The organism is Sphingomonas sp. CD22 (assembly GCF_034556155.1).
Lineage (GTDB): Bacteria > Pseudomonadota > Alphaproteobacteria > Sphingomonadales > Sphingomonadaceae > Sphingomonas.
This window is the reverse complement of sequence record NZ_JAYDYX010000003.1, coordinates 227,191-336,915: the sequence shown is the minus strand read 5'-3', so window position 1 is coordinate 336,915 and position 109,725 is coordinate 227,191. Positions and strand designations below refer to the sequence as shown.

The 109,725-nt window shown below is 68.8% G+C and carries 117 protein-coding genes and 1 pseudogene (2 of these 118 cut by a window edge); 37 read left to right on the top strand and 81 right to left on the bottom strand.

Annotated elements, in window-relative coordinates; all coding sequences use genetic code 11:
• Both SFC76_RS07970 and SFC76_RS07965 read left to right on the top strand, forming a co-directional pair.
• Positions 1-816 carry the 3' portion of an ectonucleotide pyrophosphatase/phosphodiesterase gene (locus tag SFC76_RS07970; RefSeq protein WP_322848940.1) on the top strand. It extends 498 nt beyond the left edge of the window, so only the last 816 of its 1,314 coding nucleotides appear in the window; the start codon falls outside the window, past its left edge; its stop codon occupies positions 814-816.
• Positions 817-825: 9 nt separating this feature from the next.
• Positions 826-1,272: a MaoC family dehydratase gene (locus SFC76_RS07965; protein WP_322848939.1), complete on the top strand. Its 447-nt coding sequence runs from the start codon at positions 826-828 to the stop codon at positions 1,270-1,272.
• A 41-nt stretch (positions 1,273-1,313) separates the two neighbouring features.
• Here the strand turns inward: SFC76_RS07965 and SFC76_RS07960 are convergent, their stop codons facing one another.
• The 5 genes from SFC76_RS07960 to petA form a co-directional block, all read right to left on the bottom strand.
• On the bottom strand, positions 1,314-1,976 hold the full coding sequence (locus SFC76_RS07960) for a hypothetical protein (RefSeq protein ID WP_322848938.1): 663 nt from the start codon (positions 1,974-1,976) through the stop codon (positions 1,314-1,316).
• 94 nt (positions 1,977-2,070) lie between these two features.
• Positions 2,071-2,601, bottom strand: coding sequence for an adenine phosphoribosyltransferase (locus SFC76_RS07955; protein WP_322848937.1), 531 nt, complete (start codon positions 2,599-2,601; stop codon positions 2,071-2,073).
• Between the two features lie 431 nt (positions 2,602-3,032).
• Complete coding sequence (locus SFC76_RS07950; RefSeq protein WP_322848936.1) at positions 3,033-3,875, bottom strand: cytochrome c1; 843 nt, start codon at positions 3,873-3,875, stop codon at positions 3,033-3,035.
• 25 nt (positions 3,876-3,900) lie between these two features.
• Entirely contained in the window at positions 3,901-5,199 is a 1,299-nt protein-coding gene (locus SFC76_RS07945) for a cytochrome b (protein ID WP_322848935.1), read from the bottom strand.
• Between the two features lie 14 nt (positions 5,200-5,213).
• Positions 5,214-5,780 carry a ubiquinol-cytochrome c reductase iron-sulfur subunit gene (petA, locus tag SFC76_RS07940; RefSeq protein WP_052075804.1) on the bottom strand — a complete coding sequence of 189 codons (567 nt, stop codon included), beginning with the start codon at positions 5,778-5,780 and terminating at the stop codon, positions 5,214-5,216.
• Positions 5,781-5,955: 175 nt separating this feature from the next.
• Between petA and SFC76_RS07935 the strand changes: the two genes are divergently transcribed.
• Entirely contained in the window at positions 5,956-6,420 is a 465-nt protein-coding gene (locus SFC76_RS07935) for a tRNA (cytidine(34)-2'-O)-methyltransferase (RefSeq protein WP_322848934.1), read from the top strand.
• Between the two features lie 34 nt (positions 6,421-6,454).
• On the opposite strand, the gene SFC76_RS07930 is transcribed toward SFC76_RS07935, so the two are convergent.
• Positions 6,455-7,177 carry an AcvB/VirJ family lysyl-phosphatidylglycerol hydrolase gene (locus SFC76_RS07930; protein WP_322848933.1) on the bottom strand — a complete coding sequence of 241 codons (723 nt, stop codon included), beginning with the start codon at positions 7,175-7,177 and terminating at the stop codon, positions 6,455-6,457.
• 74 nt (positions 7,178-7,251) lie between these two features.
• Here SFC76_RS07930 and hemF point away from each other — a divergent pair, with 74 nt between their 5' ends.
• Positions 7,252-8,094 (top strand): oxygen-dependent coproporphyrinogen oxidase, encoded by an 843-nt coding sequence (gene hemF, locus SFC76_RS07925; RefSeq protein ID WP_322848932.1) that lies wholly within the window; start codon positions 7,252-7,254, stop codon positions 8,092-8,094.
• A complete protein-coding gene (locus SFC76_RS07920; protein WP_322848931.1) occupies positions 8,085-8,669 on the top strand; it encodes a GNAT family N-acetyltransferase in 585 nt (194 codons plus the stop codon). The genes hemF and SFC76_RS07920 overlap by 10 nt, the downstream gene beginning before the upstream one ends.
• A gap of 78 nt (positions 8,670-8,747) precedes the next feature.
• Here the strand turns inward: SFC76_RS07920 and SFC76_RS07915 are convergent, their stop codons facing one another.
• Both SFC76_RS07915 and SFC76_RS07910 read right to left on the bottom strand, forming a co-directional pair.
• Positions 8,748-9,500 carry a hypothetical protein gene (locus tag SFC76_RS07915; protein WP_322848930.1) on the bottom strand — a complete coding sequence of 251 codons (753 nt, stop codon included), beginning with the start codon at positions 9,498-9,500 and terminating at the stop codon, positions 8,748-8,750.
• A complete protein-coding gene (locus SFC76_RS07910; protein ID WP_322848929.1) occupies positions 9,497-10,342 on the bottom strand; it encodes a hypothetical protein in 846 nt (281 codons plus the stop codon). The genes SFC76_RS07915 and SFC76_RS07910 overlap by 4 nt, the downstream gene beginning before the upstream one ends.
• A 102-nt stretch (positions 10,343-10,444) precedes the next feature.
• On the opposite strand from SFC76_RS07910, the gene lipB reads away from it, so the two are divergent.
• The 3 genes from lipB (at position 10,445) to SFC76_RS07895 (ending at position 12,425) form a co-directional block, all read left to right on the top strand.
• A complete protein-coding gene (gene lipB / locus SFC76_RS07905) occupies positions 10,445-11,095 on the top strand; it encodes a lipoyl(octanoyl) transferase LipB (RefSeq protein WP_322848928.1) in 651 nt (216 codons plus the stop codon).
• A 115-nt stretch (positions 11,096-11,210) separates the two neighbouring features.
• Positions 11,211-11,474: a hypothetical protein gene (locus SFC76_RS07900; RefSeq protein WP_037532936.1), complete on the top strand. Its 264-nt coding sequence runs from the start codon at positions 11,211-11,213 to the stop codon at positions 11,472-11,474.
• Between the two features lie 186 nt (positions 11,475-11,660).
• A complete protein-coding gene (locus SFC76_RS07895; protein ID WP_322848927.1) occupies positions 11,661-12,425 on the top strand; it encodes a hypothetical protein in 765 nt (254 codons plus the stop codon).
• Positions 12,426-12,478: 53 nt separating this feature from the next.
• Here the strand turns inward: SFC76_RS07895 and queE are convergent, their stop codons facing one another.
• The 9 genes from queE to SFC76_RS07850 form a co-directional block, all read right to left on the bottom strand.
• The gene (queE, locus tag SFC76_RS07890) at positions 12,479-13,111 is read right to left on the bottom strand and encodes a 7-carboxy-7-deazaguanine synthase (RefSeq protein ID WP_322848926.1); all 633 of its coding nucleotides are present in this window, start codon (positions 13,109-13,111) and stop codon (positions 12,479-12,481) included.
• A 4-nt stretch (positions 13,112-13,115) separates the two neighbouring features.
• Positions 13,116-13,805 (bottom strand): 7-cyano-7-deazaguanine synthase QueC, encoded by a 690-nt coding sequence (gene queC / locus SFC76_RS07885; RefSeq protein WP_322849093.1) that lies wholly within the window; start codon positions 13,803-13,805, stop codon positions 13,116-13,118.
• 185 nt (positions 13,806-13,990) lie between these two features.
• Positions 13,991-14,899 (bottom strand): Hsp33 family molecular chaperone HslO, encoded by a 909-nt coding sequence (locus tag SFC76_RS07880; RefSeq protein ID WP_322848925.1) that lies wholly within the window; start codon positions 14,897-14,899, stop codon positions 13,991-13,993.
• 73 nt (positions 14,900-14,972) lie between these two features.
• Positions 14,973-15,890 carry an ornithine carbamoyltransferase gene (gene argF / locus SFC76_RS07875; RefSeq protein WP_322848924.1) on the bottom strand — a complete coding sequence of 306 codons (918 nt, stop codon included), beginning with the start codon at positions 15,888-15,890 and terminating at the stop codon, positions 14,973-14,975.
• A gap of 144 nt (positions 15,891-16,034) precedes the next feature.
• Entirely contained in the window at positions 16,035-17,231 is a 1,197-nt protein-coding gene (locus SFC76_RS07870) for an aspartate aminotransferase family protein (protein WP_322848923.1), read from the bottom strand.
• Between the two features lie 100 nt (positions 17,232-17,331).
• Complete coding sequence (locus SFC76_RS07865; protein WP_322848922.1) at positions 17,332-19,821, bottom strand: TonB-dependent receptor; 2,490 nt, start codon at positions 19,819-19,821, stop codon at positions 17,332-17,334.
• Positions 19,822-19,976: 155 nt separating this feature from the next.
• The gene (locus SFC76_RS07860; protein ID WP_038662104.1) at positions 19,977-20,630 is read right to left on the bottom strand and encodes a sigma-70 family RNA polymerase sigma factor; all 654 of its coding nucleotides are present in this window, start codon (positions 20,628-20,630) and stop codon (positions 19,977-19,979) included.
• A 94-nt stretch (positions 20,631-20,724) separates the two neighbouring features.
• Positions 20,725-20,862, bottom strand: coding sequence for a hypothetical protein (locus SFC76_RS07855; RefSeq protein ID WP_038662107.1), 138 nt, complete (start codon positions 20,860-20,862; stop codon positions 20,725-20,727).
• Between the two features lie 121 nt (positions 20,863-20,983).
• Positions 20,984-21,793, bottom strand: a complete 810-nt coding sequence (locus SFC76_RS07850; protein ID WP_038662110.1) for a response regulator — start codon at positions 21,791-21,793, stop codon at positions 20,984-20,986.
• A gap of 270 nt (positions 21,794-22,063) precedes the next feature.
• On the opposite strand from SFC76_RS07850, the gene SFC76_RS07845 reads away from it, so the two are divergent.
• The 3 genes from SFC76_RS07845 (at position 22,064) to SFC76_RS07835 (ending at position 24,233) form a co-directional block, all read left to right on the top strand.
• Entirely contained in the window at positions 22,064-22,234 is a 171-nt protein-coding gene (locus SFC76_RS07845) for a NepR family anti-sigma factor (RefSeq protein ID WP_169742539.1), read from the top strand.
• Between the two features lie 53 nt (positions 22,235-22,287).
• A complete protein-coding gene (locus SFC76_RS07840) occupies positions 22,288-23,835 on the top strand; it encodes a sensor histidine kinase (protein WP_322848921.1) in 1,548 nt (515 codons plus the stop codon).
• 263 nt (positions 23,836-24,098) lie between these two features.
• Positions 24,099-24,233 carry an entericidin A/B family lipoprotein gene (locus SFC76_RS07835; RefSeq protein ID WP_038662115.1) on the top strand — a complete coding sequence of 45 codons (135 nt, stop codon included), beginning with the start codon at positions 24,099-24,101 and terminating at the stop codon, positions 24,231-24,233.
• Between the two features lie 478 nt (positions 24,234-24,711).
• Here SFC76_RS07835 and tatC read toward each other — a convergent pair whose 3' ends face one another.
• The 10 genes from tatC to SFC76_RS07785 form a co-directional block, all read right to left on the bottom strand.
• Positions 24,712-25,497 (bottom strand): twin-arginine translocase subunit TatC, encoded by a 786-nt coding sequence (gene tatC / locus SFC76_RS07830; protein ID WP_322848920.1) that lies wholly within the window; start codon positions 25,495-25,497, stop codon positions 24,712-24,714.
• Positions 25,494-25,898 carry a Sec-independent protein translocase protein TatB gene (gene tatB, locus SFC76_RS07825; protein WP_322848919.1) on the bottom strand — a complete coding sequence of 135 codons (405 nt, stop codon included), beginning with the start codon at positions 25,896-25,898 and terminating at the stop codon, positions 25,494-25,496. Before tatB ends, tatC begins: the two co-directional genes overlap by 4 nt.
• Before the next feature lie 27 nt (positions 25,899-25,925).
• Positions 25,926-26,165 (bottom strand): twin-arginine translocase TatA/TatE family subunit, encoded by a 240-nt coding sequence (locus SFC76_RS07820; protein ID WP_038662123.1) that lies wholly within the window; start codon positions 26,163-26,165, stop codon positions 25,926-25,928.
• 27 nt (positions 26,166-26,192) lie between these two features.
• Positions 26,193-26,771: an SMC-Scp complex subunit ScpB gene (gene scpB, locus SFC76_RS07815; protein ID WP_322848918.1), complete on the bottom strand. Its 579-nt coding sequence runs from the start codon at positions 26,769-26,771 to the stop codon at positions 26,193-26,195.
• The gene (locus SFC76_RS07810) at positions 26,768-27,493 is read right to left on the bottom strand and encodes a ScpA family protein (RefSeq protein WP_322848917.1); all 726 of its coding nucleotides are present in this window, start codon (positions 27,491-27,493) and stop codon (positions 26,768-26,770) included. The genes scpB and SFC76_RS07810 overlap by 4 nt, the downstream gene beginning before the upstream one ends.
• Positions 27,493-28,494 carry a glycoside hydrolase family 3 N-terminal domain-containing protein gene (locus SFC76_RS07805; protein ID WP_322848916.1) on the bottom strand — a complete coding sequence of 334 codons (1,002 nt, stop codon included), beginning with the start codon at positions 28,492-28,494 and terminating at the stop codon, positions 27,493-27,495. Before SFC76_RS07805 ends, SFC76_RS07810 begins: the two co-directional genes overlap by 1 nt.
• A 248-nt stretch (positions 28,495-28,742) precedes the next feature.
• Entirely contained in the window at positions 28,743-29,459 is a 717-nt protein-coding gene (locus SFC76_RS07800) for an SPOR domain-containing protein (protein WP_322848915.1), read from the bottom strand.
• Positions 29,459-31,183 (bottom strand): arginine--tRNA ligase, encoded by a 1,725-nt coding sequence (argS, locus tag SFC76_RS07795; protein ID WP_322848914.1) that lies wholly within the window; start codon positions 31,181-31,183, stop codon positions 29,459-29,461. The genes SFC76_RS07800 and argS overlap by 1 nt, the downstream gene beginning before the upstream one ends.
• A gap of 390 nt (positions 31,184-31,573) precedes the next feature.
• Positions 31,574-32,722 (bottom strand): DUF1501 domain-containing protein, encoded by a 1,149-nt coding sequence (locus SFC76_RS07790; RefSeq protein ID WP_322848913.1) that lies wholly within the window; start codon positions 32,720-32,722, stop codon positions 31,574-31,576.
• A gap of 4 nt (positions 32,723-32,726) precedes the next feature.
• On the bottom strand, positions 32,727-34,214 hold the full coding sequence (locus SFC76_RS07785) for a DUF1800 domain-containing protein (protein WP_322848912.1): 1,488 nt from the start codon (positions 34,212-34,214) through the stop codon (positions 32,727-32,729).
• A gap of 200 nt (positions 34,215-34,414) precedes the next feature.
• On the opposite strand from SFC76_RS07785, the gene SFC76_RS07780 reads away from it, so the two are divergent.
• Positions 34,415-34,711, top strand: a complete 297-nt coding sequence (locus SFC76_RS07780) for a hypothetical protein (protein WP_322848911.1) — start codon at positions 34,415-34,417, stop codon at positions 34,709-34,711.
• 311 nt (positions 34,712-35,022) lie between these two features.
• On the opposite strand, the gene SFC76_RS07775 is transcribed toward SFC76_RS07780, so the two are convergent.
• The 21 genes from SFC76_RS07775 to SFC76_RS07675 form a co-directional block, all read right to left on the bottom strand.
• Positions 35,023-36,189 carry a deoxyguanosinetriphosphate triphosphohydrolase gene (locus SFC76_RS07775; RefSeq protein ID WP_322848910.1) on the bottom strand — a complete coding sequence of 389 codons (1,167 nt, stop codon included), beginning with the start codon at positions 36,187-36,189 and terminating at the stop codon, positions 35,023-35,025.
• The gene (locus SFC76_RS07770; RefSeq protein WP_322848909.1) at positions 36,186-38,261 is read right to left on the bottom strand and encodes a tetratricopeptide repeat protein; all 2,076 of its coding nucleotides are present in this window, start codon (positions 38,259-38,261) and stop codon (positions 36,186-36,188) included. Before SFC76_RS07770 ends, SFC76_RS07775 begins: the two co-directional genes overlap by 4 nt.
• Before the next feature lie 322 nt (positions 38,262-38,583).
• The gene (ftsZ, locus tag SFC76_RS07765; protein WP_322848908.1) at positions 38,584-40,104 is read right to left on the bottom strand and encodes a cell division protein FtsZ; all 1,521 of its coding nucleotides are present in this window, start codon (positions 40,102-40,104) and stop codon (positions 38,584-38,586) included.
• A 112-nt stretch (positions 40,105-40,216) separates the two neighbouring features.
• Positions 40,217-41,479: a cell division protein FtsA gene (gene ftsA, locus SFC76_RS07760; protein ID WP_038662151.1), complete on the bottom strand. Its 1,263-nt coding sequence runs from the start codon at positions 41,477-41,479 to the stop codon at positions 40,217-40,219.
• Entirely contained in the window at positions 41,479-42,408 is a 930-nt protein-coding gene (locus SFC76_RS07755) for a cell division protein FtsQ/DivIB (protein ID WP_322848907.1), read from the bottom strand. The genes ftsA and SFC76_RS07755 overlap by 1 nt, the downstream gene beginning before the upstream one ends.
• Positions 42,405-43,343 carry a D-alanine--D-alanine ligase gene (locus SFC76_RS07750; RefSeq protein WP_322848906.1) on the bottom strand — a complete coding sequence of 313 codons (939 nt, stop codon included), beginning with the start codon at positions 43,341-43,343 and terminating at the stop codon, positions 42,405-42,407. The genes SFC76_RS07755 and SFC76_RS07750 overlap by 4 nt, the downstream gene beginning before the upstream one ends.
• A gap of 205 nt (positions 43,344-43,548) precedes the next feature.
• A complete protein-coding gene (gene murB / locus SFC76_RS07745) occupies positions 43,549-44,469 on the bottom strand; it encodes a UDP-N-acetylmuramate dehydrogenase (protein WP_322848905.1) in 921 nt (306 codons plus the stop codon).
• Positions 44,448-44,648 carry a hypothetical protein gene (locus SFC76_RS07740; RefSeq protein ID WP_322848904.1) on the bottom strand — a complete coding sequence of 67 codons (201 nt, stop codon included), beginning with the start codon at positions 44,646-44,648 and terminating at the stop codon, positions 44,448-44,450. The genes murB and SFC76_RS07740 overlap by 22 nt, the downstream gene beginning before the upstream one ends.
• Complete coding sequence (murC, locus tag SFC76_RS07735) at positions 44,645-46,060, bottom strand: UDP-N-acetylmuramate--L-alanine ligase (RefSeq protein WP_322849092.1); 1,416 nt, start codon at positions 46,058-46,060, stop codon at positions 44,645-44,647. Before murC ends, SFC76_RS07740 begins: the two co-directional genes overlap by 4 nt.
• Before the next feature lie 151 nt (positions 46,061-46,211).
• The gene (murG, locus tag SFC76_RS07730; protein ID WP_322848903.1) at positions 46,212-47,381 is read right to left on the bottom strand and encodes an undecaprenyldiphospho-muramoylpentapeptide beta-N-acetylglucosaminyltransferase; all 1,170 of its coding nucleotides are present in this window, start codon (positions 47,379-47,381) and stop codon (positions 46,212-46,214) included.
• Positions 47,366-48,598 (bottom strand): putative peptidoglycan glycosyltransferase FtsW, encoded by a 1,233-nt coding sequence (locus SFC76_RS07725; protein ID WP_322848902.1) that lies wholly within the window; start codon positions 48,596-48,598, stop codon positions 47,366-47,368. The genes murG and SFC76_RS07725 overlap by 16 nt, the downstream gene beginning before the upstream one ends.
• Positions 48,595-49,890, bottom strand: coding sequence for a UDP-N-acetylmuramoyl-L-alanine--D-glutamate ligase (gene murD, locus SFC76_RS07720; RefSeq protein WP_322848901.1), 1,296 nt, complete (start codon positions 49,888-49,890; stop codon positions 48,595-48,597). The genes SFC76_RS07725 and murD overlap by 4 nt, the downstream gene beginning before the upstream one ends.
• A complete protein-coding gene (gene mraY, locus SFC76_RS07715) occupies positions 49,887-50,957 on the bottom strand; it encodes a phospho-N-acetylmuramoyl-pentapeptide-transferase (protein WP_322848900.1) in 1,071 nt (356 codons plus the stop codon). The genes murD and mraY overlap by 4 nt, the downstream gene beginning before the upstream one ends.
• Positions 50,957-52,342, bottom strand: coding sequence for a UDP-N-acetylmuramoyl-tripeptide--D-alanyl-D-alanine ligase (locus tag SFC76_RS07710; protein WP_322848899.1), 1,386 nt, complete (start codon positions 52,340-52,342; stop codon positions 50,957-50,959). The genes mraY and SFC76_RS07710 overlap by 1 nt, the downstream gene beginning before the upstream one ends.
• Positions 52,343-52,511: 169 nt before the next feature.
• Positions 52,512-53,927, bottom strand: coding sequence for a UDP-N-acetylmuramoyl-L-alanyl-D-glutamate--2,6-diaminopimelate ligase (locus SFC76_RS07705; RefSeq protein WP_322848898.1), 1,416 nt, complete (start codon positions 53,925-53,927; stop codon positions 52,512-52,514).
• A gap of 10 nt (positions 53,928-53,937) precedes the next feature.
• The gene (locus SFC76_RS07700; RefSeq protein ID WP_322848897.1) at positions 53,938-55,644 is read right to left on the bottom strand and encodes a penicillin-binding protein 2; all 1,707 of its coding nucleotides are present in this window, start codon (positions 55,642-55,644) and stop codon (positions 53,938-53,940) included.
• The gene (locus SFC76_RS07695; RefSeq protein WP_322848896.1) at positions 55,641-56,267 is read right to left on the bottom strand and encodes a hypothetical protein; all 627 of its coding nucleotides are present in this window, start codon (positions 56,265-56,267) and stop codon (positions 55,641-55,643) included. The genes SFC76_RS07700 and SFC76_RS07695 overlap by 4 nt, the downstream gene beginning before the upstream one ends.
• Positions 56,264-57,205 (bottom strand): 16S rRNA (cytosine(1402)-N(4))-methyltransferase RsmH, encoded by a 942-nt coding sequence (rsmH, locus tag SFC76_RS07690; protein ID WP_416222403.1) that lies wholly within the window; start codon positions 57,203-57,205, stop codon positions 56,264-56,266. The genes SFC76_RS07695 and rsmH overlap by 4 nt, the downstream gene beginning before the upstream one ends.
• Complete coding sequence (locus SFC76_RS07685) at positions 57,199-57,699, bottom strand: division/cell wall cluster transcriptional repressor MraZ (RefSeq protein WP_322848894.1); 501 nt, start codon at positions 57,697-57,699, stop codon at positions 57,199-57,201. The genes rsmH and SFC76_RS07685 overlap by 7 nt, the downstream gene beginning before the upstream one ends.
• Positions 57,700-57,994: 295 nt before the next feature.
• Entirely contained in the window at positions 57,995-58,267 is a 273-nt protein-coding gene (locus SFC76_RS07680; RefSeq protein WP_322848893.1) for a hypothetical protein, read from the bottom strand.
• A gap of 123 nt (positions 58,268-58,390) precedes the next feature.
• Positions 58,391-59,359, bottom strand: coding sequence for a cysteine synthase A (locus tag SFC76_RS07675; protein ID WP_322848892.1), 969 nt, complete (start codon positions 59,357-59,359; stop codon positions 58,391-58,393).
• A 157-nt stretch (positions 59,360-59,516) separates the two neighbouring features.
• Here SFC76_RS07675 and SFC76_RS07670 point away from each other — a divergent pair, with 157 nt between their 5' ends.
• From SFC76_RS07670 to aat, 4 genes are all read left to right on the top strand, one after another.
• The gene (locus tag SFC76_RS07670; protein WP_322848891.1) at positions 59,517-59,903 is read left to right on the top strand and encodes a hypothetical protein; all 387 of its coding nucleotides are present in this window, start codon (positions 59,517-59,519) and stop codon (positions 59,901-59,903) included.
• A gap of 112 nt (positions 59,904-60,015) precedes the next feature.
• The gene (locus SFC76_RS07665) at positions 60,016-60,726 is read left to right on the top strand and encodes a ParA family protein (RefSeq protein WP_322848890.1); all 711 of its coding nucleotides are present in this window, start codon (positions 60,016-60,018) and stop codon (positions 60,724-60,726) included.
• A 31-nt stretch (positions 60,727-60,757) separates the two neighbouring features.
• On the top strand, positions 60,758-61,363 hold the full coding sequence (locus tag SFC76_RS07660; protein WP_322848889.1) for a glutathione S-transferase N-terminal domain-containing protein: 606 nt from the start codon (positions 60,758-60,760) through the stop codon (positions 61,361-61,363).
• A gap of 244 nt (positions 61,364-61,607) precedes the next feature.
• The gene (gene aat / locus SFC76_RS07655; RefSeq protein ID WP_322849091.1) at positions 61,608-62,339 is read left to right on the top strand and encodes a leucyl/phenylalanyl-tRNA--protein transferase; all 732 of its coding nucleotides are present in this window, start codon (positions 61,608-61,610) and stop codon (positions 62,337-62,339) included.
• A 35-nt stretch (positions 62,340-62,374) separates the two neighbouring features.
• On the opposite strand, the pseudogene SFC76_RS07650 reads toward aat, so the two are convergent.
• From SFC76_RS07650 to SFC76_RS07630, 5 genes and pseudogenes are all read right to left on the bottom strand, one after another.
• Positions 62,375-62,608 (bottom strand): annotated as a pseudogene (locus tag SFC76_RS07650) (DUF2155 domain-containing protein); the annotation flags it as partial.
• Positions 62,609-62,808: 200 nt separating this feature from the next.
• A complete protein-coding gene (locus SFC76_RS07645) occupies positions 62,809-63,204 on the bottom strand; it encodes an NADH:ubiquinone oxidoreductase subunit NDUFA12 (RefSeq protein WP_322848888.1) in 396 nt (131 codons plus the stop codon).
• A gap of 239 nt (positions 63,205-63,443) precedes the next feature.
• Positions 63,444-63,944, bottom strand: a complete 501-nt coding sequence (locus tag SFC76_RS07640) for a DUF192 domain-containing protein (protein ID WP_416222398.1) — start codon at positions 63,942-63,944, stop codon at positions 63,444-63,446.
• A gap of 4 nt (positions 63,945-63,948) precedes the next feature.
• Entirely contained in the window at positions 63,949-64,551 is a 603-nt protein-coding gene (locus tag SFC76_RS07635; RefSeq protein ID WP_322849089.1) for a cold-shock protein, read from the bottom strand.
• Positions 64,552-64,615: 64 nt separating this feature from the next.
• Positions 64,616-65,146, bottom strand: a complete 531-nt coding sequence (locus SFC76_RS07630; RefSeq protein WP_322848887.1) for a regulatory protein RecX — start codon at positions 65,144-65,146, stop codon at positions 64,616-64,618.
• A 98-nt stretch (positions 65,147-65,244) separates the two neighbouring features.
• On the opposite strand from SFC76_RS07630, the gene SFC76_RS07625 reads away from it, so the two are divergent.
• Together SFC76_RS07625 and SFC76_RS07620 are read left to right on the top strand one after the other, a co-directional pair.
• Positions 65,245-67,020 carry a fatty acyl-AMP ligase gene (locus SFC76_RS07625; RefSeq protein ID WP_322848886.1) on the top strand — a complete coding sequence of 592 codons (1,776 nt, stop codon included), beginning with the start codon at positions 65,245-65,247 and terminating at the stop codon, positions 67,018-67,020.
• Between the two features lie 255 nt (positions 67,021-67,275).
• Positions 67,276-69,633, top strand: coding sequence for a putative bifunctional diguanylate cyclase/phosphodiesterase (locus SFC76_RS07620; RefSeq protein ID WP_416222397.1), 2,358 nt, complete (start codon positions 67,276-67,278; stop codon positions 69,631-69,633).
• Between the two features lie 342 nt (positions 69,634-69,975).
• On the opposite strand, the gene SFC76_RS07615 is transcribed toward SFC76_RS07620, so the two are convergent.
• The 6 genes from SFC76_RS07615 to SFC76_RS07590 all read right to left on the bottom strand — a co-directional run bounded on the left by SFC76_RS07615 (position 69,976) and on the right by SFC76_RS07590 (position 75,437).
• Positions 69,976-70,320 (bottom strand): DUF3140 domain-containing protein, encoded by a 345-nt coding sequence (locus tag SFC76_RS07615; protein WP_322848885.1) that lies wholly within the window; start codon positions 70,318-70,320, stop codon positions 69,976-69,978.
• A 58-nt stretch (positions 70,321-70,378) separates the two neighbouring features.
• Positions 70,379-71,797 (bottom strand): hypothetical protein, encoded by a 1,419-nt coding sequence (locus tag SFC76_RS07610; RefSeq protein WP_322848884.1) that lies wholly within the window; start codon positions 71,795-71,797, stop codon positions 70,379-70,381.
• A 239-nt stretch (positions 71,798-72,036) separates the two neighbouring features.
• Complete coding sequence (gene lpdA / locus SFC76_RS07605) at positions 72,037-73,431, bottom strand: dihydrolipoyl dehydrogenase (RefSeq protein ID WP_322848883.1); 1,395 nt, start codon at positions 73,429-73,431, stop codon at positions 72,037-72,039.
• An 11-nt stretch (positions 73,432-73,442) separates the two neighbouring features.
• Entirely contained in the window at positions 73,443-73,859 is a 417-nt protein-coding gene (locus SFC76_RS07600; protein ID WP_322848882.1) for an acyl-CoA thioesterase, read from the bottom strand.
• On the bottom strand, positions 73,856-74,086 hold the full coding sequence (locus SFC76_RS07595; protein ID WP_322848881.1) for a hypothetical protein: 231 nt from the start codon (positions 74,084-74,086) through the stop codon (positions 73,856-73,858). The genes SFC76_RS07600 and SFC76_RS07595 overlap by 4 nt, the downstream gene beginning before the upstream one ends.
• Entirely contained in the window at positions 74,079-75,437 is a 1,359-nt protein-coding gene (locus SFC76_RS07590; protein ID WP_322848880.1) for a pyruvate dehydrogenase complex dihydrolipoamide acetyltransferase, read from the bottom strand. Before SFC76_RS07590 ends, SFC76_RS07595 begins: the two co-directional genes overlap by 8 nt.
• 111 nt (positions 75,438-75,548) lie before the next feature.
• Between SFC76_RS07590 and SFC76_RS07585 the strand changes: the two genes are divergently transcribed.
• Positions 75,549-76,004 (top strand): universal stress protein, encoded by a 456-nt coding sequence (locus SFC76_RS07585; protein ID WP_322848879.1) that lies wholly within the window; start codon positions 75,549-75,551, stop codon positions 76,002-76,004.
• A 59-nt stretch (positions 76,005-76,063) separates the two neighbouring features.
• Positions 76,064-77,350, top strand: a complete 1,287-nt coding sequence (locus SFC76_RS07580) for a M20/M25/M40 family metallo-hydrolase (RefSeq protein ID WP_322848878.1) — start codon at positions 76,064-76,066, stop codon at positions 77,348-77,350.
• Between the two features lie 125 nt (positions 77,351-77,475).
• On the opposite strand, the gene SFC76_RS07575 is transcribed toward SFC76_RS07580, so the two are convergent.
• From SFC76_RS07575 to SFC76_RS07560, 4 genes are all read right to left on the bottom strand, one after another.
• Entirely contained in the window at positions 77,476-78,357 is an 882-nt protein-coding gene (locus tag SFC76_RS07575; protein ID WP_322848877.1) for a D-alanyl-D-alanine carboxypeptidase family protein, read from the bottom strand.
• Between the two features lie 10 nt (positions 78,358-78,367).
• Entirely contained in the window at positions 78,368-78,727 is a 360-nt protein-coding gene (locus SFC76_RS07570) for a hypothetical protein (protein ID WP_322848876.1), read from the bottom strand.
• A gap of 11 nt (positions 78,728-78,738) precedes the next feature.
• A complete protein-coding gene (locus SFC76_RS07565) occupies positions 78,739-80,199 on the bottom strand; it encodes a L,D-transpeptidase family protein (protein WP_322848875.1) in 1,461 nt (486 codons plus the stop codon).
• A gap of 185 nt (positions 80,200-80,384) precedes the next feature.
• Positions 80,385-81,878 carry a replicative DNA helicase gene (locus tag SFC76_RS07560; RefSeq protein ID WP_322848874.1) on the bottom strand — a complete coding sequence of 498 codons (1,494 nt, stop codon included), beginning with the start codon at positions 81,876-81,878 and terminating at the stop codon, positions 80,385-80,387.
• Between the two features lie 80 nt (positions 81,879-81,958).
• Here SFC76_RS07560 and SFC76_RS07555 point away from each other — a divergent pair, with 80 nt between their 5' ends.
• Genes SFC76_RS07555 through SFC76_RS07545 form a run of 3 tightly spaced genes read left to right on the top strand, consistent with a single transcriptional unit; the run spans position 81,959 to position 83,576 of the window.
• Positions 81,959-82,441: a UPF0262 family protein gene (locus SFC76_RS07555; protein ID WP_322848873.1), complete on the top strand. Its 483-nt coding sequence runs from the start codon at positions 81,959-81,961 to the stop codon at positions 82,439-82,441.
• The gene (locus SFC76_RS07550; RefSeq protein ID WP_322848872.1) at positions 82,441-83,118 is read left to right on the top strand and encodes a GH25 family lysozyme; all 678 of its coding nucleotides are present in this window, start codon (positions 82,441-82,443) and stop codon (positions 83,116-83,118) included. The genes SFC76_RS07555 and SFC76_RS07550 overlap by 1 nt, the downstream gene beginning before the upstream one ends.
• Complete coding sequence (locus SFC76_RS07545; protein ID WP_322848871.1) at positions 83,115-83,576, top strand: cytidine deaminase; 462 nt, start codon at positions 83,115-83,117, stop codon at positions 83,574-83,576. Before SFC76_RS07550 ends, SFC76_RS07545 begins: the two co-directional genes overlap by 4 nt.
• 172 nt (positions 83,577-83,748) lie before the next feature.
• Here the strand turns inward: SFC76_RS07545 and SFC76_RS07540 are convergent, their stop codons facing one another.
• The 4 genes from SFC76_RS07540 to SFC76_RS07525 all read right to left on the bottom strand — a co-directional run bounded on the left by SFC76_RS07540 (position 83,749) and on the right by SFC76_RS07525 (position 86,824).
• Positions 83,749-84,825, bottom strand: a complete 1,077-nt coding sequence (locus SFC76_RS07540; protein WP_322848870.1) for an RcnB family protein — start codon at positions 84,823-84,825, stop codon at positions 83,749-83,751.
• A 116-nt stretch (positions 84,826-84,941) separates the two neighbouring features.
• Positions 84,942-85,424, bottom strand: a complete 483-nt coding sequence (locus SFC76_RS07535) for a GAF domain-containing protein (protein ID WP_322848869.1) — start codon at positions 85,422-85,424, stop codon at positions 84,942-84,944.
• Positions 85,425-85,719: 295 nt separating this feature from the next.
• The gene (gene arfB / locus SFC76_RS07530) at positions 85,720-86,145 is read right to left on the bottom strand and encodes an alternative ribosome rescue aminoacyl-tRNA hydrolase ArfB (RefSeq protein WP_322848868.1); all 426 of its coding nucleotides are present in this window, start codon (positions 86,143-86,145) and stop codon (positions 85,720-85,722) included.
• 10 nt (positions 86,146-86,155) lie between these two features.
• Positions 86,156-86,824 (bottom strand): RluA family pseudouridine synthase, encoded by a 669-nt coding sequence (locus SFC76_RS07525; RefSeq protein ID WP_322848867.1) that lies wholly within the window; start codon positions 86,822-86,824, stop codon positions 86,156-86,158.
• A gap of 46 nt (positions 86,825-86,870) precedes the next feature.
• Between SFC76_RS07525 and SFC76_RS07520 the strand changes: the two genes are divergently transcribed.
• Positions 86,871-87,638, top strand: a complete 768-nt coding sequence (locus SFC76_RS07520) for a M15 family metallopeptidase (protein ID WP_322848866.1) — start codon at positions 86,871-86,873, stop codon at positions 87,636-87,638.
• A gap of 16 nt (positions 87,639-87,654) precedes the next feature.
• Positions 87,655-87,843: a hypothetical protein gene (locus SFC76_RS07515; RefSeq protein ID WP_322848865.1), complete on the top strand. Its 189-nt coding sequence runs from the start codon at positions 87,655-87,657 to the stop codon at positions 87,841-87,843.
• Positions 87,844-87,943: 100 nt separating this feature from the next.
• Here the strand turns inward: SFC76_RS07515 and trmB are convergent, their stop codons facing one another.
• Complete coding sequence (gene trmB / locus SFC76_RS07510; RefSeq protein ID WP_322848864.1) at positions 87,944-88,636, bottom strand: tRNA (guanosine(46)-N7)-methyltransferase TrmB; 693 nt, start codon at positions 88,634-88,636, stop codon at positions 87,944-87,946.
• A 96-nt stretch (positions 88,637-88,732) separates the two neighbouring features.
• Between trmB and SFC76_RS07505 the strand changes: the two genes are divergently transcribed.
• Genes SFC76_RS07505 through SFC76_RS07495 form a run of 3 tightly spaced genes read left to right on the top strand, consistent with a single transcriptional unit; the run spans position 88,733 to position 90,553 of the window.
• Entirely contained in the window at positions 88,733-89,542 is an 810-nt protein-coding gene (locus SFC76_RS07505) for a formate/nitrite transporter family protein (protein WP_322848863.1), read from the top strand.
• Positions 89,539-90,156, top strand: a complete 618-nt coding sequence (locus SFC76_RS07500; RefSeq protein WP_322848862.1) for a phosphatase PAP2 family protein — start codon at positions 89,539-89,541, stop codon at positions 90,154-90,156. The genes SFC76_RS07505 and SFC76_RS07500 overlap by 4 nt, the downstream gene beginning before the upstream one ends.
• A 52-nt stretch (positions 90,157-90,208) precedes the next feature.
• On the top strand, positions 90,209-90,553 hold the full coding sequence (locus tag SFC76_RS07495) for a PilZ domain-containing protein (protein WP_322848861.1): 345 nt from the start codon (positions 90,209-90,211) through the stop codon (positions 90,551-90,553).
• A 116-nt stretch (positions 90,554-90,669) separates the two neighbouring features.
• Here SFC76_RS07495 and metK read toward each other — a convergent pair whose 3' ends face one another.
• Positions 90,670-91,887 (bottom strand): methionine adenosyltransferase, encoded by a 1,218-nt coding sequence (metK, locus tag SFC76_RS07490; RefSeq protein WP_322848860.1) that lies wholly within the window; start codon positions 91,885-91,887, stop codon positions 90,670-90,672.
• A gap of 42 nt (positions 91,888-91,929) precedes the next feature.
• Positions 91,930-93,471, bottom strand: a complete 1,542-nt coding sequence (gene lnt, locus SFC76_RS07485) for an apolipoprotein N-acyltransferase (protein WP_322848859.1) — start codon at positions 93,469-93,471, stop codon at positions 91,930-91,932.
• A 326-nt stretch (positions 93,472-93,797) separates the two neighbouring features.
• On the opposite strand from lnt, the gene SFC76_RS07480 reads away from it, so the two are divergent.
• Together SFC76_RS07480 and SFC76_RS07475 are read left to right on the top strand one after the other, a co-directional pair.
• Positions 93,798-94,232: a VOC family protein gene (locus SFC76_RS07480; RefSeq protein ID WP_322848858.1), complete on the top strand. Its 435-nt coding sequence runs from the start codon at positions 93,798-93,800 to the stop codon at positions 94,230-94,232.
• Positions 94,229-94,531, top strand: coding sequence for a polyhydroxyalkanoic acid system family protein (locus tag SFC76_RS07475; protein ID WP_322848857.1), 303 nt, complete (start codon positions 94,229-94,231; stop codon positions 94,529-94,531). The genes SFC76_RS07480 and SFC76_RS07475 overlap by 4 nt, the downstream gene beginning before the upstream one ends.
• A gap of 161 nt (positions 94,532-94,692) precedes the next feature.
• On the opposite strand, the gene SFC76_RS07470 is transcribed toward SFC76_RS07475, so the two are convergent.
• The 4 genes from SFC76_RS07470 to SFC76_RS07455 all read right to left on the bottom strand — a co-directional run bounded on the left by SFC76_RS07470 (position 94,693) and on the right by SFC76_RS07455 (position 97,625).
• Complete coding sequence (locus tag SFC76_RS07470) at positions 94,693-95,226, bottom strand: response regulator transcription factor (protein ID WP_322848856.1); 534 nt, start codon at positions 95,224-95,226, stop codon at positions 94,693-94,695.
• On the bottom strand, positions 95,223-96,503 hold the full coding sequence (locus tag SFC76_RS07465; RefSeq protein ID WP_322848855.1) for an ATP-binding protein: 1,281 nt from the start codon (positions 96,501-96,503) through the stop codon (positions 95,223-95,225). The genes SFC76_RS07470 and SFC76_RS07465 overlap by 4 nt, the downstream gene beginning before the upstream one ends.
• Before the next feature lie 163 nt (positions 96,504-96,666).
• Positions 96,667-97,266 carry an NAD(P)H:quinone oxidoreductase gene (wrbA, locus tag SFC76_RS07460; protein WP_322848854.1) on the bottom strand — a complete coding sequence of 200 codons (600 nt, stop codon included), beginning with the start codon at positions 97,264-97,266 and terminating at the stop codon, positions 96,667-96,669.
• A 110-nt stretch (positions 97,267-97,376) separates the two neighbouring features.
• On the bottom strand, positions 97,377-97,625 hold the full coding sequence (locus tag SFC76_RS07455) for a hypothetical protein (RefSeq protein ID WP_322848853.1): 249 nt from the start codon (positions 97,623-97,625) through the stop codon (positions 97,377-97,379).
• Positions 97,626-97,753: 128 nt separating this feature from the next.
• Between SFC76_RS07455 and SFC76_RS07450 the strand changes: the two genes are divergently transcribed.
• A complete protein-coding gene (locus SFC76_RS07450) occupies positions 97,754-98,677 on the top strand; it encodes a LysR family transcriptional regulator (protein WP_322848852.1) in 924 nt (307 codons plus the stop codon).
• Here SFC76_RS07450 and SFC76_RS07445 read toward each other — a convergent pair.
• Positions 98,656-99,405 (bottom strand): SDR family NAD(P)-dependent oxidoreductase, encoded by a 750-nt coding sequence (locus SFC76_RS07445; protein WP_322848851.1) that lies wholly within the window; start codon positions 99,403-99,405, stop codon positions 98,656-98,658. The two genes, SFC76_RS07450 and SFC76_RS07445, sit on opposite strands and share 22 nt — an antisense overlap.
• Before the next feature lie 612 nt (positions 99,406-100,017).
• Here SFC76_RS07445 and SFC76_RS07440 point away from each other — a divergent pair.
• Positions 100,018-100,977 (top strand): class I SAM-dependent methyltransferase, encoded by a 960-nt coding sequence (locus SFC76_RS07440; protein WP_322848850.1) that lies wholly within the window; start codon positions 100,018-100,020, stop codon positions 100,975-100,977.
• Here the strand turns inward: SFC76_RS07440 and SFC76_RS07435 are convergent.
• The 6 genes from SFC76_RS07435 to SFC76_RS07410 all read right to left on the bottom strand — a co-directional run bounded on the left by SFC76_RS07435 (position 100,918) and on the right by SFC76_RS07410 (position 106,541).
• Positions 100,918-102,156 carry a dicarboxylate/amino acid:cation symporter gene (locus SFC76_RS07435; RefSeq protein WP_322848849.1) on the bottom strand — a complete coding sequence of 413 codons (1,239 nt, stop codon included), beginning with the start codon at positions 102,154-102,156 and terminating at the stop codon, positions 100,918-100,920. The two genes, SFC76_RS07440 and SFC76_RS07435, sit on opposite strands and share 60 nt — an antisense overlap.
• 126 nt (positions 102,157-102,282) lie before the next feature.
• The gene (cobT, locus tag SFC76_RS07430) at positions 102,283-104,109 is read right to left on the bottom strand and encodes a cobaltochelatase subunit CobT (protein ID WP_322848848.1); all 1,827 of its coding nucleotides are present in this window, start codon (positions 104,107-104,109) and stop codon (positions 102,283-102,285) included.
• Positions 104,109-104,450, bottom strand: a complete 342-nt coding sequence (locus SFC76_RS07425) for a DUF86 domain-containing protein (protein WP_322848847.1) — start codon at positions 104,448-104,450, stop codon at positions 104,109-104,111. Before SFC76_RS07425 ends, cobT begins: the two co-directional genes overlap by 1 nt.
• Positions 104,440-104,742, bottom strand: a complete 303-nt coding sequence (locus SFC76_RS07420) for a nucleotidyltransferase family protein (RefSeq protein WP_322848846.1) — start codon at positions 104,740-104,742, stop codon at positions 104,440-104,442. The genes SFC76_RS07425 and SFC76_RS07420 overlap by 11 nt, the downstream gene beginning before the upstream one ends.
• A 7-nt stretch (positions 104,743-104,749) precedes the next feature.
• Complete coding sequence (cobS, locus tag SFC76_RS07415; protein ID WP_038662320.1) at positions 104,750-105,754, bottom strand: cobaltochelatase subunit CobS; 1,005 nt, start codon at positions 105,752-105,754, stop codon at positions 104,750-104,752.
• 232 nt (positions 105,755-105,986) lie between these two features.
• Positions 105,987-106,541, bottom strand: coding sequence for a J domain-containing protein (locus tag SFC76_RS07410; RefSeq protein ID WP_322849087.1), 555 nt, complete (start codon positions 106,539-106,541; stop codon positions 105,987-105,989).
• A 94-nt stretch (positions 106,542-106,635) separates the two neighbouring features.
• Here SFC76_RS07410 and SFC76_RS07405 point away from each other — a divergent pair, with 94 nt between their 5' ends.
• From SFC76_RS07405 to SFC76_RS07385, 5 genes are all read left to right on the top strand, one after another.
• Positions 106,636-106,923 carry a BolA family protein gene (locus SFC76_RS07405; protein ID WP_322848845.1) on the top strand — a complete coding sequence of 96 codons (288 nt, stop codon included), beginning with the start codon at positions 106,636-106,638 and terminating at the stop codon, positions 106,921-106,923.
• Between the two features lie 4 nt (positions 106,924-106,927).
• Entirely contained in the window at positions 106,928-107,641 is a 714-nt protein-coding gene (locus SFC76_RS07400) for a glutathione S-transferase (protein WP_322848844.1), read from the top strand.
• Between the two features lie 143 nt (positions 107,642-107,784).
• Complete coding sequence (locus SFC76_RS07395; RefSeq protein ID WP_322848843.1) at positions 107,785-108,234, top strand: NUDIX hydrolase; 450 nt, start codon at positions 107,785-107,787, stop codon at positions 108,232-108,234.
• Positions 108,224-109,123: a pirin family protein gene (locus SFC76_RS07390; protein ID WP_322848842.1), complete on the top strand. Its 900-nt coding sequence runs from the start codon at positions 108,224-108,226 to the stop codon at positions 109,121-109,123. Before SFC76_RS07395 ends, SFC76_RS07390 begins: the two co-directional genes overlap by 11 nt.
• Positions 109,124-109,189: 66 nt before the next feature.
• On the top strand, positions 109,190-109,725 hold the 5' portion of the coding sequence (locus SFC76_RS07385) for an alpha/beta hydrolase (protein WP_322848841.1). 346 nt of this gene lie beyond the right edge of the window; the window shows 536 of its 882 coding nt (coding positions 1-536); its start codon is at positions 109,190-109,192; its stop codon lies beyond the right edge, outside the window.

Sequence of the window (109,725 nt, the reverse complement as noted above, 5' to 3'; positions counted from 1 at the left end):
TGGGGCGGGACGATCGTCCCCAACAGCCATGGCGCGGTCGCCGACGCCCATCGGCCGGAGGACTGGCAGCAATTCAACCAGGCGGTGACGGGCGCGCAGCGCGTCGATGCGGTGATCGACTGGCTGCGCCGGCCCGCCGCGACGCGGCCGCGCTTCGTCACGCTCTATTTCGACACGGTGGATAGCGCCGGCCACGCCAACGGCCCGCAGGCCGCCGCGACGACGCAGGCGGTCGCCGACGTCGACGCCCAGATCGGCCGGCTCGTCCAAGGGCTGCGCGACCTGCGACAGCCCGCCAATCTCGTCATCGTCGCCGATCACGGCATGGCGGCGACCGACAGCAGCCGCACCATCGCGCTCGACCGCATCGCCGACCCCGCCGATTATCGCCTGTTCGAAAGCGGCCCCTATGCGACGCTCTTCGCCCTGCCCGGCCATGAGGCGGCGCTGGAAGCCAGCCTGCTCAAGCCGCAGGCGCACATGAGCTGCTGGCGCAAGACCGCCGTGCCGGCGCGCTTCCGCTACGGCACCAACCCACGCGTCCCGCCCTATCTGTGCCTCGCCGAGACCGGCTGGCTGATCCTCAAATCCGCGCCGACCGAACCGTTTCACGGCGGCGCGCACGGCTACGACAATCGTGCGCCCGACATGGCGGCGCTGTTCCTCGCCAACGGCCCGGCGTTCGTCGGCGGCAAGCGGCTGGCGAGCTTCGACAACACCGACGTCAATCCGCTGCTCCGCGACCTCATCGGCCTGCCCGCCGGCACGGGTCTGGACGGCGACGATGCACCGTTTAGACCGGTGCTCAGACGATAGGAGGATGCGGTGCAATATTTCGAGGATATCGAGGTCGGCACGACAGCGCGCTTCGGCGACTATCCGGTGACGCGCGAGGAGGTGATCGCCTTCGCCGAGAAATACGATCCGCAGCCCTTCCACCTCTCCGACGAGGGCGCCGCCGGCACCTATTTCGGGCGGCTGTCGGCGAGCGGCTGGCATACGTGCGCGATGACGATGGCGATGCTGGTCGCGCACCTCGAGGCGAACGAGCAGGCGGGATTGGGCTCACCGGGGATCGACGAATTGCGCTGGCGCACGCCGGTCTATCCCGGCGACCGGCTGCGTTGCGAAACCAAGGTGCTGGAGAAGCGCCGGTCGGGAAGCCGGCCGGAGATGGGCATATACCGCAGCCGGATGACCGTCCTCAATCAGGACGACGTGGTGGTGATGACCTTCCTGTCGAACGGGCTGATCGCGACGCGCGAACGCTGACCACCGCCCCGGTCCGTGCCGGGGCGGTGGTCATGCGGCGATCACCGCCGCCCGCGCCAGCCACCGCCGCCGCGCGGGCCGCCGCCGCGGGGGCCGCCACCGCGATTGCCGCCACCCCAGCCGCGCGGCTGCCCACCGCCTGCGGGTGCGACCGCCTGCGGCGTCGCGGCTTGCGGCGTGCCGGAGAAGTTCTGGCGGTTGCCGCGCCAATTGCCCCGATCACCGCGGATGCCGTCGCCGCGGATACCGGGGGTCCGATCGCCACGGACGCCATCGCCGCGGACGCCCGGCGTGCGATCGCCGCGGAAGCCCGGGCCGCGGTCGCCGCGGAAACCATCGCCGCGGCTGCGGTCGAAGCCGTTCCAGTCATTGCGGAAGTTGCGGTCACCACGCCAGCCGTTGCGGCGCTGCTCCCAATACCGGCGCTGGCCGTCGTTCCAGCGATAGGGCCGGCGATACTGGTCATAGACGTAGATGCCCGTACCCGGATAATAATAATCGCCGTACCAGCCGAAATAGCTCGGGTAGCCGCCATAGCCGTAGCCGCCGCCGTACCCACCATAGCCGCCGTAGCCGCCGTCGTAATAGCCGCCGCTGCCATAGCCGACGTTGACGCCGCTATAGCCATAGCCGTCCGTGCAAGCGGAGGTCGCGACCCCCGCACCGAAGAGGAGGCCGATCAGGGCCAGACGCTTGAGCAACATGATGCTCTCCCAAAAAACGGGCGCGAGCATAGGGCAAAAACGCGCCGACTCGTCGCTCAACGAGGGCAGGTCATCGCAGGTTCCGGCTGAACGGTTAATGACCGGCGAACGTAACCAGCGAATCCACCTGGATATTCTCCGCCCGCAGCGCATCGGCGCCCCCCAGATCGGGCAGGTCGATGACGAATTGCGCCTGCGTCAATTGCGCCCCCGCCTTGCGCAGCAGCCGCACCGCGGCCCGCGCGGTGCCGCCGGTGGCGATGAGGTCGTCGACGAGCAGCACGCGCTGCCCCGGCACCAGCGCATCCTCGTGCATGACGATCCGGTCCTCGCCATATTCGAGCGCATAATCCTCGGCGATCGTCGCACCCGGCAATTTGCCGTCCTTGCGGATCAGCAGCACCCCGGCCTTCAGCGGCATTGCCAGCGCCGCGGCGAACAGAAAGCCCCGCGCCTCGATCCCCGCGACGAGATCGACCGGCCCCTGCGTCGCCGCCGCCATCCGCGCGACCGTCGTGGCGAAGCCCGCGGCATCGAGCAGCAACGTCGTGATGTCACGGAACTGGATGCCGGGCTTGGGGAAGTCGGGGATCGTGCGGATGAGGGCCTTGAGGTCGTCGTTCATCCCCGCGGTGTGCGGGGATGCGCCGGCGGGGTCAATGCGCGATGAAAGTCCTCCCCCGCCAGGGGGAGGTGGCAGGCCACAGGCCTGACGGAGGGGGAGGATACGGTAAGCCTGGGCGGGAACGACATCCACTATCCTCGGCGTTTCGGGACGATGATGGTCGCCGAAGCGTCGCTCTTCCGTCACCCCGGGCTTGACCCGGGGTCCCGCTTCTTCCCGATCGGCATCCTCGGAGGACATAGCGGGACCCCGGATCAAGTCCGGGGTGACGGAGCGAAGGTGTCGAAGTCACGGCGCCAATGAATATCGATCCCACCTAACGTCTGCGGAAACTCCCCCCACCACGCCTCCCCCGCTGCGCGAGGAAGGACTCGCAAAAAAAGGGGAGCGCCCCGCGCCCCCCTCTCCTTCGAACCGGCAGGCCGGTCGGATCAATGCTTCACATCGCGCCAGACGTTCTGATAGGCGCCCCACGCCAGGAAGCAGAAGATCAGGAGGAAGATGCCCGCGGCCACACCCGCCGCATGACGCGCGTTGAGGTTCGGCTCCGCGGTCCAGGTCAGGAAGGCGGCGACGTCGCGCGCCATCTGGTCCTTGGTCGCCTTGGTGCCGTCCGAATAGGTCACCTGACCGTCCGAGGTCAGCGGCGGCGGCATCGCGATGTTGAGATTGGCGAAATAGGGATTGTAGTGAAGCCCCTGCGGCGTCTTCGACCCCGGGAACTCCTTGATCAGCGCCGCCGGCTGCGGGCGATAGCCGGTCAGCAGCGCGTGGACGTAATTGGAGCCGTCCTCGCGCGCCTTGGTGATCAGCGACAGGTCGGGCGGCAGCGCGTTGTTGTTGGCGGCGCGCGCGGCGACCTCGTTGGCGAACGGCGACGGGAAACGGTCCGACGGCACGTTCTTGCGCGTCGACGGCTCGCCCGTCTCGGGGTTGATCGTCGGCTGTTCGATCACCCACTGGTTGGCGATCGCCTTGGTCTCGGGAACGGTATAGCCGATCTTGGTCAGGTCGCGGAACGACACGAACTTCAGGCTGTGGCAGGCCGAGCAGACCTCCTTGTACACCTGGAAGCCGCGCTGCAGCTGCTGATTGTCGAACTTTCCGAAGAAGCCGTTCGACGGCAATTGGATGTTTTCCGGATGCAGGCGGAAGACGTGCTCGGCGCTTTCCGCCGCCGGCTCCTGGATGGCGGTCTTGACGGTCCCGAACAGCGCCAGAGCGAGCACGAAGATGAAGGCGGCGCCGACCAGCGAGGCAATGATGCGAGGCATGATGTTCTATTGTCCCCCAGTCGGTTCAGGCGTGGACCGCGGATGCGACGGCTGATTGGGCCGGGCTCGTGCCACCCTGCTTCGCCAGCACCGCTTCGGTGATCGAGTTCGGCAGCGGACGCGGACGCTCGGAGCGCGCGACCCACGGCAGGATGATCAGGAAGTGGGCGAAATAATAAGCCGAGGCGATCTGTCCCAGGATCACGTTGCGCGCATTCGCCTCCGCGCCGCCGACATAGCCGAGCACGAGGATGTCGAAGAGCAGGATGCCGAGGAAGATGCGGTATTTCGGCCGGTAATTGGCCGAGCGCACCGGCGAGCTGTCGAGCCACGGCAGGAAGAACAGCAGCAGGATCGACCCGAACATCGCCAGCACGCCCCACAGCTTCGCATCGAGGATGAAATTGGCGGTGAAGCTCTTGAGGATCGCGTAGAACGGCAGGAAATACCATTCGGGGACGATATGCGCCGGCGTCGAGAGCGGGTTCGCCTCGATGTAATTGTCCGGATGGCCGAGCATGTTGGGGCTGAAGAAGATCAGCGCCGCGAAGATCAGCAGGAACACGCCGAGCCCGACTGCATCCTTGGCGGTGTAATAGGGGTGGAACGGCACGGTATCCTGCTCGCCCTTCACCTCGACGCCGGTCGGGTTGTTCGAACCCGGAATGTGCAGCGCCCAGATGTGCAGGATGATGACGCCCGCCGTTACGAACGGCAGCAGATAGTGGAGCGAGAAGAAGCGGTTGAGCGTCGCGTTATCGGGCGCGAAGCCGCCGAGCAGCCAGATGCGGATGGTGTCGCCGACCAGCGGTATCGCCGAGAAGAAGCCGGTGATGACCTGCGCGCCCCAGAAGCTCATCTGCCCCCAGGGGAGCACATAGCCCATGAACGCGGTCGCCATCATCAGCAGGAAGATGACGACGCCGAGCAGCCACACCATCTCGCGCGGCGCCTTGTACGATCCGTAATAGAGGCCGCGGCCGATATGGATGTAGACGACGAGCAGGAACATCGACGCGCCGTTGGCATGCGCGTAGCGCAGGAACCAGCCGGCGTTGACGTCGCGCATGATGCTCTCGACCGAGCCGAAGGCGACGCCGGCATTGGCGGCATAATGCATCGCCAGCACGACGCCGGTGATGATCTGGATCGCCAGCGCGGCGCCGGCGAGCACGCCGAAGTTCCAGAAGTAATTGAGGTTGCGCGGCACCGGATAGCCTGCGCCGACGGCGTTGTAGACGAGGCGCGGCAGCGGCAGCTTCTCGTCCAGCCAGCGCATCAGCGGCTGCTTCGGTTCGTAATGCTTGGCCCAGGGAAAGCTCATGATCCGGATCTCCCTCAGCCGACCGTCACGGCGGTATCGGAATTGAACGTATAGTCGGGCACCGCGAGGTTCTTCGGTGCCGGTCCCTGGCGGATACGCGCCGCAGTGTCATAGGCGGAGCCGTGACACGGGCAGAAATAGCCGCCGAACGGCCCCTTGTTCTCGCCCTCGCCCGCCCCGAGCGGCACGCAGCCGAGATGGGTGCAGACGCCCAGCGTGATGAGCCAGTTTTCCTTGCCGGGCTTGGTCCGCTCGGCGAGCGTCTGCGGATCGCGCAGGCTCGCGACGTCGACCTTGTTGGCCTCGGCGATTTCGGCGGGGGTGAGGTTGCGGACGAACAGCGGCTGCTTGCGGAACTGCGACTTGATCGCCTGTCCCGGCGCGATCTTCGACAGATCGACCTCGGTGGTCGACTGGGCGAGCACGTCGGCCGAGGGGTTCATCTGGTTGATCAGCGGCAGCACGATCGCCAGCGCGCCGACCCCGGCGAACGAGACGGCGGCGATATTGATGAAGTCGCGACGGCGGGGATCGTGGACTTCCTCGTGGAACGGTTCCGGCGATTCACCGGGTGGCACCATGCTGTCAGTCACCATTCGTCTCTGCCCTCGTCTATCATTATTGCGGAGGAACCGGTTGTGCCGTGCCACCGAACCCTGCCGTCCCCACGGCGAGCCACCGGACTGATAGACGGCGGGCCGAGGGTTTGCCAACAGCATTTTACGCCAGCCCGGCTTGCCGCTAAGCCGCGCGGCCATGACATCCGGCCTCCGCATCGCCCTTTACCAGCCCGATATCGCCGGCAATGTCGGCGCGGTGATGCGCACCTGCGCCTGCTTCGGCATCGGCCTCGACCTGATCGAACCGATGGGCTTCCAGTGGGACGACAAGCGCGTCGCGCGTGCGGCGATGGACTATATCGACCATGTCGCGATCACCCGCCACGCCGGCTGGAGCGCGTTCCTCGCGCAGCTCGGCGGCCGGCTGGTCCTGTCGACGACCCGCGGCGCGACGCCCCTGCCCGCCTTCGCCTTCGCTCCCGGCGACGTGCTGTTGTTCGGCCGCGAGAGCGCCGGCGTACCGGAGGAGGTGCACGCGCGCGCCGACGCGCGGGTGGTCATCCCGATGGCGCCGCCGCTGCGCTCGCTCAATCTGTCGGTGTCGGCGGGGATCGTCGCGGCGGAGGCGCTGCGGCAGACGGGCGGCTTCCCTTCGGTTTGAGTCACGCGGAGGAGGGCGTTCGCGTGAACCGAAACTAGGGCGTCACCGCCCGCACCGCCGTCAGCACGTGCCGCAGCAGCCCGGTCTCGTCGTGGTGGATGTTGTGCCCGCCGGGCATGCCGATCACCCGTGCGCCGGGCACGCGCAGCAGCGGGCACAGGCTGTCGTCTTCCTCGACGCCGTAGATGCAGGTGAGCGGCGCCCAGGTCAGCCGGTTCGCCGTCGTCACGCCGACGCTGTCGGGCGAATCGCCGTACGACCAGCCGGTGGGGTCGGCGCGGAAATAGACCGACTCGCCGGGCAGGACGAGCACGATCGCCGCCACCTTCGGACGCAGGTCCGCGGGCAGATGCGCCAGACCGGTCTGGACGATATCGGCGCCATAGGATTGCCCCATCACCACCACCCGCGCGACGCCGGTGCGGGCGAGCGCGGTGCGGATCGCGTCGGCCATGAACGCGTCCACCTCGGCGCGGGTGCGGCGCTGGCGAAACACCGCGGGGGTGGCGATGCCGACCACCGGGATATGATGCTCGGTCAGCCCGCGCGAGGTCGACGCGCCGAGCAGGAAGCGCAGCCCCATATCGCCCGATATGTTGACCACCGCGATCGGCGCCGCCGGCGCGGCGGCGGGATAGACGTGGACCGGATCGGAATCGAAATAGCCCGCCGCGGCGACGAACGCGCAGACGAAGGCGGAGCTGACCGCAGTCACGCGCAGCCCGCGAAACAAGGATTTGCGCGTGAATCGGCTCATGGCAGCGACTTGCCAGCGATGCACCGCGATGACCAGCGCTCGACTTCGCGGCCGGCGCTTGCCACAAGCCCGCCATGCTGACCCTCGACGCCGAACAGACCGCCGCCCGCACCTGGTTCGAAACGCTGCGCACCCGCATCTGCGCGGCGTTCGAGGCGATCGAGCGCGAGGCGGGGTCGGACGCGGCCTTCGACTACATCGCCTGGGACCGCACCGATCCCTCCGGCGCGCCCGGCGGCGGCGGCGTGCGCGGGGTGATGAAGGGCAAGGTGTTCGAGAAGGTCGGCGTCAACGTCTCGACCGTCGGCGGGCTGCTCGACGGCGAATTCGGCAAGTCGATCCACGGCGCCGGCGACGATCCGCGCTTCTTCGCGACCGGGATCAGCCTCGTCGCGCACATGGCCAATCCGCACGTGCCCGCGGTACATATGAACACGCGCTTCCTCGTCACCACCAAGCGCTGGTTCGGCGGCGGTGCCGATCTCAACCCGCCGCTGCCGGACGCGCAGGACACCGACGATTTCCACGCGACGTTCCGCGCCGCCTGCGACGCGCACGACCCGGCCTATTATCCGCGCTTCAAGGCATGGGCGGACGAGTATTTCTACATCCCGCACCGGCAGGTCCACCGCGGCGTCGGCGGCATCTTCTACGATCACCTCGAAGGCGGTTTCGACGCCAATCTCGCCTTCACCCGGGCGGTCGGCGAGGCGTTCCTCGACGTCTATCCGCGCCTCGTGCGGCGGCGGATGAACGAGCCGTTCGGGCCGGCGGAGATCGCGCAACAGCGCGCGTGGCGCGGCCGCTATGCCGAATTCAACCTCGTCTACGACCGCGGCACGCTGTTCGGGCTCAAGACCGGCGGCAATATCGACGCGATCCTGATGAGCCTGCCGCCGGTGGCGACATGGGACTGACGCCGGTCGCGCCCGGCGAACTCGCGACGATCGTCACCACGCTGGAGATGGCGCGCCGCCCGCCGCTGCGCCCGCTGCCCGCCTCGCCGCTGCGGCTGGTGCGCTGGGACCGGCCCGACCCCGACAAATACCGGCAGCTGTTCCGCCGCGTCGGCGGTCCGTGGCTATGGTATTCGCGACTCGCGATGGACGATGCCGCGCTCGCCGCGATCGTCCACGATCCGCAGGTGCAGGTCCATGCCGCGGTCGATCCCGCGGGGGTCGAGATCGGCTTGCTCGAACTCGACGTCCGCCATGCCGGCGCCTGCGAACTCTCCTATTTCGGGCTGGTGCCCGAACTCGCCGGCAAGGGTCACGGCCGCTGGCTGATGGCCGAGGCGATGGCGCGCGCCTGGGTGCCGGGCGTCGCGCGCGTCTGGGTGCACACCTGCACGCTCGATCATCCCTCGGCGCTCAACTTCTACCGGGCGCAGGGGTTCGTCGCGGTCCGGCGGACGATCGAAACCTTCCCCGATCCGCGCGCGCTGGGCCTGTTGCCGGTCGATGCCGGCGCGCACATACCGTATCTGGCGTAGCGCGGATCGACATTCAGGGTCTGCAGAATTCCTCCCCCGCCAGGGGGAGGAATTTAATGGAATGTCGGTCTTAGCGGCCTATTCCGCCGGCATTGCCGACAGCCGGCGATAGGCGACGATCGCCACCAGCCCGCCGGCGAGCTGCGTCAGCATCGCGACGCCGGCGGCAAAGGCATCGACGATCGCGACGCCGAACGGATTGCCGCCGCCCTCGCCGCCCAGATAATGCGACAGCAGCATGAACGGCTGCCCCGCCAGGATCGCGGCCAGATAGATGGTGACGATCGCGCCGAGCAGCCCCAATTGCCCGCGCCGCGTCATCCGCCACGACGTGCCGATCGCCTGCATCGCGCCCTGCTGCGGTTCGGCGAACAGGACGGGCCCTGCCAGCATGAAGCGGCTCATCAGCCACAGGCCGGGCAGCAGCAGCACGTACATCCCCGCGCCCGCCGGCACCGACACCACCACCATCGCCAGGATGAAGCGCGGGAAGCGCCGCGCCGCGCGCTGGATCGCCACGCCGAGCGTCGGCCGCTCGGCATCGAGGAACAGGCAGAAGACGACCGCGAGGCCCAGATAGGTGATTGCATAGGCGCCGACCGAGCCGAGCCCGTAATCGCCGACCCACCCGTCGAGCGCGGTCATCCACGCCTGTGCCCGCGCCTGCGTATCGAGGATCGCCTCGTCGGGCATCGGCAGCGGCGCGGTGAGCAGCAGCAGCGCATAGGTCGGCACGAAGAAGAACAGGCCGGCGATCCGCAACAGCAGGTCGGCATCGCGCCGGAACATCGCCCAGGCATCGCTTAGCAAGGCGGCGAGCGTCAGCCTCACGCCTGGGTCTCGCCGCGCGCAGCCTTGTCGCGCAGCATCCGCTCGCGGGCGACCAGCGCGACATAGAGTTGCGCCGAGAAGACGATCGCCACCAGCGTCAGCGCCGCCGAGACCGCCTGCGCGACCACGGCGGCGAGCAGCTCGACCGTTGCCCGCGCGTCGGCGCCGAGGATCAGGCGAAAGATCAGCCCGCTGACCGATTGCGCCGCCCAGGTGGCGATCATCAGCACGACGACGAACAGCAGCACCGTGCCCACCAGCCGCCAGGTGTGACGGCGGGTCAGCCGCCAGCATCGCGCGATCGCCGCGACGGACAGCCGCTCCTCCAGCACCACCGCGTAGAGCGGCAGCAGCCGCGCGCCGACGAACAGCAACGCCAGTCCCATCGCCAGCGCATACAGGCCGGCGAGCCCCGCCGCGCCCGGATCGGTCGGGACCGTCGCGGTGCCCGCGGCAAGCGAGCGATAATCGAAGCCCGCGCGCAGCAGCAAAGCGATCGACGGCAGGAACGCCACGATCATCACCACCGCCAGCACCAGAGCGACGAGCAATGCGGCGGGCAGGCGCGCACTGGCCTGTCGCATCGCCGCGGCGCGGTCGGTCGCCGGATCGGTCGAGGCGGCGATCACCGCGAGCTGCCCCCACACCGCGACGATGGCGGTCGCGACCACGAGCAGCATGCCGATCACGGCGGTAGCGGCCGAGGGAGCGGCGAAGGCGGTCCATGCCGCGTTGATCACCGCCGGCAGGAACAGGGTGAGCGCCGCGATCCCGGCGAGCATGCCGCCGCGTCCGTTCAGCACCTCGACGCTGCGGTCCCACACATTGCCCATCTTGACCATCCGGCACCCCTTCGCCCGCGTTTGCGATCGGTTAGCCCAAGCGCCCCGGCTTGACCACTCGCCAACTTGCAAGCGCCCGGCGTCTGGCACACATGCACCGCCATGACCGAGATCGATGGCATCGAATGGCGGGTATCGCCGGGCCTGACGCCCTATGACGAGGCGCTGGCGACGATGGAGGCCCGCGCCGAGGCGGTGCTGGCGGGCGAGGCGCGCGAGCTGATCTGGCTGCTCGAACATCCGCCGATCTACACCGCCGGCACCAGCGCCTCGCCCGGCGACCTCATCGACGCGCGCTTTCCCGTGGTCGCGACCGGGCGCGGCGGCAAATACACCTACCACGGGCCGGGCCAGCGCATCGTCTATCTGGTGCTCGACCTCGGCAAGCGCGGGCGCGACGTGCGCTGCTTCGTCCATGGCGTCGAAGGCTGGGTGATCGCCGCGCTCGCCGAACTCGGCGTCACCGCCTTTCGCGCGGAAGGGCGCGTCGGCATCTGGACGCGCGACGGCGGCCCGGAGGCGAAGATCGGCGCGATCGGCGTGCGCGTGCGGCGCTGGATCACGCTGCATGGCCTGGCGGTCAACGTCGCGCCCGACCTCAGTCATTTCGGCGGGATCGTGCCGTGCGGGCTGCCCGATTTCGCGGTCACCAGCCTGGCTGATCTGGGTCATGACGATCGTCTGGCAACCTTCGACGATGCTCTGGCGTTGAGCGCTCCGGCATTCCTCTCGTCCCTGTCTTGTCCGGCATAAACGCGCCGGACGGAATTCGAGGCTTGAGGGCTGGGCGTTATGCGATTAATGTCCACTGCGATTTGGGTATTAAAGGGCCAGCAAGCCGTCCAAATCCTATTCTAGGGAGCTTCCAATGCGTGCACTCATCTCCAAGGTCCTGACCGGCTCGCTGATCGCCGGCGCCGCTCTTGCGGTTTCGGCCTGCGGCCCGAAGACCGAGACGACCACCGACAACACGATGGTCACCGACATGAACACCACCGACGACATGGGCACCATGAGCGACAACATGACCGCCGTCGACGGCGCGTCGAACGGTGGCATGATGGCGAACGACACGATGATGTCGAACGACACCATGATGTCGAACGACACGATGACCACCAACGCAATGTAATCTCCCGTCAGGGATATTACGGTGGTGAAACGGCCGTCCGGGCAACCGGGCGGCCTTTTCTTTTGGTTCCAACGTTCTGGCGCATTTCATCGGATTTTATCGCGGAACGGCGCGATCGGGGATTGGGTCGGCCCGCGAAACCGTCTAGAATCGCCCGATAATAGCTTTCCGTGGGGATGACGAAAGATGACCGTGTTGCGTATCGCGCTGGCGCTTGGCGGCGCCGCGATCGGCCTGGCGGCGGCGGCGCCAGCGTCGGCCCAATTCTACCTGCGCTCGCACGATTTCCGCGGCGAAGCGGTCAAGGGGCATGAGGACGGCCTCGGCCAGCCGCTGCCCGGCGCGACCGAGGCGGAGCTGCGCGCGGCCATGGCGTGGAGCGTCCGTGCGGCGCTCAACGTCGCCGCGCTGCAATGCCAGTTCGAACCGACGTTGCTCACCGTGCCCAATTACAATGCGGTGCTGAAGGATCACGAGGCCGAGCTGAAGAGCTCGTTCGACACGCTCACCAAATATTTCCTGCGCGTCAACAAGGCGCCCAAGGCGGGCCAGGCGGCGCTCGACCAGTTCGGCACGCGTACCTATTCGGGCTATGCGACCGTCGCGGCACAGTTCGGCTTCTGCCAGACGGCGAGCGGCATCGGCCGCGACGCGACCTTCGTGCCCCGCGGCAGCTTCGGATCGTTCGCGATGGATCGCGTCCGCGAGCTGCGCAACAGCCTGACGCCATATGGCGAGCAGCATTTCCAGCGCTATCTCGGCCGCGACTATGCCTCGCAGCCGCGTCTCGACGCGATCTGCTGGAACAAGAAGGGCGAATGGGTGACCAAGAAGTGCGGCGTCTTCGCCTGGCCGCCGGCGAGCCCGACGGGAACGGCATCGGTACCCGCCGCCGCGACGGCCGCGACCGCGCCGACCGTGACGGCAGCCGCGGAAACCGCACAGCGTTGACCGCAACTCCCCCCGGACGCGCGCCGGGGGGATTTGACGCTTCAGGAATAAGCCTACCGCAGCCCCAGCAGCTTGTGCGTCTGCAACGACAGCCGCCATTGCGGGCGGTCCATCACCACCGCGATCGCCGCCTCGATATTCGCGGCACCGCGCGCGTCGTCCATCGGCTGCAACAGCCGGTTGGCGAAATCCCAGCTCTCGACCTCGGCGATATCGGTCCCCGCCTGCGGCCAGACGAGCTTCAGCTCGTCGCCCGAGCGCTGCACCACGACGCTGCCCGCCTTGGGACTGACGCACACCCAGTCGATCCCCGGATGCACCGGCAGCGTGCCGTTGGTCTCGATCGCGATGCGGAAACCGGCGTCGTGCAGCGCTTCGACCAGCGCATCGTCGATCTGCAACATCGGCTCGCCCCCGGTTAGGACGACGAACCGCTCGCTCGGCTCCTCCCCCCAGAAGCCCGCGACCGCCGCCGCCAGCCCCGCGGCATCGGCGAACTTGCCGCCGCCCAGCCCGTCGACCCCGACGAAATCGGTGTCGCAAAACCGGCACACCGCCGTGGCACGATCCTGCTCGCGTCCGCTCCACAGGTTGCAGCCGGCAAATCGCACGAACACCGCCCGCCGCCCGGCGTTCACGCCCTCACCCTGCAGGGTGAGGAACATCTCCTTGACCGCATAGCTCATCCGATCAGGGCCGGACGGCGTAGACCGTCGGATCGGGAATGCCCGCTTCCTCGAATCCCTTGGAGCGCAGCCGGCAACTGTCGCAGGTGCCGCAATGCACCCCGCCCGGTGCCGGATCGTAGCACGACCAGCTGATCCCCATGTCGACGCCCAGCCGCCGGCCCTCGCGAACGATGTCGGCCTTGGTCATATGCTGCAACGGCGCGTGGATCTTGAACGGTTCGCCCTCGACGCCCGCCTTGGTGGCGATCTCCGCCAGCCCTTCGAAGGCATGGATGAATTCGGGGCGGCAATCGGGATAGCCGGAATAATCGAGCGCGTTGACGCCGATGAACAGGTCGCGCGATCCCGCCGCCTCCGCCCAGCCGAGCGCGAGGCTGAGGAAGATCGTGTTGCGCGCCGGCACATAGGTGACCGGGATCCCCTCGCCGACGCCGTCCTTGGGCACGTCGATGTCGGCGGTGAGCGCCGAGCCGCCGAACGCCGATAGGTCGAGCGGCAGCACGATATGCCGCTCCGCCCCCAGCGTCGTGGCGACGCGCCGCGCCGCGGCCAGCTCGACGCGATGGCGCTGGTTATAGTCGATCGACAGCGCGAGCAGGCGATAGCCCGCTTCGCGCGCGCTGGCGGCGGAGATCATCGAATCGAGCCCGCCGGAGACGAGCACGACGGCCAGAGGGGCCTCAATTGGCATGGTCATGATCCCCGCGGCGCTAGGCCAAAGCGGCGCAAAAGAAAAGGGCCGCGGGTGAGGCGGCCCTTGAAGGAGAGAGAAGCGATCGCTCCTCTGGGAGAAAAGCGTGCCGGTCATGAACAGGCACACAGCATCGCTAAGCGACCGGAGTTAAAAGGAGATTAAGACGCACGGCCGCCACCCCCTCAGGCAACCGGATCGGCCTCGGCGGGGACCGGGAATTTGGTCGCGCAGAACGCGCAATCGACCTGGATGAACCCCTGTTCGTCCGCCATCTCGCGCCGCTCTTCGATCGAGAATTTGGCCAGCACGCTCGCGATATAGTCGCCGGTACAGCGGCAGCCGCGCGACAGCGGCGTCGAGGCGAGCACGCGCACTTCGGGCTCCTCGTTGAACAGGCGCCAGACCAGCGTCTCCAGCGACAGCGCGGGATTGGCGAGTTCGTCGGTCCCCATCGTCTGGCCGAGCGCCTCGACATGCTCCCATTCGGGATGGTCGAGCCGGGTGTGCAGCCGCTCGCGGCCGACCTCGCCTTCGGGCAGATGCTGAAGGAACAGGCCGCCGGCGATCGTGCGCCCGCCGTCGCGGGCGATGCCGACGCGGACGAGGCTGAGGATCTGCTCGGACTGGACGAAATAGCTCTGCGCCGCCTCCGCCAGCGTCTCGCCGTCGAGCGGGACGATGCCCTGATAGCGCTCGCCGGTCGCCGCGAGGTCGAAGGTGATGGCGAGATAGCCCTGGCCGAACAGCGCGAACAGCGTCGGCTGCTCGGGCGCCGCGGCGAGCTTCTCCGCGTCGAAATCGATATATCCGCGCAATTCCCCGCCCCGATAGTCGCAGACGAGAAGCCGGACGACGCCGTTCTCGGTGCGCGTCTGCATGGTCAGATGCGCCCCCCCATCCTTAAGCGTCGAGCCGATCAACGCCGCCAGGGTCAACGCCTCGGCGAGGAGGGTTTCGATTGGGGGGGGGTAAGCATGTGATGCGAGGACGGCGTCGAGTGCGGGACCGAGCCTTACGACCCGTCCGCGCGCCGAGCGGGAGGGAATCGCGAACCCGAGCGCGCGATCGATATCGATGGGGGATTGTTGCATCGGCAGGAAATGGGATGGCGAAGAGGGCGGGTCAAGTTGGCCACACCCCCCTCCCCGTTCGGCCCGCCCCGGATCAGCCGATCTGGCCGAAGACCCAGCGCAGCACCGCTTTCTGGGCGTGGAGGCGGTTTTCCGCTTCCTGCCAGATCAGCGACTGCGGCCCGTCGATCACCGCATCGACCACCTCCTCGCCGCGATGGGCGGGCAGGCAGTGGAGGAAGCGCGCATCGGGCTTGGCATGCGCCATCAAGGCCGCGTCGACCTGATAGGGCATCATCGCGGCGAGCTTGGTGTCGGCATGGGCCTGCCCCATCGAGATCCACGTGTCGGTGACGATGACGTCGGCACCCTCGACCGCCTCCTGCGGCGAGGCGACGATGCGGGCACGGCCCTGCCCGCGCGCGACATCGGCCTCGTCCGGCATGAAGCCCTGCGGACAGGCGGCGGTGACGTCGAACTGCATCAGCCCGGCCGCCTCGATGAGCGAGGCGAGCACGTTGTTGCCGTCGCCGAGCCACGCCAGCTTGAGCCCGGGCAACGCCTTGCCGTCCTCCAGGATCGTCTGGAGATCGGCCATGATCTGGCACGGGTGCGACCGGTCGGTCAGGCCGTTGATGACCGGCACGCTGGCATAGCGGGCCATGTCCTCGACCTTGGCGTGATCGTCGGTGCGGATCATGATCGCATCGACATAGCCCGACAGCACGCGCGCGGTGTCGGCGATGCTCTCGCCGCGACCGAGCTGCATCGAGCCGGCATCCATGACGATCGAACTGCCGCCCAATTGCCGGATCGCCATGTCGAAGCTGACGCGGGTGCGCGTCGAATTCTTCTCGAAGATCATCGCCAGCACGTGGCCGGCGAGCGGCGCATCGGCATCGGCGCGCCCTTTGGGAAAGCCTGCGCGCGCCGCCTTGCGGTCGATCGCATCGGCGAGCATCGCGGCGACGCCATCGGCGCCGGCATCGGACAGGTTCAGGAAATGGCGCATTATAGTCCTCCCTCGCGCAGCGGGGGAAGGGGAACACGGCCGACAGGCCGTGGTGGAGGGCGCGCTTCCCCAAACGAGCCGCCCGCCGTCCTTCCCCTCCACCGGCTGCGCCGGTCCCCCTCCCCCTGGCGGGGGAGGATTAGATCAGTCGTCGCTGGCCGGTACGAAGACCCGCGCGGCGGCGCTCAGCTTGTCGATACATTCGGTGACGTGGCTGTCCTCGATCACCAGCGGCGGCAGCATGCGGACGACGTTCTCGCCCGCCGCGACCAGCAGCAGGCCGTGATTGTCGCGCGCATGCGCGACGAACTCGCGCGGCTCGACCCCGGCCTTGAGCTTGAGACCGAGCATCAGCCCCTTGCCTCGCACGCCTTCGAAGACGTGATCGTGGTTGGGGATGAGCTGTTCGAGCGCGCTGCGCAGCCGCTCGCCCATCGTCTCGACCTGCGCGAGGAAGCCGTCGGCGAGCATGACGTCGAGCACCGCCCGCCCCGCCGCCATCGCCAGCGGATTGCCGCCATAGGTCGATCCGTGGGTGCCGATCACCATGCCGCCCGCGGCGCGTTCGGTGGCGAGGCAGGCGCCGAGCGGGAAGCCAGCCCCGATACCCTTGGCGACCGTCATGATGTCGGGCTCGATGCCGTAATGCTCGTACGCCCACATCTTGCCGGTCCGGCCATAGCCGCACTGGACCTCGTCGAGGATCAGCAGCAGGCCGTGCTCGTCGCACGCCTTGCGCAGGCCGGTGATGAATTCGGGCGTACCGACCGACACGCCGCCTTCGCCCTGGATCGTCTCGACCATGAAGCCCGCGGTCGTGTCGTCGATCAGCGCCAGCGCGGCGTCGAGATCGTTGAACGGTGCATAAGCGAAACCGGGCAGCAAGGGCTCGAAGCCATCGCGCATCTTGGGCTGGTTGGTCGCCGAGATCGCCCCCATCGTCCGCCCGTGGAAGGCGTTGTTGAAGGTGATGATCTTGGTGCGCTGCGGATTGCCGGCGGCATAATGGAAGCGTCGCGCGGTCTTGATCGCGCATTCGACCGCCTCGGTGCCCGAATTGGTGAAGAACACCGTGTCGGCGAAGCTGTTGGCGACGATCCGCTCGGCCAGCGCCTCGCCCTGCGGCGAACCGTAGAGGTTGCTGACGTGCATGAGCGTCGCGGCCTGTTCGGCGATCGTCTTGACCAGATGCGGATGGCCGTGGCCGAGCGCGTTCACGGCGATGCCGGCGGCCATGTCGAGATAGCGGCTGCCGTCCTCACTGATGAGATAACAGCCCTCGCCTCGGACCGGACGCACCCCGCACCGCGGATAGACGGGCATCAGGGCGGTAATGGTCACGGGGCATCTCCTCATCTCGAAACGAGAAAGGGCGGCCCTGCACGGACCGCCCGTTCCCTCTCTACCTGTCGGCGCGGTGCCGGGTCAACACCGCCACCGATCAGAATCCGGCACTGATCGTCGCGAACACCTGTCGCGGCGCGACCGGGAAGAAATTGTAGGTGCCGGACGCCGCGCCGATGCTGAGCGTCGATTCCGCGCGCTTGTTGGTCAGATTGGTGACGTTGAGGCTGACCCCCAGCTTCTTGGCGATCCCCTGCCCACCGAGCGGCATGTCGAAGCCGATCCGCCCCGACAGTTGGAGATAGCCCTTCACACTGAGATCGTTGGTATAGGTGGCGTAGCGACGACCGATATAGTCGCCGATCAACTGCACCTCGACGCCATCGGTGCGCAGCGTTGCCACCGTCTTGTTGAGCCAGTCGGGCGAACCCGGCACCTTCTTGCCCGCGGTCGCGACGGTCGCCTGCGCGGCGCCCGCGCCGGTCAGATAATCGTCGCTGTAACGCGAATTGTTGTACGAGAGCGCATCGTACAGCGAGAAGACGTCGCCGAAGCGGAACGTGCCGGCGATGTCGACGCCATCGGTCTTCACACTGCCAACGTTGTTGATGATCGGCGCGCCGCTCTGGATCGCGGTGATCGTCGCGGTCGGACTCACCGCGAGCAGGCGGTTGCTGAAATCGACGTGATAGTAACTGATCTGCCCTTCGAAGCCGGTCAGCGGACCGGCGTCGAGCGTGCGGCGGGTGCGGGCGCCCGCTTCATAGGTCCAGCTCGTCTCGGGCTTGGTATTGTCCTTGAAGAATTCGAACAGCGTCTGGCTGCCGAGCGCGAACGGCGAGAGGCCGGCGGCGGCGCTGGTCTGGAACTGGCGGATATTCTGCTGGACGTTGAAGAACAATTGTTCGTGGCCGGTTACGTCCCACAACCCGCCGACCTGCGGCAGGAATATCTTATTGGTGTTGAGCCTGCCGACCGGGAATTCGCGCGAACCGGTGAAGGAGCCGGGGATCGGCTGGACCGGCATCGTCTGCCGCGCCTTCTGGAAGGTGCTCTTGAACCCCGCCTGCAGGGTGACGCTCGGCACGATCTGCCACGCATCCTGAATGTGCGTCTGGATTTCCTCGACGCGGATCTCGCTGCCATATTGGGTGATCAGCGGCTGCGCCTGATCGAGCGGGCGCGTGTAGGGCGAGGACGGGTTGTTGACGTCGAGCGCATACCAGCGGCGATAGGCGGACGAGCTCTGATGCTCGTACCAGCCGCCGATCTCGACCCGGTGGTTGCCGATCTCGCCGACCAGCGTCGAGATCGCGCCGACGCGGTCGATGCGATATTCGGTGGTGCGCGTCGCCAGCCCCGAACCGCCGAAGATCGTGCTGAGCCGCGCCAGATTGGTCGCCGAATTCGGGCTGCTGCCCGCCGCACCGGGATAATAATAAGAGAAGAGCAGCGGCAGCCCCGCCGCGGTGATCGGCCCGGCGACGACGCCGACGCCGTCGTTATGATGGAAATAGCCCTGGTTCGACCAGGTCAGGCCGGGGGCGGCGTGCCAGTCGTATTTGACGTAGCCGAGATAATCGGTGCGCTGCGCATCGCTGTAGTAATTGCGATAATTGGACCCCGGCGCGGCGTTGACCGCGGCATATTCGGCCGAACCGTAATAAGCGCGGGCGGCGGCGAAATTCGGGTAGAAGAACGGCCGGGTATAAGGCGCGACACCGCGGTTATCGACCGCCGCGCCGGTCGCGGTCGCCGGACGGACGACGATCGAGGTCGCATCCTCGTTCGGCTCGGTCTTGTCCGAATAGGAGAAGAAGGCGGTCAGTTTGCCGGTGGCATCGTCGTGGACGATCTTGCCGTCGGCCTGATAGCCGCCCTGCTTGCCGTTGAAGTCCCAGGCGCGGGCATCGTGACGCACGCCCGAGACGTAGAGGCGCGTGCCGTCGCCGATATCGCCGCTGTCGATCCGGCCATAGGTGCGCGAGGTGTCGTAGCTGCCGACCACCTGTTGCAGCGTGACGCCGAAGCGGTCGCGCGGATCGCTGGAGAAGGTGTCGATCGCGCCGCCGAGGTTGCTGGTCGAGGCGGTGCCGAGATCGCCCGCGCCCGAGGCGAGCACGACGCGGCCGACATCTTCGGAGATGATCGCGCGTTGCGGGCTCAAGCCATTATAATTGCCGTATTGCTGATCGCCGAGCGGCACGCCGTCCAGCGTATAGCCGAGCTGCTGCGCGTTGAAGCCGTGGATGAACAGCGAGATGTTCTGTTCGTTGTTGCCCCAGGGATCGGCGGTGAGGAAGGTGACGCCGGGCAGGGTCTGCAATGCCTTCAGCGGGCTGAGGCCGGGTAGGATCTTCTGGATTTCGTTGCCGGAGATCTGCGTCACCGATCGCGTCGCGGTGCCGCGGACGACGATCTCGTCGTCGGACGCCTCGTCGGTGGCGACCGTCTGCGCCGGCGCGGCACTGCCGCCGTCCTCGCGGGCAAGCGCCGCCGCGGGGGTGACGGTCTGCGCGGCGGCAGCGTGGCCGGCACATAAAGCGAGCGCGGTCGCGCCGGTCAGCAACATCGAACGGAGTGTCATGAAATTTCCCTTTGGCTCGTTGGCCTTAGGGCGCGGTGGTCGCTTTACGCGTCACGCCGGTGACTGTCCGGTTGCAGATCAATGACAAACGGCCCCGCGTGAAACGCGAGGCCGTACAATAGCTTCAAAGAATGTGGAGATCGGCGCGGCGGGGGTCAGTGACCGCGGCTGAGCTCGTCGACTTCGCCCATGATCGTGTCGAGCGCGGTCTTGTTGACGTCCGTCTCATGCTCGCGGCGCGACGGCAGCGAACCCTCGGTGAGGATCGTCTCGAGCGCGACGCGGCCGCGCGCGACGCGGCTCTTGATGGTGCCGACCGCCACCTGACAGATTTCCGCCGCCTCTTCGTAAGCGAACCCACCCGCGCCGACGAGGATCAGCGCCTCGCGCTGCGGCTGCGGCAGGTGCAGCAGCGCCCGCTGCATATCGCCCAGCTCGACGTGGCGATCCTGGCTCGCGGGCGCGGCGAGGATACGGTCGGCGACCAGATCGTCCCATTCGCCCTTGAAGCGCGCGCGGCGCATCTGCGACAGATAGAGGTTACGCAGGATGATGAAGGTCCAGGCGCGCATATTAGTGCCGGCCTGGAACCGCTGGCGCGCCGCCCAAGCCTTGAGCAACGTCTCCTGGACGAGATCGTCGGCAAGATCACGACTGCCGGACAGCGACCGGCCGAAAGCACGCAGATGCGGAATGACCTGCGCGAGCTGTTTCTTGAATTCGGGGTCGGACAGAGCAACGTGCTCGACCGGCGCTACGGGAGCGTCGTCGTCTTCGTAATCGTCGTCACGCGTAGCAGGCTGGGTCATGCAATTCCGTTCAAAGCCGGGGACATCGTTGCCGCCTCGGGCAGCAAGATAAGGGTCCGCGCCGGCAAATGCCAGTGAGACGGGCTGAGTCGAATTATCGCAGGATCAGAAAGGCGAAGATCGCGATGACCAACACGAGCGACACACCCAGAACGTATCGGGTGACGCCCGGGGTCGCGCCCGCCCGCGCCTCGGTTGTGGTGACATGGACGGGTTCGTTCGGATCAGCCATGGACGTCAAACACACGACATCCGTTTTGGGTCCGTAACTTTCTGCAACCCTGCCGCAGATCGGCGATCGTCTGGCGATGCCGACGCGCCGTTCCGGATGGAAACGGCGCGTCGACCCGTCGTCACGCCAGTGCGTTGGGGATCGTCGCCTGGTCGAAGAACAGCGCCTGGCTGATCGCGGCCTTCACCGTCGACCGCTGGAACGGCTTGGTGATCAGGAAGGTCGGCTCGGGGCGCTCGCCGGTGAGCAGACGCTCCGGGAAGGCGGTGATGAAGATCACCGGCACTTCGAATTCGGCGAGGATGTCCTTGACCGCATCGATCCCGGAACTGTCGTCGGCGAGCTGGATGTCGGCGAGCACCAGGCCGGGGCGATCCTCCATCGCCAGCGCCACCGCCTCGTCGCGGGTCACGGCGACGCCCGTCACCTCATGGCCGAGATCGCGGACGATCGTCTCGATATCCATCGCGATGATCGGCTCGTCCTCGATGATCAGCACGCGCGCCCGCGTCTGCTTCTCGATCTCGGCCAGCGCCTCGGCGACCAGCGTCTCGACCTCGCTGGTGTCGACCTCGATCAGATAGGCTGCGTCCTCGGGGGTGAAGCCCTCCATCGCGGTCAGCAACAGCGCCTGACGCGACAGCGGCGTCATGCGGGCGAGGCGCGCGCGGGCGACCGCCTCGGTACCCTCGGCGTCGCTCTGCGAGGTCTGCTCCTCGCCATCGGCATTGGCCGAGGCCCAGATGCCCTGGAACATACGGTACAGGCCGAGGCGCGGATCGACGTCGCGCGGGAATTGATCGGGCGCGGCGACGATCGCCTCCAGTGTGGCGCGGACGTATTTGTCGCCCTGCTGCTGGCTGCCGGTCAGGGCCCGGCCATAGCGCCGCAGGAAGGGAAGATGCGGTGCGAGTTGCTGTCCAAGCGACATGGGTGGTGATCACTCCCTGAAGAACTGCCCGGAGGTCCGGGACCTGAAATATCGAACGGGTGCCTGATCTGTGCGGGCGCCCGCCGCTTTGCAACGATGTTTGTCGAAGAACCCGACCGGCCCGCGGACCCGTGGAAATTTCGCGCGACGATGGAACCATCGAAGGCTAATTTGGTTTCATCGCCGATCGAATGGGTCAGCCGCTCCTGTTTTGCGGCTATCATTCATTGTGCGTCGATTGCCCGGTAGGACCGGGTCACCCAGGGGGACATGTTGGAACTGCCCAGCGACAAGGACACGAAAACGTCTTCCAAAAAGTCTCCTGCCAAGGTCCAAAGCAAGGATCGCGACATGGGCGCGGCGCTCCGCTCCGCGTACCAGCGGACGATTGATGAAAGCGTTCCCGACGAAATGCTCGACCTGCTGAACAAGCTCGCCTAGCAGAGGGCATGGCCACACCCTTCGCCGCGGCATCTTCCACACGACGCGCGGCAATGGCCCCGGTGTCGGCGCTCTCGCGTTTGCCGACGGGTGCCAAGCTGTTCATCACGCTCAGCATCGCGTTGCTCATACTCGCACTGATCGCGATCGGGGCGACGTTGCAGACGGGCCGGACCGCGGATGCCGAAGCGCGGGCGCGACTGCGCATCGCCGCCAACGAGAGCGCGCGCAGCATCGCCATCGAACTGATCGGCGACATGACCGCGCTGCGCGTCGCGGTGAACGCGCTCCAGGCCGATGCCGGCGACGCGCCGAGCTGCGCGCGCGCGCAAGGCGTGTTCGCGCAGCAGGCGACGACGGGCACGCGCTTCTCGATCGTCGACCGCAACGGCCGCCTGTTGTGCGGCGAAGCGCTCGACAGCAACGTCTCGATCGACACCAGCACCGCGGTCGGCGCCGCGATCGTCCCCGACAAGGGGCTGATCCTGTCGGTCGCCGGCCCCCGCCGCGGCCCGAGCGCGCGCGTCTTCTTCCCCCGCCCCTTCCTCGCCCGGCTCGCCACGCCGACCAGCCGCGCCGTGCCGCTCGCCAGCGCGCTGGTCCATGACGACACGTCGCTGGAGCTGGCCAACATCCCCGACCTCGGCCCGCTCGACCGCGTCGAAACCGTCGAGACCGATCTCGGTCTCGGCGGCCTGACGCTGCGAACGAGCACGCGCAGCGCGCCGATCACCTCGTCCTTCCTCGTCGCGCTGATGCTGCCGCTGCTGATGTGGGCGGCGGCGGCGGGATTGGCGTGGTTCATCGTCGACCGGCTGCTGATCCGCCCGCTGCGGCTGCTACGCGCCAGCGTCGCCTCCTACACGCCGGGCGAAGTGATCGATCCGGGCCAGCTCGGGCCGTTACCGGCGCAGGAGATCCGCGAGCTCGGCGACACCTTCCGCGCGATCAGCCGCACCGTCGCGCTGCACGAGGCCGGACTCGCCGAGGCGGTGGTGCGCCAGACCAAATTGACGCGCGAGGTCCATCATCGCGTCAAGAACAACCTCCAGGTCATCTCCAGCCTGATCAACTTCCACGCGCGCGGCGCGCCCAGCCCCGATGCGACCGCGGCCTATGCCTCGATCCAGCGGCGCGTCGACGCGCTCGCCGTCGTCCACCGCAACCATTTCGCCGAGATGGAGGACAATCGCGGACTCAACCTGCGGGCGGTGATCGGCGAGCTGGCATCGAACATCCGCGCCACCGCGCCGGAGGGCGCGACCAGCCTGTCGATCGCGCTCGACGTCGATCCCTATCTCGTCAATCAGGACGTCGCGGTCGCGGTCGCGTTTCTCGTCACCGAGACGATCGAACTGGCGATGAATTGCGATCGCGCCGCGCAGATTCGCGTCGCGGTGAAACCGGGCGACGATGATGCCAAGGCGAAGCTGCGCGTCGTCTCGCGTGCCTTCGTCGCCAGCGAGACGCTCGAGACGTTGCTGTCGACCCGCTACGGCCGCGTCATCGAGGGCCTGTCGCGCCAGTTGCGCGCGCCGCTCCATCACGATCCGATGACCGGGGCCTATGAGATCGCGATCGCCGTGCTCGGACGCGACTGACCGAAATTAATTTGAAGCCCCGCCGTTTTCGCAGGGAACCAACGTTTCCAGGCCGGGTTATGCAATACGGATCGCGACCTTATGCCCCCCCGCTCTCGCGGTCCACGACATAGGCCCGGAAACGCTCACCCTCCCCCCCCGGTGAACGTTTCCGGGCCTTATCATGTCCGCATGATCGGATCGTGGCAGATCGAGAGTTCCGGTGCCGGAACGAATACGCTGCCCGATCATTCCCCTAGCGCTATTCAAGCCCAGGAGGTTCTATGCGTAAGGTTCTCGGATTGGTCGTCGTCGCGGGTGCGCTCATGGTCAGCGCATGCAACACGGTCGAAGGCGTCGGCAAAGACGTGAAGTCGGCCGGCAGCACGGTCGCCAAGACCGCCGACGACGCCAAGTAAGCTTCCACCTCACGTGGCAAGGAAAAGCCTCCGCTCCTTCGGGCGGGGGCTTTTTCGTGTCGGGTAGCCGTCTATTTTCGCCCCCGGATTTGATCCTGCGGCGAGGATATAGACTTGAGGCTCATCACCTCCCACAGATCTGCGGAGCGCGGGACGGGCGAGACCGCACCAAGACCCTCTATGTACCCCAGCGGAGGCCGCCGGGGCCCAGTTGGGAAAGCCGCTGTAAGTCATTACAAACCGACGTCCAACTGGGCCCCGGCCTCCGCCGGGGTACGACCGCTTATGACCGTCGGTGTGGATCGATCGTTTCCCTAGCCACTCCGTCACCGCGGCGTTGCGCCGGGGTCCCGCTTCTTCGGACGGTGCGAAGAAGCGGGATGCCGGATCAAGTCCGGCATGACGAGGATGTAAGTACGATCCCAATACCCCGATCGGTCATACGCAATCGCCCAGCTCGCCGGAACGTGGGTGGAGATTACGCCTCGACGACGTCGGTGCCGGCGACCTTCAGCCGCTTGCGCTCGGTGAACCAGATGCCGATGATCGCGACCTCGTAGAGCAGGATCAGCGGCACGGCGAGCAGCACCTGGCTCATCAGATCGGGCGGGGTCAGCACCGCCGCGAGCGCGGTCGCACCGACGATCGCATAGCGCCGCGCGCCGACCAGCTGCTTGCGGGTGACGATCCCGGCCCGTTCGAGCAGCATCAGCAGCACCGGCAGCAGGAAGGCGAGACCGAAGGCGAACAGGAATTGCATGACGATCGACAGGTAATTGCCGATCGCCGGCAGCGCCTCCTGCTTCACGCCACCGATATTGCCTTGGAAGCCCAGCAGGAAATGCAGCGCCATCGGGATCGCCATATAATAAGCGAGCGCCGCGCCGCAGATGAAGAGCAGGGGCGTTGCGAGGATGAAGGGCAGCAGGGCGCGCTTCTCCTTGCGGTACAGGCCGGGTGCGACGAACTGCCACAGCTGGTTGGCGATGACCGGGAACGAGATCATCATCGCCGCGAAGAAGGCGACCTTCACCTTGACGAGGAACGCCTCGAACAATTGCGTGTAGATCACCGTCTTCTGCCCGGCATGGAGCAGCGGTTGGACGAGGAAGGCGAAGATGTTTTCGGCGAAATAGTAACTGACGCCGAAGGCGATGACGATCGCCGCGATGCAATAAAGCAGCCGACGGCGCAGTTCGATCAGATGATCGAGCAACGGCGCACGGCTGGCGTCGATCTCGTCTTCGATGTCGAGGTCGCTCATGACGGGGTGCTATCGGGGCGCGGCGCCGGCGCGTGTTCGGGCGCGGCGGTGACGACGGGCTTTTCGACCATCACCGGCACATCCGCATCATGCGGAGGGCGATCGGCATCGAGGGGGGCAGGCGCGACGGGTTCCGCCGCCGCCTGCGATTCGGCATCGGAGCTGGCGGGATGTTCAGCCATGATCCGCGCATTCTCCGCAGCCCAGCGCTTTTCCATCTCTTCCAGTTCGGCCTCGCGCACCATGTTGTCGAAGCCCTGCCGGAACGAGCGGCTGACGCCCCGCGCCTTGCCGACCCAATAGCCGACGACGCGCATCGCCTTCGGCAGGTCCCTGGGTCCGATGACCACCAGCGCGACGACGGCGATGAGCAGGAATTCGGACGAATCTACACCAAACATCGGGTGCGGTCGCTCTGTATCGCGGACTTAACGGTCGTCGCGGACGCGCTCGCCGTCACGATCGAATGCAGGCTCGGCGGCCTTTTGTGCTTCGATGCGCGGCGCCGGCTTGGCGGGGACGTCGTCGTCGTGCTCTGCCATGCCCTTCTTGAAGTTCTTCACACCCTTGGCGACATCGCCCATCAGGTTGGAGAATCGGCCGCCGCCGAGCAGCAGAATTGCGACGACGGCAAGAACGAGCAGATGGATCGGGCTGAAGCTGCCCATGGCGTATCTCCTAGAATGTCCTCTTATCTAATCGCTATCGGCGTCCTTTGCCACCTCCAATGCTTCCTCCAGCGCAAGGTCGAGCGGATCGAGCAGGCCGGCGGCGCGCAGGTCGTCGATACCGGGCAGATCGCGGCGGCTGGCCAGTCCGAAATGATCGAGGAAGCCCGGCGTGGTCGCATAGAGCAGCGGGCGGCCCGGCAGCTCGCGCCGCCCCGCCGGGCGCACCCAGCCTGCCTCCAGCAGGACGTCGAGCGTGCCCTTGGCGGTCGCGACGCCGCGGATCGCCTCGATCTCGGCACGGGTGACGGGCTCGTGATAGGCGATGATCGCCAGCGTCTCGATACCGGCGCGGCTCAGCCGGCGCGTCTCCTCGCGATCGCGGCGGAGCAGATGCGCGAGATCGGGCGCGGTTTCGAAATGCCAGCGGTCGCCGCGGCGGACCAAGGCGATGCCGCGGCCGGCGTAATCGCGTTCGAGCCGCGCGAGCGCCGACCGCACGTCGACGTCGCCGACATAGGCGCGGATCGAATCGACGCCGAGCGGCTCGGCCGCGGCGAACAGCAGCGCCTCGACCGCGCGCACCGCATCGTCGGGGGGCGTCATCGCATTGCCCTGACGTAGAGCGGGGCGAATGGCGCCGATTGGCGCAGTTCCACCCTGCCCTGTTTGGCGAGTTCGAGCGCGGCGAGGAAGGACGAGGCAAGCGCCGACTTGCGCAGCCGGCCGGACCCGTCGGGCAGGAAGCTCTCCAGCGTCGCCCAGTCGAGGTGCACGCCGACCAGCCGCGAGACGCGCTCCAGCGCCGCCTCCAGCGTCATCACCTCGCGATCGGCGACGACGTGCATCACCGGGCGGGTGCGCGCGCTGACCCGGCCGTAGGCGGCGATGAGGTCGTAGATATCCGCCTGCCACCGGGCGTGGCGGATCGTCCGCAGCCCCTCCGGCGCGGGCCGCAGGAAGACGTCGCGGCCCAGCCGGTCGCGCGCCATCAGTCGCGCGCCCGCCTCGCGCATCGCGGCGAGCCGTTCGAGGCGCAGTTGCAGCCGCAGCGCCAGCTCCTCGGGGTCCGGCTCCTGCTCGGGATCGCGCGGCAGCAGCAGCGCCGATTTGAGATAGGCGAGCCATGCCGCCATCACGAGATAGTCGGCGGCGACTTCCAGTTGCAGCGTCTGCCGCTGCTGCATGTAGCGCAGATATTGCTCGACCAGCGCGAGGATCGACAGCTTGCGCAAATCGACCTTCTGCGCGCGCGCCAGCGTCAGCAGCAGGTCGAGCGGCCCCTCCCACCCCTCCAGATCGAGCGTGAGCTGTTCGGGTTCGGCCATCAGACCAGGGCGAGAAACGCGTCGCGTTGCGCGATCAATGCGTCGATGTCGCCCTCGGGCGCGCCGACGCTCGCCATCGCGCGATCGAGGCGCGCGCGGGCGGCATCGCCGATCGGGCCGAGCCGGCCGGCGATCTCGACCATCTCGTCCATCCGCGCCCAGCAATCGAGGACGACGTCGCAACCGGCGGCGATTGCACCCGCCGCTTTCTCGCCGGCGGTGCCGGACAGCGCCTTCATGTCGATGTCGTCGGTCATCAGCAGTCCGTCGAAGCCGATCGCGCCGCGGATCACCTGTTCGATGACGATCGGCGACAACGTCGCCGGGCGGTCGCGGTCCCAGGCCTCGAAGACGATGTGCGAGGTCATGCCCATCGGCGCCTGCGCCAACGTGCGGAACGGTTCCAGGTCGACCTCCAGCGCCGCCGCGTCGGCAGTGACGGTGGGCAGGAGATGGTGGCTGTCGACCCGCGCGCGGCCGTGGCCGGGCATGTGCTTGACGACGCCGACGACGCCGCCGGCCGCCAGCCCCTCCAGCATCGCGCGGCCGAGCGCGGCGACCTGCATCGGCTCGGCACCATAAGCGCGGCAGGTGATCGCCTCGGTCGTGTCGGGCTGCGCAACGTCGATAATCGGGGCACAATCGACGCTGATGCCCACCTCGGCAAGCATCAGGCCCAGCGCTTGGCCGTTGGCGCGCATCGCCTGGATCGCCGACATCGGCGCGGTTTCGTAGAGCGCGGCGAAGGCGGGGCCGCCGGGAAAGGCGGGCCATTCGGGCGGCCCCATGCGCGCGACGCGACCGCCCTCCTGGTCGATCAGGATCGGCAGGTCGGCGCGGCCGGAGAGGTCCCGGAGCGCGTCGGTGAGGGCGCGGACCTGTTCGCGGTCGCGGATGTTGCGCTTGAAGAGGATATAGCCGGCGGGGTCCGCCTCGGCGAAGAAGGCGCGTTCGTCGGGGGTGAGGGCGAGACCGGCGATGCCGAAGATGACGGGCTTCATGCGCCACGGTTAGCGCGGGTGTGCGCAAGATGCGAGGGTCGGGGCCTCAGTCGTCCCCCGCCAGGGGGAGGAGTGGCGTTCAAAGCTGGTTGCTAAGTCCTCCCCCGCCAGGGGGAGGTGGCGCCGCGAAGCGGTGACGGAGGGGGAGGATGCGGCGAACCGTGTCGTCTGCGGAAGCGCCCCCTCCACCACGGCCTGCGGCCGCGGTCCCCCTCCCCCGCTGACGCGAGGGAGGACTTTAGGCCCCCTCAGCTTGCGACGAAGCAGCTTTCGCCCGCGACGCGCAGGCGGCCGCAGATGTCCGCGGCCTGGTTGGCGCTGCCGGCGTTGACGCGCAGGCGGTAGAGGGTGCGGCCGCCGGTGGCGACCGATTGCACCGACTTGCCAAGTGGTGCCAAATAGCTGAAGCGCTTGGAGAAACCGTCCCATGCGCTGTTCGCCAGCGCCTCGCTGGGATAGGCGCCGAGCTGGACCAGCGAGCCGCTGGCGCCGGTCGCCGCGGGCTTGCGCTGGACGCTGACCGGCTCCGCGGCGACGAGCTTGCCGCTCGATGCGGGCACCTGCGCGACCGCGTTGCTGCCGCCGGGGCCGGCGGTCTTGGCGGTCGGCGTGACGCGATGGCCGTCGATCGGCTTTTCCGGCACCGCATTGAGGTCGATCGAGCCGTTGCCCGCCTTGCCCGCGCTGGTCGCAATCGCGGCATCGCCCTCGCCCTTGACCTTGAGGCCGCCGGGCTCGTCGGGCTTGACCTTGTAATCACCGTCCTGCGCCGCGATCAGCTGGCCGTCCGCGGTGGCGCGGGTCTGCAGCTTGTAGATGCCGAAGATGATGAGCGCGAGCACGGCAAGCCCGACGACGACCAGCGCGATCGTCTTGCCGATCGGCGCACCCTGTTCCTCGTCGGGCTCGACGGTTTCGAGCCACGGCAGGCGATCCTCGTCGCGCAGATCCAGTCCGTCCCCCATCACTTCATCTCCGAAACCGCGACCACACCCATGATGCTCAGCCCGTTACGGATAATCTGTGCGATCGCCGTCGCCAAGAACAGACGCGCCGCGGTGGCATCATGATCGTCGACCACCAGGAAGCGACGGTCGGGCCGGTCGTTGCCGACGTTCCACAAAGCGTGGAAAGCGGCAGCTAAGTCATACAGATAGAACGCAATTCTATGCGGCTCGCGCGCCGTGGCGGCGGTCTCGACGATGCGTGGGAATTGCGCGGCGAGCTTCACCAGCGCCAGCTCCTCCGTATCAAGCCGGGACAGATCGGCGGTACGCGCGGTGATCCCCGCCTCCTCGGCGCGGCGGTGCAGCGAGGCGACGCGGGCGTGCGCATACTGGACGTAGAAGACCGGATTGTCCTTCGACGCCTCGACCACCTTGGCGAAGTCGAAGTCCATCTGCGCGTCGGAGCGACGGGTCAGCATCGTGAAGCGGACGACGTCCTTGCCGACCTCGCGCACCACGTCGGCGAGCGTGACGAAATTGCCGGCGCGCTTCGACATCTTGACGGGCTCGCCGCCGCGCAGCAGCCGTACCATCTGGACGAGCTTGACGTCGAAGCGCGTCTTGCCGCCGGTCAGCGCGGCGACCGCGGCCTGGATGCGCTTGACGGTGCCGGCATGGTCGGCGCCCCAGATGTCGATGAGCTGGTCGGCGGACTGGCTCTTCTGGAAATGATAGGCGAGGTCGGCGCCGAAATAGGTCCATTGGCCGTTCGACTTCTTGATCGGCCGATCCTGATCGTCGCCGAACTGGGTCGAGCGGAACAGCGGCAGCTCGACCGGTTCCCAATCCTCGGGTGTCTCGCCCTTGGGCGCTTCCAGCACGCCGTCGTAGACGAGGCCGCGCGACCGCAACTCCGCCTCGGCCGCCTCGGGCTTGCCGGCGGCCTGCAACTCCGCCTCGGACGAGAACAGGTCGTGGTGGATGCCGAGCAGCGCGAGATCCGCGCGGATCATCACCAGCATCGCCGCGACCGCGCGGGTGCGGAACAGCGCCAGCCATTCGCCTTCCGGCGCATCGACGTAGCGGCCGCCGAATTCGGCGGCGAGCTCCTGCCCGACGGGGACGAGATAGTCGCCGGGGTAGAGCCCCTCGGGGATCGCGATCGTCTCGCCGAGCGCCTCGCGGTAGCGCAGGTGCGCGGAGCGGGCGAGCACGTCGACCTGACCGCCGGCGTCGTTGACGTAATATTCGCGGATGACCTTGTGGCCGGCGAATTCGAGCAACGCGGCGAGCGCATCGCCGACGACGGCGCCGCGGCAATGGCCCATGTGCATCGGGCCGGTCGGGTTGGCGGAGACGTATTCGACGTTGACGCTCACCCCCTGCCCCAGCGTCGAGCGGCCGTAATCGTCGCCCGCCGCCTGGATCTGCGCGAGTTCGTCGCGCCATGCCGCATCGGTGAGACGTAGGTTGATGAAGCCGGGGCCGGCGACGCTCGCCTCGGCGACGTCGTCGAGCCTGGCGAGTTCGGCGGCGAGCGCCTCGCCGAGCGCCCGCGGGTTGAGCTTGGCGGGCTTGGCGAGGACCATCGCGGCGTTGGTGGCGAGATCGCCATGGGTGACGTCGCGCGGCGGCTCGACGGTCACGTTCTTGCGGTCGAGGTCGGCGGGCAACGTGCCGGCCGCGGTCAGCGTGTCGAGAGCCGCGGCGACATGCGCGGCGAAGCGGGTGTAAAGCGTCATGAGCGTCCGTTCGGCGAAAGTCCCCTGCTCTAGCTCACAAGCGGGGTAGGTACAAATAGCTGCGCTGCACCATGGCGTGTTGGACGACATGGACAAGATGGACACCTTAATGGAAACGATCGGGGGTGATCGTTTCCGTTCCTGCACTGATCGGTCGATGCGCCACGTCGAGGCGAGACCGACGTTCAGGGTTATAGAGCATTCCTCCCCCGCCAGGGGGAGGTGGCAGGCCGTAGGCCTGACGGAGGGGGAGGATACGGCAACCGAAGACATCGCTTACCTCCCCCTCCGTCACGGCTTCGCCGCGCCACCTCCCCCTGGCGGGGGAGGAATTTAAAAGAGCGTCGATGCTAATCTAGCAAAGGGAATGCATGTAGGACAGCCGGCCTCTCACACCCGCAGCAATCCCTCGATCGCCGCCGTCTTCGCGCTCGCCGGGAACAGCGCGGCCATGGCGCGGGGCGGCTCGACCGCGAAATGGTCGGCGACCGCGCCGCCGATGAAGGCGTCGAGCGGCGTCGTCGGCTTGAGGTCGCGCGCTTCGTAGAGGCTGGCGGGGGCGAGACCGGGCCAGTCGGCGAGGACGCGGCCGCCGCGGACCGCGCCGCCGAACAGCATCGCCGCGGTGCCGGTGCCGTGATCGGTACCGCCGGTGCCGTTGATCGCGACGGTGCGGCCGAATTCGGTGGCGACCAGCACCAAAGTATCCTCCCAGACCGGGCCGAGCCCCGCCTGGAGCGCGCCGAGCATCGCATCGAGCCCCTTGAGCTGCGTCGCGAGGCGGCCGCGCTGGCCGGCATGCGTGTCCCAGCCGCCGGTCTCGATCGTCGCGATGCGCGCGCCGTTCGCCGGCGCGAGCAGCCGCGCCGCCAGCGCACCGGTCGCGGCGGCGTTGCGGCCGTTGTCGCGGGTTAGGTCGCCGGTCAGCTGGCGCGTCTGCATCGCCTCGTTCCACAGCCCGTGGAGCTGCGCATCGCCTTGATAAAGCTGCGTTACCCGAGCGAGCAGGTCGTCCGACGCATCGGGCAGCGACGAGGGCGCGTAGCTCGCCACCTCGCGGCGGCCGCGCAAGGCCATCGGCACGGTGGCGGCGATCGCGATCGCCTTCGCATCGTCGGTGGGAACGACGCCGAGCAGGCGGTTCATCCAGCCGTCCTTGAGCTGGTACGCGCCGATGCCGCCGGTTTCGAGCACGTTCTGGCCGTCGAAATGCGAGCGGTCGCGATAGGGCGAGGCGATCGCATGCGCGAACAGCGCCTGCCCCTTGCCATAAAGCGCGGCGGCGTTGGCCATCGCCGGATGGAGCGCGAACATCGCATCGAGCTTCGTACCCGAGGTCAGGTCGGCGGCGAGGTCGCCGCGCGCGCCGACGAAGGCGGGATCGCCGACCGCGCCGATCGTGCCGAGCCCGTCCGCCGCACCGCGCTGGATGATGAAGACGAAGCGCTTGGCGGTCGCCGCCTTGGCGAAGGCCATACGCGGCGCGAAACTGCCGAGCAGGCCGAGGCCGCCGGCGGCGAGGAAGGAGCGACGATCCATGATCTTACCTCCGCATCATTTCGGGTGAGACGAGCAGGAGCGCGAGCGCCTGCCCGGGGCTTTCGGCGCGGGCGAGCGCCTGCGTCGTCGCGGGCGAGACCGCATCGGGGAACAGCCGCGGCGCGAGCGCGCGCGCATCGATCGTCGCGCCCGAGCGCGCGGCGAAGCGCTCCGCCGCCTCGACGCGGCGCATCACCGCATCGGGACCGGCCCAGCTCGGCGCGGTGTCGTCGTAACCGATGGGCTGGCCGGGCTTCCACACCGGCTGGCCCAATTGGTTGAGCAGGCCCTGCACCGCCTGCGGCTTGACGTCGGCGAGGCCGAGCGCGCGGTAGCTGGAGACCGCCCATTCCCACGGCGTCTTGAACTTGGCCGGCGCCGGCCGCCACGCCTCGGGCGAGGCGATCAGCGCGCGATAGACGGTGGGCAGATCGCCGTTCGAGCGGCGGAACGCCGTTTCCAGCCGCGCGACCATCGCCGGCGGCGGCGCGTCGCCGGCGAAATGGCGGGCGAGCTTGGTGGCGATATGGCGCGCGGTCGCGAGGTGGACGGCGAAATCGGCGAGCGCGGCGCGGGCCTGCCCCTCCTCGCCCGCCGGATAGGTCTTGCCGAGGATCGTGCGCGTGCCGGGCTGGTGGATGTCGGGCACGAAGGCGAAGCTGCCCGGCGGCCGATCGGCGACGAAGCGCGCGGCCGGGCCGCCGCCGATCACGCCGACCGTCCAGCCGGTCATCGCGCGGGCGAATTCGGTGACGTCGGCCTGGGTATAGCCGGTGCGGACGCCGAGCGTGTGCAGCTCCATGATCTCGCGCGCGAGATTTTCGTTGAGCCCGACCTTGCGCTGGCCACGCGCGGCGGCCCTCGCGCCGACCGGACTGTCGGGACCGACCGACACCGCCTGATCGAGATAGAGCAGCATCGCCGGATGGCGCTCGACCGCGAACAGCATGTCGGCGAAGCGACCCATGACATGGGGGCGGATCGCCTCCATCTCCAGTGTACCTGACAGGCCGATGAGTTCGAGCTTGTCGGCCGAGACGGCGAAGTGATTCGACCAGAACCAGACGAGCCGCTCGGCGAAGGGCGTCGGCGTGGCGATCGCCACGGCGGTGCGCGCGCCGACCAGATCCGCGTAATCCTGTTGCGCGGCATGCTGGGCGGTGTCGCGCGCCAGCTGCTTGGCGTCGCGTCGCGGGGCGGCGGCCGGTGTCGTCGACGGCGCGGTCATCGGCTGGGTGGCCATCGGCGGGGTGGCGATCGGTGGCGTGGCCGGGGTCGGGGGCGGCGTCTGGCGGATCTGGCGTTGCACCGCCTGATAGGCGGCGAGGTCGGCGGCGACCTTGGCACTCGTCGGCGCGGCGGCGATCGGTGCGGGGGTCGTCTGGTAGGCGGCGATCTGCGTCGCCAGCCAGTTGCGCGGGTCGGTCGGCGGCGACTCGTCCGCACGGGCACCTAAACCGAACCTATTCAATGCGATGGCCGCTTCAGACATGCGATGCTCCTCGCTCCCGGACGCGCAGGATAGGTCCGAAATGTCGCAGAACTATGCCAGTTGCGGCGTATCGATTGTGTACGGCACAATCGGTCCATTGTGGATTTGCATTTGAGCGGCTTGCAGCACTGCAATATAGCAAGCGTCAGAAAGTTCGGAGGGGACCTGATCGAGCGCGATACACTCTGCGGGAGGCGATCATGCGCAAGACTGTTGTCCTACTGGCCGTCGCGGCGGCCACCCTCATCTCGACCGGCGCTATGGCGCGCGATGCCGAACGGACGTTCCAGCACGAGGGGAGCACCTACGTCTACACCGCGACCGACGTGTCGGCGGACCGCCACGTGATCCGCGGCCGTCGCCTTCTGGGCGGCGAAAGTTTTCGCTTCGTCGTGCGCGGCAGCCGCGTGACCGGTGCCGCCAACGGCGTGCCGGTGTCGTTCCGCACCGCCGATGCGCGCGGCGCGGTGAGCCCGACGCGGCTGGCGTCGCGGTAAGTATCGGGCGGGCGGCGGGCGGGGTTGCCCTGCCCGCCATCCCGGATCGCTGCACAGCCTTCGCGAAGGTCGACCACGCCGCGCATGCCCAGCAGTGTTCCTGCGGAAGCAGGAAGCGAGGGCCAAGCAGAGCAACGGCTCACGGCATTCGGAACCCTGGGCTCCTGCCTTCGCAGGAGCACTGGCGGGGCGTTTCTTGGGTGTCGACGTGTCCCGGGAGGGAATGCGCTTCCGTCACCCGGTGGGCCACGGGACGCGGGGCTCGACCGTCTGCGGTCATCGAGCCCCCTCTCCCGCGCATGGCTCCTTCCCTAAAACCCTTCAGGCAATTCGATGGCGCCGACCAGTTCGCGATAGCGGGCGATGGCGTAGCGGTCGGTCATGCCGGCGATGAAGTCGGCGATGTGGCGGCTGCGGCCGGGTTCGTCGTGCGGCACGTCCTCGGCCCATTCGGTGGTCATCGCCGCTGGGTCGGCGCGATAGGCCTCGAACAGGCCGGTGACGATGCCGTGGGCGGTATCGGCGGCGGCGAGCTGGCGCGGATGGTGGTAGAGGTTGGCGTACATGAAGCGCTTGAGGTCGCGCTCCTCCTCGCGCATCGCCGGTGAGAAGCCGCACAATGCCTCCCCCGCCGCGCGAACGTCGTCGGCGCTGGTGACGCCCGAGGCGGCGATGCGGCGGCGGGTTTCGTCAATCAGATCGTTGACCATCGTGCCGATCTGGCTGCGGACGAGTTCGCTCGCCAGCCGCTTGGGCGCGACATCGGGAAAGCGCGCACACGCCCCCGCCCAGCCGCGCGCGACGATCGGCACCGCGAGCAACTGGTCGAGCGTCAGCAGCCCGGCGCGCAGCCCGTCGTCGATGTCGTGATTGTCATAGGCGATGTCGTCGGCGATCGCCGCGACCTGCGCCTCGAGGCTGGCGTGGCTGGTCAGATCGAGCGGGAAATGCGCATCCGCCTCGCGTAGCGCCCAGCCGGGATGGCGGACCGGGCCATTGTGCTTGGCGAGCCCCTCCAGCGTCTCCCACGTCAGATTGAGCCCGTTCCAGCGCGGATAGGGCCGCTCGATCAGCGTCAGCGCACGCAACGTATGGCCGTTGTGATCGAAACCGCCGGCATCGGCGAGCGCGACCTTGAGCGCATCCTCGCCGGCATGACCAAACGGCGGGTGGCCGATATCGTGTGCGAGGCACAGCGCCTCGGTAAGGTCCTCGTTGAGGCCGAGCACGCGCGCGATGGTCCGGCCGATCTGCGCGACCTCGAGGCTGTGGGTCAGGCGGACGCGGAAATGGTCGCCATCGGGCGCCATGAACACCTGCGTCTTGTGACGCAGGCGGCGGAAGCTGATCGAATGGATGATGCGGTCGCGGTCGCGCTGGAAATCGTCGCGCGGACCGCGGGCGGTCCCGGTCTGTTCCTCGTAACGGCGACCTTTGCTGCGCGCCGGGTTCGAGGCCCAGGGCGCGCGCAGGCTCATTTACCCCTGCCGGCCGGTAATTTGGTGACGGTCTGGCCGGGGTCGCTGGTGAAGGTGAAGGTCGCGACGCCTTCCTTCTTGAGCTGGTTGACGAAGCTGCGCGCCTCGGCGTCGGTCTTGAACGGGCCGACGAGCACGCGGTTGGTGGCGCGCAGCGGCGTCGACCAGGCGCTGCGGCCGGCGAACACCGTCGGCGCCTTCGCCTTCACCGCGGCATAGGCCTTGGGCAGATCGTTCTCATTGGCGCCGCCGGCCACCTGTACCCAGATGCGTTCCGGATTGGCGCGGGCGAGGCGCTTTTCCTCGGCGGCGGCCTTCTTCTCCTCGGCGGCCTCCTTGGCATCGGCGAGCTTCTTCGCGTCGGCGAGCTTCTTGGCAGCGAGCGCCTTCTTGTCGGTCGCGGCCTTGCGGTCGGCGGCGCGCTTCTCGGCGGCGGCCTGAACCGCCAGCGCCTTCTCCGCCGCGGCGTCGCGCGCTTCCTTGGCCTTGGCCTCGGCGATCACGCGTGCGGCGGTATCGGCGGGCGGGATCGCGGCGAGCGGTGCGGGCTTGACCGGCTCGGTCACGCCCAATTCGGACGCCGGGATCGACAGGCCGGCGACGATGCGCGCGAGCACGCTGTCCGCCTCGGCGCGCGACGGCGGTGCGCTGTAATTGGCCGGCGGCGTGGTCGTCGCGGTGACCACGGGCTGGCTCGGCGTCGCCGCGGGCGGCGTGCTCGACGGCGACGCGGCGGCGGTGAAGCCGGGTGCCGGGTTGGCTGTGGCGGGCTGCACCGCGACCTGCGGTGCCGGCGTGGTGGTGAAGCCGGGCTGAGGTGCCGGGGTCGCGGGAAGCCTTGCCGATGCCGTTGCGCTGTAGACCGGTGTCGGTGTCGGTGTCGGTACGCTCGTGATAGCCGTTACGGGCGACGACGGGCGCGGCTGGACCGATGCGAGTTGCACGGGCGCGGCTTGCGTCACCGCCGGCGTGCTCGTCCGGACCGGCGGCAGCGCGGATGCCGTCACCGGGGCGGGCGTCGGCGATGGCGTCGGCGTGCTGGCGAGCGTCACCGGTGCGCCCTGCGGCTGCGACGGCAGCGGCTGGACGCGGGCGAGCGCGGCGGTCGCCTGCTGATAGGTCGGCGCGGGTGTTGGCGTGCGGGTGGCGACGGACGGCTGGACCGGCACCCGTGTGTTCGATGCGAGCGCGACGCCATCGCGGCTGCCGCGGCGGCGCCGGTCCTTCTTGCCGGGCTGGACGGCGGGCTGCACCGCGGCGAGCGCGACCGGTGCCGGCTCGGGCGCGAGCTGCGGCAGGATCGGCGCGAGGCGCGAATCGGCGAGCCGCTCCGGCGTGGTGTGGACCTCGCCGAAATGCACCGCGAACGCCCGGTCGGCGGCGGGCAGCGCCGGCAGCCGGCGGAAGAACGGGATCAGGCCCTGCGCCATGCCGGGCGGCAGCATGGTGGTCGCGATCTTCTCGGCACCCGCCTGATCGCCGCCCATCGCCAGGATGAAGGCGCGGATGCGCCAGGCGCTGCGGTCGGTCTTGCGGAGCAGCGGGTCGAGCTGTTCGAGCGCCTGTTCGCGCTTGCCCGAGATGCCCAGCGACAGCGCGTAGCGGCGGACGATCTCGTCGTCGGGATCGGTCTTGAGCGCGAGGCGATAGTCGCGCTGCGCGCGCTCCTGCTGGCCGATCAGATCGTAGGCGAGGCCGCGGTCGCCGGCGAAGCGGCGCACGTCGGCGCCGGCGGCCTCGGCCTGCGAGAAATAGCGCAGCGCCTCGCCGGGGCGCTCGGAGCGGACGAGGATCGCGCCCTCGCCGGCCTTGATGCGCGGATCGCCGACCGACACCTTCTCGGCGCGCGCGTAGAGCGAGGCGGCACCGCTGAGATCGCCGAGCGACAGCGACAGATCGGCGGCGGCGATCAGCGCGTTGAGATCGCGCGGATTGGACGCGAGCGCGCGCATCTGCTCGGCGAGCCGGTCGGCGTCGGTGGTGCCGGGCAGCGCCTGCACCACCTCCTGCGCGAACAGGGCGGCGGGCGCGGTCGCCAGCAGGAGCGCGGCGGGCGCCAGAAAGGAGGACAACGGAAATCGCATGAGGTCGCGGCGACTAGAGCCGAGCGCTCCTGAACCGGCAATGTCCGATCACGCGACGCGCGGCGAACGGAGGCTGAACGGCGACGAACATCGGTGGGGGAAGCTCAGATGGGAGAAAACTATATTCCTCCCCCGCCAGGGAGTGCCGGGTTGAACGGCCCCCGGCCGTTCAACCCGGCACTGTGGCAGTGCGAAGCACTGACGGAGGGGGAGGATACGGCGAACTACGTCGTAGGTGGAAACGCCCCCTCCACCACCCGGCTGCGCCGGGCGGTCCCCCTCCCCCGCTGCGCGAGGGAGGAATTAAGCGTTACTGGTTGTTCTGGCGGTGGAGGAAGCGGGGGATGTCGATCGGGTCCTTGCCGTCCTCGGGCGCCTCTTCGCGTGCCGGGCCGCGGGCGGCGTTGGACATGCGCTCGAACAACGTCCCGCCGAGCTTGACGCGCGGCTGCGGTGCGGCGTCGGGCGCGGCGGCCTCGCTGCCCGGGGCGATCCACGGGCGGCGGCCGGCTGCGGCGTCGGGTGCCGGCGCGCGCGCCGGTGCGGCATAGGGCTCTTCGCCATAAGCGCGGGGCTGCGGTTGCGGCTGGGGCTGCGGCGCGGCGGGAACGATCGTCTCGGCACCGAGCACCAGTTCGTCATCGCTCGCGGCGGGTCGCGCATCCGGCTTCACCGCGTCGGCGGGTTGCAGGTCGAGCGGTGCGGGCGGCGCGGCCGGGGCAGGCGCGGCAGCCGGCGCAGCCGGAGCCTCGGGCGTCGTCGCGCCGGTCGGGCGGAACGAAGTGCTGTCGTCGGTCTTCCGGCCCATGCCGAAGCTGAACGACTTGGCGGCTTCCGGCGCGGGCGCCGCGGCACCCGGCTTGGCGTCCGAATCGATGCCGGTGGCGACCACCGACACGCGGATGCGGCCTTCCAGCTCGGGATTGAACGCCGAACCCCAGATGATGTTGGCATCGGGATCGACCAGGTCGCGGATGTGATTCGCGGCTTCGTCGACTTCGAGCAGGCGCATGTCGTCGCCGCCGGTGATCGAGATGATGACGCCCTTGGCGCCCTGCATGCTGACGCCGTCGAGCAGCGGATTGGCGATCGCCTTCTGCGCCGCTTCGAGCGCGCGATTGTCGCCCGACGCTTCGCCGGTGCCCATCATCGCCTTGCCCATCTCCTGCATCACCGAGCGGACGTCGGCGAAGTCGAGGTTGATGAGGCCGGGCATGACCATCAGGTCGGTGATGCCGCGGACGCCCTGCTGCAGGACCTCGTCCGCCATCTCGAACGCTTCCTTGAACGTCGTGTTGGCGTTGGCGATCAGGAACAGGTTCTGGTTGGGGATGACGATCAGCGTATCGACGTACTTCTGCAGTTCCTCGATGCCGCCGTCGGCGCTCTTGGCGCGACGGTTGCCCTCGAAGCTGAACGGCTTGGTGACGACACCGACCGTCAGGATGCCCATGTCGCGCGCCGCCTTGGCGATCACCGGCGCCGCACCCGTGCCGGTGCCGCCGCCCATGCCGGCGGCGATGAAGCACATGTGTGCGCCTTCCAGCCGCTTGGCGAGATCGTCGATCGTCTCTTCCGCCGCGGCGCGGCCGATCTCGGGACGCGATCCGGCGCCGAGGCCCTGCGTGATCTTCGCGCCGAGCTGGATGCGATGCGGTGCGATCGACGATTTCAGCGCCTGCGCGTCGGTATTGGCGACGAGGAAGTCGACGCCCTGCACGTCGGCGCGCATCATGTTGGCGATGGCGTTGCCGCCGGCACCGCCGACACCGATCACGGCGATGCGGGGGGTCAGCTCGTCGACCTCGGGAGTGATGAATTCGATGCTCATGACGTAACTTTCTCCGCCCCATCCGGGTAAACGCGCCGGGACACTGATTTAACCTTTTGCCTCAACGACTCATGCGGTGCCACAGAAAACGCGCAATCGTCGTCATCGGCGCTCAATAATTCGCGCGCGCCGCCTGGATGAGCTTGCGCATCATGCCCATGCCACGCTGCCGATGAACGGTGGTTTGCTGCGGCGCGACCCCGCGCAGGTCGATCGGATCGGCCGCGGCGTAGAAAGCGAGCCCCGCCAGCGTCGCGAACGCCGGGCCGCCATGCGCCTCCGGCAGAGCGGTCAGCCCGCGCGGCCGGCCGATCCGCACCGAACGGCCGAGCGCCTGCTGCGCGTAATCGGCGATGCCCTTGAGCTCGGCGCCGCCGCCGGTGAGCACCACCTGCCGCCCGACCGGCCCCTCGAACTTGAGCTGCGCCAGCGATTTGCGGATTTCGTCCATCTGATGCTCAAGCCGCTGGCGGACGATGCCGATCAGCTGCGCCTTGGTGATCTGCATCCCGCCATGGACGTCGTCCTCGGCGGCGATCGGCATCACCGGGATCATCTCGTGATTGTCGCGCGGCGAAGCGTTGGCCGAACCGTGGAAGCATTTCATCCGCTCCGCCTGCGCGCGGCGGGTGCCGAAGGCGCTGGCGATATCGTCGGTGATGTCCTGCCCGCCCATCGGGATCGAGCACAGGCCGACGAGCATGCCGCCCGCGAACAGCGAGACGTTGGTGATCCCCGCCCCCAGCTCGACCAGCGCGACGCCGAGCTCGCGCTCCTCGTCGGACAGGCAGGCGAGCCCGGTGGCGACGGGCGCGGCGATGATCGACTTGACCTCGAGATGCGCGGAACGGACGCACAGGTCGAGGTTGCGCACCGGCGAGCCGTCGGCGGCGACGACGTGGATGTGCACGCCGAGCCGGTCGGCATGCAGCCCGAGCGGCTTCTTGACCCCGGTCAGCCCATCGAGCGTGTAGAGCGCGGGCTGGGCGTGGAGCACCATCCGCCCCTGCGGATCGATGGAATTGCGCCCCGCGGCGAGCAAAGCGTCGATATCCTGCTGCTCGACGCGATGGCCGCCCAGCTCGAACTCGACCTCGGCGACGTCGCTGACCAGGCCCCCGGCGGAGAAGCCGACCCAGACGTTCTCGATGTTGATCCCGGCGATCCGCTCCGCCTGTTCGACCGCCTCGCGCACCGCCGCCTCGGTCGCCGCCATGTCGGCGATATAGCCGCGCTTGACGCCGCGGCTCTCGCGCTGGCCGGTGCCGAGCACGATCAACTCGCCGCCGTCGCCCTTCTGCGCGATCATCGCCGAGACCTTCGACGACCCGATGTCGAGCGCCGTGATCAATCCTTCCGGTGCAACCTTCGCCATTAGCCCTCAGCCCCCGCTTGCCTGTTGGTCGTATCGGTCGACGGTGTCGCCACCTCGCTCGGGTCCGGCACGTTATGCGCCATGCTCGCCCCCGGCTTGCGCGCGACCAATTTGCTCGGGTCGCGCATGTCGAAACGGATCCAGCCGCGCCCGAGCAGCGGCCGTGCGCCATCGAGTTCGGCGAATTTGAGCAAGGCCGCGGGCGCGCCGTCCTCGGGCAGCGCCAGCGTCTCGCCGCTGTCGAAGGTCAGGTCCCAGCGGCGGTTGCCGATCCAGGTCGCCGCCTTGACCCGCGGTTTGAGCGCGGGCGCGGCGGCGAGCAGCGTCTGATAGCCCGCCTCCTGCCGGTCGGCGCCGGGGCCGATCACCAGAGGCAGATCGGGGATGGCGTCGGGCCGGACGGGTTCGAGCAGCACGCCGTCCTTGTCGATCAGCGTGAGCTGGCCATTGTCCTGCCACACCGCCGCCGGGCTGCGCTCGACGATGTCGACCAGCAACGTGTCGGGCAGCCGGCGCGAGACGTGCGCGTCGGCGATCCAGCCGTAGCGCAGCAGCTTCTGCCGCACGGCCTCCAGATCGACGAGCGGCATCGCGCGGCTCTGCTGATCGAGCGCGACCGCGTAGACGCTCATCCGGTCCATCCGCTTGAGCCCGGTCACCTCGATCTGCTCGACGCGGAAGCCCGCCTGCCCCGCGCCTTCGGCGATCGCCGAACCGATCATGCCGGGGATGCCGATCCACGTCACCGCGGCGAGCGCCAGCGCGATGCCGCCGCCGGTGATCGTCCAGGTCGCCGCCTTGCGGATCGTCTCCTCGCTGACCGGCACGGCGGACACCGCGCGCTCGAACAGCGAAACCTTGCGCACCGGTTGCTTTCGCCGCCCGGTCGGCCGCTTGGGCGGCGGCCCGCGCTTGATCGTCCGGCTCATCCCCGTGGGTCCTTCAGGGCGGGGTCCCTGAGGGCCTCGTCGACGATCGCCTGGACGAGGTCGGCATAGCTCATGCCGATATGGCGCGCCTGTTCGGGGACGAGGCTGAGCGGCGTCATGCCGGGCTGGGTGTTGACCTCGAGCAGGAACAGGCCGTCGACGCCGCGTTCGTCGTCCCAGCGGAAGTCGGACCGCGACGCGCCCTTGCAGCCGAGCAGGCGATGCGCCTCGAGCGCGAGGCTCTTGCAGGCGTCGGCGATCGGATCGGGGATATCCGCCGGGCAGACGTGTTCGGTGAGGCCGTCGGTATATTTGGCGTCGAAATCGTACCAGCCGTTCTTGGGCTTCAACTCGGTGACGCCGAGCGCGCGGTCACCGAGTACCGCGGTGGTCAATTCGCGGCCGCGGACATAGGGCTCGGCGAGCAATTCGGTGAATTGCTGCCACGGGCCGGCGACGTCGCGGCCGATCGGATTGCCGTAATTGCCGTCGTCGGTGACGATCGCGACGCCGACCGACGAGCCTTCGTTGATGGGCTTGAGCACATAGGGGCGCTGGAGCGGATCGCGTTCGAAGATCTCGGCGCATTTGACGATGCGGCCGCCGGGCATGGGGATGCCGGCGGGGACGAGCACCTGTTTGGTCAGCACCTTGTCGATCGCGATCACCGAGGTGGCGAGGCCCGAATGCGTATAGGGGATGCCCATCAGGTCGAGCATGCCCTGCACGCTGCCGTCCTCACCGGGAGAGCCGTGCAGCGCGTTGAAGACGAGATCGGGCTTGGCCTCGGCGAGTCGCGCGGCGACGTCGGGCTGCATGTCGATGCGGGTGACGCGATGGCCGAGCGATTCGAGCGCGTCGGCACAGCCGTTGCCCGATTGCAGCGACACGGGGCGTTCGGCCGACCAGCCGCCCATGAGAACTGCGATGTGCATCAAATCCTCCCCGGCACGGGGAGGTGGCAGCGCGCAGCGCTGACGGAGGGGGGCATCCGCAGACGCTGCACTGCGTGGAGAGCCCCCTCCACCATGCTGCGCATGGTCCCCAGCATCGGGTTGAACATGCCCCGCATGTTCAAGGATCGTCCGGGGGACAATCCGACCCGATACTCCGTGCCGGGGAGGAATTTCATCGTACCCATCACTTCGCCACCCCGACCCGCTGGATTTCCCATTCCAATGTCACGCCCGAATGTGCCTTCACCTTGTCCCGCACCTCTTCGCCCAGCGCCTCGATCTCCGCCGAGGTGGCCGAGCCGAGGTTGAGCAGAAAATTACAATGTTTCTCCGACACCTGCGCATCGCCGCGGGTCAGGCCGCGGCAGCCGGCGGCGTCGATCAGCGCCCACGCCTTGTGGCCGGCGGGGTTCTTGAAGGTCGATCCGCCGGTCTTCGAGCGCAGCGGCTGCGACGCCTCGCGCTCGGCGGCGATCCGGTCCATCTCGGCGCCAATCGCGGCGGGCTCGGCGGCATGGCCGCGGAAGGTCGCGGCGATCACCACCGCGCCCGCGGGCAGATCGCTGTGGCGATAGGTATAGCCGAGGTCCGCGACACCGAGCGTGCGGCGCTCGCCGGAGCGCAGCACGACGTCGCAGTCGACCAGCACGTCCTTGACCTCGCGGCCATAAGCGCCGCCGTTCATCCGCACGAAGCCGCCGACCGTGCCGGGGATCGAGCGCAGGAATTCGACGCCGCCGATGCCGGCATCGCGCGCGGTCGAGGAGACGAGGATGCCGCTCGCGCCGCCGCCGCAGCGCAGGCTGGTGTCGTCGAGTCGCTCGACCTGCGCGAACGCCTTGCCGAGCCGCACCACCACACCGGGCACGCCGCCGTCGCGGACGATCATGTTCGAGCCGAGGCCGAGCGCCATCACCGGCATTGCCGGATCGCATTCGCGTAGGAAATCGGCGAGATCGTCGGCGTCCCTTGGCTCGAAAAGCCATTGCGCGGCGCCGCCCGACTTGAACCAGACAAGGGGCGCCAGCGGCGCGCCCTCGGTCAGGCGCCCGCGCACGGCCGGGAGATCGATGATCCCCGCATTCACCAAGGGCCGACACCCCATAGTCGCGTCCACGCCTGGATCGCGGCGAGATTCGCCTCGGCCGCCTTGCGCGTCGCCTCCTGCGCCTGGACCAGCGCCTCGCCGGCGCCGACCGCGTGGCCGCCGGCTTCGAGCGACTTGCGCTGCGCATCGAGCATCTGCTTCTGCAGCTTCAGCCCCGCATCGAACCAGTCGTTCATCGCCGCTCTCCGATCGCGCTGGCCAGCCCCGCCGCCCATTTGGTGATGTCGCCCGCGCCGAGGCAGACGATCATGTCGTCCGCCTGGATCGTCGCCGCGAGTTCGTCCGCCAGCGCATCGGCGTCGGCGATCGTCGCCGCCGAGCGATGGCCGCGGCGCTTGAGCCCGTCGACCAAAGCCTGCGCGTCGACGCCCTCGACCGGCGCCTCGCCCGCGGCATAGACCGGGGTGACGAGCACGCGATCGGCATCGTTGAACGCGGTCTGGAAGTCCTCCATCAGATTGCCGAGCCGCGAATAGCGGTGCGGCTGGACGACCGCGATCACCCGGCCGCGCGCGCCCTCGCGTGCGGCGGCGAGCACGGCGCGGATCTCGACCGGGTGATGGCCGTAATCGTCGATGATCGTGACGAAGCCGCCGTCGACCTCGACCTCACCGACCTTGGTGAAGCGGCGCTTGACCCCACCGAACGCGGAAAAGCCCTGCTGGATGGTCGCATCGGGAATGCCGAGTTCGAGCGCGACGCCGATCGCGGCGAGCGCGTTCTGGACGTTGTGGCGGCCGGGCATCGGCAGCTCGATCCCCTCGATCGCGCGGGTGGTGCCGTCACGCTCGCGCACGACGCAGTCGAAGCGGTTGCCGCCCGGCACTGGCGTGACGTCGACGCCGCGGATATCCGCCTGCGCCGAGAAGCCGTAGGTGACGACGCGGCGGTCGCGGACGCGCGGCAGCACGTTCTGCACCTCGGGATGATCGAGGCAGAGCAGCGCCGCGCCGTAGAAAGGCACGTTCTCGACGAACTCGACGAAGGCGTCCTTGACCGCGTCGAACGAGCCGTAATGGTCGAGATGCTCGGGATCGATGTTGGTGACCACCGCGATCGTACCGTCGAGGCGCAGGAAGCTGCCGTCGCTCTCGTCCGCCTCGACCACCATCCAGTCGCTCGCGCCGAGGCGCGCGTTCGAGCCGTAGCTGTTGATGATGCCGCCGTTGATGACGGTCGGGTCGATCCCGCCCGCATCGAGCAGCGCGGCGACCATCGAGGTCGTCGTGGTCTTGCCGTGCGTGCCGGCGACCGCGACGGTCGATTTGAGCCGCATCAGCTCGGCGAGCATCTCGGCGCGGCGGACGACGGGAATGCGCCGTTCCAGCGCCGCCTCGACCTCCGGATTGGTGCGCGTGATCGCGGTCGAGGTGACCACCACCGCCGCGTCGGCCACGTTGGCGGCGGCATGGCCGATCGTCACCGCGATGCCCTTGTCGCGCAGCCCCTGCACGACATAGCCCTCGGCAACGTCGGAGCCCTGCACGGTATAGCCAAGGTTCTTCATCACCTCGGCGATCCCCGACATGCCAATACCGCCGATGCCGACGAAATGGATCGGGCCGATATCGGTCGCAACGCCGCGGATCATGGCTCGATCCTCCCCGTGCCGGGGAGGTGGCGCGGCGCAGCCGTGACGGAGGGGGGGCTCCACGAAGCACAGCGCAGGGGGAGCCCCCCCTCCACCATGCTGCGCATGGTCCCCCTCCCCGTGCCGGGGAGGAGTGTCAGGATGCGGATCATGCGAACGCCTCCTGGCGCGGGGCGGCCTTGCCGACGGGCAGGCGCGATACCGGCGAATCGAGGCTCTCGACGAGATCGGCGAGGTCGCGCACCGCGTGCGGGCGGCCGACGCTCCTAGCGCGGGTCGCGGCGTTTTCCAGCGCGGCGGGATCGAGGCCGAGCTTCTGCATCTGCTTGGCCAGCTCCACCGCGGTGAAGTCGGGCTGCGGGATGGTGCGCGCCCCCCCCGCCTTGGTGATCTCGCGCGCATTGGCGGTCTGGTGGTCGTCGGTCGCGGACGGCAGCGGCACGAGGATCGCCGGCCGGCCCGCCGCGGTCAGCTCGGCGATCGTCGAGGCGCCGGCGCGCGCGATCACCAGATGCGCCCAGGCGAGCTGTTCGGGCATGTCGGGGAGATAGGTGGCGAGCTCGGCCGGGATCTGATGCTCGGCATATTGCGCGCGCACCGCATCGATATCCTCGATCCGCGCCTGATGCGTCACCTGCAGGCGGCGGCGGAAGGTGATCGGCAGCATGGCGAGCCCGTCCGGCACCACGCGGCTGAGGATGCTCGCACCCTGGCTGCCGCCGGTGACGAGGACGCGGAAGATGCCGTCCTCCTCGAGCAAGGGATAGGGCCGCGAGCGCAGCGCCAGCACCGCCTCGCGCACCGGATTGCCGACGAGATGGACCTTGCCCTCATGCTTCACCGCCAGCCGCTCGGTCGTCGCATAGGAGGTGGCGATCGCATCGACGCGGCCGGCGACCAGCCGGTTGACGCGGCCGAGCACCGCATTCTGCTCGTGCACCGCGGTCGGGATCTTGTTGGCGAAGGCGGCGAGCAACGCGGGCATCGCGGGATAGCCGCCGAAGCCGATCACCGCGGCGGGCTTGAAGGTGCGGTACAATTCGCGCGCCATCGCCCGGCCGCGCAGCATCTCGCGCACCGCCGACGGCCAGCCCGCCGGGCGCTTCACCTGGAAACGGCCGGCGGGCAGCACGTGCGTCTGGATACCGCCGGGTCCTTCGGCGAACAGGCCGGGGAAGCGGACGCCGCGCTGGTCGCTGATCAGGGCGACGCGATGGCCGCGCCGGGTCAATTCCTCGGCCAGCGCCGCGGCGGGGACCATATGCCCCCCCGTACCACCCGCGGCGAGGACGTAATGCTTGCTCAATTCGATCCCCATCTCACCACATACGGGCTGCGCGTCAGGAACGGGTTGCGCCGCGTGAATGCGAGCAGCAGCCCCATGCCGATCGACAGCGCGATCATCGACGACCCGCCGTAGCTGATGAACGGCAGCGTCATCCCCTTCGACGGCGCGAGCCCGGTATTCACCGCCATCGACACCAACGCCTGTGCCCCGAATTGCACCGCGAGCCCCGAGGCGGCAAGCAATTTGAACTCGTCCTGCTCGTCGAGCAATTTGACGAAGACGCGCACGACGATCGCAAGGAACACCAGCGCGATGATCGCGCAGGCGATCAGGCCGAATTCCTCGCCGATCACCGAATAGATATAATCGGTATGCGCCTCGGGCAGGCCGAACTTGACCGTGCCGCCGCCGGGGCCGGTACCGGTCCAGCCGCCGCTGGTGATCGTCGCATGCGCGGCGTTGGTCTGGAAATGGTCGCTCGCCCCCTCGCCCTCGACACTCGGGAACAGGAAGGCGTCGATACGATTGCGCGCGGTGCCGTAGAACATATAGGCCGCGGTCAGCCCGACCGGCACCATCGCAATGATGCCGCCGAGGATTCGCATCGGCGTCCCCGCGATCATCAGCAGCGCCAGCCATACCGTGCAGAAGATCACGGTCTGGCCGAAATCGGGTTGCAGCATCAGCAGCACCGCGATCAGCCCGGTCATCGCGCCAGTGATCAGCACGGTCGGCAGTTCGGGGTCCTTGGCCTTCAGCGACAGCAGCCACGCCACCGTCACGATGAACAAGGGTTTCAGGAATTCGGACGGCTGGAACTGCGCGAAGCCATAGCCGATCCAGCGCCGCGCGCCGTTGATGCTGTTGCCGACGAACGGCGTGAGCGCGAGGCAGACGACCAGCACCGCCGCGCCGCCCAGTGCCAGCCGCCGCGCGAGCGGCACCGGCAGCATCGATACGCCGAACAGCACCGGCAGCGAGATGCCGACCCAGATGAGCTGCCGCCAGAAATAATAGAGCGGGGTGAATTTGTGATGCTCGCCCGAATAGCGGACCGCGGTCGCCGGGCTCGCTGCCGCGACCGCGATCAGGCCGATCGCGATCAGGAACAGCGTCAGCAGCAGCAGCATCCGGTCGATGTCCCAGAACCACGTGCCGAGCGGCGAGCTGTCGCCACGCCCGCCGCGCCGCTTGACCTTGGCGATCAGCGTGTCGCGCTCGGCGTCGGTCATACCGGCACTGGTCATGCGAGGGCCTCCACCGCCGCGCGGAACGCGGCACCGCGCTCCTCGTAATCGCGGAACTGGTCGAAGCTAGCACAGGCCGGCGACAAGAGCACGGTGTCTCCGGGCCGCGCCGCAGCGGCGGCCTGCGCGACCGCGGCGGCGAGATCGCCGCTGTGGGTGACCGTGGGCACGCGGCCTTCGAGCAGCCCGGCGAACAGCGGCCCGGCCTCGCCGATCGTATAGGCGGCGACGACGCGGTCGAAATAGGGCGCGCAGGCGTCGAGGTCGTCGCCTTTGCGCTTGCCGCCGACGATCCAGTGGATGCGGCCGAACGCGCCGAGCGCGGGGGCGGTGCTCTCCGGATTGGTCGCCTTGCTGTCGTCGACGAAGGTGACGCCGTTGCGGACCGCCACCGTCTCCATCCGGTGCGGCAGGCCGGTGAAGCTGGCGAGGCCGCGGTCGATATCCGCCTCCGACACGCCGAGTGCCTTGACCGCGGCGATCGCGGCGAGGGCGTTCTGCGCATTGTGCGGGCCTTGCAGTGCGGGCCAGTGGGACTGGTCCATGCAGATGCCGGGCGCGATTTTGGTGAGATGCTCGCCGCGTGCCGACAGACCGCGCGCGATTTGCGCCGAGGGGGCGTCGCCGATGCCGATGATCGCGTCATGCGCGGGCGACTGCATCGCGAACAGCCGGGCCTTGGAGGCGGCATAAGCCTCGAACCCGTCGTAGCGATCGAGATGGTCCGGGGTGACGTTGAGCAGCACCGCGACGTCGCAATCGAGGCCCTGCGTCAGGTCGAGCTGGTAGCTCGACAGTTCGAGCACATAGACGCCGCCTGCGGGCAGCGGCGGCTGTTCGAGGATCGGCAGGCCGATGTTGCCGCCCATCAGGCTGGGCACGCCCGCGGTCCGGAGGATATGGTGGATCAGCGCGGTCGTCGTCGATTTGCCGTTGGTGCCGGTGATGCCGACGACCTTGTGCGGCGGCAGGTCGCCGCGGACCTGCGCGAACAATTCGATATCGCCGATCACCGGCACGCCCGCCTCGCGCGCGCGCGCGGCGAGCGGATGCGTGTTGAGCGGCACGCCCGGCGAAACGACGAGCCCCGCCGCGCCATCGAGGCTCAGTTCGGCGATATCGTGGACGATGACGCCGTCGATCGCGGCGGCACGCGCGCGCGCCTCCGGGTCGGTGTCCCAGCCGACGACATAGGCGCCGCTCGCGGCGAGCGCGCGGACGGTGGCGAGGCCGGAGCGGGCGAGGCCGAGCACGGCATAGCGCCGGCCGGCGAAGGTCGGGCTGGTGATCACCGCAGCTTCAACGTCGACAGGCCGGCGAGCGCCAGCACGAGGCTGATGATCCAGAAGCGGATGACGACGGTCGGCTCGCTCCAGCCAAGCTGTTCGAAATGATGGTGAATCGGCGCCATGCGGAAGACGCGCTTGCCGGTGCGCTTGTAGAAGAACACCTGGATGATCACCGAAAGCGCCTCGACGACGAACAGGCCGCCGACGATGCCGAGCACGATTTCGTGATGCGCGACCACCGAGATCGTGCCGAGCGCGCCGCCGAGCGCGAGGCTGCCGGTGTCACCCATGAATACCGCCGCGGGGGGCGCATTGAACCACAGGAAGGCGAGCCCGGCGCCGATCACCGCGCCGCAGAAGATCGCCAGCTCGCCCGCCCCCGGTACGTGCGGGATGCCGAGATAGGTGGCGAACTTCACGTTGCCGGCCAGATAGACGATCAGCATGAAGGCGACGCTGGCGATGATCACCGGCATCGTCGCGAGCCCGTCGAGCCCGTCGGTCAGGTTCACCGCATTGCCGAAGGCGACGATGGTGAAGGCGGCGAACAGCGGGAAGGCATAGCCGAGGTCGAGGTACAAGCGGTCGGTGAACGGCAGATAGAGATGCGGCCCGTTCTGCCCCATGATGATCCACGAGGCGATGCCGGCGATGGCGAATTCGAGCAGAAGGCGCGTCCGGCCGGAGACGCCCGCGGTGCTGGCTTTGCGGACCTTGTCGTAATCGTCCATGAACCCGATCGCGCCGAACCCCAGCGTCACGAACAGGCACGACCAGACGTAGGGGTTGCTGAGGTCCATCCAGATCAGGATCGCGAGGCTCATCGCGGTGAGGATCATCAGCCCGCCCATCGTCGGCGTACCGCGCTTGGCGAGGTGGGTCTGCGGCCCATCGGCGCGGATCGGCTGCCCCTTGCCCTGGCGCACGCGCAGCCAGCCGATGAAGCGCGGCCCGATGATGAGCCCGATCAGGAGCGCCGTCGCGACCGCCGCACCGGTCCGGAAGGACTGGTAGCGGATGAGGTTCAGCAATCCGGTGAAACCCAGATGCTCGGCGATCCAATATAGCATTACGTTCCGCCCCCCAGCGATCGCTGATCGCCCGCATTGGCGAGTCCCGCGACCACCCGCGACAACCCGACACCGTTAGACCCTTTGACGAGCACCGCATCCCCGGCGCGGGCCAGGGCCTTCACCTGGCCGAGCGCGGCGGCGGCGTCGGCCACATGCATGACTTGGGTGCGTCCCTCAAGGGCTTTGGCGAGCGGCGCCATCGCTTCGCCGACCAGCACGGCCGCTTCGACCCGCGCGGCGAGCACCGGCCCGGCGAGATCGGCGTGAAAGTCGTCGGAGGCGTCGCCCAACTCGCGCATCTCGCCGAGCACCGCGAAGTGACGGCCAGGCTCGTCGGCGAGCACCGCGAGCGTCGCGCGCATCGAGGCGGGATTGGCGTTGTAGCTTTCGTCGATCACCAGCACGTCGCCGGTCGCGACGAAGCGCGCGCCGCGGCCGGCGAGGCCGCCCATCTCGCCGAGCGCGAGACCGGCGCGGGCGAGATCGGCACCCGCGGCATCGACCGCGGCGAGCACCGCGAGCGCGTTGGAGACCCAGTGCATGCCGGGCTGCGACAGAGTGAACGACAATTCGCGCTCGCCGATCCTGGCGGTGACGAACGAGCCCCCCGTGGGCAGGCGCATCGCCTCGATCGCGCGGACGTCGGCACCCTTGGTGAGGCCGAAGGTGACGGTGCGCGCGGCATAAGGCGCGGCGGCGGCCATCAGGCGGTCGCGGTGCGGGCTGTCGTAGGGGACGATGGCGACGCCGCCGGGCTCGAGGCCGCGGAAGATCTCGCCCTTGGCGTCGGCGATCGCGCTTTCGTCGGGGAAGAAGGCGGTGTGCGCCGGCGCGATCGCGGTGACGATCGCGATATGGGGCCGCACCAGTTTCGTCAGTTCGGCGAGCTCGCCGGCATGGTTCATGCCCATCTCGAACACGCCGATCTTCGTGTCGCGCGGCATGCGGGCGAGGCTGAGGGGCACGCCGGTATGGTTGTTGTAGCTCTTTACCGAACGATGGACCGCGCCGGGCAGCGACCGGTCGAGCGCGGCGAACAACGCCTCCTTGGCGCTGGTCTTGCCGACCGAGCCGGTGACGCCGATCACCGTCCCCGCCATCCGCGCGCGGGCGGCACGGCCGAGGTCGTTCAAGGCGGCGAAGGTGTCGGCGACGCGGACGTGCGGATGGTCGGTCGCGGCCGAGACGATCGCCCCCGCCGCACCCTGCGCGAACGCCTGCGGCAGGAAGCGGTGGCCGTCGGTGCTCTCGCCGGTGAGCGCGACGAACAGGTCGCCGGCACCCACCTCGCGGCTGTCGAAGGCGACGCCGGTGGCGGCGAAATCGGCGGAGGCGGTGCCCGAGGTGGCGACGGCGATTTCGGCTGCGGTCCAGAGGCTCATCACATCCTCCCCGCCACGGGGAGGGGGACCGCGCTCGTAGAGCGTGGTGGAGGGGGGCTTCCCCATAAGGCACGGCCGCGACCAGAGAGCGCGAGGCCTGTGCGGCGCCCCCCCTCCACCATGCTACGCATGGTCCCCCTCCCCGTACCGGGGAGGATTAGACGGCGGCTCACGCGGCATACTCCCGCGCGACGGTGACGTCGTCGAAGGGCAGTTCCATGTCGCCGACGATCTGGCCTTGCTCGTGGCCCTTGCCGGCGATCAGCACGATGTCCTGCGGCCCCGCCTCGCGCACCGCCGCGGCGATCGCCTCGCGGCGGTCGCCGATTTCGCGGGCGTTGGTCGCGCCCTTCAGGATCGCGGCGCGGATCGCGGCGGGGTCCTCGGTACGGGGGTTGTCGTCGGTGACGATGGCGAGGTCGGCCTGCATCTGCGCGACCTGCCCCATCGTCTCGCGCTTGCCGGGGTCGCGATCGCCGCCGGCGCCGAACACGACGATCAACCGGCCGCCAGCATGCGGCTTGAGCGCGGCGATCGCCGCCTCCAGCGCATCGGGGGTATGCGCGTAATCGACGTAGACCGGCGCGCCGCTGCGCGCGATCGCCGCACGCTCCAGCCGGCCGCGGACGGGTTGCAGCCGCGCGAGATCGGCGATCGTCCGCGCGACGTCGCCGCCGGTCGCGATGACGAGGCCCGCCGCGACGAGCGCATTCGCCGCCTGATAGCCGCCGATCAGCGGCAGCGTGACGCGGTGCGCCTGCCCCTCCGCCTCGATCGTCAGCCCCTGCCCCAGCAAGGTCGGGTCGCGTCCGACCAGCCGCAGCGTCGCGCCGCGCTCGCCGACCGTCACCAGCCGGTTGCCGCGGGCCTGGGCGAGGTCGATCACCCGCGCGGCGTGGACGTCGTCCGCCCAGACCACCGCGGTCCCCTCGGGGCTCAGCACCTCGGAGAACAGACGCAGCTTGGCGGTGAGATAGGCGCCCATGTCGCCGTGGTAATCGAGGTGGTCGCGGCTGAGGTTGGTGAAGGCCGCGGCGGCGACGGTCAGTCCTTCGGTGCGATATTGGACGAGGCCGTGGCTCGACGCTTCGAACGCGACGTGCGTGATCCCCTCGCGCGCGAGCCCGGCGACGTTGGACAGGAAGGTGACGACGTCGGGCGTGGTCAGCCCGGTGGTCACCCGCTCGTCGGCGGTGGTGACGCCGAGCGTGCCGATCGAGGCGGCATGCGCGCCCGCCATCCGCCAGAGCTGCCGCGTCATCTCGACCGTCGAGGTCTTGCCGTTGGTGCCGGTCACCGCGACCGCGACCTCCGGAAACGGCGCGAAGAAGGTCGCCGCGGCGCGCGCGAACCGTTCGCGCGGATTGTCGTCGACGATCGCGACGGCACCGTCGACCGCGACGCCGGGCCGCGTCACCACCGCGATCGCGCCCGAGCGGACCGCCTCGGCGATATAATCCTCGCCGTTGACGCGCGCGCCCTGGAAGGCGCCGAAGATCGTGCCGGGTGCGACCTTGCGGTGATCGATCGCGAAACCGGTGACGACCGCATCCTCGCCGCCGCCGGTGAGTGCGCCCAGTCTCATCGCGCGCTCCTCAATTGCCGGTGGCCCGCTTGGGGTCCTGCCAGATCAGCGGCATCATTTCCGACACGTCGAGGTCGTGCCGCTCGTCGGGCACCACGCCGAGCATCGCGCCGACGCGCGAGATCGTGCGCCCGACGACGGGCGCGGCGTTCCAGGCGGCAGTCTTCCAACCGGAGGTCTCCTTCGTACCGAGCGGCGAATCGAGCATCGCCAGCACGACATAGCGCGGCGCGTCCATCGGGAAAGCCGCCGCGAAGGTCGCGACGTTGCGCGAATGGTCGTAGCCGCCCGCGACCGCCGCCTCGGCGGTGCCGGTCTTGCCGCCGACGCGATAGCCTGGCGCCTCGCCCTTGCGCCCCGTGCCGCGCAGCACGATCAGCCGCAGCATCTGGCGCATCCGCGCGCTGGTCTGCTCGCTGATCACGCGGCGGCCGACCGGCGCCTTGCCCGGATCGACCTTCATCAGCGTCGCCGGCCGCCAGATGCCGCCGTTGACCAGCGCGGCATAGGCGCTGGCGAGATGCAGCGGCGTCACCGCGATGCCGTGGCCGTAGGCGGTGGTCATCGTCGTCGTGCGCGCCCAATAGGTCGGCATCAGCGGCCGGCCCTTCTCGCGCAGCTCGATGTCGGGCTTGGTGTCGAAGCCCAATTTGCGGAACATCGCCTGCATCTTCTGCGGCCCGACCTCGTCGGCGATCCGCGCGGTGGCGATGTTGGACGAATAGATCAGCGTTTCCGGCATCGACAGCCAGCGCTGCGGATCGCCGCGCTCGTCATGGATGGTGAAGCCGCCGACCTTCAGCGGATGCGTCGCGTCGAACTTGCGGTTGAGCGTCACCGTGCCGGTATCGATCGCGGTCGCGACGGTGATCGGCTTGAAGGTCGAGCCGAGCTCGAACACGCTCTGCGTCGTGATGTTGCGCAGCTCTTCCGAGCCCGCCATGCCGACGCGATTGGGGTTGAAGGTCGGCAGCGACACCATCGCGATCACCTCGCCGGTGGCGACGTCGAGGACGATGCCGCCGGCGCCGCGCGCGGAGAAGGTGTTCATCGCGCGGCTGAGTTCGCTCTCCATCGCCGCCTGCACGCGCACGTCGAGCGACAGCGCGACCGGCTGGCCCGCCTTGGTCGGGTCGAGCAGCCGCTCGTCGAGCACGCGCTCCATGCCGCTCATGCCGTGGCCGTCGGTCGACAGGAAGCCGAGCGCGTGGCTCGCCATCGTCGATTGCGGATAGAGCCGCTGCGTCTCGCGCGCGAAGACCAAGGCCGGTTCGCCGATCGCATTGACCTGCTCGACCAGCGCGGGGCTGGCGCGGCGCTGGAGGTAGACGAAGCTGATCGGGCGGGTGAGCTGGCCGTAGAACCAGGCCTGATCGCCGCGATCGGGCATCAGCGCGGCGAGCCGGCTGGCGATCTCCATCTTGTCGCCGATGATCTGCTTGGGGTGGACCGCGATCGTCCATGCATCGATCGTCCGCGCGAGCGGCGCGCCGTTGCGGTCGACGATGTCGCCGCGCGCGGCCAGTGCGACGACGCGCGCCTCCGCCTCGCCACCCGACATGATGCCGAGCATCGCCAGCCGGCCGATGACCAACGTCACCGCCGCGGCGAACAGCATCAGCAGCATCATCAGCCGCATATGCGACGTCGCCACCAGCGCGTGGCGCTGGGTGGCGTTGCGCCGTTGCTGTGCGGGCCGGGCGACGATGACGGTCAACGCTTGCGGGCCTCCGCGCGCGCGCTGCTTAGGATATCGCCGAGCGTCGTGTCGGAGAGCAGCTTCTTGTCGAGCATCGCCACCGCCTGCGGCCGGACCTTGGCGACCGCGACCTTGGCACGCGCCGCCTCGTTGAGCTTGGCGAGCATCGGCGCGCTCTTCTCGATCGCGGCGACCTTGATCACGGCGCGCTTGGCGGTCGGCAGCGCGGCGGCGACCTGGACGACGGCGGGCGCGGGCGTGGCGGCGGGGGCGGCGACGTTGACGGTGGCGAGCGACGGCACGACGAGCGCGGCCATCTTGGTGCCGGGCGCCGTCACGCCGACCTGATTGACGTCGAGGCTGGCGAGCGCGCCCTCGTCGGTGACGAACTGCCCGGCGACCGGCGCGGCGAGCGCCAGCGTCTCGCCGTTCCACTTTTCGAGCTGGGCGAGGTTGGCGCGCGTCTCGAACTCGGTCTCCAGCGCGCGGATGTCGCGCTGCGCCGAATCGATCTTGCGATCCATCGTCTCGAGTTTCTTGCGCTCCGCCGCGACCTGCAGCGACACCAGGTAGAAACCGAGGACGATGGCGACGCAGCCACCGAACCACCCGATCCCCTTGAACCGATACGCCGCCGTCATGATGTCACCTCCGCCAGATTGCCATTGCCCCAAGCGGGCGCCGCCGTTCGCCGGGCGGTCCGCAACGTCGCCGAGCGCGCGCGGGGATTGCGCGCGACCTCGGCCTCGCCGGCGCGCACCGCGCGGCCGACGGCTTCGAAACTCGGGGCGATGCCCGCCTCGGCCTGCGGCAGATGCCGCGAGCCGCCCGGCGCATTGCCCGACCGGTCGCGCAGGAAGCGCTTGACCAGCCGATCCTCCAGACTGTGGAAGGTGACGATCGCCAAGCGACCGCCCGGCTTCAAAACGCGCTCGGCGGCGGCGAGACCGTCGGCGAGTTCGCCCAGTTCGCGGTTCACGTGGATGCGGATCGCCTGGAAGGTGCGAGTCGCCGGGTCCTTCTTGTCGTGCGGGCGATGGCCGAGCGCCCGGCGCACGACATGCGCCAGTTCCGCGGTGCGGGTAAGCGGGCGCGCCGCGACGATCGCGCGCGCGACGCGGCGCGACTTGGGCTCGTCGCCATAATGATAGAGGATGTCGGCGATCGCCTCTTCGTCGGCGGTGTTGAGGAAGTCGGCGGCGCTCGCCCCCTCCTGGCTCATCCGCATGTCGAGCGGCCCGTCCGACTGGAAGGAGAAGCCGCGCTCGGCCTGATCGAGCTGCATCGACGAGACGCCGATATCCATCGTGAGCCCGTCGACGGGCGCGTCGAGCGCGGCCTCCAGCGCCGAAAAGTCGCTGTGCACCAACGTGAGGCCGGGGATGTCCGCGGCACGGCCCGCGGCGATCGCATCGGGATCGCGATCGAAGGCGATGACCTGCGCACCGGTGGCGAGGATCGCACGCGTATAGCCGCCGGCGCCGAAGGTCGCATCGACGATCCGCTCGCCCGGGGCGGGGGCGAGCGCGGCGACGACCTCGTCGAGCAGCACGGGAATGTGCGGGGCGTCGCTCACAATGCTATGCCCTTGTCCTGACAATAATAGCGGCAGGCGGCGACCATCTGCGCCGCGATGCCGGGCGTCGACAGCAAGGTCTTGGGATCCCAGATCTCGATATAGTCGAGCGTCCCCCAGAAGAAGGCGTGCGCCCCGATACCGGCATAGAAACGGGGAAAACCCGGCATGATGAAGCGCCCCGATCCGTCGAACGGCACGGCTTCGCCATTGGCTCCGCCGCGCTTGATATTGTGGTCGATCTTGCCGTCGGGACCACGCGACAGCGCGACCCGCTCGTTGAGCTCGCGCTTGAGCTCGGCGAGATAGGCAGGATCGTAGGCGATCAGGCAGGGCTGGTCTTCGTGCGCGGCGATGATGACCGTGCCGCCGTCCTTGCCGTCGGCGCGCGGTGCATTCTCGGCCAAGGTCGAGCGGAGCGCATTGGGGATGGCGACGCGACCCTTGTCGTCGACAAGAGCAAGTCCGCTTCCCTGATAATCGCCCCTTTCCGACACTGCCGTCTCGCACCCTGACGCGCACGGCTCACCGTTCCGAAAAACGACCCGTCGTCGCCCTTCGGCCTGTTGCGATGAACGCAACCGGTGATGCCTGCCCCGTTGACGCTGTTGGTATCAACAGCACCCCGGGGACGCAACGGGATTTTTGGGGAAAAGCGGGGAAATGGCCCCCGCTCGTCCTAGCCGGGTGGGCGCTCACTCCGCACGCCACGCGACGCAGCCTTGCTCGAAGGCATTAAAGTGCATCTATTTAGCTGCTTAGCCGAAATCCCCGGATTTCCCCGGCGAAGCATCAGCGCGGCGCCTGGCTGTTGCTGGTGGAGGGGGCGACGCCCAGTTCGGCGAGCGGTTCGCCCGATGCGCCCGCCGCCGCGGCGGCGGCGCCGGCATTGGTCATCGCGATGTTGGCGACGACATCGGCCTGCGCCGATCCGGCGGCGGCGATCGGCCGCTCGCGCGTCGCCGAACCGAGGATCGCGCTGGCCACGGCGATGAGCAACACCACGGCGACCAGGCCGATCACGCCGACCTTGATCCGTTGCATCGTCTGCTGGGTATCGCGCACGGCTCTCATCTTGCCGTGCATCTGTAACGGTTCGTCATCGCTTTGTCGAACAAGCGGTTTGCGAGGGTTGGAAGGGTGGTCCCCGCCCCATCCCCGACGGGTAGGTGGCGACGGCTTCCGCGCCTATTCCAGCCCCTTGGCCGCACGCCATGCGGGGTCGTAGAGCGACGACAGATAGCGGAAGCCGGTATCGCACAGGATCGTCGCGATCCGCTTGCCCGGCCCGAGATGCTCGGCGAGCCGCACCGCGCCGGCGACGTTGATCCCCGACGACAGGCCGAGGCACAGCCCCTCCTCGTCGAGCAGCCGCCGCACCCAGCGATAGCCCTCCTGATCGGAGATGCGGAACTGCGTGTCGATCGGTGCGCCCTCCAGATTGGCGGTGATCCGACCCTGCCCGATTCCCTCGGCGACCGAACTGCCCTCGGCGCGCAACTCGCCGTGCGCGTAATAATCGTAGAGCGCCGCGCCATGCGGATCGCTGAGCGCGATGCAGATGCTCTCGTCCTTGGCCTTCAGCCCCAGCCCGACGCCGGCGATCGTCCCGCCGGTCCCCGCCGCGCAGGTGAAGCCATGGATCCGCCCCTCCATCTGCTGCCAGATCTCCTCGGCGGTGCCGACGATATGCGCGCGGCGGTTGGCGACATTGTCGAACTGGTTCGCCCACAGGGCATTGTCGCGCTCCTCGGCGATCCGGCGCGAGGTGTGCACGAAATGATAGGGGCTGGCGTAGGGCGCCGCGGGCACCAGCACCAGTTCGGCGCCCAGCGCGCGCAGCGTGTCCATCTTCTCGCGGCTCTGCGTCTCGGGCATGACGATGATCGTCCGATAGCCCTTGGCATTGGCGACCAGGGCGAGGCCGATACCGGTATTGCCCGCGGTCCCCTCGACGATCGTGCCGCCGGGCTGGAGCACGCCGCGCGCCTCCGCATCCTCGACGATGCCGAGCGCGGCGCGGTCCTTGACCGACGCGCCGGGGTTGGTGAATTCGCACTTGCCGAAGATGTCGCACCCGGTCGCCTCGCTCGGCCCCTTCAGACGGACGAGGGGGGTGTTGCCGATCAGGGCCAGCGTGTCGGGCGTGGTATGCATCGCCGCTAAATGGCGCGTGGCGCAGCCGGCGGCAAGCGAAGCTAAGCTTGGCGGCGGCCAAGCGCGGCGGCATCCGTCGCATTTTCCCGAGCTAGCTCACATACGTCAGTCATCCTGCTTGACGCTCCTTGCTGCATGCGCGAAGCGTCGCGCCGCTATGAAGAGCCCCCTCCTCCTCTCCGCCACCGCCGCGCTGCTCGCGCTGGCGGCCTGCAACTCCAAGCCGAACTCGGCCGAGGTGCTCGATTCCAACCCCGATCCGATGGCCAACGCCCTCGCCAACCGCGGTCCGGTCGAACTGCCGCCGGCGATCAAGGCGGAAAAGACGTTCCGCTGCAAGGACAACAGCCTGCTGTACGTCACCCTGTTCGAAGGCGACAAGCTCGCGCTGGTGAAGACCTCGCAGACCGGCACCGTCAACCGCCTGACCGCGGAGAAGACGGGCGATCCGCTCGTCGCCGAGGGCGGCTGGAAGCTGACCGGCGACCCCAAGACGATCACCGTCACCCAGCCGGGCAAGCCGTCGCAGAGCTGCAAGTCGTAAGCTGCGGCACCGCACCACGTTTCCGGGCCGGTGGAGCGATCCGCCGGCCCTTTTGCGTGCGCGGGCGCGATACGACGTTGCCCGGATAGGTCCATTCCGGTACGCCGCTGCCATGGCGACGATCGCGATCTACAGTTCGAAGGGCGGCGTGGGGAAGACCACGCTGTCGGTCAACCTTTCCTACAGCAGCGCCGTCCTGTCGAAGCGACGCACCATCCTGTGGGATCTCGATCCGCAGGCGGCGAGCAGCTGGGTGCTCGGGCGCACGCCGGTGGGCGACCAGGCGCGCGCCTTGTTCACCAAGGATGCCAAGCCCGCGGCGCATACCCGCGCGACCGACATTCCGCTGCTCGACCTGATCGCCGCGGACGATTCGCTGCGCACGCTCGACCTGGTGCTGCACGACATCGGTAAGCGCCGCCGGCTCGACCGGTTGATCGAGCAGATCGGCGATTACGACCATGTCCTGCTCGATTGCCCGCCCGGCCTGACCGAGACCAGCGAACAGGTGATCCGCGCCGCCGACCTTATCGTGCTGCCGGTGATCCCCTCGCCCTTCGCGCAGCGCGCGCATGACGAGGTGGTGCGCCATCTGGGCGGCAAGGTGCCGGTGCTGCCGGTGCATATGATGGTCGACCGCCGCCGCCGTCTCCACGCCGACGCGCTCGCCGCCCACCCCGACTGGCCGGCGATCCCGATGGCCAGCGCGGTCGAGGCGATGGCCGAGCATCGCGCGCCGGTCGCCACCTATGCGCCGCGGTCCGCCGCGGCGGCGGCGTTCGCCAGATTGTGGACGACGATCGAGAGCCGGCTCGCCAAATAAGCCCGGTATCTTCCCGTCAGAAGGATTGCCCATGCGTCTGATCGGCATGCTCGATTCGCCCTATGTCCGCCGGGTGGCGATCTCGCTGAAGGCGATGGGCCTGGCGTTCGCGCATGAACCGTTGTCGGTTTTCCGCGATTTCGATGCGTTCGGTGCGGTCAACCCGATCGTCAAGGCGCCGACGTTGGTCACGGAAGACGGCACCGTACTGATCGATTCGACGCTGATCCTCGACTATCTCGAGCGGATCGTACCGGCGGAGCGCCGCCTGCTACCGGACGATCCCGCCGCCTTCCTCGCATCGCAGCGGGCGATCGGGCTGGCGCTCGCCGCCTGCGAGAAGACGGTGCAGATCGTCTACGAGACCAACCTGCGGCCGGCGGAAAAGCAGCACCAGCCATGGCTCGACCGCGTGCAGGGGCAATTGCTGGCGGCCTGCGACCTGCTCGAAACGGCCTGTGCCGGCGTGGCCTCCACCGGGCGGCTGATGCAGGCGGACATCACCGCGGCGGTCGCCTGGCGCTTCACCGGCAGCAAGCTGCCCGACGTCGCGCCCCCGGCGCGCTATCCGGCACTCGCCGCTCTCTCCGCCCGTGCCGAGGCGACGGTGGAGTTCGCGGCGCTGCCGCTGGACTAGGCGGGATCGCCGTTCAGGGTTTTCGAGGAAATTCCTCGCCCGCCAGGGGGAGGTGGCGCGGCGAAGCCGTGACGGAGGGGGAGGTAAGCGACGTCTGACGTTGCGTGTCCTCCCCCTCCGTCATGCCTGCGGCATGCCACCTCCCCCTGGCGGGGGAGGAATTTACTCCGGAAGTCTGAACGTCGTTCCGACCTAGCCCCACCCCCACTTGCGTCACTGTATCGCCTGCGCCACCTCGGCGATGATGGAGACACTCGATCCGCGAACCGTGCTCGGCGCCTATGCCGTCGGCGTCTTCCCGATGGCGGACGATCGCCATGCCGACAGCGTCTATTGGGTCGAGCCGCGCAGCCGCGCGATCCTGCCGATCGACGGCTTTCGCGTCTCGCGATCGCTGCGCAAGACGATCGCGCGCGACCGGTTCCGCGTCACCGCCGACACCGCCTTCGAACGGATGATCCAGCTTTGCGCGGAGAGCGCCGAGGATCGCCCGGAGACGTGGATCAACAGCGGCATCGAACGGGCCTTTGTCACGCTGCACCGCATGGGCTTCGCGCATGCGATCGAATGCTGGGAGGGCGACGAGCTGGTCGGCGGCCTCTACGGTCTGGCGCTCGGCCGCGCCTTCTTCGGCGAATCGATGGTCAGCCGCCGTACCGACGCGTCCAAGGTCGCGCTCGCCTGGCTGGTTGCGCGGCTCAAGGTCGGCGGCTTCACCTTGCTCGACTGCCAGTTCCAGACCTCGCACCTCGCCTCGCTGGGGGCGGTGGAGATCGATCGGAAGGATTATTGCGCGTTGCTCGCCGGGGCGCTGGACGGGACGATCGGTTCGTCGGGGGTGGTATCGGCATCGTCCGCCGCCGGCGACTTCTTCGCGCTCGACCGGTTGCCCGCCGCCTCGCCGCCGGATAGCGACGTCGTCTCCGCGCCGGTCGCCGGCCACGACATCGTGCAGCTCTTGGTCCAGACGTCGTAGACCGGGTGCTGGACGACGTTGAGCGACGGCCGTTCCTTGTACAGCCAGCCCGAGAACGCACGCCGCCAATGCCGGTCGCTGCCGCGCACGTCGAGCTGCACGAACGCACCGGTGAGCTGATCCTGTTCCCAGGGCGCGGTATGTTCGCAGGCGCGCAGCCGTACGATCGCATCGCCGACCCGCACCGCCTGCCCGGGCCGCAGCGTCAGGTCGCGGCTGACGCCGTTGCGCTTGTTGAGCAGGCCGACCAGCGCCACCCGCTGCGCCATCGGCGTACCGCCGGTCGGCAACGCGACGTCGGTGGTCGCGACGGTCTCGATGCCTTCGCTCGGGTTGGCCTCGCTCGGCGCGAAATCCTGCACGGCGACGGCGCGGCCGGATTCGTCCGACCGCTGCCACGCGCGATAGCCGAACACCGCGGCCAGCCCCAGCACCGCCAGCAGGACGCCGGCGGCGAGCCAGCGTCGCGTCACCCTTCGGGCGTCCAGGCTTCGTAGTCGCCGGTCGCCGCGGCGCGCTTGCCGCCCTTCTCCATCGCGCCCGACGGGCGATAGGCGAGCGGCGTGCCGGTCATGTTGGGCAGCGCCGGCTTCTGCCACGGCCGTGGCGCGGGCATCGCGCGATCGGGCACGTCGTCGATCTGATGGTGCAGCCAGCTGAACCATTCGGGCGGTACGCGGCTGGCGTCGTTGGCGCCCTCGTAGATCACCCAGCGGCGGACGCGGCCGCTCCCGTCCTTGCCCCCCTGATAATAGACGTTGCCGAGCGAATCGGTGCCGACCTGCGCCATGCCGCGCAAGCCGTAGAGCATCGTGCCCCAGGATGCGCCGTTCCACCAGGTGAAGGGATTGAGGTTGATGCCCATGATGCGCCTGCGCTTACCCGCTGCGGCCGCGGCCTTCAACCGGGGATCGTATTCCGCTCCGCGTAGCGTCTCCGTGTCGAGCTACCCCAGGGTGTCGAGGGGCCCTTCGCCCATGTCCCGTCATGCCGGACTCTATCCGGCATCCCGCTTCTTCCCGCCGGTCCGAAGAAGCGGGCCCTCGGCGCGAGGCCGGGGTGAGGGTTTTTTGGCGATCATTCGAACGGCGAAGGGCGCAGCGCTCACTTCCCCCAGGTCACCCTGTCACCCTCGGCGATGCCGAGGTCCGCGGCGCGGCCGCCGACCAGTTCGAGCACCGCGGCGACCGGTTCGCGCGAGGGCACCGGCGTCTCGGAGAAGGGCACGGTATTCTCGGCGATCGTCGCGATCGTGCCGTCGGCGCGGATGAACAGGATGTCGAGCGGCGTCGGCGTGTTCTTCATCCAGAAGTTCGCCTCGCGCGGGCCGCCCCCCTCGGCCGGATAGGGCGAGAAGAGCATGCCGCCATCGGGTTTTAGGTCGGTCCGGTACATCAGCCCGCGCGCCTGCTCCGCCGCCGTCGTCGCCCGCTCGACCTGGAAGACGTGTGCGCCGTTGCTGCTGGCGATCGTCACCGGCAGCACCGCTTTCGCCGCCGCGTCGGTCGGCTGCGTGCGGGTGAACACCCCCTGCTGGATCGCCACGCCGCCCGCGCCGAGCCCCAGCACCGCGACGATCGCCAGCATCGCCTTCGATCCGATCACGCGCTCACCCCTCCTCCACGGTGACCGCGAGCGGCCCCTTGCGGCCGGCGACGATGCGCGCGCGCAGCCGCTGTTCGGGCTCGATCGCGGCGATGCCGGCGCGGCGCAGCGTCTCCATATGGACGAACACGTCGCTGCCGTCGCTGTCGCGCACCAGGAAGCCGTAGCCCTTCAGCCGGTTGAACCATTTGACCGCGGCGCCCTCGAACGGACCCGCCTCGTCGATCAGCGTGACCGGATCGACCCGGTCGGCGGCGCGCGGCGCGCGCGGCGCATCCTCGACGGCGTTCGACAGATCGATCGCGATCACCTCGCGCGCCTGATAGCCGCGGCCGCGCTGCACCGCGAGCGTCTCGACCCGCGCGCCCTCGGGCAGGCTGCGGCGGCCGTATGGTTGCAGGACGGAGAAGTGGATCAGCACGTCGCCCAGCGACCGGTCGTCGGCGACCGCAAAGCCGAAGCCGCGCGTGACGTCGAACCATTTGATTACGCCGGCGATGGCGATCGCCGCCTCGCCTTCATTCGTCGCGGCTTGCAGACCAGCACGCACGCCGGGCATCTCCCCGTCGTCGCGCTCGTCGCCCTCCCGTTGCGGCTCGCTACGCATCACTGCACCCCTATGGACGCTACGCTAGCACGGTTCATCGCTGCTGCAATTGCGAAAGGGACGTTTACCCGATTTCTCCGAGCTCGCTTTCGTCCCGCGCTGCGACAATCCGGCGCGACAAATCCATTGCATGTCCGGCACGGAGCAGCGCGGCGAGTTGCTTGTCGCGAACCGCGCGATCGTCGCTGGGCGGCCCGAACGGTCCGATCCGCTTGCGACGCGCGAAAGTCAGCGCCGCCGCCACGGCCTGTTCGTGGATCGCCGGCGCCAAATCCTCGGTATCCGCCTCGCCGACATGGGCGTGTCGCAGCGCCATCGTCACCCGCCGCGCACCGAGCCCGCGCCGGGTCAGCGCCGCCGCCTTGCTCTCCGCGTACAGCCGGTCGTCGACATAGCCGAGGTCGGCCATCCGCTGCGCCAGCGCCTGCGGGTCGGCGGCCTCGCCGTCCCAGCCGCGCTCGCGGATCTTGCGGCGGAGATAATCGGCCAATTTGCCGCGCGTCGTCGCGAAGCGTTCGACGTAGCGCAGCGCCATCCGCTCCAAAGCGGCGGCATCGAGCGGGGGAAGAGTACGCCGTTCCTGCCTCATGGCCATGTTGTTGCCACAGTGGCGCTCGATTTAGAACGATGATCGCGCGTTATAGCGCACAGTGAAGATGGTTTCGCCCCGCGGCGAGTGAACAGGATTTTGTGATGACCGAGCAGTCCGCGCCCTCGCCGACGCCCCAGATGGCGGCCACGCCGACGCTCGACGAACTGCCCCGTCGCTATGCCGATTTCGCCACGCTCGGCGACGCGCTGGATTACGCCGCCTCGGGCGTGCGCGGCCTCAATTTCCACGATGCCCGCGGCGCGCTCGCCCGTGCCTATCCCTTCGCCGAGTTGCGCGACGATGCGATCGCGATGGCCTATCGCCTGATCGCCGCCGGGGTGCAGCCCGAGGACCGGATCGCGCTGGTCGCCGAGACCGGACCGGAATTCGCCGCTTTGTTCTTCGGTGCGGTCTACGCCGGCGCCTGGCCGGTGCCGCTGCCGCTGCCCACCTCGTTCGGCGGGCGCGATTCCTATATCGAACAGCTCCGCGTCCAGCTGGCGAGCTGCGAGCCCAAGATGCTGATCTTCCCGCCGGAGCTTGCGGCGATGGCGGCGGAGGCGGCACGGCTCGCCGGTACCGAGGGGCTCGACTGGTCCGACTTCGCCGCGCGTCCGGCGGTCGAAACGCCGTTGCCGCAGGCGGACGGGCAGGCGATCGCCTATCTACAATATTCCAGCGGTTCGACGCGCTTCCCGCACGGCGTCGCGATCACGCATCATGCGCTGCTCAACAATCTCGCCGCGCACAGCCACGGCATGGAGATCGCGCCCGACGGCACCGATCGCTGCGTGAGCTGGCTGCCTTGGTATCACGACATGGGCCTCGTCGGCTGCTTCCTGTCGCCGATCGCCAACCAGGTCTCGACCGATTACCTCAAGACCGAGGATTTCGCCCGCCGCCCGCTCGCCTGGCTCGACCTGATCAGCCGCCACGACGGCACGACGCTGAGCTATTCGCCGACCTTCGGTTACGACATCTGCGCGCGGCGCATGTCGTCGCAGACCAAGGCGTCGCAGCGTTTCGACCTGTCGCGCTGGCGGATCGCCGGCAACGGCGCCGACATGATCCGCCCCGACGTGATGCAGGCGTTCGTCGACGCCTTCGCCGACGCCGGCTTCAAGGCGAGCGCCTTCCTGCCGAGCTACGGCCTCGCCGAGGCGACGCTGGCGGTATCGCTGATGCCGCCGGGCGAGGGCATCCGCGTCGAGCTGGTCGAGGAGACGCAATTGTCGGGCGGCGGCGATTCGCTCGCCGCCAACGACGGACCGCGCCCGCAGCGCTTCCGCGCGATCGTCAATTGCGGCAAGCCGGTGCGCGACATGACCGTCGAGATCCGCGAGGAGGACGGCACCCCCCTCCCCGACGGCGCGATCGGCAAGCTCTGGTGCAAGGGGCCAAGCGTGATGGTCGGCTATTTCCGCGATCCCGCGGCGACCGAGGCGTGCATGACCGACGGCTGGCTCGACACCGGCGACATGGCCTATATGTCGAACGGCTACATCTACATCGTCGGCCGCGCCAAGGACATGATCATCGTCAACGGCAAGAACCATTGGCCGCAGGATATCGAATGGGCGGTCGAGCAGCTCCCCGGCTTCAAGGCGGGCGACATCGCCGCCTTCGCGATCACCACGCCGGGCGGCGAGGAGACGCCGGCGGTGCTCGTCCAGTGCCGCAGCAGCGACGAGGCCGAGCGCCAGCGGCTGCGCGAGGAGATCCGCGAGCGCGTCCGTTCGGTGACCGGCATGAATTGCGTGATCGAGCTGATCCCGCCGCGCACGCTGCCGCGCACCAGCTCGGGCAAGCTGTCGCGCGCCAAGGCGCGCAACCTGTACCTGAGCGGCGACATCAAGCCCTACGCGATCGCGGCGTAACGGGGTTTCCATAACGGGCCTATCGCCCTGTCCTCCCCCTCCGTCAGCGCTCCGCGCTGCCACCTCCCCCTGGCGGGGGAGGACTAGATGCACGCCCCCTATTCCGCCCCCGCAAGGGGGAGGATACGACGAAGCCCCATTGCGACCCCAACATTCGAAACGAACGCCCAAATTCGGCGAAGTTACTGGCATTTCGGATGAAATCTCGATCCGGTTCTAACACTCCGTCAACCTTGACGGGTTAACTCCTCGCGGGTGAACCAAGAAACCACGCCTGCCTCGGATCCCGGCGCGATCCGCTTTTCTCAGCTGCTGGGGTTTCGCGACGGCGACGACGCCGCGCATTGGGCGCGAATCCGCTCGACCCAATTGGATGCCGGCCGCCAGCTCGCCCTGCTGCTGCTCTGCGCCAATCTGGTCGGCGCGGCGACCACCGTGTCGCTGTTCGCGACGCAGGTGTCGGCGTGGTGGCTCGGCGGGTGGGCGATGCTCGTCGCGGCGGTCGCGGTCACCGTCGCGACGCGCCGGCTCAGCACGCGTCACCGCGACGGCGGCTATGCCACGCAGGCCGATCTGCGTGCGACCGCGATCGAGGGCGTCGCCCTCGCCGTCGCCTGGTCGATCCCCTGCCTCGTCTTCAACACGCATCCCGGCTCCAACAGCGCCTATGTCCTGTGGATGATCCTTTCGGTGCTGATGACCGCCGGCGCGGTCGCGATGGCGCCGCTGGCGCTCGCCACGATCGCCTTCGTCGGCGGCCTCGGCCTGTCGGTGACGGTCAAGCTGGTGACGATCGGCAGCTATGCCGCGGCCTGCGCGACGTCGATCTTCACCGTGATGCTGATCATCGTGTGCCTCAACCGCGCCCGCTCGCTGGTGGTGATCCGCGCCAGCCAGATCGCGCTGGCGGAACGCGACGAGACGGTCAGCCTGCTGCTGCGCGAGTTCGAGGAGACCAGCGCCGACTGGCTGTGGGAGACCGACGCCGCCCGCCGCATCGTCAAGGCCTCGCCCCGCTTCGCCTACGCCTGCCGGCTCGATCCGCTCACCATCGAGGGGATGCCGTTTCTCCAGGTGCTCGCCGGATCGACCTGGGACACCGGCGACTTCACCCCCGGCCTGCGCAACCTCGCCGACAAATTGAAGACGCGCGACAGCTTTCGCGATCTGCGGCTCTCGCTCACGGTCGACGGCGAGGAGCGGTGGTGGGAGCTCGCCGCCAGCCCGCGGTTCGATGAAAACGGCTCGTTCTGCGGCTTCCGCGGCGTCGGTTCGGACGTCACCGAGCAGCGCGCGTCGGACGACAAGATCAACCGGATGGCGCGCTTCGACACGCTTACCGGCCTGCCCAACCGCCTGATGGTCAACGAGACGCTGGCGCGCGCGATGGCGGAGGCGGACAAATGGGGCGGCCGCTGCGCGTTCATGATGATCGATCTCGACCGGTTCAAGGCGGTCAACGACACGCTCGGCCATCCGATCGGCGACCGTCTGCTCAGCCGCGTCGCCGAACGACTCGGCCAGCTGATGGGCGACAACGAGACCTGCGGCCGGCTCGGCGGCGACGAATTCGCGGTGGTGATGCGCGACGCGACCAACAGCAGCGCGGTCGAGGCGCTGGCGCAGCGGATCATCGAGACGCTGTCGCGCCCCTATGAGGTCGACGCCAACACGCTCTACATCGGCGCCTCGGTCGGCCTCGCGATCGGCCCGCGCGACGGCCGCACCGCGGAGATGCTGATCCGCTCCGCCGATCTCGCGCTCTACCGCGCCAAGGATGCCGGCCGCGGCGTCTACCACGCCTACGAGCCAGAGCTGCACGTCCAGGCGGAGGAACGCCGCGTGCTCGAAATGGCGCTGCGCCAGGCACTCGAACGCGGCGAGATGCACCTCCATTATCAGCCGGTGGTCGACGCCGCGACCGGAGGCCTCACCGGGTTCGAAGCGCTGTTGCGCTGGCACAGCCCGCAGTTCGGCGACGTCTCGCCCACCAAGTTCATCCCGCTCGCCGAAGAGGCGCGATTGATCCAGCCGATCGGCGAATGGGTGCTGCGCACCGCCTGCGCCGAGGCCGCACGCTGGCCGTCGCACATCCGCGTCGCGGTCAACGTGTCCGCCGACCAGCTGCAGAACCCCGGCTTCGTCACCGTCGTCACCTCGGCGCTGGCGGACAGCGGCCTGTCGGTCGAGCGGCTCGAACTGGAAGTGACCGAGAGCGTCTTCATGCATGAGGGGCTTGGCGCGACCAAGGTGCTCGAACGCATTCTCGACCTCGGCGTGCGGCTCAGCCTCGACGATTTCGGCACCGGCTATTCGTCGCTCGGTTATCTCTCGCGCACGCGCTTCTCGTCGATCAAGATCGACCGCAGCTTCGTCCAGAGCGCCTCGCGCGGGGTCAAGGAAGCGATCGCGATCATCCGCGCCGTCGTCGCACTCGCGCAGAGCCTCGGCATGGCGACCACCGCGGAGGGCGTCGAGACCGAAGCCGAGCACCGCATGGTGCAGGACCTCGGCTGCACCAAGGTCCAGGGCTTCTATTTCGGCCGCCCCCTTCCCGTCGAGGAAGCCCGCGCGGTCGCGAGCCGGCGCTGGGACAGGGATGTCGCCGCTTAGGGGGACATTCGGCCGAATGGCTTGGGGTGTCACACTTGCACAAATACCCCCGTCATGCCGGACTCGATCCGGCATCCCGCTTCTTCGCGCCGTCGAGAGAAGCGGGACCCCGGCTCGAGGCCGGGGTGACGAGGTGGGTTTCGAGCCACGACCGGTTCTCGCAAACGCGCATATGCGATAGGCCTGCCCCGCCGGGCGGGGTCTCTTCAAAGCCCCGAGGGTCTATTCCGCCTCGGACCGATCTACATTCAGTCGATTTCCTCCCCCGCCAGGGGGAGGATTTACGCTACGACGATGAATGTCGATCCCGCTAAGTATAGCGAGCACCCCATCTCCGCCGGCCTATTTCATCGGGTCGTGCCCCCAGTTCATCAGCGAATAGCGCCAGTCGCTATGTTGCTTGTCCTCGTTCGGACCGCCCTGGGCTAGGTGGCGGTGCACGTAGCCGACCACCTTCTTCATATGCGCGTAATCGGCGTCGGTCAGGTCGGCCTTCTTGGTCCGCTTGATCGCGACGATGTGGCGGCCGGAGGCGTGGCCGACGCTCTCGCCCTTGCCGTCGCCATCCTCGCCCTTCCAGCCGACGCGCTTGCTGTCGTCGCTGTCGAGGAAGCGCTCCAGTTCCGCCGGCGCCATGTTGACCGCCTCGTCGAAATCCCGCGCGATCGCCGCGTGATCGTCCGCCATGCACCGCTCTCCTTCGTCCCGCCCAACGTCGCGGTGCGGCGAAGGGTTGCAGCGGGGATCAGCCGAGCATCCCGACATAGCTCTGCGGCGCCTCGGGCAGGATCGCGCGCGCGACGCCGCCGATCAGCACCATGGCGACCAGCAGCAGCGTCACCGCCCGCGGCCAGCGCCGCGGGCCGAGCAGCACCCAGCCGATCGCCGTCGCGGTCAGCGTCCACAGATGATAGCGCAGGTCGGAGGCGATGCTGATCACCGCGAAACTCGCCTCCATCGTCAGCGCGGACGTGAACAGCGCCGCCGCCACCGCGTCGTCGCCGCGCCCGCGGGCCTGCGCCCGCAAGGCGCACCACAGCCCGGCGATCGCCGCCACCACCCAGACGATCGGCCAGCCGAGCGGCGTCTCCATCAGCCCCGCGCCGATCACCTGCCACGTCCGGGCGAGCGCGCCGGGTTCGCCGAAGCCGAGCGTATTGGGTTCGCTCGCGCGGAGCGGCGCGGCGCCGAGCCAGTGCCGCGGCACCCACAATCGCTCGGTCGAGTTGAGATGCGCGAGGCGATGCCCGGCATAAGCGAGGGGGTGGCGCAGGATCATCCCGGCCAGACGGACGTAGAGCGTTCCAGCCGGCTCGGCGCGCAACGGCGCGACCAGCGCCTCGCAGCGCCGCGGTTCGCCGAGCGGGTCCCAGAAATAGGGCCTGACGCAGCGCTTCGCGCGGATCGCGTCGAGCGTCGCCACCGGCAGCCCGACCGCGGCATCGCCGCTCCGCACGCCGATGCCGACCAGATCGTACAGCGCCTGCGTCTGCTCGACACCGGTGCGATGGGCACCCAAAACGCCGTGGTTGATCGGCGACGCCACTCCGATCGCGGCGACGGTCCCGACCAACGCCACGGCGATCCGGGCGAGCCCCATGGGCCAGGGCAGCACCATCGCGATCAGCGGCACCACGGCGAAGGGCGCGTTGGCGCGGACCAGCAGAGCATAGCCGAACAGCGGCACCAGCGCGGTGAACGACCAGCCGGGCAATCGTCGGCCACGCAGCCGCCACCAGCCGACGATGCCCGTCGCGGCGAGCAGCGCCGCCGACATCTGCAGATCCTTGAGCACCACCCCCTGCCAGCCGAGCAGCGGCGGCCAGACGCCGATCGCCAGCATGATCCACGCCGCACGGCGCCGACCGCGCGCGGCGAGCGCCGCGGCGAACAGCCCCAGTCCCAGCCAATAAGCGCCGAGCTGCACCGCGAGCATCGGCGCCGGCCCGTGATCGCCGAACAGCGACCACAGCCGTGCCATGATCGGCGGATGCCAATCCTCATACTGCCCGCTCGTCGCCTGCGCATATTGGGCGAGGCTGTCATAGGCGACATAGCCCGGCCAGAAGAGCGCGAGCGACACGGCGAACAGCACCGCCGCCGCGACGCCCAGGGTGCGGGCGGCGCGGCGGTCGGCTGGAATGATCCTAGGCGAAATCGACATTCGGGATTCAGCCAAAATTCCTCCCCCGCCAGGGGGAGGTGGCGCGGCGAAGCCGTGACGGAGGGGGAGGATACGGAACAGACGTGTCGCTTACCTCCCCTCCGTCATGCCTGCGGCATGCCACAGTGCCGGGTCGGTCATGCCCCCGGCATGACCTTGAACGGCCGGGGGCCGTTCAACCCGGCACTCCCTGGCGGGGGAGGAATTACAATAGGCCACAAGGTGAATGGCGATCGATCCTAGAAGTGAATCGCGCGACCATAAGCGCCGAGCACGCTTTCGTGCATCATCTCGCTGAGCGTCGGATGCGCGAACACCGTCTCCATCAGCTCGTGCTCGGTCGTCTCGAGCTGGCGGGCGATGACATAGCCCTGGATCAGCTCGGTCACTTCCGCGCCGATCATGTGCGCACCGAGCAATTCGCCGGTCTTGGCGTCGAACACCGTCTTGACGAAGCCCTCCGCCTCGCCGAGCGCGATCGCCTTGCCGTTGCCGATGAACGGGAATTTGCCGACCTTCACCTCATGGCCGGCTTCCCTGGCCTTGGCCTCGGTGAAGCCGACGCTGGCGACCTGCGGGCGCGAATAGGTGCAGCCGGGGATGTTCCACGTCTCGAACGGATGCGGGTCCTGCCCGGCGATCTTCTCGATGCAGACGATGCCCTCGTGGCTCGCCTTGTGCGCCAGCCACGGTGCGCCGGTGACGTCGCCGATCGCATAGATCCCCTCGACGTTGGTGCGGCCGAAGCCGTCGACCTTGATATGGCCGCGCTCGGTCTCGACGCCCAATGCCTCCAGCCCGATATTCTCGGTGTTCGGCACGATGCCGATCGCGACGATCGCATGGCTGAACTCGGTCTCGGTGACCTTGCCGTCGGCGCCCTTGATCGCCGCGGTGACGCCGTTGGCGCCGGTCTCCAGCTTCTCCAGCCCGGATTTGGTGAGGATCTTGATCCCCTGTTTGGTCAGCGCCTTGGTCATGAATTCGCTGACCTCGGCATCCTCGACCGGCAGGATCCGGTCGAGCATCTCGACGATCGTCACGTCCGCGCCCATGTCGTTGTAGAAGCTGGCGAACTCGACACCGATCGCGCCCGATCCGATGACCAGCAGCTTGGTCGGCATCACCTCGGGCACCATCGCGTGGCGATAGGTCCAGATGCGCTTGCCGTCGGCCTTGGCGAACGGCAGGTCGCGTGCGCGCGCGCCGGTCGCGACCATGATGTGCTTGGCCTCCAGCTCGACCGTCTTGTCGCCCTGCTTGACCGAGAGCTTGCCCTTGCCGGTCAGCGCGCCGACGCCCTCGAACACCTGGACCTTGTTCTTCTTCATCAGGCCCTTGACGCCGGCATTGAGCTGGCCGGCGACCTTGCGGCTGCGATCGACGATCTTGCCGAGGTCGAAGCCGACATTGTCCGCCTTCAGGCCGTAGGAGTCGGCATGGGTCATGTAGTGATAGACTTCCGACGTGCGCAGCAGCGCCTTGGTCGGGATACAGCCCCAGTTGAGGCAGATGCCGCCCAGCCGCTCGCGCTCGACGATGCCGACCTTGAGGCCGAGCTGGCTCGCCCGGATCGCCGCGACATAGCCGCCCGGACCCGAACCGAGGATGAGGAGGTCGAAGGTATCAGCCACGTTGGAAGTCCTTACCGGGGAGGTTCATGGGTTTGATCAGGGGTTTGATCGGGCAGCGGCGCGACGCGGCGCGGCGCCCGGTTCTCGTCGGTGGCGACGAACACGAAGCGCGCCTGCGTCACCTTGGTGGAATCCTCGAGATGGCGGGCGCGGCGCCACGCCTCGACCTCGATCGTCATCGACGTGTTGCCGACCGCGACCAGCCGCGCATAGACCGACACCTCGTCGCCGACGAGCACCGGCGCGTGGAACTTCATCGCGTCGCAGGCGATCGTCACCGCGCGGCCGCCGGCATGGCGCGACGCCACCGATCCGGCGGCGAGATCCATCTGGCCCATCAGCCAGCCGCCGAAGATGTCGCCATAGGGATTCGAATCGCCCGGCATCGCGGTGACGCGGATCGTCGGGGTACCTGCGGGCAAGGTCATGTACGGCTCCTGTCGATCGCACGGGCGCGACGCAACGGACCGATGCTCATCAGCACCGCCGCCGCCATCGCCCCCGCGCCACACCACCAGATCGTCTCATAGCCGAGCGGATAGGCCCAGGCCGCCGCCCACGTCATCGCCGCGGCTGCGACCAGCCCGGCGACGAGATGGAGCAATTCGATCGCCGTGCGGGAGTTTGGCGTCCGCGCCACGATCGCCTCAGGCAAGCATGCCGAGCGGACGCTCGACCAACTCCTTGAAGGCCTTCATCAGCTCGGCGCCGTCGGCACCGTCGATCGCGCGATGGTCGAAGCTGCCGGTCGCCGACATCACCGTCGCCACCGCCAGCTCGCCGTCGACGACATACGGCCGCTTCTCGCCCGCGCCGATCGCCATGATCATGCCCTGCGGCGGATTGATCACCGCCTCGAACTGCTTGATCCCGAACATCCCCATGTTGCTGATCGACGCCGTACCGCCCTGGAATTCCTCGGGCTTCAGCTTGTTGTCCTTGGCGCGCGCGGCGAGGTCCTTCACCTCGGCCGAGATCGCCGACAGGCTCTTGGAGTCGGCGCCGACGACGATCGGCGTGATCAGCCCCGACGGCGTCGACACCGCGACCGAGATGTCGGCACGCTTGAAGCTGATCAGCTGGTCCGGCGTGAACATCACGTTGCACTTGGGCACCGCGATCAGCGCGACGGCGAGCGCCTTGACCAGCATGTCGTTGACCGACAGCTTGACGCCGCGGCTCTCCAGCGAGGCGTTGAGGTCGCCGCGCAGCTTGAGCAGCGCGTCGAGCTGGATATCCACCGTCAGATAGATGTGCGGCACGGTCTGCTTCGACTCGGTGAGGCGGCGCGCGATCGTCTTGCGGATGTTGCTGAGCTTGGTCGCCTCGTGCGGGATGTCAGGCACGATCGCGGGCTTCGGCGCGGGCGCCGGGGCGGCGGCAGCGGCGGGTGCCGCGTCGCGCGTCGCGGCGGCGGGCGCCGCGGCACCGGGCTTGGCACCCTCGACGTCGGCCTTGACGATCCGGCCGTTGGGGCCGGAACCGGTCACGCCCGACAGTTCGATGCCCTTCTCGGCGGCGATGCGGCGCGCGAGCGGGCTCGCCTTGACGCGTTCGCCCGATGCGGGGGCGGCGGCCTTGGGCGCCTCGCCGGTATCGGCGGGCTTGCCGTGATCCTCGGCCTGCGTGATCGTGCGGTCGGCGGGCTCGGCCTCGCTGCCGGTCTTGTTGGGATCGGCCGGGTTCGGCCGGGATTCCGATTCCTTCGCCGCGGGGGCGGGCGTGTCGCTCTTGGTCGGGGCGGACACCGACGACGCGTCCTCGCCCTCTTCGGCGAGGATCGCGATCACCGCGCCGACCTTCACATTGTCCGTACCCTCGGCGATCAGGATCTTGGCGATCACGCCTTCGTCCACCGCCTCGAATTCCATCGTCGCCTTGTCGGTTTCGATTTCGGCCATGATGTCGCCGGACTTGACGCTATCGCCTTCCTTGACGAGCCACTTGGCGAGCGTGCCCTCTTCCATCGTCGGCGACAGCGCGGGCATCTTGATCTCGATCGACATGCAGGTCCTCTTGCCTGGGGAGCAGGTGGCTCCCTTCGCGCTCCTGACGCGGGGGGTCAAGTCTTGCGCGCCGCTCGCCCACGCGGCACGAAGCGGAAAAGGGGCGAAATGATGCGTATCTATCTCGTGGTGGTCGATGACAGCCCGGAAGCGGAGATCGCGCTGCGCTTCGCCGCGCGCCGCGCGGTGAAGACCGGCGGCGGCGTCGAGATCCTGACCGTGCTGCCGCCGCAGGAGTTCATCGCCTTCGGCGGTGTCCAGGCGACGATCGAGGAAGAGGCGATGCAGCACGCCGAAGGACTCGTCGCGGCCGCCGCGGGCACGTTGGTCGAGGAATCGGGACTGCGCCCGGCGATCACCGTGCGCCAGGGCGAGGGCCCGAAGATCATCCGCGAGATGATCGCGGCCAATCCCGATATCGCCGCGCTGGTGCTCGGCGCCGCGCCGGCGGGGGCGCCGGGCAAGCTGGTCAGCCATTTTGCCGGATCGGACGCCGGCGCGCTGCCGGTGCCGGTGATGATCATCCCGGGCTCGCTCAGCCGCGAGGCGATCGACCGGCTGAGTTGATCGTCGCCGCAAGGGCTTGAAGGGCTTGAGCACGGCGCCGCGGCGCGTCACACTGCCTGATGATCATCGCTCCGCTCCTCGCCGCCGCCGCGGTCGCCGCCGCGCCCGTCCCCGCCCCCAGCCCCGCGCGGCTCAAGGCCAGCGTCGGCGCGCTCGTCGGCTTCGGCACCCGCCACACCTTGTCGACGACCAGCGATCCCAAGCGCGGCATCGGCGCGGCGCGCACCTGGGCGGCAGAGCAGTTCGCGGCGATCGGCCGCGACTGCGGCGGCTGTATCAAGGTCGAGCGGATCAGCCGGCGCTTCACCGGCCCGCGCGCACCGGACGGCGTGATGGTCGAGGACGTGCTCGGCATCCAGCCGGGCCGCGATCCCAATCGCGTCATCATCATCGGCGGCCATATCGACAGCCGCGTCACCGACGTGATGGACGCGACCAGCGACGCGCCGGGCGCCAACGACGACGCCTCTGGCGTCGCGCTCGTACTCGAAACCGCCCGCCTGCTGTCGAAGCGCACATTCGACGCGACGATCGTCTACGTCGCCTTTTCCGCCGAGGAACAGGGGCTATGGGGTGCCGAACTGCTCGCCGACACCGCCGCGACGCGTGGCTGGCAAGTCAGCGCGATGCTCAACAACGATATCGTCGGCAACAGCATCGGCCAGGGCGGCGTCCGCGACGCCGGCCGCGTCCGCGTCTTCTCGGAAGGCATCCGCGCCGCGGAGGACCTGCCGCAGCAGCAGCGCCGCCGCGGCGAGGGCGGCGAGGACGACGGCCCCAGCCGCGCGCTCGCCAAGACGATCGACGGCATCGCCGATGCGATCCCCGGCGGCTTCGACGTGGTGATCGACCGCCGCCCGGACCGGTTCGGCCGCGGCGGCGACCACGAACCCTTCCTCAAGCGCGGCTATCCCGCGGTGCGCTTCTCGGTCGGCGCGGAGAACTGGGATGCGCAGCATCAGGACCTGCGCACCGAGAAGGGCGTCGTCTATGGCGACACGATCGACCGGATGGATTTCGCCTATCTGGCGAAGGTCACCGCAATCAATGCCGCCACCGTCGCCCGCCTGGCCGCCGCCCCCGCCGCGCCGGCGAGCGTCGGGCTGGTCGGCGATCTGTCGCGCGACACGCAGGTGAGCTGGACGCCGGTGCCGGGCGCGGTCGGCTATCGCATCCGCTGGCGCGCCAACGACACCGCCGCCTGGGCGAAGTCGAAGGACGTGACCGGGACGAACGCGACGATGACGCAGCTGCCGGTGGACGACACGTTCTTCGCGGTATCGTCGCTCGGTGCGGACGGCAGCGAGAGCCTGCCGACCTTCGGCGGTCGCGCGGCGCGGCGGTGATGCCCCCCTCTTCATCCCGGCGAAAGCCGGGACCCATGGATGCGATGACCCAGCGTTACGCGCCGCCGCCGACCACATTATGACCATGGGTCCCGGCTTCCGCCGGAATGACGAGGGGATGGCCCCTACCGCCCTTTGCTCAGCCATTCCTCCAGCGTGTCCGGCCGCTCGCCGCGCTCCGGCGCACGGGCCGGCTCGGCGAACCCCTCGGTCAGCATCTGTGCGACCCGCCGGTCGCGCAGCGCCACCGAACGCTCGCCGATCACCACCGCGATCAGCCGCCGGCCGCCGCGCTTGGCCGAAGCCGCCAGCGCGAACCCAGCCTCGGCGGTATAGCCGGTCTTGATCCCGTCGGCGCCGGGATAGGCGCCGAGCAGGTGATTGTGGTTCTGCACCCGCCGCCCCGCCCAGCTGAACGATCGCGTCCCGAACGCGGCATAGCGGGCGGGATGGTCGCGCAGCAGCGCCATGGACAGCCGCGCGATATCCTGCGCCGTCGTCAGATTGGCGCCGGGCAGCCCGGTCGCGTTGGTGAACGACGTATCCTGCAACCCCAGCGCGCGCGCCTTCTGCGTCATCATCCGCGCGAACCGATCCTCGGTGCCCGCGATCGTCTCGGCCAGCGCCACCGCGACGTCGTTGGCGGAGATCACCGCGACCGCGCGGATCGCCTCCTCGACCGTCATCGTCGCGCCCGGCCGCATGCCGACCTTCGACGGCTGCATCGCCGCGGCATAGCGCGAGAAGCGCACCGGATCGCCCGGCCGCAGCGTTCCGGCATCGAGCGCGTCGAAGGTCAGGAACAGCGTCATCATCTTGGTCAGCGACGCCGGCCGGCGGACGATGCCGGCATTCTCCGCGAACAGCACGGTGCCGTCGCGGGCGTCGACCAGGATCGCCGAAACCGGCCGCGTCACCGCCGCCGCCGGCACCGCACCCCCGAGGCCGCCCAACAGAAACAGGGCGCCGCACCAGGCATGAACCGTGCGGCGCGTCACCATCGTCATGCCGCGTCCCTTATTGCGGAGCCTGGTCGTTCGGTGCCGCGGTCTCGTCGCGCGCCGGCGCCTCGTCGCGCGTCACCCGCGCGGTCATGCCGGTCGCATCGGCGTCGTCGAGCACCTGCGCGTCGGGCTTGATCGGCGCCTCGGGCGGCGGTTCGATGGCCGCGGCGGCATTGGCGTCCGGGGTCGGCTCAGGGATCGCGCTGGGCGTCTCGACCGGCGCGATCTCGTCGGTCGCGTTGGTCATCGGCTGGTCGAGGCCGAGCGCGTTATCGTCCATCGGCCCCTCTGGCTCGGACCGCGAGCAGGCGCTCACCGCCAGCAACCCGGCGGCCAGCGCCGCCACCGTCATCGTCTTGGTGCGAAAGCTCATCGTTTTCCTCGTCATCGTGCCGCAAGTGCCTGACGCGCCGAGCGCGCCTCGATCTTCGCCGCCAGCGTCCCGTCCCAGCCATAGGGATCGTCGCGGAAGTTCATCTGACCGCTGCCGCTGGCGAAGGCGGTCCAGTAGAGCAGATAGACCGCGACCGGCTTGGTCAGCCGCGCGCGCACCGTATCGCCCTTCGCCACCGCCGCGTCGATCGCCTCGGGCGTCCAGGTCGGATCGCCCTTCAGCAACAATTGCGCGAGGTCGGCGGGCTTCTCCAGCCGCACGCAGCCGTGGCTGGCGAGCCGGCTGAAGCTGGCGAACTTGGCGCGTGACGGCGTGTCGTGGAGATAGACCGAGAAGGCGTTGTCGAAGTCGAACTTGAACCGGCCGAGCGCGCTCTGGTCGCCGGCGACCTGTTGCAGGCGGGTGCCGTCGATCACGCGAAAGCCGTTGCGCTTGAAATAGCCCGGATCGCGCTTCTGCTTGGGCCACAATTCCTTGGTGGCGATCGAGGTCGGCACGTTCCACGGCGGATTGATGACGATGCTGTGGATCGTCGAGGACAGCATCGGCGTCTCGTCGCCCGGCCGGCCGGTGACCGCACGCATCGACATCACCGGCGCGTCGCCGTCGAACACGGTCAGCACCGCAGCGGCGATGTTCACCTGGATACGGTCGCGCGGCAGGTCCTGCGGCAGCCAGCGCCAGCGCTCCATATTGGCCATGATCTGCCGCACCCGCGCCGCGGTCGGCACGTTGAGCGCCGCCAGCGTCTGGGTCGAGACGGTGCCGGTCGGGTTGAGGCCATAACGGCGCTGCGCCCGGCGCACCGCCTCGACCAGTGCCGCGTCGAAGCTGGTGCCGCTGGTCGCGACGTCCTTGTCCTCGACCGCGAGCCGCTGGCGCAGCGCGATCACGCGCGCGCCGGTCGCGCCGAATCCGAGGTCGGGGCCACCCGCCAGCGTCGGCCAGCCACCCGCCGCGGCGATGCCGCGATAGCGATCGAGGCCCAGCTTCAGCCCGTCATAGCCGGCATAAGGCGGCGGCAGCGCCGCGAACCAGGCGGCGATCCGGTCGCGCTTCACCGCATCAGCGAAGCCGGGCAGCGGATCGAACACCGGCGGGCGCAGCCCCCAGTCGCGCTGGAAATCCGCTTCGGCGAGCCGACCGGCATGCACCGCACGGGCATGATCCAGCGCCTCGCGAACCAGCGCATCGCGCGCCTCGGCGGCCGCCGCCGGCGGCGGCACCAGCGCCAGCCCCTGCGCCATCGTATCCTTGCCGAGCAGCTTGGCGAGCTGCGTCGCCTGTGCCTCGGTCAGTTGCGGCAGCGGCACGGTCGGGATCACCACCGGCGGCGCGACCTGCACCGCCGGTAGCGGCATCACCGGCGCCGGCGGCGCGACCTGCGCGGAAATTGGCGCGATCGGCAGGAGCATCGCGGCCGTCATCACCGCCGCAGTCGTTCGTCTCATCATATTCCCCCGGGCAAACGCCCTTATGGAGTCCGTGGCACTATCCACCTCGCTCTAGGCTGAACGGGATGGCGCTGACTACGGGTAAGGTTCTGAAATGTTCGTCCCTTCGTCATCCCGGCGCAGGCCGTATCCATGGGTCCCGGCCTGCGCCGGGACTACGAAGGGTGGGAACGCAGGCCCGATCAATAACCCGCGTAGTCGCTGAACTTGGTGATCGTCGGGTCGAATTTCAGCACCACCTTGCCGGTCGAGCCGTGGCGCTGCTTGGCGACGATCAGCTCGGCGAGGCCGTAGACGCGCTCCATGTCGCTCGCCCACTTGGCGTGATCCTCGAACACCCGCGCCTCGTCGCCTTCCATCGGCCGCTTCGGTTCGCGTTGGCCGGTGTAATAATCCTCGCGGAACACGAACCAGACCATGTCGGCGTCCTGCTCGATCGAGCCCGATTCGCGAAGGTCGGAGAGCATCGGCCGTTTGTCCTCGCGGCTTTCGACCGCGCGGCTGAGCTGCGACAGCGCGAGCACCGGCACGTTCATGTCCTTGGCGAGCGTCTTCAACCCGCGCGAGATCTCCGAAATCTCCTGGACGCGATTCTCCTTGCCGCCCTTGCCGCCGCTGGTCAGCAGCTGGAGATAGTCGACCACGACGAGGCCGATCTCGTTGTTGTGCCGCCGCTGCAGGCGCCGCACGCGGGTGTGCAGCGCGCTGATGCTGAGGCCGCCGGTATCGTCGATGAACAAGGGCAGCGTCTCCAGCTCCGCCGCCGCGGCGGCGAGCTGGCCGAATTCGGCCTTGCTGATCTTGCCCATGCGCAGCGATTCGGAGCTGATGCCGGATTGCTCGGCGAGGATGCGCGTCGCGAGCTGGTCGGCGCTCATCTCGAGGCTGAAGAAGACGACCTTGGCGCCGACCGATTCGCTCGGCGGGATGCCGTCGGCCATGTCGCGCATCCAGCGCCGCGCCGCGTTGAACGCAATATTGGTGGCGAGCGAGGTCTTGCCCATGCCCGGACGGCCGGCGAGGATCATCAGGTCGGAATGGTGCATGCCGCCGATCTTGGCGTTGACGCTGTCGAGCCCGGTGGTGACGCCCGACAGATGGCCGCCCGAATTGAGCGCGCGCTCGGCCATCTTGACCGCCATCGTCGTCGCCTGCGCGAAGGTCTTGGTGGCGTTCTCCGCGCCGCCGTCGCCGGCGACCTTGTACAGCTCCTCCTCGGCCAGCTCGATCTGCGCGCGCGGATTGACCTCCTCGGACGTGTCCATCGCCCGGTCGACCAGCGTCCGGCCGACGCTGACCAGGGCACGCAGCATCGCGAGATCGTAGATCTGCGTCGCGAACTGGCGCGCGCCGATCAGCCCGGCGCCCGATCCGGTCAGGCTGGCGAGATAGGACGGCCCACCCAGCTCGCGCATCCCCTCGTCCGCCTCGAACATCGGGCGCAGCGTTACCGGCGTCGCGAGCATGTCGTTGACGCGCAGCGTCTTGATCGCCGCGAAGATGCGGCCGTGGACGGGCTCGTAGAAATGCGCCGGCTCCAGCCGGTCGAGCAGGTCGTCGGCGAGCCGGTTGTCGATCATCATCGCGCCGAGCATCGCGGCTTCGGCTTCGACGTTGCGGGGCAGCTGGAGCGGTTCGGCGGGAGTCGCCGGAATCGGGAATGCGAGTGTGGCCATGACGCCGATCATACCCCCGCGCGGCCCCGCCGGACAAACTCGTAATTGTCGTAATCGGCATCGCCCACTATCGGACGACGATGGCCGACCCGCGGATCATCGACGTGACGCTCGACGAGCACAGCATCGGCTGGCGCTCGGCCGACGTCGAGCAGGAGCGGCGGATCGCGATCTTCGACCTGCTGGAGGGCAATCATTTCGCGCCGCAGCGCGTCCATGCCGACGGCTATGCCGGCCCCTATCGCCTCACGCTCGAATCGGCGGAGGGACGGCTCGGCATCCACATCCACCGCGAGGATCACAGCCACCTCGAGACGCTGGTGCTCGCGCTCGGTCGCTTCCGCCGGTCGATCAAGGATTATTTCGCGATTTGCGATAGCTATTACCAGGCGATACGGGCCTCCACCCCGCAACAGATCGAGACCGTCGATATGGCCCGCCGCGCCGTCCACAACGAAGCCGCCGAAACGCTGCGCGAGCGGCTCGCCGGCAAGATCGAGGTCGATTTCGACACCGCCCGCCGTCTATTCACGCTGATCTGCGTACTGCACCTGCGCGGCTGATGGCGTCCTTCATCCTCAAGGCAGCCGGCGCACTCGTCGCGGCCGGGGCGATCGGCATCGGCGGCTGGAGCTTCGCGACCGGCTGGCATCCCGCCGCCAGCCAATATCCGCTGCAGGGCCTCGACCTGCCCGAAAACCCCGGCGCGATCGAATGGGGCACGGTGCGCGCACGCGGCGCCGACTTCGCCTATCTCGTCGCCACCTCGGGCAGGGATCGCCGCGATCCGGGTTTCGAGGCGAATTGGTCCGCGGTGCCCGACGCGGGGCTGCGCCGCGGCGCGGTCCACCTCTATTCGCTGTGCCAGCCGGGCGCCGACCAGGCGAATGCGTTCAACGCCTTCGTGCCGCGCACTGCCGACGCCTTACCCGCCGCGGTCGACGTCGATTACCGCGCCGACTGCACCGCCCGTCCCGACCGTGCCGACCTCGTCCGCGAGCTGCGCACCTTCATCACGATGGTCGAGACGCATACCCGCAAGCCGGTGCTGCTGCGCCTCAGCAAGCCCGTCGAATCGGAGTACACGATCTCGGCGGCGATCGAACGGCCGGTCTGGGCGACCGCCAATCTCTTCCCCCCCGCTTATGCCGCGCGTGCGTGGCGGATGTGGCGCGCGAGCGACATCCGCCGCATCGACGGTATCGAAGGCCCTGTGAACTGGGACGTCGTCGCACCATGACCCAAGACCCCATCGACGTCCCCGCCCGCCTGATCGCCGCCGCGCGCAATGCCGCCCGCCACGCGCACGCGCCCTATTCGCGCTTCGCGGTCGGCGCGGCGCTGCTGATGACCGACGGCAGCCTGATCACCGGCGCCAATGTCGAAAATGCGAGCTACGGCCTGTCGCTCTGCGCCGAGACGGTGGCGATCGCCACCGCGAGCGCCGCCGGGCGGCTGCGCGAGGTCGTCGCGGTCGGGGTGATCGGCGGCGCGATGGACGCCGACGGCCGCGCCACCGGTACCGCTCCGGTCAGCCCCTGCGGACGCTGCCGCCAGGTGCTCAACGAAGCCGCGCAGCTCGGCGGCCGCGATCTCGCGGTGCATTGCGGCGGCGCCGAAGGCAATGCGATCGCCAGCTACCGGCTGTCGGAGCTTCTGCCGCATGCATTCGGGCCGGCGGATCTGGGGATCGGCTGAGCCCGACGCCCGCCTGACGGAAACTACTCCGGCGGGGGCCGGGGCCCAGTTGGGCGGGCCGTGGTAAGCTATTTCCAGCCTTCACCCAACTGGGCCCCGGCCTTCGCCGGGGTGCATCGCGCATTTCGCAGACGGCCCAAGTGCCCCGTTGGTTAACCGATGAACTGCGCCATCATCGGCAATTGCACTTCGGCGCCGGCCGCCACACCCGCCGCGTCTTGGTCCGCACCGCCGGGCGCCGCGTATAGGTCACCGCATCCTCGAAGGTTTCGGTGGTCGTCGTCGTCACCACCGGCGCGCTCTGCACCACGACGGTGGTCGAGGACGCGCCAGGGTAATAAGAGCCGCCGCGATAATAGCCGCCGCTGCCGCTCGACGTCGTCACCGTCGTCGTGCCGTCCGCCGAACGCCAGGCCTCCCCGCCCGGTGCGTAGCCGACCGGCGGCGGCGGCGGCGCGCGATCCGGCGCGACCGGCACGTCATAGTCCCGGCGATAGGCGGGCGGCGGCGGTGGTGGCGGCGCGCGCCGATCCTCGGCACGATCGATCGCATAACCCGCCGCGGCGCCGACCCCGGCGCCGATCACCGTCCCGCCGAGGCGATTGCCGCGCCCGGCGATGACATTGCCGGCGACCCCGCCCGCCGCCGCGCCGATCACCGCACCGCCCAGGCCATCGTCGCGCCGCGCGTGGCTGCGCGGCTCATAGCTGCGGTCGTCGTAACCGCGGTCGTCATAGCCGCGATCGTCCGTGGCGTAGCCACCGTCGCCATAGCCGTCCCAATCGATGCCGTCGCGCGTGTCGAACACCGACCCGCGCGCGTCGATCAGCACCGCATCGTCGTAATAGCGCACCCAATTGTAACCCGGCATGGGGCGGCTGAGCCCATAGCCCTGCCAATCGGTGATGTAGAAGCGCGGTGCGACCCAATAGCTCGGCAAGGCATAGCCGCGGAACGGCCGGCGATAGGCGCTCCAGCCGCCGGGCGCGTTGGCGCCGCCCCACCAGCGACCGCCGACCTTGCTGCCCCAGCGCGGCTGCCCCGCGGGCACGGCCACCGGCCGGCGATAGCCGCCGCGCGGTGCCTGCCACGATTGCATCGTCTTGGGCGGCGCCACGCCCACGACCGGCGCGGGATAGCCGGCGCCGGCGCGCTGGCCATCGGGGCCATGCGCAACCATGCGCTGTGCGTCGGCACCACCGGCGGCACCCAGCACCAGGCCGGCCGTCGCAATCCACCACGTCCGCATCGTCTTCTCCCTGCTGCCCGTACGCCGCCCCCGACGCCGACGGTTAACGTCACATTAGCAATCCACCTATCATTTCGCCTGCGGAGTCGCCAGACCGCCGGCAGTCCCGTTTCGGATCAAAGGGTTCGAGTCGCCAGCAGCGTTGCGAGCGCCTCGCAGCCGGCGGCATCCTCGGCGTCGAACCGCGCGGGTTCCGGACTGTCGAGATCGAGCACGCCGACCAGCACGCCATCGCGCACGATCGGCACCACCAGCTCGGACCGGCTCGCCGCGTCGCAGGCGATATGGCCTGGGAAGGCATGGACGTCCTCGACCAATTGCGTCGTCCGCGTCGCCGCCGCGGTGCCGCACACGCCCTTGCCGAGCGCGATGCGGATGCACGCCGCCTTGCCCTGGAACGGCCCGAGCACGAGCTCGTCACCAATAAGCCGGTAGAAGCCCGCCCAGTTGAGGTCCGGCAGATATTGCCAGATCAGCGCCGAGGCATTGGCCATATTGGCGACGGCATCGGGCTCGTCCGCGGTCAGCGCGTCGAGCGCGGACAGCAGGTCGCGGTACAAATCGGCCTTCGAGCCGGCGGAGATGTCGAACTGGTACATGCCGCGCGATGTAGGGGCGATGCGGTGCGACGCATATACCGAAGACCCAATTCCTCCCCCGCCACGGGAAGCGATTGCATATGGCCGATCCTATCGACACCGTTCTTTTTGAGCTTCTCCGTCACCCCGGACTCGTTCCGGGGTCCACTCTGCGGCGAGGAGAACGGCTTCAGGGGATACCGCTCCCATGCGGCTCGGTGGACCCCGGAACGAGTCCGAAGTGACGTGGCTGATGAGGAAGCCGGTCGATCCTCTCCGGGGTCACCAATGTGCGAAAGCGACGGAGGACCTGCCCCTATTCCACCGGTACCCGCCCGCGCCCGGCCTTCACCGAGCTGCGCCCTTTCTTCTCGTCGACCCGACGCGCCTTCGCCGATTTGCTCGGCTTGGTCGGGCGGCGCTTCTTCGGCACGATCGTCGCTTCCTGGATCAGCGCGACCAGCCGTTCGCGTACCTCGCGCCGGTTCATCTCCTGCGAGCGGTTGCTCTCGCCGCGCAGCGTCAGCACGCCGTCCTTGCTGAGCCGCGATCCCGCCAGCACGCTCATCCGCGCCTTGACCAGATCGGGCAGATTGGGCGAGCCCCAGACGTCGAAGCGCAGCAGCACCGCACTGTCGGTGGTGTTGACGTGCTGCCCGCCCGGCCCCGACGACCGCGTGAAGCTCTCCTCCACCTCGCGTTCGTCGATCGCGATCGATCGCGTCACCTGGATCAGCGGCATCGCGCGCCGCCTAGTCCGCCGGCGTCGCCGACACGATCCCCGGCCATGGCCCGAACCGCTCGGGCAGCGGCGCCTCGGCGACGATCGGGTCCTTGTTGGCGCGCGGCACGGTCAGCGCCGCCGCATGCAGCATCATGCCGCCGGGTTCTCCCGCGCCATACACGGGATCGCCGACCACCGGCAGGCCGAGCCCGCTCGCGGCATGGACGCGGATCTGGTGCGTCCGCCCGGTCGTCGGCCGGAACTCGACCAAGGCATGATCGTCGCGGGTCGCGATCACCCGCCACGCGGTGCGCGACGCCTTGCCCTTGGGGTCCTCCACGATCCGCCAGCCCTCCTCGCGCGTGCTGGTCTTGCCGAGCGCCATCTCGATGACGCCCTCGCTCTCGGCGGGTATGCCGGAGAGGATCGCAAGATAGCGCTTCTCCACCTCGCCGCGCTCGAACGCCTGCTGGAAGCGCGCCTGCGCCTTGGGATTGCGCGACAGCAGGAGGCAGCCGCTGGTGTCGCGGTCGAGCCGGTGCACCGCCGTGGGCCAGCGCTGGAAGCCGAACTTCAGCGAATCGAGGTGATTCTCCAGACTGAGGGAGCCGTCGCGCGGTTTGTCGACCGGCAAGCCCGCGGGCTTGTCGATGACCAGAGCCTCGCCGTCGATGAACAATACGCGGTCGCCATGCATGAGAAACGCCTTGCCACTCCCTGCTCGTCCGCGCCAGAGGCGCGCGATGCGCAGTGCCGCTCTTCTGCTCGCCCCTTTGGCCCTCGCCGCCCCCGCGACCGCGCAGGTCTGCGCCGGCGCCTCGGCGACCATGGCGAGCGACGGCCGCGTTTACGGCCACCTTCCCTACGGCGACGCGCCGCCCGACGAGCTGGTGCCGGCGCCGGCGGGCTTCGCGCTCAACGGCTGCATGCTCCGCCGCGACGCCATCTCCGATCTCGAACGGCTGCTCGCCGCCGCGCAGGGCGATCCGGCGGTGATGGGGCAGCTGCGCGCCCTGTCGTGCCACCGGTCGATCATCCGCCAGGCGAGCGTCTTCTGCCGCGAACATCCCGATGCCGGTGGCGATCCCGACGCGACCCGCGCCATCTCCGTCGCGCCGCCCGGACACAGCGAACATTCGACCGGCTATGCGCTCGACTTCGCCGTCCGCCCCGCCAACGGCTGCCCCGATGCCGAGGCGTGCATGGCGGCGACGCCGGCGGCGCGCTGGCTGGTCGCCAACGCGCCGCGCTTCGGCTTCGAAATGTCCTTTCCCGGCGGCAACAAGCAGAATGTGAAATGGGAGCCGTGGCATTGGCGCTGGGTCGGCACCAGCGCGACCGCCCCCGGTGCCGCCCGCGCGCGCTTCATCTTCGCCAAGGCACGCGCGCAATTTCCCGCCAATCCGGGGGTTGATGCGGTACGGACCATCGCCAAGGTCGTGCCGATCGTCTATGTCGCCTTACCGGCCTGGCCTGCGCCGGACCTCAAGAAGAAGAAGCGTCGCCGCTGACGCACCAGGAGGGTCCATGTTCGTCGACTTCCGCGACCAAGTGCCTCCCCCCCGCTGGGAACCCAAGCCGCCGCCACCGCGCCGCCTGACCCCGCGCCAGCGCAAGACGATGGAAGTGGTGGTCGGCTTCAACCTCGTGATGCTGCTGGTAGCGCCGCTCGGCGGCGCCACCATCCTGCAAGCGATCGGCGCGCTGCTCCGCTAGATCCGGCTGTCGCGAGCGCTCGGCAAAACGCCCCCTGTTCCCCGGCGGAGGCCGGGGTACGACCTTGGTGTATCGCGGGCCGCCGTTCGAAGGCGCCCCGCTATTGCCGGATATACCGGAAATACCACACTTCGTGCCCCTGCCGCCGCGCCTTGCGTTCGTAGCGCGTCTCCGGCCAATCGTCGGGCCGGGTCAGGAAGTCCGCCGGCGTCCGCGCCGTCCAGACGAAGTCGCGGCGCTGGTTCATGATCATCATCGCCCAGCGGCAATAGGTCGGATCGTCGGTGCCGAGCCGAAATTCGGCGCCCGGCTTCAGCTTGGCGGCGATCGCGTCGAGCGGGCCGTGGTTGATCATCCGCCGCTTGGCGTGGCGCGCCTTCGGCCAGGGATCGGGGTGGAGCAGATAGACGCGGCTGAGGCTGGCATCGGGCAGCCGCTCGACCACTTCGAGCGCATCGCCCATGTGCAGCCGCACGTTGGTGAGGCCGCCGTCGCGGATATGACCGAGCGCGCCGACGACGCCGTTGAGGAACGGCTCGCAACCGATGAACCCAGTCTCGGGCCGCAGCGTCGCCTGACCCGCGAGATGCTCGCCCGCGCCGAAGCCGATCTCCAGCTCCAGCGGGCGCTCTTGCCCTTCGGCGTCGCCGAACAGCACCCGTGCGTCGAGCGGCCCCGCTTCCGGCACGCTCAGCGGCGCCAGCGTCTCCTCGACCAGCGCGGCCTGGCCGATACGCAGCTTATGGCCCTGACGACGGCCGTAGAGACGGCGGATGGTGGCGGGATCGTTCATGGTGGCGCGCCCTAGAACACAAACCGCGACAGGGAAACGCCGCAATCGCCCACACCGCGCGGAGCAAAGCGGGGCGGCGGTCCGTTGCACCGCCACATGACCGACGACGCCTCCGATGGCGACGGCCTCAAGGCCGCCGACGCCAAGACGCTCCACCGCACGGTACGCGAATCGGGTGAGGACGAGTTGCGCCGCCCGGCGCTGCAGCTCTTCTGGTCGGCGCTCGCCGCGGGGATCGCGATCAGCGTATCGCTGCTCACCGAGGCTGCGCTCCATGCCGCCTTGCCCGACGCGCCGTGGCGCCAACTGGTCAGCGGCCTAGGCTATCCCATCGGGTTCATGGCGGTGATCCTGGGCCGGATGCAATTGTTCACCGAAAGCACGATCACCGCGATGCTGCCGCTGGTGACGCGGCCGTCGCGCTGGGCGCTGGCGCGTACGCTGCGGCTGTGGGGCATCGTCCTCGTCGCCAATCTGCTCGGCACCGCGCTCGCCGGGCTGGCGATCGCCACCGGCGCGATGGGCAGCGACGCGATCCGCCATGCCGCACTCGCCATTTCGATGGGGATCACCGAATTGTCCGCCGGCCGGACCTTCATCAACGCGATCCCCGCCGGCTTCATGATCGCGATCCTCGCCTGGGCGCTGCCCAATGCGCGCAGCCAGAGCGTCGCGGTGATCTTCGCCTTCACCTATATCCTGACGATCGCCGGCTTTAGCCATTCGATCGTCGGCTCCAGCGAGGCCTTCCTGCTGCTGTTCGCCGGCCAGACCGGCGTCGTCCAGACGCTGGCGGGGCTGATCGCGCCGGCGGTGCTCGGCAATCTCGTCGGCGGTGCCGGCATTTTCGCGGTACTCGCGCACGGACAGGTACGCGGCCAATCGCCGCAGGGAGAAGAGCAGTGAGCAAGTCGGGATCGGGGGCGAAAACCGCCGCCAAGAGGGTCGAACGGGCGGATCGCCAGTTGACCAACGAGGCGGCGGCGAAGCGCGATACGGCGCCGGTCCGCTTCGCCAGCTTCCTCGGCGAGGTCGCCGACCAGCCGCAACTGATCACCGCCTCGATCGCCACGATGGCGGCGGGGCTGGTCGGGCGGCGGCCCGACATGGTCCGCGGCGGCGCGCGGATGCTCGCCGCGCATCTCGTCGCCACCGGCGTCAAGAGCGCGATCAAACGCTCGATCGACCGCACCCGCCCCGCCAAGGCGATCGACGACGGAGACCATCGCTTCGAGGCCGGCGACAGTCACGATCACGACCTCAGCTCGTTCCCGTCGGGCCACACCGCCGGCGCGGTCGCAGTGGCGCGCGCGGTCTCGCGCGAGGTCGACGGGGCCGCGACCCCCGCCGCGCTCGGCGTCGCCGCGGTCGCCGCGATCCAGCCGGTCGCCGGCAACCATTATCTCTCCGACGTGCTCGTCGGCGGCGTGATCGGCTGGGTATCGGAAGCCTTGGTCGATGCGCTGTTCAACCGCGTCGTGCCGCCGTCCGCCAGCCGGAAAGAACCACTTCAGGGATAGTTGTATTGGGTTTCCTGTGGAGCCCATGATAGATAACCGATACGGCAGCGTTATGAACACCCCTCCCGAACCCTCGCGCGAAAAGCGCAACAGCGTCATCGTCCGCGCCGCGGTCAGTGTGCCCGGTGGTTCGCCGGTCGAGCGCCGGGTGCGCAATCTGTCGCGCTCGGGCGCCTGTATCGAGAATGCGGGCGACTTCGCCACCGGCATGCTGCTGCGGCTGGAAATGGGTCATATCACCGAGCTGACCGGCGAGGTCGTCTGGGTGAAGGACCGGCTCGCCGGCGTCCGCTTCGCCGAACCGATCGACCTCGACGAAGCACGCAAGCCGCGCGGTGTCGGCGCGGTGCCCAAGGCCGGCTGGATGGCCGATATCAACGACGCGTATCGGCGATAAGGCGGTGGTGCGCCCGGCCCGTGCCGGCACCGCGCGCTATTTGCCCCGATAAGAAAACACCCTCCTGCGTCCAGCGACGCGGGAGGGTGCCGATCATGCACGTCGGATCGGACGGATCAGGCGACCGCCGCCTTCAGCCGGTCGACCAGATCGGTCTTTTCCCAGGTGAACAGATCGCCCTCGGGCTCGCGGCCGAAGTGACCATAAGCCGCCGACTTGACGTAGATCGGCGCATTGAGCTTGAGATGCTGGCGAATGCCCTTGGGGGTCAGGCGAACGAGCTGCGGCAGCACCTGCTCCAGCTTCGCCTCGTCGACCGTACCCGTGCCATGCGTATCAACATAGACCGACAGCGGCTCGGCAATGCCGATCGCATAGCTGAGCTGGATCGTGCAGCGCTTGGCGAGACCCGCCGCGACGACGTTCTTGGCGAGATAGCGCGCGACGTACGCCGCCGAACGGTCGACCTTCGTGGGATCCTTGCCGCTGAACGCGCCACCACCGTGCGGGGCGGCGCCGCCGTAGGTGTCGACGATGATCTTGCGGCCGGTGACGCCCGCGTCGCCGTCGGGGCCACCGATCTCGAACGCGCCGGTCGGGTTGATATAGACCTTGGTCTCGTCGGTGACGAAGCCCTCGGGCAGCGTGCTGGTCAGCACGCCGGTGACGTAATCCTTGAGCACGTCATATTTGGCGGCATCGGCGTTGTCGCCCTGCAGGCAATAGCCCGCCTTGTGCTGCGTCGAGACGACCAGCGCCACCGCACGCGTCGGCACGCCATTCTCGTATTGCAGCGTCACCTGACTCTTGGCGTCGGGCTCGAGGAACGGCGCCTTGCCCGAATGACGGTCGGCCGCCATCGTCTCGAGGATCTTGTGGCTGTAATAGAGCGTCGCCGGCATCAGGCCGGGCGTCTCGTCGGTCGCATAGCCGAACATGATGCCCTGATCGCCCGCACCCTCGTCCTTGTTCGAACCCTCGTCGACGCCCATCGCGATTTCCGCCGACTGGCCGTGGAGGTTGTTCTCGAAGGTGAAGCTTTCCCAGTGGAAGCCCGACTGTTCGTAGCCGATCCGCTTCACCGTGGCGCGCACCGCGGCCTCGATCTCGGCAAGCGCGCCCTCGGCCCAGGCGCCGTTCTCGTACACGCCCTTGCAGCGGATTTCGCCCGCCAGCACGACGAGATTGGTGGTGGTCAGCGTCTCGCAAGCGATACGCGCCTCCGCGTCCTTGGACAGGAACAGATCGACGATCGTGTCGCTGATCTGGTCGGCGACCTTGTCGGGATGGCCTTCGGAAACGGACTCGGACGTGAAGATATAGCTGCTGCGCATCACTGCCTCATAACGATATAAAGATGCCTTTATATGTCGCTCCTACCGCGCGCGGCGGCGGATGGCAATCGCCGCCGCCGCGAAGACCAGCGCAACGATCAACGCCGCCCAATTCCCCAATCGACTGAACACTGTAGGCGGCAGCGCCGGCGGCATCGGCAGCTCGATCGCGCCCGCGGTCTCGTGCGGGACGGTGGCGAGCAGCCGTCCGTCGGCGGCGATCACCGCCGAAATCCCGGTCGGAGTCGAGCGGACGATCGGCAGTCCCTCCTCGATCGCGCGCATCCGCGCCTGCGCGAGATGCTGCGGCGGCCCCCAGCGGCCGAACCACGCATCGGTCGACGGGTTGAAGAGGATCGCCGGCCGATGCGCCTCGTCGACGGTGCGGCCCGAGAAGATGATCTCGTAGCAGATCTGAAAGCCGATCGCGCCGAAGCCGGGGATCGTCAGCGTGCGCGGACCGGGGCCATCGTCGAAATCGAAATCGCCCGGCACCAGCCGCGCGAGGCCGAGCGGCTTGAGCAGCCACGGCATCGGCAGATATTCGCCGAACGGCACCAGATGCGCCTTGTCGTAGCGGCCGACGATGCGCGCGCGGGCATCGAGCGCGAACACCGAATTGGACGCGCCCGCGACATCGCCCTTGGCGTCGAACCGCAGCGGCGTATGGCCGGTCATCAGCACGTCGCGCGGGCCGAGCAGCCGCGCCAGCCGCCAGCGGTTGAACAGCGGGCTTTGGCCGAAATAGATCCAGCGCGGATAGCCGCTTTCCAGATAGTCGCGGATCACCCCCTCGGGCCACAGCACCAGCCGCGGCCGCGGTCCGGGCGTTCCCGACTGGCGGATCAGCGCGGCGAGCATCACCTCCTGATCGCCCTCGCCGCGCGCGTCCTGCCCGACATTGGGCTGGACGACGCGCAGCAGCGGCGCATCACGCCGTGCGGGGGGTGCCTGCGTCCACAGCGCCGACACCGCGGCGAGCACCAGCGCCGCCGCCAGCCCGGCCGGCACGCGCCAGCGCCGCTGCGGCAACAGCAGCAAAGACACCGCGGCCAGCACCGTCACGCCCGACAGCGCATAGGTCCCGATCCACGCCGACAGCCGCGCGACGCCGATCACCGGCAGCCAGATCACGCCGATCGGGTCCCACGCATAGCCGCTGAACAGGACGCTGCGCAGATATTCGCTGGCGATCCACGCCGCCGCGAAGACCAGGGCATAGCCGGCGTCGGGCCGCTCGCCGCGGCCGAAGCGCCAGCCGATCCCGGCGGCGGCCATCGGGAAGATCGCCAGATACAGCGCCAGCCCGATCGCGGCGAAATAGCCGAGCACCGGCGGCATCTTGTCCTGAAAGTCGAAGGCGTGCTGGAACCAGTTGTTGTTGATCGTGAAATGCCCGACGCCCCAGCACCAGCCGAGCCACAAGGCCCGCCGGCCGGTGTCGGCGCGCTGGACGAGCGCGGCGAGCCCGGCGAGCCCGACCAGCGTCAACGGCCAAAGCTGCAACGGCGCGAACCCCGTCGCGGCGATCGCCCCAAGGATCAGCGCGACAAGGGCGGGACGGCGGGAAAGAAAGGCGGGCATGCGGCGCCGTGTAGCGCGCGCCAAACCCGATGTCCTCCCCCCGCTTGGAAGTGACTCGCATGCCTTCCCGGACCACCCCGCGCTCTGGACGTGTTCCGGAGTGACGCATGGCTGGTCGTCATCGGCGACCCCCAAATTCCTCCCCCGCCAGGGGGAGGGGGACCGTTCGGCGCCAGCCGAATGGTGGAGGGGGAGGATAGGGTAGAGCATTGTTATCGAAGTTTACCCGTCCTCCCCCTCCGTCACGCCTTCGGCGTGCCACCTCCCCCTGGCGGGGGAGGAATTGAGCGGTAGCGCATGCCGTCACCCGTCCCTACCTTCGCGTCATGTCCCTACGCCCCTTCCACCTCGCGTTCCCGGTCCACGATCTCGCCGCGGCGCGCGTCTTCTACGGCGGCGTGCTCGGTTGCCCGGAGGGCCGCTCCAGCGACCAATGGATCGACTTCGACCTGTTCGGCCATCAGATCGTCGCGCATCTCGACCCTGCGGCCCGCGCCGTACAGGTCGCCAACGAAGTCGACGGCCACCACGTCCCCGTCCCCCATTTCGGCGTCGTGCTCACCATGGCCGACTGGCAGGCGCTCAGCGAGCGCGTCGCCGCCGCCGGCGTGCGCTTCGGGATCGAGCCGCACGTCCGCTTCCGCGGCGAGGCGGGCGAGCAGGCGACGATGTTCTTCTCGGACCCATCGGGCAACGCGCTCGAGTTCAAGGCGTTCGGGGACGATGCGATGCTGTTCGCCACGACGAAGGATCACCAATGAGCGCCCCGATCGAACTCAACATTCCCCATCAGCTCGGCAAGACCGCGGTGCGCGAGCGGCTCGACGGCGGCATCGGCAAGATCGGCCGGCTGATCCCCGGCGGCGCGCAGGTCGAGCATCACTGGGAGGGCGACACGATGCATTTCACCGTCGGCGCGATGGGCCAGTCGATCGGCTGCCGCGCGACGGTATCCGACAGCAACGTCCATGCGATCGTCGACCTGCCCGGCTTCCTCGGCCTGTTCGCCGGCAAGATCCGCGACGTGATCCAGCAGGAAGCCCCGAAACTACTGAAGTAGAACATAATCCTCCCCCGCCAGGGGGAGGGGGACCGTTCGGCGTCAGCCGAATGGTGGAGGGGGAGGAAAGGGCGGAAGCGCAGTCATGACACTCCGCCCTTTCCTCCCCCTCCGTCACCGCTTCGCCGTGCCACCTCCCCCTGGCGGGGCAGGAATGGGTCTCACCCCATGTGCCGCTTGTCGAGCTTCCGCGCCAGCGTCCGCCGGTGCATCCCCAGCCGCCGCGCCGCCTCGGAGATGTTGAAGTCCGCGTCCGCCAGCGTCTGGTGGATATGCTCCCATTCCAGCGTCTTGATCGAGGTCGGCGGCGCCGCGGCGATCGTCGCGCCCGCATCGCCGTCGATCCGCGCGAAAGCCGCCTCGATATCGTCGGTATTGGCCGGCTTGGTCAGATAGTTGGTCGCGCCGAGCTTGATCGCCTCGACCGCGGTCGCGATGCTGGCGAAGCCGGTCAGCACGACGATCTTGATGCCCGGATCGATGCCGTGGATCGCCGCCACGCAGGTCAGTCCCGACGCACCGCCCAGCCGCAGGTCGACCACCGCATGATCGGGCTTGAAGTCGGTCACCGCCGCCTCCAGCCCGTCGGGCCCCGGCAGCATCGTCACCGCATAGCCGCGCCGCTCGAACGAGCGCCCCAGCGTCCGCGCGAAATTGGCATCGTCCTCGACGATCAGCAGCCGTCGCCCGCTCATGCTCCCTCCTCCAACGCCAGCGCCGCCATCGGCAGCCGCAGCACCATCTCCGCCCCGCCCGCGATGTTGCGCGCCGCCAGCGTGCCGCCAAGCGTCCGCAGCACGTTGGTGGCGAGGAACAGCCCAAGCCCCGCGCCGCGCCGTTCCTTGCTGGTGTTATAGGGCTTGCCGATCCCGGCAAGCACCGCCGGCGGAAAGCCGCTGCCATCGTCGCGCACGGTCAGCACGATCGTCTCTTCCGCCACCGTCGCGGTGAGCGTGATCGCCGACGCACCCGCCTCCGCGGCATTGTCGAGCAGATTGGTCAGCGCCTGCCCCAATGCGCGGTCGGAAACGATCGGCCGATCCTCGCCGATCCGATCCTCGAACGTCACCGTCCCCGGCCAGACCGCAACGATCCCCGACAGGAAGCGGCGCAGCGTGGTGCGTTCGGGCGCCTCGCCGGTCACCTCGCCCGCGGCGAACAGGATGCCCGACACGATCGTCTTGCAGCGCATCACCTCCGCCTGCATCTCGTCCACCTCGGCCGCGAGGCGCGGTTCCGTGCGGATCGCCGCCTCGCTCTTCCAGTCGCCGAGCAGCACGAGGATCGACGACAGCGGCGTACCGAGTTCATGCGCCGCGCCGCTCGCGAGCAGGCCCATGCGGACGATATGATCCTCCTCGGCCGCACGCTGGCGCATCGTGGCGAGATGCGCGTCGCGGCTGCGCAGATTGGCGGCGATGCGCGTCACGAACAGCACCAGCAGCACCGCGGCGAGCACGAAATTGGCCCATAGCCCGATGACATAGACCGGCGACAGATGCGTCGCGAACCCCGCCGGCACCGCCAGCGGCGGGCTGAGCAGCGCGACCAGCGCGAGCGCCACGGAGGTCAGCCCGACCAGCGCCCAGCTCGTCCAGGCATGGAGCAGCACCGCGCCCATGACGACCTGCAACAGATACAGCGACACGAACGGATTGGATGCCCCGCCGCTGAGATAAAGCTGCACCGACAGCGCAACGACATCGCAGGCCAGCGAGCCGAACAACTGGAAATTGGTCACCGGCCAATGCGGATGCCCCAGCCACGTGATGACGTTGAGCATGACGAGCGCCGCGAGCACCACCCCCATCGCGACGATCGGCAGGCGGATGCCGAGCCCGTAATGGACGATCAGGATCGCCGCGAGCTGCCCGCCGACCGCCATCCAGCGCAGCAACACCAGCAACCGCATGTTGCGCGCCGCGGCATCCTCGGGCGCGGGCGGCGGCAAACGGGGCGGCTGGGTCGGCATCGTCAGAGATGTAGGCGCGTTTGCGGCGGAGCGCCACGCGCGGGGCAGCGGGGTAGGTACAGCCATCCAGCCAGCACGGTGCTCCTGCCGCCGCAGGAGCCTTAGCGGAGTTGACGGAGAGGATGTCGAGGCGGCCCGCCCATCGGCAGGCCGCCCCCTCGCCTCACTTCAGCTTCGCGGCCGTCTCGGCGATCCGTTTGCCCTGATAGCGCGCGCCGGCCAGTTCTTCCTCATGCGGCTGGCGCGAGCCGTCGCCTGCCGAGATCGTCGTCGCGCCATAAGGCGAGCCGCCGCGGACCTCGTCGACGCCCATCTGCCCCTGGAAACCATAATCCAGACCGACGATGGTCATGCCATGATGCAGCAGGTTGGTGATGATCGAGAACAGGGTCGTCTCCTGCCCGCCATGCTGGCTGGCGGTCGAGGTGAACGCACCGCCGACCTTGCCGACCAGCGCGCCCTTCGCCCACAGACCCCCGGTCGTGTCCCAATAGGCCGCCATCTGCGCGGGCATCCGGCCATAGCGGGTCGGTGCGCCGACGATGATCGCGTCATATTGCGCGAGCGCGTCCGGCCCCTCGATCTCGGGATGCGCGGTATCGGTCTTGAAGTGCGCCGCCTTGACGACCTCGTCCGGCGCCGTCTCGGCGACGCGGCGGATATCCACCTCGGCACCGCCGGCGCGGGCGCCTTCGGCGACAGCGTCCGCCATCTGCTCGATATGGCCGTAGGACGAATAATAGAGCACCAGAACCTTGGTCATCCGAACGTCTCCAATGTGCGTGTCGCACCCTAAATGGTCCCGCAGGGACGGCGCGTAAACGGAAACGCTGGAAACCGACCGTTTCCACGCTAGGTTCCGAGGCCCCGGCGTCAGACACCCATTAAGGCGCCGAGCCGGGGATCGCGCGGGGCCAAGATATCGAAGAGAGCGAGTGCCTCCAGCGCCGGCCGGGCCTCGATCATCGCCGCTTCTGCCGCCGCCACGTCGGCCGGTTCCGCTGCCGGGTCGAGCCAGATCGCCGCATTGGCAAGGAACGCTGCCACCGTTCCCTTGCGCAGCGTCATGCCGCCACGTTCGATATGGCTCGTATCCCCCGGAAGTATGTCTTCAGCACGCATGCCGTCCGCTCCGTCTGTGTCCGTTCATTATAGAAAACGGCCTCGGCCGCACGACGCCGTCGGCGAAACCATGGCACCCGGTCGTCTGCACTGATAGCGGTGACCCGATCGCCAGCGAAGGACCCGCAATGCGCCTACCCGATCTCGAAGCCTGGGCGATCTTCGCCGCCGTCGCCGAACATAATTCGTTCAGCGCCGCCGCCGATGCGATCGGGCTCAGCAAGGCGACCGTGTCGAAGGCGATCACCCGGCTGGAAGAGCAGATCGGCCAGTCGCTGTTCCACCGAACCTCGCGCCGGCTCGCGCTCACCGAGGCGGGCAAGCCGCTCGCCGCGCACGCCGCGCGCATCCTCGCCGAGGCGCAGGCCGCAGAGGAAGCCGCGCGCGACGCGTTGAGCGCGCCGACCGGCCGCGTCCGCCTCGCCGCGCCGATGAGCTTCGGCGTGCGCAACGTCGCGCCGCTGCTCGCCGAATTCCTCGCCGCGCATCCCGGTATCGAGATCGACCTGCACCTGTCCGACGCGCGCGTCGACATCGTCGCCGAGGGCTTCGACGTCGCGCTGCGCATCGGCGACCTGCCCGACAGCAGCCTGCGCGGTCGCCGCCTGTGCGACATCCGCACGCATCTGGTCGCCGCCCCCGCCTATCTCGCCGCGCATGGCACGCCCGCGCACCCGTCCGAACTCGCCCGCCACCGCGTGCTCGGCTATTCCAACGTGCTCGCGCCGTGGCGCTTTCAGCATGTCGACGGCAGCGATGTCGCGATCCGTCCGCAGGGGCCGCTGATCGCCAACAGCGGCGAGGCGCTGATCCCGACGCTCGTCGCCGGGCTCGGCATCGCCCGCCTGCCCGGCTTCATCGTCGGTCCGCACATCGGCGGCGGCGCGGTGGTGACGATCCTGCCCGACTGGTCCGCCGCGCCGATCGGCCTCCACCTGCTCACCCCGCCGAGCGCGCTGCGCCCGGCGCGGGTCGAGGCGCTGATCGCCTTCCTCTCGGGCCGGCTGCGCGACCCCTGCGCCGAGGCGGATCAGCCCGCGCGCGCGACCTGAAAGCCGGCGAACGACTGGCTGACCGGCATCAGCTCGAGCCGGTTGATATTGAGGTGCGGCGGCAGCGTCGCCACCCACAGCATCGTCGCCGCGATATCCTCCGCGGTCATCGGATCGGCACCCTTGTAGAGCGCGTCGGACGCCGCCTGGTCGCCGCCGTTGCGCACCGTGGTGAATTCGGTCTCCACCATCCCCGGCTCGATCGAGGTGACGCGCACCCCCTTGCCGTGCAAATCGGCGCGCAGGCCGAGCGAGAATTGCTCGACGAACGCCTTGGTGCCGCCATAGACGTTGCCGCCGCTATACGGATAGGTCGCCGCCACCGACGACAGATTGATGATCGCCCCCCGCCGCGCGATCAGTCCCGGCAGCAGCCGGTGGGTCAGCGATACCAAAGCGGTGACGTTGGTCGCGATCATCGTCCGCCAGTCGTCGAGGCTCGCCTCCTGCGCCGGTTTGGTGCCGAGCGCGAGGCCGGCGTTGTTGATCAGCAGATCGATGTCGCGCCAGCCCTCCGGCAGCCCGGCGATCGCCTTGCCCGCCGCCGCCTCGTCGGCGACGTCGAAGGCGAGCGTATGCACCGCCTCGCCGAGCCGCGCGCGCAACGCGTCGAGCCGCTCGACGCGTCGCCCGGTGCCGACCACCCGCCACCCCGCGCCCACGAACGCCGCCGCCGCCGCCGCGCCGATGCCGGCGGTCGCGCCGGTGATGAAAGCCGTCTTGGTCATATCGTCTCCGCTGATCCCATCGCGCTGCGTCAAAGCGGGACCGCCCTACAATGATCCCCCGCCGCGCCGCCAGCGATAGAGGCGGGCGAAGCTCGCGAGCGCACCAAACGCACGCCGTAACGCGAGCCCGATCGAAATCGCCACTCCAGTGCTCCTGCGAAAGCAGGAGCACTGGAGTGGCGAGCGCCGTAAGGCGTTGGTTCGCTTGGTCCTAGGCGGGATCGACATTCAACTCGTGAACGATGACAATTCCTCCCCCGCAAGGGGGAGGTGCGCGGCGAAGCCGTGACGGAGGGGGAGGACACGGAACGGACGCGTCACTTACCTCCCCTCCGTCATGCCTTCGGCATGCCACCTCCCCCTGGCGGGGGAGGAATTCAACTGAATGTAGGTCGGCGCTACGCTCCTGCTTTCGCAGTAGCACTGTGCTGCCCGGTACGGACTCTCGCGAAGGTCTCGACCCGTCGACACTCCCTCGGGGTCGACGGTTCTTCCCCGCGGATGCCAGAACGAGTCCGGCATGACGGAGATCGGACGAACGCCCCCCAAACCGCAGGAACCCCCACCATCCCAAGACGTTACGCCACATCAACGATCCACGGAGAAATACGGGTGTCGAGACCGGACCAGCCGGCCCTTCGATCGGCGGATGCCGAGCTGCTGCAACTCCTCACCCTGTTGCGCGACCGCGACTATCGCTTCGTCACCCCGACCCCGGCGACGCACGCCCGCGTCCTTGCCCGTCCCGATCGGCAGGATGCGCGCTGCGTCGAGGACATGCTTGGCTGGAGCCTGCCCTATCGCCCCGGCGACTGCGACCCGGCGATCGAGGCGCTGCTCGACCGCGCCGGCCTCACTGCGCCCGCGGGGGATCGCCGCCGCGCGACGATCCGCGTCTCGCGCCTCCACGACCATCTCTTCATCCACTCGGCGTATCCGACCGACGATGCCGACGCGGTCTTCTTCGGCCCGGACAGCTATCGCTTCGCGGACCTGATCCGCGACGAATTGCGCGACTGTCCGGCACGCGACGGCGCGCAGATGGTCGATATCGGCACCGGCTCGGGCGTCGGCGGCCTCGTCGCCGCCACCGCCTGCCCGGGGCTGCGCATCCATATGACCGACGTCAATCCGGCCGCATTGCGCTTCGCCCGCATCAACGCCGCCGCCGCGGGCATCCGTGCCGACTTCCACGAAAGCGACAGCCTTGCCGCGATAGCGGGCGAGATCGACGTCGCCACCGCCAACCCGCCCTATGTCATCGACAGCGGCAAGCGGCTCTACCGTCACGGCGGCGCGATGCACGGCGGGCAGGTGTCGCTCGACATGGCGGTGATGGCGATGGACCGGCTCGCCCCCGCCGGCCGGCTGATCCTGTACACCGGCAGCGCGATCGTCCGCGGCCACGACCAGCTCGCCGCCGCGCTCGCCGAGGCGGCGGCGGCGCGCGGCTGCACGATGCGCTATCGCGAGATCGACCCCGACGTCTTCGGCGAAGAACTGGAGAACGACCTATACCGCGACGTCGATCGCATCGCGCTGGTCGCCGCGGTCGTCACCCGCGCTGGCTAGCCGCATCACCGCCATGTCGGCGGTGACGTTGCCGACGGTGCGGAACAGATCGGGGATCGTCTCGACCGCGAGCAGCAGCGGCAACAGCTCCACCGGCACGCCGAGCGCGAGGCACACCGGCCCGATCGTCGCGAAGAACGACACCTGCGCCGGCAGCCCGACCGCGGCGAGGCTGACGGCGGCGGCCACCAGGGCGCCCATCACCAGCATGCCGATCCCCGGCGACACGCCGTAGACCGCCGCCAGATACAGCGCGACCGCGATATTGGCGGCGGCGCTCGCAGCGCGGAAGATCGACACCGCGAGCGGCAGGATGATCCCCGCCGCATTGCGCTCGACACCCAGCGCGGGCGCCGCCTCGATCATCGCCGGCAGCGTCGCCAGCGACGATTGCGTCGACAGCGCGACGACCTGCGCCGGCAGCGCCGCCTTGGCGAAGCGCAGCGGCGACAGCCCGCCGCCGACCAGCACGACGACATAGGCGAGCACGGCGATCAGCAGGCACGCGCAGGCGACGATCACGACATACTGCGCCAGCACCGCGACCGCGCCGCTCCCCGCCCGCGCGCCGAGCCCGAAGGCGAGCGCGAACACGCCGATCGGCGCGACCAGCAGCACCCATTGCACGATCACCAGCATCGTCTCGGCGATCGCGCGGAACATCGTCTGCAACGCGCGTTGCAGCTCGGGCGCGACGCGCGCCGCCGCAAAGCCGAAAAACAGGGCGAACACGACTAGCGGCACCATCGCCGTCTCCGCCGCCGCCTTTATCGGATTGGTCGGGATGATGTTGCCGAGCCAGTCCCCCGCCCCGCCGATCACCGGCACCGCGCCGACCGGTCGCAACGCCGCCGCATCGCCGACCGGCCACAGGTGCAGCAGCAAGGTCGTGCTCGCCGCCGCCGCGAGGCACCCGCCGCACAGCAACGCCGCGAACCACAGCAACGCGCGCAACGCCACCCGATCCTGCCGCGCGTCCTGCGCCGCACCGAGGATGCCGGTGACGAGCAGCGAGAAGACGAGCGGCACCACCGTCATCGTCAACGCATCGAGCCACAGCCGCCCGACCGGCCCGCTAATCGCCAGCAGCGCCCCGGCGAACGACCGTCCGCTGACGACCGCCCCGCCGATTAACCCGAGCGCGAGGCCGGCAAGTATGCGCAGTGCGGATCGGTTCAACGCGCCATCGCCGGTCGATGGCGGAACCCAAATCCATCCTGCGCAGGCTTCACGTAATTCCTCCCCGATCGTGCCGCGCACCGAAGCAGGAAGCAGATTATTTTACCAGTTAATCCGCGACTTACGTCACGGTGTGTCGAACAAGGCCGCCAGTTGCTCGATGATTGTGCCGCCCAGTTGCTCGGCGTCCATGATCGTCACCGCACGCGCATAATAGCGCGTCACGTCGTGGCCGATGCCGATCGCGACCAGCTCGACCGGCGACTTGCCCTCGATCCAGCCGATCACCTGGCGCAGATGCCGCTCCAGATAGCTGCCCGAATTGACCGACAGCGTCGAATCGTCGACCGGCGCGCCGTCGCTGATCACCATCAGGATGCGCCGCTCCTCGGGCCGCGCGAGCAGCCGGCTGTGCGCCCAGAGCAGCGCCTCGCCGTCAATATTCTCCTTGAGCAGCCCCTCGCGCATCATCAGGCCGAGGTTGGTGCGGGCGCGCCGCCACGGCTCGTCCGCCTTCTTGTAGACGATGTGGCGGATATCATTGAGCCGCCCCGGCTGCGGCGGGCGCCCCGCCGCCAGCCACGTCTCGCGCGCCTGCCCGCCCTTCCACGCGCGGGTCGTGAAGCCCAGGATCTCGGTCTTCACGCCGCAGCGCTCCAGCGTCCGCGCGAGGATATCGGCGCTGATCGCGGCGATGCCGATCGGCCGGCCGCGCATCGAACCCGAATTGTCGATCAACAGCGTCACCACCGTGTCGCGGAAATCGGTCTCGCGCTCGATCTTGTAGCTCAGCGACTGGCCCGGTGTGACAACGACGCGCGCCAGCCGCGCCGCGTCGAGCATGCCCTCGTCCTGATCGAAATCCCACGACCGCGACTGCTGCGCCATCAGCCGGCGTTGCAAGCGGTTGGCGAGCTTCGACACCGCCGACTGCAGATGCGCGAGCTGCTGGTCGAGATAGCCGCGCAGCCGCGCCAGTTCCTCGGCGTCGCACAGGTCGGTGGCGGCGACGACCTCGTCGAACTGCGTCGTCCACGGCTTATATTCGAACTGCGGCATGAAATCGCTGTTCGGGCGGTTGGGGCGCACCGGCTGCATCCCCTCGTCCCCGTCGTCGCCGGGTTCGCCGTCGAGGTCGTCCATCGACTGGTCGCCGAATTCCTCGCCTTCGCCGTCGTCGCTGTCCGATTCCTGCGCCTCGCCGCGGGCGTCGACCTCGCCTTCGCCTTGGCCGCCCTCCTGCTCCTGATCCTCCTCGCCCTCGTCCTGCTGCTGCTCGTCGGTGCCTTCGTCCTCCGAACCGCCCTCGTCGGCATTCTCGGGCAAGACCTCGCCCTCGACCAATTCCAGCTCCTCGAGCATCTTCATCGCGAGGCTCTGGAAGGCACGCTGGTCGTCGAGCGCGAGCGCGAGGCTCGACAGATCGGTGCGCGCGTCAATCCATTCGCGCACCAAAGCGAGGCCGGGCGCCGCGGCGGCGGGCGCCTCCAGCCCGGTCAGTTTCTCGCGCACCAGCAGCGACAATGCGCTGGCCAGCGGCACTTCCTCGCGCGTCCGCGCGCGCGTGATCGGGTCGCTGCGCATCCGCACGTCGAGCGCATGCGCCAGATTGTCGGTGATCCCCGCATAGCCGCGGCTGCCCAGGGCCTCGACCCGCGCGCTCTCGACCGCGTCGAACACCGACCGCGCCACCGCCTCGGCCGGCGCATGACGCGAATGCAGCGCATCGTCATGATGGCGCAGCCGCAACGCGAAACCGTCGGAAAAGCCGCGCGCCTCCGCCACTTGCTCGGCAGGCAGCGTGCGCGGCGGCATCGGCACCTTGATATGCTTGCCCGATTGCACCGGCGCATCGGCGGTGAAGCCGAGTTCGACCTCCGGCTCCTCCGAAATCGCGCGCGCCGTCCCGGCGAGCACCGCCTTGAACCGGTCGAGGGGGGTATCGTTTGCCATCAATTGTCCAGTGCGCGTTGCGCGGCGTCCAGCAGCGCGGGGATATCGGTGCGCGCCGTATCGTAGATAACCTGCGAATCGATCCGGCTGTATTCATGGCGCAGTCGATTGCCGAGACTACGCACATCGTTGAACGGTACGGGGAGAGCGAGCACACCAACGGCTTCCGCACCGATCTGTACGACCGCTTCCGATATCCGTTCGATACACCGTTCGACCGCATCGGCGACCAGCTGGTCCGCCCGGAAGCGATCGTAATCGTAGCCGTCGAGATAGACCGAGATGCGGTCGGCATTGTCGACGATATGGTGAAGACGGCTTTCAATACGATCAAAAGACATGGACGCGATCCCGATCGACCTGCGCCTGCAACCGCGGCTCCAGCGACGCCTCGGTCATGAAGTCGACCTTGACACCGAGCATGTCCTCGATCCGGCCTTCGATCCCGAAGAAGCCGAACGGGCCGAGCGCACGGATCGCATCATAATCCACCGTCGCGACGAGATCGACGTCCGAGTCCGGCCGCGCCTCGTCGCGCGCCGTCGATCCGAAAATCGACAGCCGCGTGATCCCGAGCTGGCGCAGTTCGGGTTCACGCGCACGCAACCGCTCGAGAGCCTCGGCCTTCGTCATCCGGTCCTTACGCTTTCCCCACCACGCTCTCCGGCAGGTCCTTGCCGAACACGCGCTGGAAATATTCCGCGACCAGCGGGCGCTCGTTCTCGTCGCATTTGTTGAGGAAGCTCAACCGGAACGCGAAGCCGACGTCGCCGAAGATCAACGTGTTTTGCGCCCAGGTGATCACCGTACGCGGGCTCATCACCGTCGAGATATCGCCGTTGACGAAGCCCTTGCGCGTCATGTCGGCGACGCGGACCATCTGTTCGACGGTCTTCTTCCCCTCGGGCTTGTCGTACTCGCCCGACTTGGCGAGCACGATCTGCGATTCGACCGCCGCGGGCAGATAATTGAGCGTGACGACGATGTTCCAGCGGTCCATCTGGCCCTGGTTGATCTGCTGCGTGCCATGATAGAGCCCGCTGGTATCGCCGAGGCCGACCGTATTGGCGGTCGCGAACAGCCGGAACCACGGGTTCGGGCGGATCACGCGGTTCTGGTCGAGCAGCGTCAGCTTGCCCTCGGTTTCCAGCACGCGCTGGATCACGAACATTACGTCAGGCCGGCCTGCGTCATATTCGTCGAACACCAAAGCGGTCGGCGTCTGCAACGCCCACGGCAGGAGGCCCTCGCGGAATTCAGTCACCTGCTGGCCGTCGCGCAGCACGATCGCGTCGCGGCCGATCAGGTCGATACGGCTGATATGCGCGTCGAGGTTGATGCGGATACACGGCCAGTTGAGCCGCGCCGCGACCTGTTCGATATGGCTCGACTTGCCGGTACCGTGATAGCCCTGCACCATCACGCGCCGGTTATGCGCGAAGCCCGCCAGCACCGCCAGCGTCGTGTCCGGATCGAAGACATAGGCGGGGTCGAGATCGGGGACGCGTTCGTCCGCCTCGCTGAACGCGGGCACCTGCATATCGCTGTCGATGCCGAACAGCTCGCGGATGCCGACCATCTTGTCGGGGGCATCGAGGATCGTCGTCTCGCGGCTGTCGGGCTGGGTATTGGGGATGTCGGTCATCGGGTCGGGGCACCGTTTCGAAGCTGGGCAAATGAGAGGCGGCCCTCCCCAACGCGCGAAGCGAGCGAATGGCGCAACACATATCCAGTGGAAACGGATTGCCCCGCCGTCAAGCCGCCGCCGCGCCGTTCTGCGCCGCAAAGGTGCCAAGTATCGGAAATTCCCGTAAAGACGGATGGGCGATACGAAGAGAGATATCGCCGCACGGCGGCGGGCCGGATGACGAGCCCCCTCACACGAAGGCGGGCGCCTGCCGCAATTGCTGATATGCCGCGATCACCGATTGCAGCATCGCCTCGTGGCTCCGATCGCCGCCGTTGCGATCCGGGTGATAGCGCCGCACCAGCTCCGAATAGCGTTTGCGCAGCGCCGGCCGGTCGGCATCCGCCGCCAGCCCGAGCACCTTGAGACTCGCGCGATCCTGCCCCGACAAAGGCTTGCCGTCGCTCCGCTCGGGCGCGGCCTCGCGGCGATAGCGAGCGCCGATCGCGTCGAGCGGATCGTTGAAGTCCGCCCAGCGCGGGCCCTGGTCGCCATAGCCCGCCCGCGCGAACGCGCGCGTCTCGTTCTCCCAGCCCGCCATCGGCCGCTGTGCCTGATGGATCTCGTCGGCGGTCATGCCGTCGAAGAAATTGTAGCGGCTGTTGAACGCGCGGACATGGTCGAGGCACATCCAGCGGAACGCGCCCGGCCCGTTGCTCGTCGCGGCGCCCTCCAGCGGCGGTGCGCGGAATTCGCCCGGCTCCTCGCAGCCCGGCTCGGCACACACCCGGCCCTGTGCTTCCATGCGACCGTGAAACCGCGTCTGCGGCCGGTCCTTCTCGTCACTCGCGCGCGTCACGAACGCTCCCTAATTGGCGCAATGCCGATATATAGGCGCGATGACCGACACCGCTACCGCCGCTCCGCTCGCCGACATCATCGCCGCCCGCCTGACCGCCGCGCTCGCCCCCACCCATCTCGAAGTCCGCAACGACAGCCACCTCCACGCCGGCCATATGGGCGACGACGGCACCGGCGAATCGCACTTCACCGTCGTCGTCGAGAGCCCCGCCTTCATCGGTGCCAGCCGCGTCGCGCGTCAGCGCGCGGTGAACCAAGCGCTCGCCGATCTGTTGTCGACGCGCATCCATGCGCTCGCCATCAAGGCCCGCGCGCCGGGGGAATAAGCGCATGGTCTATCGCTTGTGGTATTGGCCGACGATCCAGGGTCGCGGCGAGTTCGTCCGCCTGGCGCTCGAAGCCGCCGGCATCGCCTATGAGGATTGCGCCCGTACCCAGGGTGCCGAGGCGATGATGCAGGACTTGGAAACGCGCGCCGGAGATGGCCGCGGTCCGTATGCGCCGCCCTATCTCGCGCTCGACGGCCATGCGATCGCGCAGGTCGCCAACATCCTCCAGTTCCTCGGCCAGCAGCACGACCTGGTGCCCTCCAACCTTGCCGACCGCTATTGGCTCAACCAGTTGCAACTGACGATCGCCGACCTCGTCGCGGAGGTCCACAACGTCCATCACCCCGTCGCGATGATGGACTATTACGACGACCAGAAACCCGAGGCCGCCCGCGCCGCCGCACAGTTCCGCGACGAGCGGCTGCCCAAATATCTCGATCATTTCGAGGCGGCGGCAGCGCAGGGCCCCGGCGACTGGCTGATCGATCATCGCTGGACCTATGGCGACACCTCGCTGTTCCAGCTGATCGAAGGGCTGCGCTACATGTTCCCCCAGCGGATGGCGACGCTGGCGCCGAGCTACCCCGCCCTCCTCCGCCTGCACGGCGCGGTCGCCGATTTGCCCGGCATCCGCGCCTATCTGGCCAGCGACCGCCGCCTGCCGTTCAACACCGACGGTATCTTCCGCCACTATCCCGAGCTCGACGCGGCGTAGCGGCAGGTTCGCCGACCTGCCCCATCCCGTCATCCCGGGCTCGACCCGGGATGACGGGATGGGGTATCCCCCAAGCCTGCGGAACGACAGCGTTTCGCGTTTGCCGCCTTCGCGCCGCCCCCGCGACCGGGTAAAGCCGTGCGATGGCTCGCATCCCCCGCCCCGCCGCCCGCATCCTGCTCGTCGACGGCGCCGGTCGCGTGCTGCTCATGCGCTTCACGCCCGACGACCGCCCGCCGCTCTGGTGCACCCCCGGTGGCGCGGTCGATCCCGGCGAGAGCTACGCGCAGGCCGCCCGCCGCGAATTGTGGGAGGAGGTCGGCCTCGACATGGATTGCGGACCCGAGGTGGCGCAGCGCACCTGCGAATTCCTCACCTTCGAACGCGTCGAGGTGATCGCCGACGAACGCTATTTCCGCGTCGACATCGACCGGCACGAGGTCAAGGCCGGCGCGCTCACCGAATTGGAGCAGCGCGTCCTCGCCGGCTCGCGCTGGTTCGAGCGTCACGAACTGGCCGATTGGCCCGAAACCATCTATCCTGCTGATCTCGAACAGCTTCTCAGCGAAACGGAGCCTGCCCGTGCTCGATGACTTCGTCCTCCAGACCATCACCCCGGTCACCCACGACCTCGGCGGCTTCAAGGTCCACCGCACGCTTCCCAACAAGGAGCGGACGATGGTCGGCCCGTTCCTGTTCTTCGACCAGATGGGGCCGGCCCATCTCGAGATCGGCAACGGCATCGACGTGCGCCCGCACCCGCATATCAACCTCGCGACGGTGACCTATCTGTTCGACGGCGCGATCGACCATCGCGATTCGCTCGGCACGCAGCAGCGGATCGCCCCCGGCGCGGTCAATCTGATGACCGCCGGCAACGGCATCGTCCATTCGGAACGCTCGCCCGGCGACGAGCGTCGGGCCGGTCCGGCGCTGTCCGGCATCCAGACCTGGCTCGCGCTGCCCGAGGCGCAGGAGGAGATCGATCCGGCGTTCGAACACGTCGCCAAGGCCGCGCTGCCGACGGTCGCCGCGCACGGCGCCCGCGCGCGCATCATCATGGGCGAATTGTGGGGGCAGCGCGCGCCGACGACGACCTATGCCGGCACGATCTACGCCGACATCGCGCTCGACCCCGGCGCGAGCGTGCCGATCGACGCCGCCGCCGAGGAGCGCGCGGTCTATCTCGCGATGGGCGAGGCGACGCTGGAGGGCGTGCCGCTCGAACCGATGAAGCTCTACGTGCTGCGCCCCGGCATCGCCGCGACGTTGCGCTCGGCGAGCGGCGGCCGCGCGATGCTGGCGGGCGGCGACGCCTTCCGCACCCCGCGCCACGTCTGGTGGAACTTCGTCTCGTCGAGCCGCGAACGGATCAACGAGGCCAAGCGCGCGTGGAAGGCCGGCGAGTTCCCGGTGGTCCCCGGCGACGACAAGGAATGGATTCCCATCCCCGAAGTCCCGAACACGGTGAGCTATCCCTGATCCCCTATGCCGGCCCCGCCTCCGCGGGGATGACGAAACAGGGACGGTGCAGCACAGGAGAGCCTCATGACCCCAGCGTTACGGCGCATCGCCCTCCCCACCGGCGTCGAACTCGACGTCGCCATCGCCGGCGATCCCGCGCATCCCCCGGTGATCCTGCTCCACGGCTTCCCCGAATCGCATCGCACGTGGCGCGGTATCCTGCCCGACCTCGCCCGCGACCATTATGTCGTCGCCCCCGACCAGCGCGGCTTCGCCCGCTCGTCCAAGCCCGAGGGCGTCGAGGCTTATACCGCCGACACGATCCTCGCCGACCTCGTCGCGCTCGCCGATCATCTGGACATCGACCGGTTCACGCTGGTCGGCCACGACTGGGGCGGCGCGATCGCGTGGATGGCGGCGCTCGCCCGGCCCAGCCGCGTCGCGCGGCTGGTGATCGTCAACGCCCCCCACCCCTATCTCTTCCAGCGCGCCTTGTTCGACGATCCCGCCCAACGCCGGGCGAGCCAATATGTCACCCGCTTCCGCGACACCCGGATCGACCAGGGCCTCACCGGCGCCGGCCTCGAGCGGTTCTTCGGCTCGACCTTCGCGCAGCACGT

Excerpts from the sequence above, each read along its gene's own strand:
- ftsZ (WP_322848908.1), bottom strand. The coding sequence starts at position 40,104 with ATGAGCATCGAATTCATCACTCCCGAGGTCGACGAGCTGACCCCCCGC.
- SFC76_RS07450 (WP_322848852.1), top strand. The coding sequence starts at position 97,754 with ATGCGCCTACCCGATCTCGAAGCCTGGGCGATCTTCGCCGCCGTCGCC.
- SFC76_RS07660 (WP_322848889.1), top strand. The coding sequence starts at position 60,758 with ATGCGTCTGATCGGCATGCTCGATTCGCCCTATGTCCGCCGGGTGGCG.
- SFC76_RS07840 (WP_322848921.1), top strand. The coding sequence starts at position 22,288 with ATGGCCCCGGTGTCGGCGCTCTCGCGTTTGCCGACGGGTGCCAAGCTG.
- SFC76_RS07405 (WP_322848845.1), top strand. The coding sequence starts at position 106,636 with ATGACCGACACCGCTACCGCCGCTCCGCTCGCCGACATCATCGCCGCC.
- SFC76_RS07580 (WP_322848878.1), top strand. The coding sequence starts at position 76,064 with ATGATCATCGCTCCGCTCCTCGCCGCCGCCGCGGTCGCCGCCGCGCCC.
- SFC76_RS07395 (WP_322848843.1), top strand. The coding sequence starts at position 107,785 with ATGGCTCGCATCCCCCGCCCCGCCGCCCGCATCCTGCTCGTCGACGGC.
- SFC76_RS07880 (WP_322848925.1), bottom strand. The coding sequence starts at position 14,899 with ATGCAACAATCCCCCATCGATATCGATCGCGCGCTCGGGTTCGCGATT.
- SFC76_RS07820 (WP_038662123.1), bottom strand. The coding sequence starts at position 26,165 with ATGGGCAGCTTCAGCCCGATCCATCTGCTCGTTCTTGCCGTCGTCGCA.
- SFC76_RS07755 (WP_322848907.1), bottom strand. The coding sequence starts at position 42,408 with ATGAGCCGGACGATCAAGCGCGGGCCGCCGCCCAAGCGGCCGACCGGG.
- lipB (WP_322848928.1), top strand. The coding sequence starts at position 10,445 with ATGACCGAGATCGATGGCATCGAATGGCGGGTATCGCCGGGCCTGACG.
- SFC76_RS07945 (WP_322848935.1), bottom strand. The coding sequence starts at position 5,199 with ATGAGCTTTCCCTGGGCCAAGCATTACGAACCGAAGCAGCCGCTGATG.
- SFC76_RS07615 (WP_322848885.1), bottom strand. The coding sequence starts at position 70,320 with ATGGCGGACGATCACGCGGCGATCGCGCGGGATTTCGACGAGGCGGTC.
- lnt (WP_322848859.1), bottom strand. The coding sequence starts at position 93,471 with ATGCCCGCCTTTCTTTCCCGCCGTCCCGCCCTTGTCGCGCTGATCCTT.
- arfB (WP_322848868.1), bottom strand. The coding sequence starts at position 86,145 with ATGCCGCTGATCCAGGTGACGCGATCGATCGCGATCGACGAACGCGAG.
- SFC76_RS07705 (WP_322848898.1), bottom strand. The coding sequence starts at position 53,927 with ATGAGACTGGGCGCACTCACCGGCGGCGGCGAGGATGCGGTCGTCACC.
- SFC76_RS07570 (WP_322848876.1), bottom strand. The coding sequence starts at position 78,727 with ATGAGCTTTCGCACCAAGACGATGACGGTGGCGGCGCTGGCCGCCGGG.
- ftsA (WP_038662151.1), bottom strand. The coding sequence starts at position 41,479 with ATGGCGAAGGTTGCACCGGAAGGATTGATCACGGCGCTCGACATCGGG.
- SFC76_RS07575 (WP_322848877.1), bottom strand. The coding sequence starts at position 78,357 with ATGACGATGGTGACGCGCCGCACGGTTCATGCCTGGTGCGGCGCCCTG.
- SFC76_RS07455 (WP_322848853.1), bottom strand. The coding sequence starts at position 97,625 with ATGCGTGCTGAAGACATACTTCCGGGGGATACGAGCCATATCGAACGT.
- SFC76_RS07850 (WP_038662110.1), bottom strand. The coding sequence starts at position 21,793 with ATGTCGCTTGGACAGCAACTCGCACCGCATCTTCCCTTCCTGCGGCGC.
- SFC76_RS07560 (WP_322848874.1), bottom strand. The coding sequence starts at position 81,878 with ATGGCCACACTCGCATTCCCGATTCCGGCGACTCCCGCCGAACCGCTC.
- aat (WP_322849091.1), top strand. The coding sequence starts at position 61,608 with ATGGAGACACTCGATCCGCGAACCGTGCTCGGCGCCTATGCCGTCGGC.
- SFC76_RS07800 (WP_322848915.1), bottom strand. The coding sequence starts at position 29,459 with ATGGGGGACGGACTGGATCTGCGCGACGAGGATCGCCTGCCGTGGCTC.
- SFC76_RS07865 (WP_322848922.1), bottom strand. The coding sequence starts at position 19,821 with ATGACACTCCGTTCGATGTTGCTGACCGGCGCGACCGCGCTCGCTTTA.
- SFC76_RS07935 (WP_322848934.1), top strand. The coding sequence starts at position 5,956 with ATGACATCCGGCCTCCGCATCGCCCTTTACCAGCCCGATATCGCCGGC.
- SFC76_RS07780 (WP_322848911.1), top strand. The coding sequence starts at position 34,415 with ATGCGCAAGACTGTTGTCCTACTGGCCGTCGCGGCGGCCACCCTCATC.
- SFC76_RS07635 (WP_322849089.1), bottom strand. The coding sequence starts at position 64,551 with ATGCGTAGCGAGCCGCAACGGGAGGGCGACGAGCGCGACGACGGGGAG.
- trmB (WP_322848864.1), bottom strand. The coding sequence starts at position 88,636 with ATGAACGATCCCGCCACCATCCGCCGTCTCTACGGCCGTCGTCAGGGC.
- SFC76_RS07805 (WP_322848916.1), bottom strand. The coding sequence starts at position 28,494 with ATGAAGCCCGTCATCTTCGGCATCGCCGGTCTCGCCCTCACCCCCGAC.
- SFC76_RS07630 (WP_322848887.1), bottom strand. The coding sequence starts at position 65,146 with ATGGCCATGAGGCAGGAACGGCGTACTCTTCCCCCGCTCGATGCCGCC.
- SFC76_RS07835 (WP_038662115.1), top strand. The coding sequence starts at position 24,099 with ATGCGTAAGGTTCTCGGATTGGTCGTCGTCGCGGGTGCGCTCATGGTC.
- argF (WP_322848924.1), bottom strand. The coding sequence starts at position 15,890 with ATGCGCCATTTCCTGAACCTGTCCGATGCCGGCGCCGATGGCGTCGCC.
- SFC76_RS07665 (WP_322848890.1), top strand. The coding sequence starts at position 60,016 with ATGGCGACGATCGCGATCTACAGTTCGAAGGGCGGCGTGGGGAAGACC.
- SFC76_RS07955 (WP_322848937.1), bottom strand. The coding sequence starts at position 2,601 with ATGAACGACGACCTCAAGGCCCTCATCCGCACGATCCCCGACTTCCCC.
- SFC76_RS07475 (WP_322848857.1), top strand. The coding sequence starts at position 94,229 with ATGAGCGCCCCGATCGAACTCAACATTCCCCATCAGCTCGGCAAGACC.
- argS (WP_322848914.1), bottom strand. The coding sequence starts at position 31,183 with ATGACGCTTTACACCCGCTTCGCCGCGCATGTCGCCGCGGCTCTCGAC.
- SFC76_RS07610 (WP_322848884.1), bottom strand. The coding sequence starts at position 71,797 with ATGTCGATTTCGCCTAGGATCATTCCAGCCGACCGCCGCGCCGCCCGC.
- wrbA (WP_322848854.1), bottom strand. The coding sequence starts at position 97,266 with ATGACCAAGGTTCTGGTGCTCTATTATTCGTCCTACGGCCATATCGAG.
- SFC76_RS07950 (WP_322848936.1), bottom strand. The coding sequence starts at position 3,875 with ATGCCTCGCATCATTGCCTCGCTGGTCGGCGCCGCCTTCATCTTCGTG.
- SFC76_RS07550 (WP_322848872.1), top strand. The coding sequence starts at position 82,441 with ATGGCGTCCTTCATCCTCAAGGCAGCCGGCGCACTCGTCGCGGCCGGG.
- SFC76_RS07565 (WP_322848875.1), bottom strand. The coding sequence starts at position 80,199 with ATGAGACGAACGACTGCGGCGGTGATGACGGCCGCGATGCTCCTGCCG.
- queC (WP_322849093.1), bottom strand. The coding sequence starts at position 13,805 with ATGCCAATTGAGGCCCCTCTGGCCGTCGTGCTCGTCTCCGGCGGGCTC.
- SFC76_RS07960 (WP_322848938.1), bottom strand. The coding sequence starts at position 1,976 with ATGTTGCTCAAGCGTCTGGCCCTGATCGGCCTCCTCTTCGGTGCGGGG.
- scpB (WP_322848918.1), bottom strand. The coding sequence starts at position 26,771 with ATGACGCCCCCCGACGATGCGGTGCGCGCGGTCGAGGCGCTGCTGTTC.
- SFC76_RS07495 (WP_322848861.1), top strand. The coding sequence starts at position 90,209 with ATGAACACCCCTCCCGAACCCTCGCGCGAAAAGCGCAACAGCGTCATC.
- SFC76_RS07910 (WP_322848929.1), bottom strand. The coding sequence starts at position 10,342 with ATGGTCAAGATGGGCAATGTGTGGGACCGCAGCGTCGAGGTGCTGAAC.
- SFC76_RS07900 (WP_037532936.1), top strand. The coding sequence starts at position 11,211 with ATGCGTGCACTCATCTCCAAGGTCCTGACCGGCTCGCTGATCGCCGGC.
- SFC76_RS07670 (WP_322848891.1), top strand. The coding sequence starts at position 59,517 with ATGAAGAGCCCCCTCCTCCTCTCCGCCACCGCCGCGCTGCTCGCGCTG.
- SFC76_RS07515 (WP_322848865.1), top strand. The coding sequence starts at position 87,655 with ATGTTCGTCGACTTCCGCGACCAAGTGCCTCCCCCCCGCTGGGAACCC.
- SFC76_RS07625 (WP_322848886.1), top strand. The coding sequence starts at position 65,245 with ATGACCGAGCAGTCCGCGCCCTCGCCGACGCCCCAGATGGCGGCCACG.
- SFC76_RS07505 (WP_322848863.1), top strand. The coding sequence starts at position 88,733 with ATGACCGACGACGCCTCCGATGGCGACGGCCTCAAGGCCGCCGACGCC.
- SFC76_RS07410 (WP_322849087.1), bottom strand. The coding sequence starts at position 106,541 with ATGGAAGCACAGGGCCGGGTGTGTGCCGAGCCGGGCTGCGAGGAGCCG.
- SFC76_RS07725 (WP_322848902.1), bottom strand. The coding sequence starts at position 48,598 with ATGACCAGTGCCGGTATGACCGACGCCGAGCGCGACACGCTGATCGCC.
- metK (WP_322848860.1), bottom strand. The coding sequence starts at position 91,887 with ATGCGCAGCAGCTATATCTTCACGTCCGAGTCCGTTTCCGAAGGCCAT.
- SFC76_RS07545 (WP_322848871.1), top strand. The coding sequence starts at position 83,115 with ATGACCCAAGACCCCATCGACGTCCCCGCCCGCCTGATCGCCGCCGCG.
- SFC76_RS07860 (WP_038662104.1), bottom strand. The coding sequence starts at position 20,630 with ATGACCCAGCCTGCTACGCGTGACGACGATTACGAAGACGACGACGCT.
- SFC76_RS07930 (WP_322848933.1), bottom strand. The coding sequence starts at position 7,177 with ATGAGCCGATTCACGCGCAAATCCTTGTTTCGCGGGCTGCGCGTGACT.
- SFC76_RS07425 (WP_322848847.1), bottom strand. The coding sequence starts at position 104,450 with ATGTCTTTTGATCGTATTGAAAGCCGTCTTCACCATATCGTCGACAAT.
- SFC76_RS07520 (WP_322848866.1), top strand. The coding sequence starts at position 86,871 with ATGCGCAGTGCCGCTCTTCTGCTCGCCCCTTTGGCCCTCGCCGCCCCC.
- mraY (WP_322848900.1), bottom strand. The coding sequence starts at position 50,957 with ATGCTATATTGGATCGCCGAGCATCTGGGTTTCACCGGATTGCTGAAC.
- SFC76_RS07920 (WP_322848931.1), top strand. The coding sequence starts at position 8,085 with ATGGGACTGACGCCGGTCGCGCCCGGCGAACTCGCGACGATCGTCACC.
- SFC76_RS07400 (WP_322848844.1), top strand. The coding sequence starts at position 106,928 with ATGGTCTATCGCTTGTGGTATTGGCCGACGATCCAGGGTCGCGGCGAG.
- SFC76_RS07600 (WP_322848882.1), bottom strand. The coding sequence starts at position 73,859 with ATGACCTTGCCCGCAGGTACCCCGACGATCCGCGTCACCGCGATGCCG.
- SFC76_RS07555 (WP_322848873.1), top strand. The coding sequence starts at position 81,959 with ATGGCCGACCCGCGGATCATCGACGTGACGCTCGACGAGCACAGCATC.
- SFC76_RS07790 (WP_322848913.1), bottom strand. The coding sequence starts at position 32,722 with ATGGATCGTCGCTCCTTCCTCGCCGCCGGCGGCCTCGGCCTGCTCGGC.
- SFC76_RS07775 (WP_322848910.1), bottom strand. The coding sequence starts at position 36,189 with ATGAGCCTGCGCGCGCCCTGGGCCTCGAACCCGGCGCGCAGCAAAGGT.
- SFC76_RS07420 (WP_322848846.1), bottom strand. The coding sequence starts at position 104,742 with ATGACGAAGGCCGAGGCTCTCGAGCGGTTGCGTGCGCGTGAACCCGAA.
- SFC76_RS07675 (WP_322848892.1), bottom strand. The coding sequence starts at position 59,359 with ATGCATACCACGCCCGACACGCTGGCCCTGATCGGCAACACCCCCCTC.
- queE (WP_322848926.1), bottom strand. The coding sequence starts at position 13,111 with ATGAGCTATGCGGTCAAGGAGATGTTCCTCACCCTGCAGGGTGAGGGC.
- tatC (WP_322848920.1), bottom strand. The coding sequence starts at position 25,497 with ATGAGCGACCTCGACATCGAAGACGAGATCGACGCCAGCCGTGCGCCG.
- SFC76_RS07645 (WP_322848888.1), bottom strand. The coding sequence starts at position 63,204 with ATGGGCATCAACCTCAATCCCTTCACCTGGTGGAACGGCGCATCCTGG.
- SFC76_RS07710 (WP_322848899.1), bottom strand. The coding sequence starts at position 52,342 with ATGAGCCTCTGGACCGCAGCCGAAATCGCCGTCGCCACCTCGGGCACC.
- SFC76_RS07535 (WP_322848869.1), bottom strand. The coding sequence starts at position 85,424 with ATGTACCAGTTCGACATCTCCGCCGGCTCGAAGGCCGATTTGTACCGC.
- murG (WP_322848903.1), bottom strand. The coding sequence starts at position 47,381 with ATGGGGATCGAATTGAGCAAGCATTACGTCCTCGCCGCGGGTGGTACG.
- SFC76_RS07810 (WP_322848917.1), bottom strand. The coding sequence starts at position 27,493 with ATGGCCGAACCCGAACAGCTCACGCTCGATCTGGAGGGGTGGGAGGGG.
- SFC76_RS07855 (WP_038662107.1), bottom strand. The coding sequence starts at position 20,862 with ATGGCTGATCCGAACGAACCCGTCCATGTCACCACAACCGAGGCGCGG.
- SFC76_RS07785 (WP_322848912.1), bottom strand. The coding sequence starts at position 34,214 with ATGTCTGAAGCGGCCATCGCATTGAATAGGTTCGGTTTAGGTGCCCGT.
- murB (WP_322848905.1), bottom strand. The coding sequence starts at position 44,469 with ATGGGGTGTCGGCCCTTGGTGAATGCGGGGATCATCGATCTCCCGGCC.
- SFC76_RS07740 (WP_322848904.1), bottom strand. The coding sequence starts at position 44,648 with ATGAACGACTGGTTCGATGCGGGGCTGAAGCTGCAGAAGCAGATGCTC.
- tatB (WP_322848919.1), bottom strand. The coding sequence starts at position 25,898 with ATGTTTGGTGTAGATTCGTCCGAATTCCTGCTCATCGCCGTCGTCGCG.
- SFC76_RS07470 (WP_322848856.1), bottom strand. The coding sequence starts at position 95,226 with ATGAGCGGGCGACGGCTGCTGATCGTCGAGGACGATGCCAATTTCGCG.
- SFC76_RS07845 (WP_169742539.1), top strand. The coding sequence starts at position 22,064 with ATGTTGGAACTGCCCAGCGACAAGGACACGAAAACGTCTTCCAAAAAG.
- SFC76_RS07445 (WP_322848851.1), bottom strand. The coding sequence starts at position 99,405 with ATGACCAAGACGGCTTTCATCACCGGCGCGACCGCCGGCATCGGCGCG.
- cobT (WP_322848848.1), bottom strand. The coding sequence starts at position 104,109 with ATGGCAAACGATACCCCCCTCGACCGGTTCAAGGCGGTGCTCGCCGGG.
- cobS (WP_038662320.1), bottom strand. The coding sequence starts at position 105,754 with ATGACCGACATCCCCAATACCCAGCCCGACAGCCGCGAGACGACGATC.
- SFC76_RS07750 (WP_322848906.1), bottom strand. The coding sequence starts at position 43,343 with ATGCACATCGCAGTTCTCATGGGCGGCTGGTCGGCCGAACGCCCCGTG.
- SFC76_RS07540 (WP_322848870.1), bottom strand. The coding sequence starts at position 84,825 with ATGCGGACGTGGTGGATTGCGACGGCCGGCCTGGTGCTGGGTGCCGCC.
- petA (WP_052075804.1), bottom strand. The coding sequence starts at position 5,780 with ATGGTGCCACCCGGTGAATCGCCGGAACCGTTCCACGAGGAAGTCCAC.
- SFC76_RS07695 (WP_322848896.1), bottom strand. The coding sequence starts at position 56,267 with ATGACGGCGGCGTATCGGTTCAAGGGGATCGGGTGGTTCGGTGGCTGC.
- SFC76_RS07590 (WP_322848880.1), bottom strand. The coding sequence starts at position 75,437 with ATGTCGATCGAGATCAAGATGCCCGCGCTGTCGCCGACGATGGAAGAG.
- SFC76_RS07525 (WP_322848867.1), bottom strand. The coding sequence starts at position 86,824 with ATGCATGGCGACCGCGTATTGTTCATCGACGGCGAGGCTCTGGTCATC.
- SFC76_RS07480 (WP_322848858.1), top strand. The coding sequence starts at position 93,798 with ATGTCCCTACGCCCCTTCCACCTCGCGTTCCCGGTCCACGATCTCGCC.
- SFC76_RS07465 (WP_322848855.1), bottom strand. The coding sequence starts at position 96,503 with ATGCCGACCCAGCCGCCCCGTTTGCCGCCGCCCGCGCCCGAGGATGCC.
- hemF (WP_322848932.1), top strand. The coding sequence starts at position 7,252 with ATGCTGACCCTCGACGCCGAACAGACCGCCGCCCGCACCTGGTTCGAA.
- SFC76_RS07895 (WP_322848927.1), top strand. The coding sequence starts at position 11,661 with ATGACCGTGTTGCGTATCGCGCTGGCGCTTGGCGGCGCCGCGATCGGC.
- SFC76_RS07585 (WP_322848879.1), top strand. The coding sequence starts at position 75,549 with ATGCGTATCTATCTCGTGGTGGTCGATGACAGCCCGGAAGCGGAGATC.